The sequence below is a fragment of the Paenibacillus sp. QJM3NY_38 genome, from assembly GCF_056173265.1.
This window is the reverse complement of the sequence record NZ_CM149665.1, coordinates 1561542-1676884: the sequence shown is the minus strand read 5'-3', so window position 1 is coordinate 1676884 and position 115343 is coordinate 1561542. Positions and strand designations below refer to the sequence as shown.

Sequence of the window (115343 nt, the reverse complement as noted above, 5' to 3'; positions counted from 1 at the left end):
CGAGCGCATAAATATGACGGCCCATCACGGTTTTGTTCATCACAAAGGAATAGATGATGATCAGCACCAACAGCAGAATCAGAATGTTCGGGAGGCCGGCATAACTGGCCAGCATGAACGTAAAGGCATTGATCACCGCCGCGATAAGGATAAGCTTCAAGAGGAACAAGCCGTTTGGCAGAACTTCGAAGTTGTATTTTTTATGTGATTTTCGCTCGCGAAGCTCATTGATCAGGAAAATAACCGTAAAGACGATACCCGCCAGAATGGCGATCAGATTGGTGCCGGTATTGCCGAAGTCCGGTATAAAGCCGGAGCTCAGCTTCTGGAAGCCTCCCGGAAACGGCGCAATGGATTGGCCCTCCAGCACGATCATGGTTAGACCGCGGAACAAGAGCATGCCCGCCAGAGTTACGATAAAGGCCGGTATTTTCACATAAGCCACCCAGAATCCCTGCCAAGCTCCAATCAGACCGCCGACGATCAAGGATACGATGACGGCAATGACGGGATGCAGCTGCATATCGACCATCATGATCGCTGCAACCGCACCGACGAACGCGGCTACCGAACCGACCGACAAATCAATATGACCCGTAATAATGACAAGCACCATGCCGATGGCTAATACGAGGATGTAGCTGTTCTGGAGAATCAGGTTCGTGATGTTGATCGGCTCCAGCAGAAGTCCGCCCGTAATGATCTGGAAAAATATCATAATGACAACAAGGGCGATAATCATCCCGTACTGGCGGATGTTGTTTTTGAACATTTTTTTGAGTGTCTCCATCTTAAGCCCCTCCATTCTTGGTCATGTATCTCATCAAGGTTTCCTGCGAAGCCTGCTCTCTGCTAACTTCTCCGGTGAGCCGTCCCGCGCTCATGACATAAATCCGGTCGCAGATCCCTATAATCTCCGGCAGCTCCGAGGAAATGACAAGCACGCCCTTGCCCTCATCCGCCAGCTGATTAATGATCGCGTAAATCTCGTATTTGGCCCCAACGTCAATCCCCCGCGTCGGCTCATCCAGAATTAGAATGTCCGGCTCGGCATATATCCATTTACTCAAGACAACCTTCTGCTGGTTCCCCCCGCTGAGGTTTCCCGTCTTCTGGAGAATGTTCGGCGTTTTGATTTTCAGCTTCTTCCGCATATCCTCCGCCACGAGGATTTCTTCCCTTTCATCAATGACCATGTTCTTTGCCAGCTTGGACAGTCCGGTCAGCGAGATGTTGCGTTTGATATCGTCCATGAGGATCAGCCCGTATTCCTTGCGGTCCTCGGTAACGTAAGCAAAGCCGTTTTCTATCGCCTCGGTAATAGATTGATTCCGGATTTCCTTCCCGTCTTTGCGCAATGTTCCTGTAATATTCCTGCCGTATGCCTTACCGAAAACACTCATCGCAAGCTCGGTCCGGCCGGAACCCATCAGCCCGGCAATGCCCACGATTTCCCCCCGGCGGATATTCATATTAACTTTATCAATTACTTTGCGGCTTGCTTGCTGCTCGTGATACACCGTCCAATCCTTGATCTCCAGAATGACTTCCCCGATCTTTGGTGTCCGCTCCGGATAGCGGTTCGTCAAATCCCGGCCGACCATGCCGCGGATGATCCGGTCCTCGTTCACCTCGCCGCCTCTCATATCGAGCGTTTCGATGGTCTGACCATCGCGCAGAATCGTAATGGAATCCGATACCTTTGACACCTCGTTCAATTTATGGGAGATCAGGATGCAGGAGATTCCCTGCTTCTTGAATTCCAGCATCAGCTCAAGCAGGTTCTCGCTGTCGTCCTCGTTGAGCGCCGCCGTCGGTTCGTCCAGAATAAGCAGCTTCACCTTCTTCGATAAGGCCTTCGCGATTTCGACGAGCTGCTGCTTGCCGACGCCAATGCTGCCGACCTGCGTGTTCGGGTTTTCGCTGAGTCCCACCTTATCCAGCAGCTCTTTAGCTCCGATCATCGTCTCGTTCCAGTTCATGATGCCCTTCTCGGCGCGCTCGTTCCCCAAGTAAATGTTCTCGGCAATCGACAGATACGGGATCAACGCAAGCTCCTGATGGATGATGACGATGCCCAGGTCTTCACTTTGCTTAATATTTTTGAATTGGCAGACGCTGCCTTTGAACAAAATATCTCCCTCATACGAGCCGTGTGGATACACCCCGCTCAGCACTTTCATCAGCGTGGATTTGCCCGCTCCGTTCTCCCCGCACAGGGAGTGGATTTCGCCTTCGCGAACTTTCAGATTCACGTTATCCAGCGCCTTCACCCCGGGAAACGCTTTCGTAATATTCCGCATTTCAAGAATATACTCTGACATCTGGCTTCACCTTCCTATCGTTTCGTGTTCGCTGCCTAAAGACTATTTCAATCCGATTTCTTCCTTGGAATAATAGCCCGTCTCCACAACCTCTTTCTCCACGTTGGAAGCATCAACGGATACGGGAGGGAGCAGATAGGCTGGCACGACCTTGATGCCGTTATCGTACGATTCGGTATCGTTGACCTCGGCCTCTTCTCCCTTCAGCACGCTCTCCGCCATCTTAACCGCTTGTTCGGCGAGCTGGCGTGTGTCTTTGAACACCGTCTGTGTTTGCTCTCCAGCCACGATCGATTTAATGGAAGCTAGCTCAGCATCCTGACCCGTGATGATCGGCAGCGGCTTGGCCGCCGTCCCGTAGCCTACGCCCTTGAGTGAAGAGATGATGCCAATGCTGATCCCGTCGTAGGGCGACAGCACCGCATCCAAATTTTCGCTCGAATAGTTGGCACTGATCAGGTTATCCATCCGCGACTGGGCCAAAGCCCCATCCCAGCGCAGGGTCGCAATCTGGGCCATCGTGGTCTGCTTGCTCCGAACCACAAGCTTGCCTGAATCCATGTAAGGCTTCAGCACGGACATCGCGCCGTCATAGAAGAAGTAAGCATTATTATCGTCCGGCGATCCGCCGAACAGCTCGATATTGTACGCCCCCTTCCCTTCCTTCAGGCCAAGCTTCTCTTCAATATAAGATGCTTGCTGAACACCGACCTGGAAATTGTCGAAGGTGGCATAATAACTTAAATGCTCGGTATTTCGAATTAACCGGTCATAAGCGATAACCTTAATTCCCTGATCATGAGCCTTCTTGATTACGTCTGTCAGCGTATTGCCGTCAATGGAAGCAATGACGATGACGTCGACCCCCTTCGTAATCATGTTCTCGATTTGGGAAATCTGGTTTTCAATCACGTCCTCGGCGAATTGAAGATCGGTTTTATATCCCTTTTCCTGAAAAAGCCGCTCCATGTTCTTTCCGTCAGCCACCCAGCGTTCGGATGATTTCGTTGGCATCGCAAGGCCGACGTATCCCTTCTCAGCATCGCCGGTTTGGCTTTCGGCGAGGTTGCAGGCCGTCAGGGCCAAGAGCAGCACCGCGATCAGCAATCCTGGCAATCCTCTCTTCATCGGTAGTTCCCCTTTCCGAAAAATGGAATCGAGAGCGCTTACAACCGAAGGTTCGAAAAGCCTCTCTGTACTAAAAAGGATACATCCCATCAGGTGGAGGGGTCTTTCCACGAAAACAACCTTTTTTATAATTTTCATACTTTTGTTGTTTGGGATTCGCGCGAGTGTGCATGGCTGCTTAACGTTCCGGCTCCGTACACAGCATGTCTCAAGCGGTTGTCTGCATAAAAAAAGCCTCTGTTTAGTTGGTTATCCCAACAAAACAGAGACTCTCGCCTTCACTCAACCGCTTACTCTTCCAGAACCGTCGCCCCTTTGCGGTACCGGTTCGGCGATACCCCCATCACCTTCTTAAAAGCCGTGCTGAAATAATGCTGGCTGTCATACCCTACCCGCTCCGCGATGTCCAGGATGCTAAGCTCGGTGGAGTTGAGCAGCTGGATCGCTTTCTGAATCCTCGTCTGGGTCATGAGCGTGATAAAAGACGTGCCCAGTTCTTTCTTTAGCGTCCGGCTCAGATAGACGGGCGAAACCTGCAGGGCCTGGGCAAAAGATTCCAGCGTCAGCTCCCGAACGGCATACTGTTCCTGGATGAGCTGACGAGCCCGCCGTACCAGCGGAGAGAGCTGCGCCTCCTTGAACACCCCTTCCCGGCAAGCCTCATAGGCTGCTGCAACCGCGCCGTCCGCTTCTTCCGAAACAGGCTCCAGATGTACATTCACGGCCAGCTTTAAGTACTTCTGGATCAGCTGCTCGGCATCGGCCGCAATGTTCGAATCCGCTACTCCCCAGCAGCAGATGCCGATCCAACCGGTGTGATCCCGGAACAAAACGCAGGGCGCGGGATGAAACAGCTCGGCGATTATATTTTCCATCGCGAACAGATACAGCTGCCGGTCGCTTTCCTTCATCAAAGGCTGCGGAGCCGTCATCTCCGTCCATCTGGCGATGCCGATCCGTGATGGACGGCAAGGCGGCAGTCCCAGAAATTCCAGCTGATCGAGTGCCTCCTGCTCATCCAACAGGCCATGCATCCATTCGAGGCAGAACCGTTCCCGCAGAAGCGGAATGTTCTTCTCGATTTGCTCGGACGCCTTCTTAAGGTAGTTCTCCTGGATTTGATGGTCGTTCAACTCATCCCGAACGCTGCTGAGCACCTGGATCAGGTGATCCGCATTCACCGGTTTCAATATATAATCCTTAACCCCAAGCCGGATCGCTTCCTGCGCATAAGCAAATTCGTCATGACCGGTAATAATGACGAACCGGCATTCGGGACGTTCTTCCTTCATCCGCTTCATGAGCCCGATGCCGTCCAGGAACGGCATATTCATATCGACCAGCATTATGTCAATCGGTTGGCTGAGCGCAAGCTCCAGCGCCTCTTCGCCATCCTCCGCTTCGGCAGCCACTTCCATGCCGAGTGCCTCCCAGTCGACTGCATCCCGAATGCCCTCGCGGATAATCGGCTCATCGTCGGCAATCAAGACTTGATACGCTCTCCTCATAACCTGTCTCTCCCATCATGATCGGAGGACGAAGGAACGGCATGCACCAGCGGGTGCGTAATCACTACCGTGGTTCCCTCGTTCTCTGTACTGTCAATCGTGATTCCGTACTCATCGCCGAACGTTAACTTGATACGTGCCTGCACATTCAGCATGCCGTAGCTTCGGTTTCCGCCCAGCCCTTCTCCCGGGGTCGCCTCCATGGCCGTTACCGGGTCGGCCAGCTGTTTGCGAAGCGCCTCCAGCCGATCAGAAGACATGCCGGCCCCATTATCCTGGACGCTAAGCAGAAGAACATCTCCGTTCACCTGGGCTTTGATGACAATTCCCCCAGGCCCTCTACGGGCCTTAATGCCATGGTATATCGCGTTTTCCACGATCGGCTGCAGTAAGAGCTTCAACACATACAATTTCTCAGCCTCAGGCGAAAGCTCCATCTCGACCTGCAGCCTGTCGCGGTAACGCGTTTTCTGTATTTGCAGGTAACTGCTGATATGCGTCCATTCGTCGGACATGGGAATGATATCATCCCCTTTGCTGAGCCCGATCCGAAACAGCCGCGACAAGGATTCCACCAGATCCGATACATCGTCCGCCCCTTTCTTGCGGGCCATCCAATGAATCGTATCCAGTGTGTTGTACAGAAAATGCGGCTTAATGTGAGCCTGCAGGCTGCGCAGCTCCGCTTCACGCTTCTGCCTCTCCCGCAGCTCGCTCAGCTTCATCAACTTGCGAATCTGCAGAAGCATGCGGTTAAAGCTGCGGCCAAGCATACCCACCTCATCCTGCCGGTTTCCCCAGTAACGGGTCGTCAAATCCCCGGATTCGGCTTTTTGCATGAAGGACATGAGTTGCCAGATCGGTCTGGATATTGACTGTGAAAGCGTATAGGATGCAGCAACCCCAAACAAGCACACCACAAACAAGAAACAAATCATATAAAAACGAATCTCCCGGACCTCATACACCGATTCGCTGGTTGGAAATACGCCGATCGTACGCCAGCCGGTAAAGGAGGAGGTGCCGTATATCAATTGCAGACGCTCCCCGTTCACCTCGCGGATCAAGGCGCCGCTGTCCTCTTCCGGAAACCACGAGGGGGGAATGGACGGAATGATGGAATCCTCCGGAGCATAGATGCTGGAGCCGCCGGCCTCTGCCACCATCAAATATCCGCTCTTTCCAAGCGTGACATCCCGGACCGCTCTTGCGACTGCCCGCAGCTTCAAATCGATCAATACCGCACCGGTTACTTCCCTCGTATCCGGATCCACAATCGAGCGAACGACCGATACCAGTTCCTCGTTGCCGTAATGAACATGGGTGGTGACATTACGCTCTGCCGGGTGGCCAAGCACGGTAAAAATCCCTTCATTTAAAACAGCCTCGCGGTACCATTCTTCCTCCGTCAAACTTGCCGGACTGCGTGCGTACATTTCGTTACTGATATACTCTCCCTCGCGATTGACCAGAAGAATAGAGGCGATTTCCGGGTACAGCGTCGTGAAGCCTTGAAGGTACCGCTTAATCTCGTAATTCTCCGCATTGTCCTGCTTGACCGAGGACGTTCGTAGGCCGGAATTACCCGTATCTTCGGTTCCAACGGCTGGCTTGTCCCCTTGAATTTCCCCATTCAGAAATCGTTCCGTGCGCGGGTCAAATCCGATCAAATACGTAATGTTCTGGAGATTCTCCATATCATTGTCCAGGGTCTGATTGACCTTTCCGATCAATTGAATCGTGTTCGAGGTTACCTGCTGATCCACAATGCGGTTAACCGTCCAATTGACGAGGACACCCAGCGCGATTGAGGGCAGGATGCCAACCATGAGGAACAAAATGACCAGCTTGTATCTCAGCGGCAAATCCCCGAACCGCAGCCACCGCGAGATGCCTTCGCGCCAGGATTCCGCTCTGTTTCTATTTTGCATAATAATCATTCACATTCTCTCGGGTCACAATGGAAATCCCGGTGTCCACCCTTGTTGGAAGCGGAGACACGTCATTGCCGAGCGTCGGGGCCGGTACGGTAAGACCATGATGCAGATGAAACAAATACTGCAAGGACCAATAGCCCATATTCCACGTCCCCTGGGCGATCGTTGCCGCGATGGTTCCATCGGATATCCGGTCCAGCGTCCCTTTATTCGTATCGAATCCGATGATGGTAATCCGGTTTGCTTTATCCGCGCCGATCACGGCATCCGCCACGCCCATTCCGCCGCTGGCCTCCGTTACGAAGATCCCTTTGAGATCCGGGTGCTTGTCCAGCATGTCGGCAGCAGCCTCTTTGGCAACGAGGGTATCCCCTTTGCCTTCCCTGATCTCCACCACGGACATGCCCGGATATCGCTGCTCTAAAGTGTCCCTGAAGCCTTCGGAACGGTCATCATGATTCTGCTGCCCGGGCTGGGTAACAATCCCGATCTCCCCTTCCCGGCCGAGAAGCTGCGCCATTTTGTCTGCGGCCGCAACGCCAGCATTGTAATTGTTGGTTGCCAGGAACGAATAGGCCTTACTGTCAGGCGCATCCGCATCGAACAGCACGACGGGGATCCCGGCTTCCACGGCTTTATTAATCGTCGACGTCAGCGCTTTGGAATCGATGGCCGACAAGGCGATACCGGAAGGCTTTTTGGCAATCACTTGTTCCAGAACAGTGATCTGTTCCTCCACGTCGTATTGTGTAGAGCCGCGATAATCGACAGTTACGCCCAGCGCATCCCCTCCATCCTCGAAGCCCTTCAGAATATTTTTCCAGTATTCCATGCCGGATTGAAAAGTCACCATGACATAATTCTCACCCATGCTGCCATGCAGGCCGCCCTCCTCCCAGGCGGAAGAACGCTTGTCCTCCAGCCTGTACATGAAGACATAGGTGAGAAAAGCCAATAGAAGCGCACCATACACCAGCATCATCTTCTTCATGAATAAGTCCCCCGATCCTTGATCCTTCGTTCGCCATCTTCAGCTGCAATCGGTTACATAACGTATAATGAATATACTGCAATTCTTTGAAAAAGATCAAACCCTTGCTAAAATTTGGCTATGACCGGCAACAAAAAACAGACCGTCCACAGTTAAAACTAACCACGTTGCAGCCTGTTTCTGATATGTTAATGTTATTTTTGTAGGTTGAATTTCAATGCCTTATGTAGCCCGCTTAGCCGGATAAATGCTGATACCATGCATAAATAAACTCACCACGTGACTCGCAAGATCCTCAGGAGTCCGCTTGCCTGTCAGAAGCTGCTGGGAGGTCAGTCTTTCAATAACACCGACCAGGCACTCCGCGACGATATGCATATCGGAATCACCGTCAAAATACCCGTCCCGCTGCTCAGCCTTCAGATTTTGCTCAATCATGGCTGCCATTTCCGACTTTACGATCACCGCGTCATCCCCAATAAAAAAACCGATTTGCGTCAGATCCGGGTCTTTCCCAAGAAACGCGAACAACCCTGTCAGCACGCTCTGCAAACGGCCGGTCACATGATCCTCATCGATTCCGCTCTCCAATCTGCTGCCCTCGAGCAGGATCTTGAGCTCAGCTCGAAATTTCTCCACCAGCTCCTTGAACACGGCTTCTTTGCTCTCAAAATACAAATAGAATGACGGCTGCGTCAATCCAGCCCGAGAAACGATGGTGCTGATCTTGGTCTGATGGTATCCTGACTTTGCAAATTCATTAGCAGCGACAATCAGTAGTCTAGCCCGGCTTTCTTGTCCGTTCGCACCCTTCTTACGCAAAGCTATCCAACCTCCGAATCTACTCATGATGTATGTAAGTTACCGTCCATTATACTCTATATCGGAAAGTTGCTGCTACAGATAAAGTCCAGTCATAACATGCACGAGACTTTACATCGCCACAAGAACGTTATAACGTAAAAGGATAACGATGTTTATCGTTACAGCCAAGAAGGAGATAAATAACATGCAGAAACATACCCAATCCAACTCGGTGGATATAACCGAGTCACATAACTCGCAAGACCCGTCTTCCACACGCGTGCTTATTGTCACGGCGGTCGATGCTGAAAAAGAAGCCGTGCAGCGCGGGCTTAACCATGCTCACGGATTTGATGTCATCGCGGGTGGAGTCGGCCCAGCGGCAACAGCTGCTGCGACTGCCCGCCAGTTGGTTCAGGGCACCTATGATTGGGTTATCAGCGCAGGTATTGCCGGAGGATTTGCCGGTCGTGCTGAAGTTAGTTCCATCGTCATTGCGGACACCATCATTGCCGCTGATCTCGGTTCCGAAACCGAAGACGGCTTCAGCAGCGTCCAGGAGCTCGGCTTCGGAACGGATCGGGTACAGGCAGATCCAGATTCTGCCCGCAAACTCGCGAAGGCCTTACAACATGCTGGTGTTCCCGTAACCCTTGGGCCTGTGCTGACGGTCTCCACCACGACGGGAACAGCCGCAACGGCTGCACGTCTCCTCCATCGGGTACCGGACGCTGCAGCCGAGGCGATGGAGGGCTTCGGCGTGGCCACCGCTGCCGCTGCAGTCGGTGTGCCCGTGCTCGAAATCCGGTCCATTTCCAATCAGGTCGGTCCGCGGGACCGCAGTGCATGGAAGATCAAGGAGGCGCTGCAGGCGCTTGAGACCGCAAGTTCATTACTACCGGAGGTGTTACGATGAAAATCGCTTTTTCCCCTTGCCCCAACGACACATTTGTATTTCATGCCTGGGTTCACGGACGGATTCCAGGCGCCCCCAAGCTGGATGTATCCTATGCGGATATCGATATCACCAATCACTGGGCGGCCGAAGATCGAGAACATGATATCTTAAAAATATCCTATGCCGCGCTGCCCTGGGTGCTGGATGAATATGCCCTTCTGCCCTGCGGAGGAGCACTTGGCCGCGGATGCGGGCCGCTCGTTCTGACAGCGGACAAGCTGACGGATGGTAAAACTCCTGACAGCCCTGCGGATTTGTCCGGCCGGCGGGTAGCCGTTCCAAGCGAGCGCTCCACGGCTTATCTGTTGTTCCGTCTGTGGGCCGCACAGAACGTACCCGGAGGGCTTGGCGAAATCGTGGTGATGCCGTTCGATCAGATTATGCCGGCTGTCCGGGATGGAGCGATTGATGCCGGGCTTGTCATTCACGAAGCACGGTTCACCTACTCGTCTTATGGATTGAAGATGATGACGGATCTGGGCAGCTGGTGGGAGTCCGATACCAATCTGCCTATTCCTCTGGGAGCGATTGTGGCCCGCAGGTCGCTGGATCTGGCAAGCATCTCGAACTGGATCCGCTCCTCAGTCGAATATGCCTGGAAACATCCCGAGGAATCTCGGGCCTATGTCCTCCATCACGCTCAGGAAATGGACCCGGATGTCGCCGATGCTCACATCGACCTTTACGTCAATCCATTTACCGCGGAGCTGGGCGAGGACGGCTATGCCGCGATTTCAGCCCTGCTGAACCGTGCAGCCGATGAAGGGCTTGTGCCGAGGATCGATCCTGCGCTGCTGAAGCGTCCGTAATACGGCAGCCTAAACGGTTTCACTGAAAGCTTATATTTTCTGTATTCATAAGAGGAGCACCAAGAACCCGACAACCGGGTCTCCTGGACGTTCCTCTTTTTCATTGTCCCCCATGAATGGTTCTTGTCGTACACTCCTGTTCAGTACTCATTCTCATTCCTCGATATAAAATCATGCAATTGCTGATAAATTCCGATAATCTCATCCATGGGCATTCTCACCAGTCCGCTGGAAGAAGGAGCTACAAACTCACGCACGCCGTCAATGACGGAGTCCGGCTGAATTCCCCAATCCGCCTTGGCTTTGCCGCTGAATTCGGTATACACGCCCTTGCCGACAAAGCAGGCAACCTCCGGTCTGTACTTGGCCAGCTTCTCGCGCAGCGTCTCTCTACCGAGCCTGTACTCTTCGCGGGTTATGTCTTCGGCCCCCCTTGTGGGCCTGGCTACAATATTGGTAAATCCGTACCCTAGCTTAAGCAATTCTCCATCCTCAGCGGCTTCATACAAGCGCGGGGTCAAACCGGATTTATGCAGAATCCTCCAAAAATTGTTGCGAGGGTTCGCATAATGATGACCGACCTCCCCGGACCGCAAACTCGGATTAAAACCGATAAATACAAGAGTCAATCCATAATCCAGATGATCGCTGACTTCATCCATTCTGCTTCCTCCTCTCATCATCTAAATCTGGGTTCCCTTGAGCTTAATGAGAGCTTGATGCGGCAGCGCTGTTGTTGCGTTTGCGTATCTGGTGAATGCCCATCACGACGGCAACAAGCTCCCAGTCACCAAGAACGTCGCTCTCATTCTGCAGCTGATAGGCTCCGGCTTGAAGCCAGCCGCTAATGCGGGAAAAAGAGGCGATGACCCCTCCGGCATCATCCGTTATTTCATACTCATTGGAAAAAGCAGGCGAAGTGATCTCATATACGCCCCGCGATCCCGCATCGTATTCGAATTTTTTCGTAAAAAAGCTCATCCGCATGCGCAGCAGGCCCAGTTCTTCCCCATTGCCGCCAGTAATATTCCATTTGTTCGAGAAGAATCGAAACGACCCGCTGCATACCGGATCTCCAGAAGCGTTATATACGTCCAGCGAGGAGCCGAAAGCGCTCTTCAAATCCAGACTTCCTATGACACTGCCTTCCCTATCCATAATATCTGTTATACCCGAGCTGAAAAAGTTATCCTTAAAATATAAATGCATAGGACTTCTCCCCTTCCTCGATTCCTGCATACCTGTTATTCATACAACGATTTGCAGATTAAATTGTTTCAATTTTTTTGCGGGAAATTCGGGAACCGATCCGTTATTTGATTGTCTAATATTCGAGGTGATGTTATTGGAGTACCTTAAATCTATGGTGGCCGTGAATGATGCAAGCACCGTGCTGAGTGATTGGATGGAGTCCTTCGGCCAGGACGTATGGAACTATGCATTCTTCCTAACGAAACGCAAAGATGCGGCTGACGATATCAGCCAGGACGTGTTCTTGAGAGCATTTAAGCACTGGAATGATTTTCAGGGCCGAAGCTCTGTCAAAACATGGCTGTTAACCATCACCCGCAATCTTTCCCTGAACTATCTCAAGTCTTCCTATATGACGAGGGTATCTTTAACCGGCTGGATCACTTCCAAGCAGACGGAACCCTCCGCTGAAAAAGAGTTTATGGATGCTGCTGCCGTCTCGCAGATTTGGAAGTACGTGTTGGAACTGCCGCCCAAATACCGGGAGGTGTTGATCCTTGAATCCCATTACCAGCTGCCGCGAAAAGAAATAGCGGAACTGCTCGGCATATCCGAAGGAACAATCAAATCCAGACTGCACCGGGCTCGAGCCCGAATGGAAATGATGTTGAAAGGAGAGGATGTCCAGTGAAGACCGAACAAGAGCTGCAGCCCGATTGGATTCAAGAACTCGCTTCTTCTCCATTTAACGAGCCGATGTTCACCGAAGAGATGAAATCCAGTGTATTAAACAACGCTGCTAATGGCTCTGTAAGAATGGGCAGAAAAAAACGGAGGTCTCCAACACGTCTGCGTATTACGACCGCAAGTGTGTTCATGCTTCTTCTAATCGTGGCGGCATGGGGATGGCGTGAATCACCCGTGATTCAACAGCTGATCCCGATCAAGGGTTGGGGAAATGCTGCCGATTGGGCTCCCCGCAGCGTGTACACGGAGGATGGCGTAGATAAACTTCAGGCATTTCCGGGCGGGGATTATGCCGCAGGCTCTCCGGCCGGCGCCGTATGGTTTCTTCAATTGCCTATTCAAGAACTTGAAGGCAAGCATATTCGTATATTAGCCACTCACCGAGATACTGGAATGATATTGGAGGAGCTTCCTGAGACAAGAATTACCAGAGACATGGCTTACGATAAATCAACCCGCGTTGTCTCCCGCTTTGGCATACCACTGGCAGGTTTATGGCGTTTCGACGTGATGGTGGATCAGCAGAAATACGGCGATATCGTGGTCGATGTGCCGGACAGCAGCTGGGAGCCGAGTCCGAGTTTCGTTTCGGCTGCTTCTGAAGACCCGGTGGAGGCGATGCTTTCCTCAAAATATCCTCCCACTGAAATGACAGGCATCGAAGGGCGTCTCGGCTTTATTGATCCGGGCTTTATCGCTGGGCAACCCAACAAATATATGTGGCACTTCTGGGGTCGTGACGAGGAATTGAAGGGTGACTTGCACATAACGGCGGTAAAAAGAAACACGACCGAGATCATTGATGTATTTAAAACTCGTATCAGTCCTTATCCTCATAACGGTGCCGATGCAGCGATACCAACCTCCATGTCGCTGCCCTCGCCAGGACTATGGCGCATTATGGTCTCCATTAACGGTCAGCTGTTCGGCAGCGTCGTTGTGGAGGTCGATAAACCAAAAATTTAGCGATGTCCCAAAATATATGAGCTACTGACCATGAATTCAAACACGACTCATGCCACTTCCTCGTTCTCTAATTGAGGAAGCCGCTACCTTGACCAAACCGTTGAAATGAGACCTATGGATAAAACAAGGCTGCCCCGGTCTGTAGGCATCTACAGAATCGGGGCAGCCTTGTTCATGAGGAATATCGTCATTTCAATTCCTCTTATATCATCTGCCAAACAGCATTATTTCGCGTTCAATGCTTCCTTCGGAACTTCGATCTTGCTGATTTCGTTATGCTTCGAGTAGGTGCTCTTCATTTTCATATCCAAGGATACCTTCTGACCTTCGGCTTCCATTGCCATCACCATGTCCAAATCGGTTGTTGCAGGCAGGTAAGATTCCTTCTGTACGCCATAAATAATATGGATGCTCTTGATATCCATTTGATCCATCATGGCTTCCATCTGCGGATCGTTGCCTGCTTGGCTCATCATGGACTTGGCAAGCTCCTTCAGATTGTCGCCGGAGACATCCGCCGTCAGGACGTATGTGTCTCCGTCCTCCGTAACTTTGAAGTCCTTAGCGAGGGTCTTGAACTGCTCCACCTGCTGCTCCGGACTCGCACTGCTTGGATCCAGGCTATCGCGGATCTCCTGCTCCGATTCCTTCGGAACCTGCATCCATTGACCATCCATGAGCATGTAAATACCATCTTCCGTTATATACTGCTTCATCTCGACCTTGCCTTCCGGAGAATCCATCACGACGTTCTGCATCATCTCCACCGGCTCGAGCGTAAGTTCCGAGTCAAGCGACATATTAACATCCTGCTCCTGCTTCTCTTCGCCTTCAACCACGATATGCTGTTTAACATCGGCTTTCATCGCAAAGCTCTTCAAATTCTGGGAAGCTTCAGCCGATTTCTGAAGAAGCTCGTCAGCAGTCGGAAGAGCATCCTCCTTCGGTTCTTCTTTAGCTGGCGTCTCTGTCGAAGGAGTCGTCCCTTGTTCTGTTGCTGGCGGCGTTGCGGCGTCGTCTGCTGCTTTGTTGTCCTTGCCGCATGCTGTCATACTCATAACCAAAATTGCCCCTAGTAATGCTGCTGTCCACTTCTTCAATCGAATGTCCTCCTAAAATATGTATTCCGAGTTACTTCCCCATTCTATACGATTTGTAACATCGATTGATCAAAATTTCCGAAAAAGGTACACTAGACCTATTCTTTGTCAGGGAGCGTGCTCGATTGGAAAACATTCTGATTACCGGATATCGGGCCCACGAGCTCGGTAATTACAATAACAAACACCAAGGCATACCTTATATACGTAAGGCGATTGCCAATCGCCTGGTTCCACTGCTTGAGGAAGGCCTCCAGTGGGTCATCACGCCAGGACAATATGGCGTGGACCTATGGGCCATCGAAGCGGCCATCGAACTAAAGTCCCAATATCCCAACCTGAAATGCTCCATTCTGACGGCCTACCAGAATCCCGAGGAGCAATGGAACGACGATAAAAAAGCTTATTTTCAGGAAGTGATGAAGGGGGTAGACTTCTATGCACCCGTCAGCAAGGGCCCTTATCAGGGGCCGTGGCAGTTTACGGCCAGGGATGATCTGCTTCTCCGCAAGACCGATGGTATTTTGCTCGTGTATGACGAAGATAACGGCGAAGCCAGCCCCAAGTTCATCAAAGAGCGTGCCCTGAAGAAGCAGGCAGCCGACGGCTACCGCTTTATCAGCATCGGATCGGAGGAGATACAGGCTGTTGCAGACGAGGAGAACATGTCGCAGGACTTTTACTAGGCTCGCTGCTCCCCGGTTATCACTTCGATCCTCCAGAGGAGCTGTTATGTTCCCAACTGGATCGCTCGAGGAATTCCGGCTGGCGAATCTCCCCAACTGGAGCATGCCACATTTCACAAAGATCAATGAAAAGAGCAGGCGTATTAACTAAAATGGACCTGTGGCAATATGACACATGAGAAGCGGTGGAGCATGCGAATTAACAAATACATAAGCGAAACGGGATATTGTTCGCGCAGAGAAACCAACCGATTGATTGCAGCCGGACGCATTACGATCAATGGCAAGGTGTGTGAAAAAGGGGCGGACGTTGAGCTGCACGATATCGTGTTGATAGATGGAAAGAAAATTCCTCGTAACGATAGCGAAGCGGTTTACCTGGCTCTCAATAAACCCATCGGTATTGTCTGTACGGCAGCTGAGCATGTGGCGGGAAACATTGTTCAGTTTATTAACTATCCATCGCGCATTTTTGCCATCGGGAGGTTGGATAAAGCCTCTGAGGGGTTGATTTTACTCACGAACGACGGAGATATTGTGAACAAAATGATGCGTTCGGAGCATAATCATGAGAAAGAATACGTGGTGACCGTGGACAAACCCGTTACGGACGAATTTATGCAAGCGATGTCTCAAGGCGTTGAAATCCTGGACGTCATAACCAAACCATGCAAGGTTTACAGGCAAAGCGAAGATGTATTTCGTATTATTTTGACACAGGGCCTTAATCTGCAAATCCGCAGAATGTGTAAAGCCTTGGGGTACAGAGTCCTGAAGCTGGAGCGTGTTCGGATTATGAATATTACACTGGATCAGCTGGAACGGGGGGAGTGGAGGCATTTGAAGGAAACGGAACTACATCAGCTCCTGTTCATGTTGAACTAGGCGAAGGCGTAACCAACATAAAAAGCCATTTTTCAGCTTTGCCCACGGCGGCCGAGCGAAAACACCGCTAAGGTTTACGTCAAACCTTGGTATCGTGTCAAATTTATGAAAAATGGCTCTGCATGCTGTAAAACTTGTTATCGCTATGCCAGCAAATAATCGTCAATGCTGGTATACGCATAACCATGAGCCGCCGCAACCGCTTCATAGGTTACTTTACCGTCAATGACATTAATGCCCTTGGCAAGCGCTTTATCATGACGAGCGGCAGAGCGGAGCCCTTTACTTGCTATTCTCAACCCATACGGTGCTGTTACATTGGTCAGTGCCATGGTGGAGGTTCTGGCTACGGCGCCCGGCATGTTGGCTACGGCATAATGAATAACCCCATGCTTTTCATAAGTCGGATTATCATGCGTGGTGATCCGGTCGATCGTCTCGATCGAGCCTCCTTGGTCAATTGCCACATCCACGATGACCGATCCCGGGCTCATCTCTTTTACCATCTCTTCCGTTACGAGGCGAGGAGCCCTTGCACCGGGGATCAACACCGCACCCACGACAAGGTCGGCGGACTTCACCGTTTCCGCAATATGATACGGATCGGACATAATCGTTTTGACCCGCCCTTGGAAAAGATCATCCAGTTGACGAAGTCGGCCGGGATTAATATCAAGGATGCTGACGTCCGCACCGAGACCCAGCGCAATTCTTGCCGCATTGGTGCCAACGATGCCGCCGCCGATAACGGCAACCTTACCCGGTGCGACCCCAGGTACGCCGCTTAGAAGGACACCCTTGCCGCCATGTGCTTTTTCCAGGAAATGCGCCCCGATTTGGATGGACATTCTTCCTGCCACTTCACTCATCGGTGTCAGAAGCGGCAAGCTGCCATCCGTTAATTGTATCGTTTCATAAGCAACGGCACTCACCTTACGGTCGACCAGTGCTTTGGTCAGTTCCGGCTCGGGGGCCAAGTGCAGATACGTGTATAGGATCATATCCTCTTGAAAGTATTCATACTCCTCTTGCAGGGGTTCCTTCACCTTCACAACCATCTCGGCTTTCCACGCTTCGGCAGCCGAAGCAACCACCTTGGCTCCAGCCGCTCTATAAGCTTCATCCGTAAATCCGATCCCAAGGCCTGCCCCGGATTGAACAAGCACTTCGTGCCCGGCATTCCTGAAACTGACGACCGTACCCGGCGTCATGCCTACACGGCTCTCGTTATTTTTGATTTCTTTGGGAACCCCAATGATCATCCCCATGCCTCCTTAATGGTGAGCTTTGCCTATCTAATTGAATTGTAACCATTTTCACCCAAACTGTGTACCTGTCTAAGGTATGGGATTGTCCATCCGAATTTATATCTATGTATCCGTAGTATATGCAGGTGAAAGATGAACTGCATGCAGAAAAAAACACTTCTGGCAGAGGGATTATAACGGATTTTTGTCCGTTATATCATCCTCGCCAAAGTGTTTGTATAATACGCATTCATGAAACCATAAGTATTTCTGTTGTTTGACACCTTCGTTAATGCGCAATCAGCTTAACGTTTTTTCGCGATCCTTCCCTTTGTCGGATTCACCTGCGTTTTTGTTCGCCTTCTCCCGGTCGAGCTGCATCTCCTCCACCGTCTTCACCTTGAGTCTCGCTGCTCCTTCATACGGACGGGTGGGTATCAGATTGTCAGATGTTAGCCGTGCCTTCGCTTCGGCGATCGAAGCCGCGTACTGAGGAAGCCAGGCTTCACCGGCGACCAGCATTTCATCGACCAGCTGCCAAATTTCCTTCGGATTACATACCGCACCGACCAGCGGATCCATCATAAATGCCTGACGAAGCAGCTTGTCATCTCCGTGAACCGCCGCTTCAACCGCTAGCCGTTGCACGGATATGCTTGCATTGCACACCGCAGCCGGCCCTAACGGCAAATTCCCTACATGCGGCATGGAAATGCCGTTGCGGTCCACGTAACCCGGCGCCTCAATGATTGCATCATCCGGCAGATTGGAGATAATGCCCTGATTCACCACATTAAAATGACCCCGGTATACCCGGCCGGTTTCCAAACCTTCAATAATGTAGGAGCCATGCTCCTCTCCTCGTTGCTCGGACGTGTACTCCATAGCCGGATCTTTCATCCAGTTCGGGAAATCGGTCTCGAACCAGTTGCGTCCCTCGGTACAGACTCGCAAATATCCGCCCGTCTCTCCGTTTATCCAGCTGCTGAGGTCGATCCACTCCGTAATTTCCTCCGGCCGTTTACGGTACCAAGGAACATATTCGCTTAGATGGCCGTTGGACTCGGTGCTGTAATACCCAAAACGTCGCAGCATATCGATGCGAACCTTCTCAGTCCTGCTGTACTCCGGATGCCGTTCGAACGCATCCAGCAGTCCAGCCGTCAAATCCTTGCCTTGATGTGAGGCTTGAATATACCAAGTCTGATGGTTGATTCCGGCACAGACAATATCGACCTCATGTTTCTTTAGACCGTACACCTCGGCGATTTGGTGATGCCCATGCTGCACGCCGTGACATAAACCAATCGTCCGCACGCCGCCATACTGATTGCATGCCCATGTCAGCATAGCCATCGGGTTCGAATAGTTCAGCAGCAGTGCATCAGGCGCGCTCACCTCGCGAATATCCCGGCAAATGTTCAGCATCTCGGGGATTCCCCGCTGGCCGTACATAATGCCGCCTGCACAGAGCGTGTCGCCTACGCACTGATCGATGCCGTATTTCAGCGGAATGTCCACATCCGTGCGAAACGCCTCCAATCCACCCACGCGAATGGTGCAGATGACATATTTGGCATCCTGCAGGGCTTGCCGTCGATCCGTGGTGGACTGAATCGCAATCGACAGCCCGTTCTCGATAATGTCCCGCTGACACAATTCCGTGACCATATCCAGGTTATGCTGGCTGATGTCGGTGAAAGCGACCTCGATATCCCTAAACTCCGGTACAGTCAACAAGTCACGCAGAATTCCCCGGGTAAAGCCGATGCTTCCCGCTCCGATAAAAGCAACCTTAAATGACATTCTATCCACTCCCTAGCTGCAAATTAGATTGTAGTTATTGTAGCAATCAAGTGGTAGAAAGCGTTATCAAAATTATGACCTCTTGAACTCCTCCGAGTCAAAAATCCTCACTTCTTATCTGCTCCGGCTTCCTGATCACCGTATTTCCAGGCATTGCGGTCCTTCCGCAGCCGATATTCCACCGGCGTGGTTTCCGTATACTTCTTGAACAACATATGAAAATACTGCCTGCTGCCAACACCCACATAATCCGATATTTCATGGATGGGGATATCCGTCTGCTCCAGCAGCATTTTGGCCTTTTCCATTCGAATCATGGTGAGATACTCGGTTATTGTTCTGCCGGTCCCTCTGCGGAATACTCGATGCAAGTAGCCGGGATGCAGATTCACCTCAGCGGCAACGTCTTTCACCTGAATATTACGGTCATAGTTCTGATGCAAGAAATCGACGCTTCGTTTAATGTAGAACTCGCTCTGCTGCACTTCACTGCGTTCCCTTTCATCATACAGCCGGGCGATGCATACAAGCAGCTGAATAAACAGCATATGCGTCATCATTCTGCCCTCAGTCCCTCTTTGATCGAGTTCAAGGACGAGGCTCCTTAACACCGGATATACCTCCTCTTGATCTACTAATACCAAGTAGGGAAACGGCCGATTCAGTAGAAAAGACACCTCTTGCTCCTCACCGGCAATCTGTCTGAGAGAAAGCGTCCTTCCTTCAGTTTCCATAAACCCGAATTCCACATTCAGCATACGGCAGGAGACCGCCTGCTCAACGATTAACCGATGCGGGACATCGGCATCCAGTACCATAAACTCCCCTTTTTTCAGCGTGAGACTCTTTTCCGTATCGCCTACCTTCACGTCAATCCGGCATACCCCTGAGATCATATACATAATTTCGGTTGAATCATGCTGGTGGTAAGGCATTTCATAATTTATCCACTGCTTATAGTAATAGGCGTAAAAGCGCGGGACGTAATCCCCTTCTTCCAACATCTGCTGAAATAAGCTGCCATTCACACGTTTTCCTCCTTTGTCCAAGCAGTACGGAGTTCCAATTCATAACAAAAACATCTATCAACGTCCTTACAAAAAACAGACCGTGGTTAGAAGTAGTTTTTCTTGCGATAGCAGGCCGCCAATGCCTTTCATGAAAAAAAGCCTGGCCCTTAGGCCAAGCTTATCATCAATATGCCAGTGGTGCTACGAGATTTTGAAGGCCGATACGGTATGGTTCAGCTCTTCGGCAAGCTCGGCAAGCGATTGTGCCGTTGCAGCCGCTTCCTCGCTTGTAGCCGCTGTTTCCTCCGTCGACGAAGATATCGTTTCAATGGCGGTTGCCACCTCGGCAGCCTGGGCTGCCTGCTCCTCGCTGGCGGCTGCAATATCCATCACTTTGCCCGCCGATTCATTCACCATGCTTGTAATGTAGGCAAAGGCTTCCCCGGCTTTTTCCGTGTGGATGACGCCTTGATTCACCGCCTCCACGCTATCGGCCGTATTCTTCTGCATGCCTTTGATGATATCGGCAATCTGCTTCGTGGCCCCTCCACTGCGTTCGGCCAGCTTACGCACTTCATCCGCCACCACGGCGAAGCCTCTTCCTTGATCGCCGGCCCGAGCAGCCTCGATCGTCGCATTAAGGGCAAGCAGGTTGGTCTGCTTGGCGATATCGTCGATGACCTCGATGATCTCACCGATCCGCTGGGAGTCCGCTTCGAGTTTGGCAACCTGCTCCCGTACCCGGTTCATGCCTTCCACCGACTGCTGGACGATGCCGCTGCCTTCCGTTGCAATGCCGGAGGTCTGATTTACAAGCTCGGATGCTGCCGAGGCGTCGCTTGCAACGGAATTGATGGCATTCGACCATTCATGGAACAATTCACTGACGGTCTGCACGGATTCAGCCTGACTGCTGCTCCCAACGGCCAGTTCCTCGGCACCAGCTGACAGCTGCTGTGAAGCGGCGGCTACCGATGATGCGTTCATGTTTACTCTGCCGATCATCTCCCGCATGCTCTCCAGCAGCTGCGCGAACACTCGGGACAATGTGCCGATTTCATCTGCCCTGCGAAGATAAGCCGCAGGAACCTCCTGCGTGAAGTCTCCCTTCGACATGAACTCGCCGATGGAAACGGAAACACCCAGTGGCTTCACGATGGACCTTGTTAACAGGACTACGACAGCTGCCATAGCTACTAAGGTGACCACGCCTGCCGCTATGATGGAGATGATCAGTGCATCCGACTTGGCCGTAATCTCATCCATCGGGATAATGATAGCGGCAGACCATGGCGTTTCGGTCAATCCGGTCTTAATCGGCGTATACAGCTTGTACAGCTCGGCATCTTCCTCGGTATAAACGTCCCCTTCCCGAATCGCATCCAGTATAAGAGGAACCGTCTTGCCAGGATATGCCTTCTCAAGCGTCTGCCCCATCAATCCGTCCTCCGGGGACGTTACGATCACGCCCGTATTCGAATAGATATGAGCATAACCCGTATCGAACAATCGGAATTGTTCCATTATGCTTTGCAAATGTGCCAGGGAAATATCGACGCCAACCACGCCGACGGTCTTTCCGTTATCGATAATTGGAACAACGAGCGATGTCATCATGACATCTTCGTTACCTACTTTGAAGACGTACGGATCCATAATGATTTCCTTGCCGCTGTTCTTCGCCAGGAGATAGAAGTCACCTTCCCCTTCGTGCTCATAATCCTCGATGACGGAACGTTCCAGTCCGGATTCCGTTCTTGCCCAGTAGGACATCATTCGGCCCGTATGGTCACTGCCCTGTTTGTTTCTGTATTCGTTATCCTGGCCATCAAAGGCATCCGGCTCCCATAAAGTCCAAATCCCTTTCCACGACGGGTTGTCCTCCAGGTTTCTTCTTAATATTTCATTAACGGCTGCTCGATTCGTTGTGTCGCTCTCCTTCATTCCAACAAAGCTTACAGCCAATGTACGTGCGGAGTTCATGACATCGTCAAGCTCTGCTTGAACCAGAGCGCCGATCTTTTCACTCGTCGTCACCGCAAGCGTCTTGGCCGAATCCAGAGCCTCCTCCGTTGTAGTCATACTGATATAAGTCATCATGCTCGTTAAAAATATCGTGATTGCTCCCAAAATAATAAGCAGCATGCGACTCTGGAGTTTCATTGCAAACAGAGATTTCAAAGACTTCCATCGTTTCATTATGAGTCACCCTCGCTTCTTCCGGCTGTTAAATTCATTCCATTCTTCTTCAAGCTGCGCCAAAACCTCCTCAATCTCTTCCGGTGACAAGAGGTCATCGACACCATATTCAAATAGGTCCTTTGTCATGCCGCAAGTAACCACCCTTCCTACTAACAGACTATATCCATCCAGTAACATAAGCATATACACTTACATACCTTTCGTAACCGAAATTCTCTTGCGTGAGCACGCAAGAATTTTGCGGGCTACCCTGCGATTGTTGTCGAATGGTAGCGAATTTACCTAAAATCGTATCGAAGGGTGTATTGCTTCATGATCTGAATCGAAAAAAAGAGTAAGCCTGTCAGCTTATCTGGACAAAATCCGAATCCGAGAGGATCCCCATTTGCTTTGCCTTCAGTGCAGCTTCTATACGTGACTTCACATTCAACTTTTGAAAGAGATTGGTTAAGCAGTACTCGAGTGAACGCTGGCTCATGATCACCGTCCCCGCAATCTCCTTGTTGCTCTTTCCGCGAGCGATTTCCTTGAGAATACTATATTCTTTATCGGTTATAGACTGGGCTGCCGGCGCGCCTGCTGTTCGTTCCGGGCCATTTGCGGTATCGCGGCGGAGCTGCTTCACGAGTGTCAGCGGCAGAACGACCTCTCCTCGCAGCGCACACCGAACAGCCGTTACCAGCTGCTCTTTGCCCGACGTTTTCGAGACAAAACCTGCCAGTCCGGCCTCCATAATCAAATTAAAATGATTGCTGACTTCAAAGCCCGTATAAATCAGCATTACCGCGTCCGGAGCAATCCGGAGGATCTGCTTGGCCAAATCAATTCCGTTCATGCCCGGCATATGCATATCAATCAGCATCACGTCAAAATGCAGCGTGCTCACCAACTCCAGTGCCCGCTCCGGCGTATTGGCAATCTTCACGAACATATCCTTTTCCTGCTCAAGCAGCACCTTGGTTCCCTCCATCACCGAGGGATGGTCATCCACCAATAAAATTTCGATCATCGTCACTCATGACTCCTTCAGTCTGGTATCTTGCTTGCTTCACTGATGGCGAATTTATCTTGCCGTAATGGATATATAGACAGCCAACCCGCCGCTATCCGACGAGTCGAACTGGATTTTGCCGTTCATGCTTCTGACTCGCTCTTTCATGCCGCCAATCCCCATGCTGTTGAATTGGTCCGATTGCTGACTGGGGTCGATCCCAATCCCGTTGTCTTCATAACTCAGGTTGACTTCATCCGACTGGGTGGACAAACGGAGCCTTACCTCCGTCGCGTTGGAATGCTTCGTTGCATTGGCCAGCAGCTCCTGGACAATCCTGTACAATCCGATCAAATGGTCGTCACTGATATCATCATCGAAGTTTGAGCAGTCGAATTGTATGGAATAATTGGTTCGGAGCTGGGTAAATTCAAACAATGCCTCAAGCGAACGTTCCAACCCCTCCTCCTTCAGAAGCGGGGGACGAAGCTCGTTGCACGTAATTCGAATCTGATAAATGACATCCAGAAGGCCCTGCTCAATCTCCTCCAGCTGCGGGCGCAGATCCTCCGGCAGCTCATGATCCGAAGTAATCTGATTCAATTTCCTGTACCATATAATCTGTTCCTGAAGCGCGGCATCGTGAAGGTCCTGGGACAATCGCTTCCGCTCATTTTCGGATAAATGAAGCATGAGTCGCAGCAGCCATAGGGGCATGATCTGCTGGGATGAACCCAGCTTCTCCAGTTCCCTTGTTAAATCCTCAATGACGCGGAAGTTATCGTACAGAACACTTGCATAACGCGTAATGGTCTCCAGCCATATTTTTTGGGCCTGAATCAGGAGCAAGGGAACGTCGCCGCCAATACAGACAATGCTGCTATCCCCGTTCATTTCTCCAATCTTGACAAAATATCCATCACACATCTCAAACAGTTTACAGAACGGAATATGCCCAGGGCCACATGAATGGATCGCACGAATCACCCCTTGTGGCGGTTCTTTATGGCCCCCTTGGATTTTGATCTGCAGACTGTGGTGGTTTATCTGGATGAGGCTCACCCGATCCGTCCCCAGCACCTTCTTGATTTCCTGTACGATCCGGGCATTCAATTCACTGATCTTCACCATCCCGAAAAGATCGGAGGAGAACTGATCCAGGCTCATCTGCAGTCTGAAATACAGGTCCTCGCTCTCCCGGACAAGCCTTTCTGCCGCAATCCGCTCCCGTTCGGCCTGCTTCTGCTGCGTAACATCCCGAATAATGGTAAGCGCGGTATGATGTCCTATATATGGGATAGGTGTCGTTATGGCCTCAATATCAATGATCGTCCCATCCAGCCGGATTAGTTTGTTGCCGGCGAGCTCCGAGGTATTTCCGCTTGCGTACACATGTTCAACCTCAGACGTCACGAACTCGAGCTGGTCGGAAGGAATCACGTCCTGGAAGGAGGTGCCGTCCAATTGCGCGATGTCCGCAATTCCCAATAAGGATAAGCCCGCAGGATTCGCATAAATATAAGAAAAATCGGAATGCAGGAACATCGCAACCGGAGCGATATCCAGAATATGGCGGTTGATCCGGTCACTCTCCATAAGGGCCCTTTCCGCTGATTTACGGGCGGTTATATCCTCGAAAAAAACTTCAATCGTGTCCGATTCCGCATCATAAAGGGCCGTCGCCACGACATCGACCCGCTCTCCGTCAACCCGTCTTATGGATAGTTCTTCGGCAACAACTTCCCCTGTCCGAATCAGCTGCCTGAGCCGTTTGCGGGCCCACTCCTCATAGGGATCAAGCACCCAGTCCCAAGGATCGGTACCCAGGATGTTCTCAGGACCCGCCGCCCCAAGGATCCGAAGTCCGGCGGGATTCACGTACATGAGCTTGCGGTCCTTGCAGACTGCAATGGCAATCGGAGATAACTCCACCAGCCTGCGATACCGGTTCATGCTTTCCTTGAGCGCCTGTTCCATCTTCTTGCATTCTGTAATATCATACAGCGCCTCTTCCATGCGGAAGCGGGTGGTAATATCAACGGCAATGCCATCCGTGCGGATCATTTGATCGGCGTCATTCAACGTCGGAATCATCTTTACCTGAACCCAGCGAACATCACCATCCGCATGGATGATTCGGTATTCGGTATGAACGGCGTCGCCTTGTCGAAGTTTGTCAACCAAGGATCGGAACAGCGCCATATCCTCCGGATGGATCAGCGTTTCCCAGGAAAGGCCGCCTGCGAAATCATGATGTGAATAACCTGTGATTTTATGAAAAGCCAAAGAAGTATTTTGGATACTCCTTGTGGCAAAATCGTATGCCCAAATACCCACATCAAGCGTAAGCAGCATATCATCAAGCAAGCGGAATCTGCCTTCGGCCATGTCCAAGGCCTGGTGGCTTATCTTCCGCTGATATGCGACTTTGAACAAAAAAATCCAGAATGTCATGGTGAGGGCGACTAATACCAAGATGGTTGCCCCCAAGAAGTAGTTACACATGATGTTTGATGGTCTCCTTATGAAGCATACACGCAGTCATGTCAGATGCCTTGCGGTATACCGAATGCGAGCAGCGAATGAATCAAATGGCAGCCATATCATTTATCGGCAGATCCTTCACAAATGCGAAGATCAAGAATAGAGAAATTTTACGCAGCGATTCGAAGTGTCATATCCGCGAAAATAAACGAAGCAAAATAAAGCCCGAAGCAGCGTTGCGCTTCGAGCTTTTCTCATGAGATTTCCATTGTCCACGACGCTCATGCCAAATCCCACTCGGAGTGAATCTTGGGCACATCGGAAATCAACTGCTGGGTATAAGGATGCTGCGGATTCAAGATAACCTCTTCCGCCGGTCCCCGCTCCACGACTTTCCCTTGTTCCATAATATACAGCGTATCGCTTACATAATAAGCAAGCCCTACGTCATGGGTAATGAAAATAATCGTCATGTTGTTCTCATCTCGCAGCTTCAAGAGCATATCCAGTATCGTGGACCGCGAGCATGCATCGACCATGGAGGTCGGTTCATCCGCAATCAGCAGCTTCGGATGGAGCATGAAAATCCGGGCGATCATCAGGCGCTGCATTTGCCCGCCGGACAGTTCGAACGGGTATTTATTGTGCAGCTCCTCGAATTTCAGATTGACAAAGGAGCACGCTTCCTTCATTTTGCGGAATTGCTCCTCCTTCGTCAGTTTATCTCCCTGCAGCTTGATGCAATCGAGCAGCAGCTTCTCGACTTTATAGAAGAGATTGAACGAAGAGAACGGGTCCTGAAAGATCGCTTGGATATTTTTCCAATAGCGCTTGCGGTCTCTGTGCCGCTTCAGCTGCCTTGGCTTGCCCATATACTCTATCGTACCGCTGCTCTCCTTCAGCAGGCCCATGATCATTTTCGCCAGTGTCGTTTTGCCGCTTCCGCTCTCGCCGACAATCGATATGATTTCGCCTTCATGAAAGGTAAAGCTGACATCCTCCACGGCGGTGGTCTTCTGCTTCCCGTAACCGAACACCTTGGTGAGATGCTCTCCCCGAATCAGGACATCATTCCTCTTCATTTGCATACCACTCCTTAAGCACACCCGGTTCCACGATGCAGCGATACACGCGATCCTCCACGGTCCGGCTCGTTATCTTTCCCTTACGGCAGGCGTCTTGCACATAGGAACAGCGATCTGCAAACCGGCAGCCCTCCGGTACGTTTTTCAGATTAGGCGGGGTACCCGGGATAGCGGCTAGCTTATGGCCTTTCATGCCTTCCTCCGGCACAATGATGGAACCCATCAGCTTTTTCGTATAAGGATGGATCGGGTCAAAAATCATTTGCTCTGCGGTTCCGCGCTCCACGATCTCCCCTGCATACATGACGATGATGTCATCCGTTACGTGATAAAGCAGCGGCAGCTCGTGGGTGATGAATACCAGAGACTGAATATAGCCCCGATCCAGCAGACTTTTCAGCAGCTTGATCACCGCTTTCTGCGAGGTTACGTCCAGCGCCGAGGTCGGTTCGTCCGCAATCAGCACTTTGGGGTTCAGAATGGTGGAAATAGCGATCACCGTCCGCTGCTTCATGCCGCCTGACAGCTCGTTCGGATAGGAGTTCAACACCTTGGTTGACAAATTCAAGGTTTCGAACCGTTCCGCCGCCATATCCCACACCTGCTTCTTGTTCAGCTCAGGGCGATGCTCCTTCATAATATCCTCGACGAAATGAATGATTTTGAGCGTAGGATTCAGGGCATTCATAGCTGCTTGCGGGATATACGATATCTCTCTTCCCGACACCTGGGAACGGAGCTGTTCCTTGCCAAGCTTCATAATATCCGTGCCGCTTACGACAATCGAGCCGCTGCCATAATGCAGCGGTGGAAAATAGAAACCCATCAGGCTGAGCGCAAGGGTCGATTTGCCGCAGCCGGATTCACCGGCAATGCCAAGCGTCTTCCCCTTTTCGAGCGAGAAGCTCACCCCGTCTACGGCATAGACATGCTCCTTCAACCGGGTACGGTAATAGGTCTTCAATTCGTTCACTTCCAGTATATTTGTGCTCACAACACCCATCAGCTCCTAATCTTCGGATTGAATATCTCATCCATGCCGGTGTTCATCATGTACAAGGAGAAGGTGATGATGGCGATGGAGATCGCCGCCGGGATGAAGGCCCACCAAGCGCCGGCAACCGGTGCTTCAAATACGAGCGCCCAGTTCATGATGATGCCAAGGGAAATCGTGTTGTACGGTCCCAGCCCCAGCATCGAGATGGAAGCCTCGGACAGAATACCTGATGCCGTCTGCAGCACAAACGCCATGACAACATAGGAAGCGATGTACGGCAATATCTCCGAGATGATAATGCGCGGCGTGCTGTAGCCGGATATTTTCGCGATATTTACGTGATCCCGGTTTCGCAGCGAGGATGTCTGCGCACGTACGGCCCTGGCCGTCCAGGGCCAGCTGGTAATGCCAATGATAACCGCCGTAACAAACGAGCTGCGCGAATCGATGCTGACCGAGATCAGAATGAGGATGACAAAGGAAGGTATCACGATGAAAATGTTGGTGATGGCGGTCAGCAGATTATCAATCATGCCTCCGATATAACCTGAGGCTAAACCGATCACAAGACCAATCACAGTAGCAAATACGCCGGCAATCAGCCCAACCTGCAGGGAAGTCCGAATGCCATAGATCAATTCCAGGAATAAATCCCTGCCGAAGTTATCCGACCCCAGCAGCAGCTTCGAATCCGGTGGCTGGTACGCCAGGGCGATCATCTCCAGCGGATCGTTGCGGTTAAAGAGCGGGTAGATCAGCACCATCCCGATCATAGCCAGCAGCATGCAGGCTCCGAACATAAACTTTGGCGATTTGATCAATATGCGAAAGGAACTGTTCATATTATTGATCCTCCATCTGAGCGGCCTTGATTCTTGGATCGATCCAGCCGTAGATTAGGTCAATCGTAAAGTTGGCCAGCAGCACGGCCAGGGCGATCAAGAGGGTGCAGCCCGAAATTAACGGATAATCCAGCTGACGGATCGCCGTGAACATCCAGGTTCCGATTCCCGGATAACTGAATACGATTTCACAGATCAGCGAACCGCCCACCATCGTACCGATGGATAACGCCAATCCCGTGATCTGGGGCAGCATCGCATTTCGGAATACATACCTCGCGATCTTGGAGTCCCGTATCCCGAGAAGTTTGCTGTATAGTACGTAATCCGAATTCAGCTCATAGATGGACATCTCCCGCATGCCAATGGCTTGGCCGCCAATCGTAACCAGCACGATCGATAGAAATGGAAGCGTATGATGCCGAAGTACGGAAGCGAAGAATTCAAAGCTGAGTGACGGCACCATCTGGTAATCGTAGCCCCCATGCAGCGGAAACCAGTTCAGGGACAGGGCGAATACATACAGCATAATAATGGCTAAGGTAAAAAAAGGAATGGAATTCACGAACAAGGCCACCGGGAATATCACTTTATCGAATACGCCTTTGCGGTAAGCCGCAACGGCGCCCAGCACGTTCCCGATCAGCCAGCCAACCAGAATGGCCGGAAGCTGAAGCCCGATCGTCCATGGAACCGCCGAGGCCAGAATCTCCGTTACCGGTTTCGGATATAGGCCGAATGAAGTGCCCAGATTGCCTGTCGCCAAATTTTTCAGATAGATGAAGTACTGCTCCCATAAAGGCTTGTCGATTCCAAACTCGACGAGAAATGTCTCATAGACCCGTTTGATCGTATCGCTGTCGGTCATCCCCTGCGTCATCTCAGACACAATCATGCTCACCGGATTCCCTTCAATCATCCGGGGCAGCAGGAAATTCAGCGTGACCGCAATCACCAGCGTCAGAAAGTACCAGAAGAACTTCTTGACGATATATTTTCCGTAAACGCTCAAGCAGCTCACCCCCATGGATCACACCTTGAAATTGGTGGAAAAGAGACCTATATCAGGGGTGCAAATCCGCCAATATAGGTCTTGGTTCAATGAGTTATATCCATCAGTTATGAATCTGATACAGCGACTTGATACCGGCTCCATCCATCGAAATTTGAGGCGGTATGTTGCTGCCGTCCCCTTCCGTCGGGAAGCCCTTCCATACGGATTCATTGACCGTATCGAATACCCAAGGACGATACATGAGCGGAATCGATGGGATATCCTTTAACCAGATTTGGGTCAATTCAGTATAGAGCGCTTTCAATTCAGCTTCGTCCGTAATGGTTGGAATCTTCTCGATGATGGCATCGGCTTGCTCGTTCTTATACCGGCCCCAGTTGTAGAATGCCATCTCGCCCATTGGCGCAACGCCCTTGGAGTACATGATGGTCATCGCGCGGTTCCACGGCTGGCTTGGGCTGACCCCGCCTGCAGGCGTGTTCATGATGATATCGAACTTGCCGGTCTGTAGATCATTGGTCCATACCGGTGCTTCCGGAAATTTGGTTCGAATCTCGATACCGATTGCCTTCGCATTCTGGGCCACAATCTCAAGCGCCGCATTCCAATCCGACCAGCCGTATGGACACTCGATTTCAAACGGGCCGAGACGGGTTCCGTTCAAGACGCGGATGCCGTCTTTCCCCTTCGCGGCGCCGATGGAATCGAGCAGCGCATTGGCCGCATCCACATCCGTTGTCCATTGGAGCGGTTTGATAGCCGCCTGGTCTACATATTTCGCTTCGGCCTCCGTATTCAGCGTTAACGACGGCTCCATTGGGGCCGAGTAGCCGCTGATGGCCAGCTCCGAAATTTTACCGTAATCAATCGCCATAGCGATCGCTTTTCTGACATCCGCATTGTTGAGTCCTTCCTTCGTCATGTTGAAGAAGATCGATGGCATGGAGCCGGGCACATAATAGGGAGCCTCTTTGATATAGGTTTTAACCGGAGCCCCGCCCTCCCACATTTTCCATACCTGCGGAATAAACTGCTGCGATACGTCTACCTGACCGCTCTTGAATGCCAGATCACCCGCTGCATTGTCTTTATAGATGACATGGGTGATATATTTGGGAGCCGGCAGCTTGCCAAAGAGTGCCTGCCCCCAGTAGTTATCGTCCCGTACGATCGTGATCTTCTGATCATTATAAAAATACATTTTGTAAGGCCCCGTTCCGATCGGGTCCTCGTTGACTTCTTTACGAATGGTGGCTAGGTCGTTATTGGCTTTCATCTCGACCTCTTCCCATACATGTTTAGGCAGCATCGGCATGATCTCGATGCTGTCGAGCACCGTCAATTTGTTCGGATTGTCTTTATTCAGCTTGATGTTCACCGTTTGCGGCCCGTCTGCCGTTACGTCCTCGATGTAGGTCCAGAAGCTGCTCCAGTTAATGTCATATTTTTTGCCGAGATGGTAGGTATAAACGACATCATCGGAGGTGAATGGCTTGCCGTCACTCCATTTGGCATCCTTGTTCAATTCGATCTTCAGGGTCAGATCGTCGGTCCATTCATACTTGGTACCCAGCAGCGGCTCCAACTCGCCTGTCAGCTGATTGACCATGAACAAGGTTTCATAGACGAGTTCTCTGGAGTTTCCGTAGTTAATCGGAAACGCCGGGTTTCCGCTGAGCAGGTTAAAATTCGTAGGTGCCCCCCATTGCAAACCGTTCACGTATAGCGTTTCATTTCTCGGCGTCGCTTTCGCATCGCCCGACGGTGCCGGCTCATCACTGCCTCCGGGTGTGTTTACCTCTTCTTTGGGCGGCGGCGGATCTGATGCGGTCGGTGGCGTTACACTCTGGCATCCGGCAGCAAAAAAAGACGCGACCAACAAAAGAATGAACATGGGTCTCAGAACGGTCTTCAGCTTCACTTGTGAACCCTCCATTCATGGAAATGTGTTCTCACTTAAGTGCTGAGTATCCGGCACAGACATATGTTATCTGCAAGCGCTTTCTCGATGAATTTATATGTTCCTCCACTCCATCTGAGTACGAATAAATTTTGTTATTTTTATTCAAGCCTCAAGGATTTTTCCAATTGACGTCGAACTTGAATGGACAAGGTAATCTAGCGGACGATTCGATACTCTTCAAAGGGGTGGGCCTACTGCCTGTGATTAAAGATGTTTTGCTGCAGTTGTTGTTTGCATTGATGCCTTTTGTCGCATACAACATCTATTACAGAAAACTGACAGTCAACTATTCCCGTAATTTCATCATTGTCATTTGTTCGCTGTGCATGCTGCTGTCCATGACCTTTGCTTCGTCCGTTCAAAGCGGGCTGATCTTTGACGTGCGGTATGTCATTATGTTCTTCGGCATGCTGTTCGGAGGGTTCCTGACTGGGGCAATTCTCCTTGTGGAATTTCTAATCTACAGGTTGTACATTGGCGGATCCGGCATGATCGACGCCATTATTATCTTGATCTTTACGTTCCCGCTGTCCGTTCTATTGTCATTCATGTACCATCGAACCAAACACAAATTTTGGATCGTTTTTATAGCAGGTATCAGCTTCTCTATTCTCCCGCTCACGATACTCTACATAAACAAACCTGACTACATCATAAATAACTTCGTATTCAATATTCTAGCTATGCCGGTTCATAACTCGCTCGGAATATGGCTTCTCGTGACCCTGTTTAACAAATCCGTATCCGACAAAGAGCTTTATCTGCGGTATATCCAGAATGAGAAAGCCGAAGCCGTCAATCATGTCGCCGCATCCCTTGCCCATGAGGTCCGCAATCCGCTGACAACCGTGCTTGGGTTCCTGCAATTGATTAAGAGCGGTACGTTCCCTCAGGAAAAAACCGAACGTTTTCTGGAAATCAGCATGGAGGAAATTCGCCGGACCGAGCAAATCTTGTCCGAGTATCTCTCGATCAGCAAACCACACTTGCCGTTTCAGCAAAGAATCGAGCTTTCGGCCCAGATCAAGTCTGTTGTCGAGCTCATGATTTCATATGCTAATATGAGCAACGTGACCCTCAGCGCTGATTACCCTCAGCTCCCCATTTACATTTTAGGCAGTCCGGCGGAGCTCAAGCAGCTGTTGGTCAACTTTATTAAGAATGCGATTGAGGCCAGCAAAGACGTCGACAGAGGCACGGTCCACGTCACCATCTATGAAGAAGCAGAACAGGTGTCCATCGAAATCAAAGATAACGGGATCGGCATGACCCCTGAGCAATTGAGTCGTCTCGGTTCAATCTACTATTCCACTAAAATGAGCGGCACCGGACTTGGACTCACCTTCTCCTATCAAGCCATTCGCGCCATGAATGGAAGTGTCTCGGTTCGGAGCTCGCCACGATCAGGAACGGTGTTTCTCATCACGCTCCCGCACGCCAATATAAATCCATAACATAGGTAATTTCCGCGCGCAATCTGTTAACGATAAAGAGAGACGCCCCTGTAGATACCAGAGCGTCTCTCTTTTATGGAATAATATTTCTTTCGCTGCAAAAACTCTGTTGTTTTTGCTTAAGTGGTATCAGCCTTATTGGTATTTAGGGAGCCAGTCTCCATGCGCCTCAATCAGGTCGTCGCACAGGCTCTTGATGTCATCGATGGACAGCTCGGCAGCCGTATGCGGGTCGAGCATCGCCGCATGATAGATATGCTCCTTCTTGCCGGTTGCCGCCGCTTCCAGCGTCAGCAGCTGGGTATTGATATTGGTGCGGTTCAGAGCGGCACATTGCGGAGGCAGATCGCCGACATAGGTCGGGGTTACGCCGCTGGCATCGACCAGACACGGAACCTCAACGCAAGCTTCCTTCGGAAGGTTCGTGATCAGTCCCGTGTTCATTACATTGCCGCCGATTTTGAACGGAACATTGGTCTCGATCGCTTCCAAAATGTAAGAAGCATATTCATGGGAGCGGTTGTGCTTCAGATCCTGGTTGTTGACCAAATCCTCGCGCATCGCCTTCCATCCCTCGATTTGGTTCACACAGCGACGTGGATATTCATCCAGCGGGATATTAAAGCGCTCAATAAGCTCCGGATAGTTACGCTTGATGAAATATGGATGGTACTCGGCGTTATGCTCGGACGACTCCGTAATGTAGTAACCGAAGTTCAGCATCATCTCGAGACGAACCATATCATGATGCTTCTCCTTCTGCTTCTCGGCCGCGCGCTTCTTAATTTCCGGATACAGGTCCACGCCATCCTTCGTTACCTCAAGCAGCCATGCCATATGGTTAATGCCGGCGATCTTGGCCTGCACGCCTTCCTTGTCCATCCCCAGATTATCGAACAGATGCGGAATGCAAGCCTGTACGCTGTGGCACAGACCTACCGTTTGCACGCCGCCCAGCGTGTTCATCGCATTGGTCAGCACCGCCATGGGGTTCGTATAGTTCAAGAACAGCGCCTGTGGACAAACTTCCCGCATATCGGCCGCAAAATCCAGCATGACCGGGATGGTGCGGAGATTACGGAAAATCCCGCCGATTCCCACAGTATCCGCAATCGTCTGTCTGAGTCCATACTTCTTCGGAATTTCAAAGTCCGTAATCGTACACGGATCGTATCCTCCGACCTGGATGGCATTGATGACATATTTTGCTCCGCGAAGAGCTTCCTTGCGGTCACTGTATGATTTGACGACACAGGTACTGCCGCTGGTCTTCTTTATATTATTCAACATGTTCTCCGAATCTTTCAAACGGATCGGGTCAATATCATACAAAGCAAGTTCAAATCCCTGCAAGGCCGGGGTCTGCATGCAATCCCCCAGGACATTCTTGGCAAATACGGTACTTCCTGCTCCGATAAATGTAATCTTAGACATCAATTAATTCCCTCCCTAAACTCCATGAATTAATACGCTTTCACAAGACTAACTATATGATAATCGGTCTTTTTTGAATATGGAGCAAAACAAGTGCGATATGGACATTTGTTGTTTCATTAGGTAAGCTAACCCTAATTCAACATCCACGATATCGATTGATCTCGCACACGTTTAAGGGGGATAGCGCATGTCTATTTTGCCAGACCATACGCTCTACACGATTGGTATGAATCCTTCGCCGGGCGGTCACGACCTGAACATCCTGTTCAGCGGTGAGGGAACTCCCATACCACGCCACAAAATCGGTCCGATCATTCATGATTACTGCCTCATACACACCGTCTTAACAGGCCAAGGCATCTTCGAGTGTGCCGGCATCGTGCATCATTGCCAGGCAGGCGACACCTTCGTGATCCTTCCCGGTGTTCTTTTCAGCTATGAAGCCGATGATCGGAACCCCTGGCACTATAACTGGGTTGCATTACAAGAAAAAGGCACCAAGATGCTGCTGGCCGACATGGGTGTTACGCCGGCTAAGCCGATTATCCACTGCACGGATGAAGCTGAGCTAAGGTCGCTGATCGACATGTACCGTCATCTCCGTCTGGGCTTTAACCAATCGGATCATCCCTGGCTTGAGGACCTTCAGGCTTCCGGGTGGCTCCGATTGCTGCTCCATAAGCTGGCGATGTTAAACCGTGAGCATCTTCCGTCAAACTCCAATGACGTGCCGGATATCGAGCGAGGCGTAAGGCAGACCGAGAGATGGATCTCGACCCAGTATCATCAACAGCTCTCCATTGATCAAATGGCCAAAACGCTTGGCTATCACCGGGCACATCTGTCCAAAATGTTCAAACAGCATACAGGCATGTCCCCCATGCAATATCTCATGAAGGTACGTATTGAGAAAGCCAAATCGCTCATGAAATCGTCCTTCTCCATTCATGAGATTGCTTCCTCTGTCGGTTTCAATGATGCACTCTATTTCTCCAAGCAGTTTCGCAAATGGACAGGCATGACCCCAAGCGAGTATAAATACAGCCTGGAGAAAGGCTCTACTAAAGCATGATCTATAGACAGGCAAGATATCTAATGCGGGCCCAAACAAGAGCATACGAAAAAGCTGCCGGCATTCCTGCCGGCAGCTCCTTTTTGAAAAGATTTAACTTAAGCCCGCTCCTCATACAACTGCACGATTTCAATAATCGTTTGAACGGCCAATACCATATTGTCGGCGGATACATACTCATACCGCCCGTGGTAGTTCTCCCCGCCCGTAAAAATATTGGGTGTTGGCAGGCCCATGTACGACAGTTGAGAACCATCAGTGCCACCGCGAATGGGTTCGATGATCGGCTTGATTCCCAGCTTCTCCATGGCTGTCTGGGCGATGTCGACCACTATTTTGACCGGCTCGATTTTTTCACGCATATTGTAATACTGATCTTTCATCTGAAGGATGATCCGCTCGGCTCCATACTTGTTTTGAAGCTCCTCTACGATGGAGGCCAGCTTGGCCTTTCTTCCTTCGAAAAGCTCCCGGTCATGATCGCGGATAATATAACGAAGCTCGGTCAGCTCCACATCACCCTCGATGGAAGTAAGATGATAGAAGCCTTCATAACCTTCGGTATGTTCAGGCGCTTCTTCCGCGGGGAGCATGCTGTTCAGCTCCATGGCGATTTTCGCCGCGTTAACCATTTTGTTTTTGGCCGTTCCGGGATGGACATTCTTCCCTTTGCAAGTGACCAGCGCCGCTGCCGCATTAAAACTTTCGTATTGAAGCTCCCCGAGCGGTCCGCCATCCATCGTATATGCGTATTTAGCCCCAAAGGCCTCCACGTCGAACTTGTGCGGTCCTCTCCCGATCTCCTCATCCGGCGTAAAAGCAACCCGGATTTTACCGTGCTTCAGTTCCGGGTGTTGGATTAAATAAGCCATCGCTGTCATAATCTCGGCAATTCCCGCTTTATCATCAGCTCCAAGCAAGGTGGTGCCATCCGTTGTAACGAGTGTATGCCCCTTGTAGCCATTCAGCTCCGGAAAATCCCGCGGGGAGAGCACCACATTCTGCGCTCTGTTCAGAATGATGTCTTGTCCGTCATATTGTTCGACGATCTGCGGCTTGACACCGGCGCCCGTAAAATCGGTAGCCGTATCGATATGTGCCAAAAAGCCGATGGTCGGGATTGGTTTATCCGAGTTTGCCGGAAGTGTGGCCATCACATAGCCATTCTCATCCATCGTGACATCCTGCATGCCGCTTTCCTTCAGCTCGTCCACCAGCAGCTGACCCAGTGTCAGCTGTCCCGGTGTCGAAGGGCAGGTATTACTGTTCTCGTCTGACTGCGTATCCACTTGTGCATAGGTAATGAGTCTGTCGATTACTTCTTTTTTCATAAATTCTCAACTCCAATACGTATGGGTATGTAAGGTGCACCTCTCAAATCCATGAAGAGTATACCATATTTGGCCGCACTCAATCAAAACCACCCGTGTGAACGGGTGGTTTGCTCTGCGGCTGAAAGCCTTTGTTACTGGCCAGCCCTAAAGGGCATTGAATCGTTCGCCAACCGCACTACTTTTTCGGCTACCCCTTAAGGGGCCTTCTAGTTCTTCTTCTTTCGTTTGCTTCCTGTTTCTTCTCCTGTGAATGGATCTATATACTCTTCCAGCGTCATTTGCTCTGCAACCACGTCTTCTTGTAACTGATTTCGTATATACTCTTCAATCACTTTCTTGTTCCTTCCTACCGTGTCCACATAAAACCCTTTACACCAGAATTTTCGATTCCCATACTTATATTTTAAATTTGCATGGCGATCAAATATCATTAAGCTACTCTTCCCTTTTAAATACCCTATAAATGATGACACACTTATTTTCGGCGGTATACTTACCAGCATGTGTATATGATCTTTACATGCCTCTGCTTCTATAATTTCTACACCTTTTCTTTCACACAATTGTCTTAGTATTTTTCCTATATCTCTTTTCAATTTCCCATAGATCACTTGTCTTCTGTACTTTGGTGCAAACACTATGTGATACTTACAATTCCATTTTGTATGTGCTAAACTGTTCACATCAGATGCCATCTGATCTCCTCCTCGTGTTTTAAATTTGGTTGGCGAACCGAATTTATCTTAACACTTCGGAGGATTTTTTTTATACAACGCTTAAGCTATCCTGAACCATACGCATAGCGTATGGTTTTCTTTTTACAAAAAAATAACCGTCCCCCGAAAACCTCGGAAAACGGTTATTGCGAACCATAAAATACGCGCTTTATTCAAAAGCCGGCAGCGCAATCTCGGAGTAGTTATCCTCGAAGAACTTTTTCACTTCCGGGCTGGTCATCGCCTTGGCAAGCTTCTGGATCGGCTCGGAATCCACATTATCTTTACGGGCCACCAGCGTAATGGTGAAATCGGAGTCGTTGCCTTCGGTTACGAGAGCATCTTTCTTAGGGGTAAGTCCCAGCGGTTTCGCGTATGCTGGCGTCATGGCAACCATATCGACGTCGTCGACCGTACGGGCCAGCATGAGCAGATCCACCTCGGTGAACTTGTATTTATGCGGATTCTCCACGATATCCGCCTGCGTCGCTTGAATGCCGACACCTTCCTTCAGCTTAATCAGGCCGTTCTTCTCGAACATCACCAGGGATCGGCCGATGTTGGAAGGGTCGTTAGGAATCGCTATGCTTGCACCATCCGGAAGCTCTTCGATGGTCTTATATTTTTTGGAGTAGGCTCCAAAAACGGCATTATAGATCGGCGTGACCGGAACCAATTCAGAGCCGTTGTTCGCATTGTACTCTTCCATGTACGGCACATGCTGGAAGAAGTTCGCATCTACCTCTTTATGGGCCAGCGCATTGTTCGGCTGCACATTATCCGACAAGATCTGGATTTCAAGGTTGATGCCTTCTTCCTTCAGCATCGGCTTCACCAGATCAAGCACCTCGGTCATTGGCGGAATGAGCGTTGCGACTTTTAATGTAACTTCTTCCGCGGCATCGGGTGCAGCGCTCTCCGGAGCCTTGTCCTTGGCAGGTTGCTGTCCGCAGCCTGCCAGCACCAGCAAGAGGGTCAGCATCAGCAGCATTAATTTCTTATTCATCGTTTGGTTACCTCCAGTTAAAATATAATCGGTGTACATACGTTCAAAAAACAGAATTAAACTTTTCTCTTATCCAGCAGTCTGGATGCCAAATTCCCGCCGAACTGGATGGACTGTACCAGAATGATCATAATGATGATCGTAAATGACATTAGCTCTCCCTCAAATCGCTGGTACCCGTAACGGATCGCGAAGTCCCCGACGCCACCCCCGCCCACGATCCCCATCACCGTAGAGTACGAGATGAAACTGATCGTGGATGTTGTCAGCCCAAGCACAAGGCCCGAACGGGCCTCTACATACAGGAATTTGTATATCATCTGGAGTGTGGATGCCCCCATGGAAGCGGCCGCCTCCATCACTTCCTTCGGCACCTCCAGCAAGGATTGCTCTACCAGCCTTGAATAGTAAGCCACCGCAACGACGGATAAAGGCACCGCAGCGGCCAGCGTCCCCAGGGAAGTGCCGACGATCCATCTCGTGACCGGTATCATAATGACAACCAGAAGCAGAAACGGAAATGATCGTATGACGTTAACCAAGGCATTCAAAATGGAGAATAGAAGGCGATTCTCATACTGCTGGCCTTTTCGACACAAAAATAGCAGTGTTCCGACCGGAAGACCCAGTATTATAGCGGCAGCAATCGATATGCCCACCATGATGAACGTCTCGCCAATCGCCCGCCAGATTTCATTCTGATACTGCAGGACATAGGCAAAATAATCACTTAAATATGGAATGATGTCATTCATGGAACTAACCATCCCCCACTTTCCCTGCACCGTCCATTGAAGACCCGGAACCCCGAGAAGTCTCTCCATCGCTTAGCTGATTGCGGTACGTTCTGCTCAGACGTCCGTTCTCCATAACGGACACCTGGTCGCAAATGTCGTTCACCACGTCCATCTCGTGGGAAACGATTACGATGGTTACCCCCAGCGTTCGGTTGATATGCCGGAGCACCTCCAGAATATCCGCGGTTGTCTGGGGATCCAAGGAAGAGGTCGGCTCATCGCACAACAAGACGGTCGGCGAATTGGCTAACGCTCTGGCAATCGCTACCCGCTGCTTCTGCCCGCCGCTTAGCTGAGCCGGATACGACTTCGCTTTATCCTCAAGTCCGACAAAACGCAGAACCTCCTGGACACGATTCGCCCGTTCGGTCTTCGGTACCTTTGCGAGCTCAAGCGGCATCGAAACATTGCCCCATACCGTCCGGTTGCTGACCAGCTGGAACAACTGAAAGATCATGCCAATCGATCTTCTTGCCTCCCGAAGCTCCCTGCCGCCAAGGGAGGTCAGCTCCTGACCATTCACCACGACTCGGCCGGAATCCGGTCTCTCCAGTACATTCATGATGCGCAGCAGCGTCGATTTTCCGGCTCCGCTCGTGCCGATGATTCCGTGTATGCTTCCCTCCTCAATATGAAGAGAGACAGCGTCTATCGCCTGATAACGGTCACTGCCGCTGCCAAAGCTTTTACTGACCTCTTGCAGTGAGATCATGATAATCCCCCTCCTTGCACATGAAGAAAGCCCGCTTGGCTATGCAGCCTGCGAGCATGTTATGCTGCAACAACTATTGAATCATACCATAATTTTAGACAAAATGTGACACCACTTCTTGGCGGACTCTAACTTCTTCGTGATCAACGCATCCCTACATGAGCATCGGACTTACAGGGTGAATGCAGGATTACATGATTCTGCTGGTTAAGAGCGGCATTCAGGACAAATAAAGCTGATGCCCATACATGCCCGTTAACCGTTCTACCGCTTTATTCAGCAAACTCTCTTCAAAGCCCTCCAAGCCTTCGATGGCTTGGATTTTATCCGCCGGGGGCATCTCCTTCTGAAGATGCAAGCTCCAGTTCACGATGGCCTGTATGGCATCTTCATGCTCGAACTGGCTGTAATAAATATGTGCTTTGTACAGATAGCTGTCGGCATGCTCGGGAACCAGCCTCAGTACCTCGTCAAAAGCAGCCAATGCCGCATCCTCGTCCTGATCCTTGTAATAAATCTGTCCCAGTCTGAAATAAGCGCCCGGATGACCCGGCGAAAGCTCCAGCACTTGCAGCGTATCTTCCTTCGCCCGCGCATAATCCGCCATCGAATAATAGATTCCGCTTCGCAGGCTGTAGAGGCTGCCTTGCCCGGGGTTCAAACTGAGTCCTTGAGCGCAGTCCGCTAATCCCCGTTCCAGCTGTCCGGTCTCCACAAAGCAAACGGCACGAAACTCGTAAAATCTCGGATTCGACGGATGCGCCTGGATCGCCAGGGAATAAGCATCGATGGCGAGATCCCACATGCCCATTTCCTTATAGATATGCCCGCTGGCCGCCAAATAGGTCGGATGCTCGGAGAAGGACTCCTCCTGCTTAACCGCTTCCTGCAGTTCAAGCAGCGCTTCCTCATTGCGTCCCTGAAGATAGAGCACATAACTCAGCTTATTGCGGATTTCAGTCCCGTCCTGAAGCGCGGCTGCTTCCTTCAGAGCCTGCTCCGCAGATGGCAGATCATTCATCTCCATGTAAATATCGGCGCGCTGCACATAGTTCGGTGCATCATCATTCTCAAGCTTAAGCAGCTTGTCATTGATCGCCAGCGCCTCCTCCTGACGACCCAGCCGGTAATAGCTGTCGGCCATCCAATAGCAGGCCAGCGGGGAGTCCGGCTGTCTTGCATACAACTTCGAAATCAGCTCGTAGGCCTGATCCTCCAGACCATCCTCGCGATAAATCCGGGCCATGTCGAAATACGCGCGGTAATCGTCCGGCGCCGCTTCAATCGCCCATGCCAAATCCGCTTTAGCTGCATTTTTGTTACCGGAACGGTTGAAGACCTCCGCTCTCTTTAAGTAAAGCTCGTATGAATCCGGATACCGCTCTATGGCCTCCGATAGATAGTGCTCGGCCTGTCCGATGTCCCCAAGCTGCACGTACAGGTCCGCCATAGATTTCCGAAAAGAATACGCCTCCCGCACTTGCCGCTGAAACGTCTGAAATGCACCGTAGCTGTAGTTGGTGCTGCCTGCAAACAGCGCATATCCGCCATCCGCTTCCGCTTCATACCGATCGGCCAGCTGGATTCCCTCCTGCAGAACACCCACGGCTTCCTGCACATGATCCATCAGATCCAGGGATACGGACAGCATGTAATAATACATCGGGATGGCGCGTTCCGGCTCCTGGATGCTCAGGCGAAAATAGTGCGCCGCTTCCGCCGGATTGCCGCTCTCGTAAAAGGTCATGCCCAGCTCATAATAAGTTGAAATAACCGTGCTCCTGTCCTCTCTTTTAATGCTTTCCTTCAGATCGCGGATCGCCTCTTCATATTGATTCAAATCCTTGTGGGCAATCCCCCGGGTATACCAATTCATATAATTGTCGGCATTCAACCGAATCGCTTCATTTAGATCCTCAATGGCCTCGCGCTCCCGGTTCAGCTCACGCAAAATATGAGCTCGCCGCTCATAAGCGCGATGGCTTCCGCTCGTATCGATCACACGCCCCAAATAAGCTACGGCCTCTTCCGAATGGCCGCTGTTGTGCAGCAGCTCCGCATAGTGCAGCTTATCATTGAAACTGGTAATGGCACTTTCGCCTTTTCTCATATATTTAAGGGCTTGTTCAAAATCCCGCTTCTTCCTGTAATGGTTACCGATACGGAACCAGATCCGCTTCATCAACTTCATGGTGGCTCATCCTTTATTATGTAGATGTTATTCTTGGGCTCGTATGATCTGAGCAGAGGTTTCCTTCCTCTATCTCTATATTATACTTCCTCTATGTCCATTTGCACCCAAATTAAAAAGGAACCGTGCAGGCTCCTCTTTAGGTGTGTATCCTATTATATTGTACAAGGTTACCAAAAATGTCCAACGAAAGAAATACACGCGTTATTTAGTGAAACGATTTGATTTATTCTGCTTACGAACTTTTCCCCCATAGTATGCTGCTGTACCCAGAGAAATTCCCCAGATCAGGAAGAGCGCGTACCAGAAGTATCCCCACACCGCCATGGGGCTTGCATCTTGATCGGCATACATGGGGGCCGACTGAACGCGGCCGACCGCTAACAAATACTGCATGACGAAGTAAGTAAATCCCCATAATGACAACAAAACAGAACCGATGGCAGCTGGTATAATTAGCAACCATTTCGGTAAGCGCAGCCCCCACGGTCTGGCAAAAGCAAGCGCGAAAACGGCTGCCAATAAGGCCAGGGTACCCATTCCCCAGTAACCGATCACATGCGTCCAAAATTCATCAGGCGCTTCCTCGAAATCCCCAGGGAATGCAAACCCGATGCCAAGTCCCCACCAATAATGGGGGAGGCCATACATAACAGCGGCAAAACAAGCCGTATACCCGGCTTTCTTCATTCTTGAATGATTCATATCAATCACCTCAAGCTCATCATACTTAACGAAAAGAGCATTCAGATGACTTGTAGTTTAAGTTTAGTTTAAATATGCGGTGGAACCCGCTCTTGACTCTGTTCAGTACACCTTATGAATCACATCTTCGAAATCAGGATCTTCCATATCGATATCATCCAGCTCGCCCCAGCGGCCCAGCTCTTTAAAAATATCAAGCGTATTCATCTCGCGGCGATTCACCTCAATGGTGACGGTGTTATCCAACGTGCTTGTCACCCGAATCGGGACGGTAAAAGCCTCTTCGCCTAAAAATTCCTCGGGAATTACAAAAGGACCGCGGAAAGTGACGGTAATCACGGTAGGCAGCCCGATGGTGTCTCGTAATGACTTTACCGTTCCATCATAAGACAGCTCGCCGTTGTTAATGACCATCACGCGATTGCACAGCTGTTCGATATCATCCATGTCATGCGTCGTGAGCAGTATGGTCTTGCCGAATTGCTCGTTGATCAGCTTGAGAAAATGGCGGATGTTCCGTTTGGCGTTTACGTCCAGACCGATCGTCGGCTCATCCAGGAACAGCACGTCCGGATCATGCAGCATCGCGGCGGCGAGGTCGGCGCGCATGCGCTGGCCGAGCGACAGCTTGCGTACAGGCGTTTCCCAGAACGCCTGTAAATCCAGCAATTCGGCAAACTGTCCGAGTCTGCGCTCCTGGTCCGCCTGATCCACGCTGTACATTTTAGCCAAAATATCGTAGGAATCCTTCACCGGCAGGTCCCACCACAGCTGGCTCCGCTGACCGAACACAACGCCCAGGTTGTTCACGACGCTGCGCCGCTCCTTGTGCGGATTCATGCCTCCGATCGATACGTGACCCGAGGTCGGGTGGAGAATGCCGGTTAGCATTTTGATGGTGGTGGATTTGCCGGCCCCGTTCGGTCCGATGTAACCGACGAATTCCCCCTGCTCCACTTGAAAGCTGATTCCCTTCACGGCTTCCTTCGTCCGGTATTCTCTCGTAAACAGGGTTCGCAGCCCGGAGAAGCGCCCCTCCTTCACAACCGGCGTTTTGAATTCCTTGCGTATGTCGTGGACTTCAATCATTGACACGTTCCTCCTTTAGCTCCCTGTACTTTGATATTTGGTCAAACCAAACTGCCAGAATTTCAGACTTAAGAAGAGACATACCAGAGCCGCTCCAGCCAATGCGGGCAGCACCCAAACTCCGAGCTCGCCCCGCAGTATGTATAATGACGGGATGTAATTGACTAAACCGACCGGGACCACGATCAGCAGGATCGACGACATCCATTTGGGATACAGCGTGAGCGGATACTGGGCTGCCGTCCGGGCCGCGTCCTCCGTAATATTTTGAAGCTCGGTGATCCGGGTCGTCCAAAAACCGAACGTGGCGGTCGCAAGTCCGATCGAGAACAGGATGACGGCTCCCGTGACGATAATATAAAGCGATTGCGGCACCGCGCTCCATCCGACTTGCCCTGCCGCCATCATGCCATGCAGCGACCACCAGAGCAGAAAACCGCCTTGCAGCACTTCGCCCAGCATAATCCGGAATTTCTGCGGCATGAGCGCCAGCAGCACCGGCATGGGACGGGTCAGCAGCTGGTCAAGCTCCCCGTTGACCAGATAGTGTTCAAGATGATGCACTTCATCCGCAAACGTCCGGTAGAGCGTCTTCGATAAGGTCATAACGGCAAACAAATACCCGATTTCATGCATGGACCACCCCTGAATGGCCCCAAATTTGTAGAGGACGATAGCAACCATAAGAAATTCAGAAATTTGGATCAGCGCCGCCAGAAACGAAGCCAGGATAAAATTGAATTTGTATTGCATGCGGCTTTTGATGCTGGTGCGGATCAGCAGCGTGTACAGAGATAGCCAGGATCTCGTGGTCATCCTCCTTGCACCTCCACTTTCCGTCTTAGGAAGCCTGTTGCCAGCAGGCTGGCCATCGTGAGCAGCACGCACCACAAGAGCGTCCCCCATAGATAGGAAACGTCATCAAAACCCAGATAGATCCGGGTCGGCACATAGAGCAGATACGGATACGGCGACCACCAGGCCATCGTCTGAAGCCAGCCCGGCAGCCATTCAATCGGAATAAAGAAGCCTGCAAGAAGATTGATCATCGCATGGTTGCCCCAATACAACCAGGACGATTCCGTTGTCCATAATGCGGATGCGCCGATGAGATAGTTGATGCAGATCGATAAATAGGCGGCTCCTGCAAGCGCAATGGCTACATAGAGGAAGGTAGATGCTTTTCCGGGTAAATGCAGCGAGAAAGCAAAATAATACACCAGGTAGATCGGGATTGATTTGTAAACGAATTGGTAGGCGATTTGCCCCCATTCCTTGGCCATCAAATGACTGAACAAATGAACGGGACGCATCAAATCCAGAGAAATATGGCCGGTTCGCACGGCTTGGGGAATGCCGAGGCCATTCGTGACGAAACTGGAAACCCAGAGCGCAGCTTGTGTAAAGGCGATATAACCGACCATTCCCTGCGTTCCGTAATCTCCGAGTGCGTAGTCTGCACCGAGACCGATCCAGATACAGGCATACATGAAGCCAAACATCGCGCTGGCGATATTGTGCACCATGTGTGCGCCGCGGTACTGCAAATTGCGGGCATAGGCTTTGGAAGCCAATGTGAAATAAAGCATGAAGCACCTCCGATAAGCATTTTAGATGGCGGACCCATCCACTTCAGACAAGGCGAAAATGAGAGAAGGACAATAGCATACCAGAACGTTCCAGATCAGGCAAGGCTTTTTTCGGAAGGAAAATATGCGGACGATCCGGGATACAAAAAGAAGCCTTCTTCTCCGGGGGTGGTTTCAAAAGAAAACCACCCAGGGAGTTTGAAGACTTCGGAATCGTCATATAAATGATCAGGCTCATCATCTTATACCGCTTGCAACAGACGGCAAGCTTATGGTGTCACTGACCCTCTCGCCCAATTTCCGTATCGGGTTCAGGACCACGGCTAGAGACTGGCTCTGGATCCGGACTCGTTCTGTACAGATACTGAAGCTGCTGGAACGGCTGCGGCTGGAAGAATGACGATTGCTGATGTGCCTGCTGCGAATAGGTTACCGGTTGCGCATAGGGTGCCGGTTGCGCATAGGGTGGCGAGAAGGAAGCTTGCGACGGATACGATGGCGGCTGTGAATAAGGGGAATACGATGGGGAAACACCGTACTGCTGCATCCTCGCTTGTTGATAATTGTATGGATACGATGGATACGATGGATATGATGGCGGTGGTGCATATCCATAATAGCTAGGCGGCGAAGGTTGCTGTGCGTTAAACGGAAATGGCTGGCCAAACGGCCGCCGCTGAATCGATTCAACGTAGGGGGCATGTTCGTCCCGCTTGCCGCAGCCCGGCGGTGGCCCCAATATGACCGTTTCCTTCAGCGGAGCAACCGCTTTGGCGTAATCCTCCTCATTCACGCAGTAGGCGATATGCAAGATCTCCTTCGGAATATGCCTGAGGAAGTCCGACCCATATACGATATCCGGCGTCGGCTTATCAAATATAGTCAGAATATGGGCTTTGTCGCTCAGTGTCAGAATCCAATGGAACCAGCCTTTTGGTAACATCGATACCTGTCCCGGTTTTAGCTTGTAGGTCATCAGCTTCTGGGTGAAGGGATTAAATACGGAAGTCAGCACTTCGCCGCTGATGACAAACACCAGCTCGTTCACATTTGTATGCCAATGGGGCTGAATGATGATCCCTTTGGTCATATGAACATTGAAGAATCCTGTGGCAATGGCCGGCATCTGGTTTTCAAACACCTGGGTTATGTAATTTCCCGCATCGCGTTTATAGTTCAAGGTGTCGTTTGAGTCCGCAAACAGCTTCAAATTCGGAGATGTCAGTACTGGATCCAGCATCGTATTCCTCCCTTGAAAGTTCTTGATCTATCTGTATGCGTAGATGGCCCGGCCTATGTAGAAGGGGATCGCCGGGACAGGAAAAAAGACGTGATCTGTCAGATCACGTCCCTATGCATCATCGGCTCCTGAAACTCGCCGAAATAGTCTACCAGGAATGACTGGAATTCTCTTGCGGCCTTGGACAAATATCGCTGCTCCAGCCACGCTAGAGTGAAGGTACGGTAGCAGGAAGGTTTCTCGATACGCACCATCGCGTACGGCGGCTCTTCATCCCCTTTGCACCCGGGTACAAATGCGGCTCCAAGCCCGGCGGCCACCAGACTTCCCAAAGCGGCAGGTTCATCCACTTCACAGACGACATCCCGGCTGATCCCGGCCAATCGGCAGAACTCCTCATTCATTTTACGGAACGGGTGGCCTTCCTTGTATTCGATGAAGGCTTCCCCCGCAACGTCCTGAAGGGAAATGCTCTTCCTGCCCGCCAATCGATGACCGTGGGGTACCGCCAAGAACACCTCGGCATGGAGGACCGGGATTTCCCGAAACTTGTCATCATCCAATGCCGCTGCCGCAAAGCATAAATCAACTTCCCCATTCTCCAGCATCTGTACCATCTCCATCATCGAGTCAGGCGGAATCTGGATAATGCGGAAATTCACATCAGGATATCGCGCACGGAAAGCTCCCAATGCTTTGGACAGCCGGGGCAGTGCCGTCGTTGCAATGCGGATGCTGCCCCGCTCCATACCTGCCAAATCCGACACCTCTCTCTTCCCTTCCTCAAGCGCTGATAATGCCGTATCCACGCTTTTCAGAAAAGCCTTCCCGAATGAATTGAGCTTGATTTGCCGATTCTGCCGATCAAACAGCTGTACCCCCAAATCTTCCTCTAACCTGGCAATCGTCTTGCTGAGCGCAGGCTGGGCAATTCGGAGTTCCTTCGCAGCCTTGGTCATATGCTCCATTCTGGCCACCGTCTGAAAATAATGCAGCTGAAGCAGTTCCACGATGTTGTTCCTCCTTTATTAATACCCTTGAGTATATGAATGCATGTCATAATATATATTTTTATTTATTAACTATCGATTGTAGAATAAATCGTAACCAAAGGAAAGGGGGAAATCACATGAACGAACAACAGCAACAACCACCATCGGCAGAAAAATTAATACGCATTCTGGCGTTTACGATGATTCTCTCATCGATGAGCGCAACGATGTTTAATATCGTGCTTCCGGAAATCAGCAAGCAATTCCAGCTTTCCTTTGCCCAGGTCAGCTGGGTATCGTCGATTTACATGCTGATTTATGCCATAGGCTCTGTCCTATATGGAAAATTGGCCGACACCTATAAACTCAAAAATCTGCTCACTTTCGGTTTGCTTCTCTTCCTGGTCGGTTCCATTGCAGGATTGTCGGCACAAGCTTACTGGATGGTGCTGCTGGGCCGGATCCTCCAGGCTGCGGGGGCAGCCGTCATTCCGGCAACCGCCATGATCATTCCCGTTCGCTATTTCCCTGCGGAAAGCCGGGGCCGAGCGCTCGGCATAACCGCCACTGGACTCGCCATCGGAAGCGCGATTGGGCCGGTAGTCTCGGCTTTGATCGTCAGCGTGTTCCACTGGAGATGGCTCTTCTGCATCCCGCTGTTGATCCTTGTTACCTTGCCGCTGTACCGCAAATATTTGGGTAATGAACAAGGTCAGGGTGGACGAATCGATTGGCTCGGCGGCGGCCTTCTCGCCGGAACGGTTGCGCTGCTGCTTCTTGCGGTGACGCAGAGTAGATGGATATTCGGCGTAGGCAGCTTCATGCTGTTCCTGTTGTTCCTCCTGCGCATTCGATCGGCTAAAGAGCCTTTTGTCCAGCCCCGTTTATTCAGCAACAAAAGCTATTCGGTCGGTCTGGTCCTCGGCATATTCATCATGAGCGTCGGTTACGCCCTGCCTTTTCTTACTCCGCAGCTGCTGGCGGATATTAACGGTTTGGCTCCGGGATGGATCGGATTTGTTATGGTGCCGGGAGCCGTCGTTGCGGCCATACTCGGCGGAAGAGGCGGCAAGCTCGCGGATACCAAGGGAACGCGTTATCTGTTCTATACAGCATCCACCCTGCTTCTGCTCTGTTTCGCCCTGTTGTCCACCTTCGCGGGCGTATCGCCATACCTCATTGCGCTCATTCTGGTCTTCGGCAATGTAGGTCAAATATTTATGCAAATCTCGCTCTCCAAGACCATCTCATTGTCGCTGCCCAAAGAGCAAACCGGTGTCGGGATGGGATTGTTCTCGCTGCTTAACTTCCTGTCCGGCGCGATTGCCACGGGGGTGTACGGCAAAGCCGTCGATCTTGGCGCCGGCAGCTCCTGGAATCCGCTGAACCTGTTCCAGGGTGCCTCCACCTACAGCAACATCTATATCGTCCTGGTTGCCTTGCAAGCTGGAGTTCTTCTGCTGTTCATGCTGCAATTTGGCAAAGCCGCGGGGCAGCGTAAGCTGCAGCTTCAAACTACGAGCTCTAAATGAGACAAGAACAAGAGATATTCAACAAGCTTAAAAGGAAAAACCACCGGAGTAATCGGCTTCTTTAAGCCTCTCCGGTGGTTTTAATTCTATTTTACATAGCCGCCCGTTTCAGCTGGCCGTAATACAGGTCGCTGTAGAACCCTCCCAGCTTCAGCAGTTCATCATGGGAGCCCTGCTCTAATAAGCGTCCATCCTTGAGCACCAGGATGCGGTCCGCCGAGCGGATCGTGTTTAGACGGTGGGCAATGACAAAGCTCGTCCGCCCTTTCATCAATCGCTGCAATCCTTCCTGGATTTTGATTTCCGTTACGGTATCAATGCTGCTTGTCGCTTCATCCAGCACCAGCATGGAAGGGTTAGCCAGAATCGCCCTCGCGATTGCAAGCAGCTGCTTCTGTCCTTGACTGATGCCGCTGCCGTCAGGCTTGAGTTTCTTGTCATAACCATCCTTCATCCGCACGATAAACGAGTGGGCGTTGGCCAATTTAGCGGCTTCTTCCACTTCCTCATCAGTGGCATCCAGTCTTCCGAAGCGAATATTCTCACGGATCGTGCCCTGGAAGAGGAAGGAATCCTGCAGCACAAAAGCCATCTGCGAGCGCAGACTCTCCCTGCGGATCGAAGAAATATCCCGCCCGTCGAGGGTAATCCTTCCACTGTCCGGATCGTAAAACCGGGAGAGCAGCTGAATTAAGGTCGTTTTCCCCGCACCGGTCGGACCGACCAACGCAATCATCTCGCCGGGTTTCGCTTCAAAGCTGATTCCTTCCAGAGTGTCTCCGTCTTTCTCATAAGAAAACGAGACGTTGTCGAACTTCACCGCGCCCTCCACGCTCTTCAGCGTGACAGCAGCTCCTTCGTCCTTCGCTTCAACCTCTTCATCCAGCACCTCGAATACGCGTTCCGCCCCGGCAATGGCAGACAGCAGCGTATTCCATTGGTTCGCGAGATCGTTCAGCGGTCTCGTAAACTGCCTTGCATAACTCTCAAATATAATGATGACGCCGATCGTAATATGTCCCTGGATCGCCATGATGCCGCCGATGCCCGCTACGATCGCAAAGCTCAAGTTGTTGAGCCCGTTCATCAGCTTCGGAATGAATCCTGATATGCTCTGCGCCCAGAAGCCCGACAGACGAATCCGTTGATTGCGCTCATCGAATTCGCGGACCACCCGTTCTTCCTGGGAAAAAGCCTTAATAATCCGCTGCCCCGACAGCGTTTCTTCAATATAACCGTTCAGATCCCCCAGGTTGCGTTGACGCTCCTTAAATAAGGGACCGGTCCGCCGGGTAATCCAGCGCATCCCCATCATCATCAGAGGCACGACCAGGAATGTCAGCAGCGTAAGGAGCGGACTAAGCCATAACATGACGGTTAATGTGCCGATTAAGGTCAACACGCTCGAGAAAATTTGAATAGCTGAGCTGTTGAGCGTTGAGCTCACATTCTCGATATCATTCGTCAGGCGGCTCATGATCTCGCCCTGCTGGCGCTTGCCGTAGAACGGGATCGGAAGCCGGTGCAGATGCGTGAACAGATCCATCCGCATCCGGTACACCGTCTCTTGGGCGATGCCGATCATCCAGACGTTGTGCAGCCAAGCGGTTAAAGCCTGAAGAACATAGACGGCGGCCAAGCCAACGAGAAAATACAACCAGGCCGCGTCGATGGAGCTGTCCGGATTACGCACATCATCCAGAAATCTATCCACGCCGACGCCAAGCAGATAGGGACCTAGCAATGCAAGGCCCGAGCTGATCAACACCATCAGCAGCACGAGTGCGAGCTTGCCTTTGCGGCGGGCGAGATAAGTCCATATTCTGGAGAGGGTGCCCGACCAGTTTTTGGCCTTGGCCTTTGGCTTGCTCCCCTGGCCGCCATCCTTATTCTTGCCAAGATCAATCTTCGGTCTTGGATGACGAAACGGTTCAGTGAATGCCTTGAGCATGCTGCTGCGCCTCCTCTCCGTATTGGGATTCATAGATGCGTCGATATAGAGAGGAACTTTCCAGCAAATCTTCGTGGTTCCCTTTTCCAATCAAACGCCCATCGTCCAGCAGCAGAATCAAATCAGCCGAAGTGGTCGAGCTGATCTTCTGCGTAATCAAAAACGTCGTACAGGACAAATCCTTCAGGGCATCCAGCAGAGCACCTTCCGTTCGGACGTCAAGGGCGCTGGTGCTGTCGTCCAGAATAAGGATGGCGGGCTTTCGCACAAGCGCCCGCGCAATGGACAAGCGCTGCTTCTGTCCGCCGGACAAGTTGACCCCGCGCTGGCCCAGCATCGTGTCATAACCGTTAGGCAGACGGTCAATGGTATCGTGGATTTGCGCTCTGCGCGCCGCTTCTTTAATTTCCTCCATGGAAGCATCCTCGCGTCCCCAGGCAATGTTCTCCCGGACCGTACCGGAGAAGAGCAGCACTTCCTGCGGCACATACCCGATGCTGCTGCGCAGATTTACCTCATCGATCGATCTCGCGTCCATTCCGTCTATGCGTACTGTTCCCTTCTCTTCCTCGTAAAGCCGCGGAATCAGCTGTACTAATGAAGATTTGCCGGAACCTGTTGCTCCCATAATCGCGATCCGCTCTCCGGGCCTCGCTTCAAACGAAATATCCGTCAGCACGGCGATGTCGCTGCCCGGATAGCTAAAGCTCACTTGCTCGAACTTCACGCCTCCTTGAATTTGAACCTTTTTATTCTTATCCTTGCCCTCGCTTGCTGCATCCTCTTCCGTCTTTAACACCTCTTGCGTCCGCTGTGCGGAAGCGCGTCCCCGGGAGAAGGCAACGACAACCCAGGACAGGGCGGACATGGCGCCGATACAACGCAGGGAATAATTGACTACGGCAACCACTTCGCCGACGCTGGCACTGCCGGACGCGATGTCTTTGCGGCCGAACCACAGGACCGCCATAATCCCTGCATTCATAATGAGAAGAATAAACGGCATCGTTGTCTCCGTTAATCGCAAGGTCGAGACCGTGGTGCTCATCAGCTTGCCAGAGGTACGGGCAAAGCGTTCAATTTCGTGACCCATGCGCACGAATACGCGTATCAACCGAATGCCGGTCAGATTCTCCTGAATGACGCCGTTTACCGCATCCAGTCGCTGCTGTACATGGCGGAACGCATCCGCTGCCCGCTTCATAATCCAAGCGATAAAAATAAACAATAATGGCACGGTAAGGACAAGCAGCAAGCCCAGCTTCACATTCACCACCAATGCCATGATGATGCTTCCCAGCACAACGAGCGGAACGCGCGTCATAAACCGCAAGCCCATGAACACCGTATCCTGAATCTGGGTGACGTCACCTGTAAGTCTGGTAATCAAAGATGAGGTAGCAAACCGGTTAAATATCGAATAAGAGAAGGACTGCACCTTTTCATACAGCTGATCACGCAGATCATAGCCGAGTCCCTGACTCGTATGCGCCGCAAAAAAAGAGCTGGATATCCCCGCTATAAAGGCAATAATAGCGCTTCCAGTTAAAACGGCTCCCCACATCCATACAACGGACAAATCCTGTTTCTGTATGCCGTCGTCAATGATTTTAGAGATGAGCAGCGGCTGAATCAGCTCAACGGTGAGCTCAATCAGCATCATGACCAGTGCCGCAATCGCTGCGACGCGGTACTTTTTCAAGATCGAGAAAACCATTCCCATAAGCATTCCTCCGAGGCTGAAGACCTTTATCATGTTCATACATCAATTACCCACGGGTCTTCATGTAGTAGCAATATTAGTTCGTACAAGAGCTCGATATGTCTATTATAATATATTTTCTCCTAGAACTTACCGACTGATTAAAAAATCACAGTAATTCACATTCCAAAACGCAACTTCTGGCTTGTATAGGAAGCTTTGCAAAGGAGATGAAAAAAAGAGCCTATTCTTCAGGATCGTCTCCTCTCGAATAGAGCTCTCTTGTTGAAACATATAGCTATTCCACCGATTTCAGCGCTTCAATCATATCAATCCGCTTTAGTTTGTAATGCATGGAGGCCATCACAATCGCCGAAAACAACAACGTCAGCAGTGCCGCATAGCCGTAACTGATTCCATGGATCGTGGGACTGAACATCATCGCATCCACTTCTGCGGTTAGGAGCACGAACCGGTGCAGGAAGACGCCACCCAGACTGCCCGCTATAATCCCCAGCACGGTCAGAATCATATTTTCACGATAGATGTACATGGTTACTTCCTTATCATAAAAGCCAAGCACCTTGATCGTTGACAGCTCCCGTATCCGCTCGGATACGTTTATGTTCGTCAGATTGTACAGCACGACAAACGCAAGGGCCGCAGCAGATACAATCAGGACAACCACCACGACGTTCATGCTGTCCATCGTATCACTGAAAGCGTCGCTTACCCCGCTCGTGAAGCTGACCATTGCCACCCGCTGGCTTGCGGTTAACGATTCTCCAAGCTGGTCTTCCCATTCCGGATTGTGATCGTGGTTGTCATACGTCAGCAATTGACTGTTCACTTCCGGTCCTGCATCAAAAATCTCTTCGTAATACAGCGGCGTCATATAGACGTAGTGCATAGCATAGTTCTCCATTATCCCGGCTACACGTATTTCAAAGGGATCGTTGTCGCTGTTCTGTACGGTGAAAGTACTGCCGATCTTGAGATCAAACAGTTTGGCGAGCTTCTCGGTAATGATCGCACCGCCATCTGTCAGTGACAGCATCTGCTCCTGCCCACGGGATTTCAGGACGATAAACGAATCGATCTCCTCTGGAGATTGCGGCACGAACAAGCTCACATCCTGAGTGTTCACCCCGGGGGCGGCCGCAGTCATCGCCTCTTGCGGCACATTTAAAACCCCCGTAATCTCCGGCGTTTCCGCAATGCGCTTGCTATAATCCTCCAGCATGCCGCTATCGCCGTTATCGTCTTGAAATACAACAGTCGCCTGATGCTGCATAATCTTTCCGTCTGAGCCAATCCAGCCGCAGCGAAGCCTCGTTCAGGCCACGCTGGAACGCGGAAGCCGCCTGTCGTAAAGCTTCGCCGTCCAAAGCACCGTCGATGAAATCGGCGGTGGCAGCCCCTAGTTTCGGATCGGCTGACTGAGCTGCCGAGAGCAGCTCTTGCCTCTGCTCGTCCGAGATGACCTCCGGGTCCAAGCCGGAGATTTGCTGCAGCGCCTTGGCCAATTGCTGTTGCTGTCCCAATGTCAGCTTCGGTGCAAGCTCCGCCCTGCCTTGCGCAAGTTCTTGTTCCGCCGTATCCAGTTTGGCTCGCCCTTAGTCCAGCTCGGTCTGAAGCTTGTTCACCCGGCACGGTAGGCTTGCTCGCCTTCATTCAGCTTGAGCTTCGCATCCGTTAACTCCTGCTCCGCATCGGCCAGCTGCCTCTTGGCATCCTCGATCTTGTCCATCGCCTCGTCCAGCTTCTTCTGCCCTTCTGCACGGATTTCCGCCAACCGCTCCTGCGGCATGGTCTCCAGTGCCAGTTCAACCGCTTCTTTGTGCCGGTTGATCTTCTCATCATACTCGGCTGTGTAAGGAGCAGGTTCCGCCGTGTCTTGAAAGGTCAGGTAGACTTCCGTATAAACAGGCAATTTAAAATCTTTCTCCGGAATAACGGCAAGCACATCCGCCTTCCCTTTGCCAATGCCGCTCGTTCCCCGGCCCATGCTGCTTATGAAGAGCGGGCTCCTTGCTCTTCATAAGACCGTGTACGTCAGGTGATCAAACGTTTCCCGCAAGTCCGCTTCCTGGTCCGGATTGGTAAAGGTGATTGAATCCCCCAATTTAAATTCGTTTCCTCTCTCTCCCGCATCGATGACGATTTCCCGCTGCCCCCGGCATTCGTCCCTCTGTAAGCACATATTGATTCAGATTATTTCCTGGGTCATAGGAGAGTACCTTTGCGATCCTCCCGCTGTTACCGAGAAATACGTCCGCGCTGTAGCCGAGTTGAACCACTTCCACCCCGGCAACCTGCTTCAGCTTCTCAATATCGCTTGGTTCGAGACCCAAGGTGGATTGAACCTTAAGGTCCATCAGTTTTAAATCCTTATAGTAGTGATCCGCCGTATCCAGCATATCCGGCCCGGTGGCCTTGATCCCCGCGAAAAAACCAACGCCAAGCATAATAATGGCAAAAATGGACAGAAATCGAGCTTTAGTCCGCGATATTTCCCGGAAAATATCAGTCCACAACGCTCTTTTTTCATAATATGTGTCTCCTACCACTCGATGTTGTCTACAGAAACGGGATTCGGATTCACCACCATCTTCCGAACCTTGACATTGTTGATCTCGATGACCCGATCGGCCATCGGTGCCAGGGCAGAATTATGCGTAATGACGTTAACGGTGTTCCGGTGTGGCGGCAAGTGTCCTGGAGCAGCTTAAGCACCTGCTTCCCGGTATGGTAATCGAGGGCACCCGTGGGTTCATCGCAGAGAAGCAGCTTCGGCTGCTTGGCAATCGCCACTCGCTGCTGTTCGCCGCCAGACAGCTGTGCCGGAAAATTGTTCAGACGCTGCTCCAGGCCGACATCCCGCAGCACTTGTTCGGCATCCAGAGCCCGGGGTGAAATCTGCGAGGCCAATTCCACATTTTCTTTTGTCGTCAGATTTGGATGTAACGCTCCTCCTTCTTCAGCTACACGATTTAAAATGCATTCGCGGTGCGCGGCCGGTGTCAGCTTGGCTTCCAGAATTTTAGTCAAAGCCTGATAGGTCACATCATGGTCACCTTCGGAGTCCTTTAGGTTCCTGCCCTGTTTGGTGAGTCCTTCCAGTATCCGGAATGGTTCGGCTACTTTGCTCATATACACTGAGACTGCATCTTCCCTGTTGCAGTTTTTGGCGCATAAAGCGGCTTTTAAATACACATTGAAATTCGTGCTTCTCGATAAGCGTCCGCGGCTTTGAAGCAGCTTCATCCAATCCTCAGCCATGTCGGCAGCATGAATTACGAACCGTTCAGGCTTCTCCCGTCTCAGCATGTTGCCTAAAACAGCACCTGGCCCCACTTCAATCAAGCACTCTGTTTCCCGCTCATGAAGAAAGCGTATACAACCCTCCCAATCAACCACCGACACGATTTGTTCAGAGAGCAATGCCGAAATACTGGATGCACTAGGATAAGGACGGGCCGTAACGTTGGATAGAACTGAATAACGCAAGGGTTGAAAGGACATATGAAGCAACTCGTCAGAAAACCTCTCAGCAGCCTCTCTCATCAGTGGGCTATGAAATGCACCGCTTACCTGAAGCGGAATCACGGTTCCTCCCATCAAGGCCAGCTTCTCTCCCATTTGCGCAAGCGCCTCTCTTCTCCCCGAGATTACTATTTGCCCACCGGAGTTTAGATTGGAAATGACAACATGTCCCTTCGCGCCGGGTTGACTGCATTCGCTCTCAATCATCTCATGGGGCAGCCCGTGAACGGCCATCATCCCTCCAGGCTCCGTCTCCTGTGAAATCTGCATAAATCGGCCTCTAATATTTGCACAAGACGAACAGCATCAGCGAAGGGAATCGCTCCGGATGCGGTTAATGCAGAGATCTCACCAAGACTGTGGCCGGCGCAATAGTAAGGGTCTACTTCCAGATGCTCCATCAGTACCCGAAAAGTTGCGATGCTGACCGTCAGGATACATGGCTGCGCATATTCTGTTCGCGTTACCTCCGCATGCTCCCTTCAAAGCAAAGCTGTGATACGTTGTACCCGAGCACTTCTGAAGCTTCTTCAAAAGTTCTGCGGGAAATTTCAAATCGGGCGAACATTTCTTTTCCCATGCCGATGTACTGTGAACCTTGACCTGGAAATAACAACGCCGTCTTCATAATCACTATCCCTTCAAATGGAGTTAAATCCTGAACTAGAGTTGAAGATTAAAACTGAGAGTTGGAGGTGATAAAACTGTAGTAAAATATCATTTTGTGGAATAAAACGGTAGTTTATAGAATTTAAAGTCATTATAAGAATATACTCTCAATTTTATCAATCACTAATATAAATTGGTTATTTCGTAATATTTTCCTTGCAAAAATGAACCGCATGTCATTATAATCAAACTGACACAAGGTTCATTTTACTGAAATTGGAAAGGGGATCACCCAATGTCTCCCAAACTAACGGACGACCGAAAAGAGCAAAGAAGCTTGCAAATTCTTGAAGCCGCCAAGCGGGTGTTTGTCGAAAAGGGCTACGGAGCCGTGACGCTCAAGGATATTGTCGAGGAGACCGGAATGAGCCGGGGATGGATTTACTTGTATTTTCAAAGCAAGGATGAGATCTTCGAGGCTCTGCTGGATCATCAGGACGCACAGCATGAACGGTATCTTGAAGAGCTAGTCGTTTCGTCCCCCTCCCTATGGGAAGTGGTTATGACACTCTACTCCCGGCAGTTGGAGGATCTTCTTCACTCGCCAAACGGCGGATTCATGGCGGCATTCTATGAGTATTTTTTGATCGGATGGCGGGATGAGAAGCGCCGGGAGCTGCTTACGAAGCGCTATGAAAAGGGGATCAACCAATTTGCAGACTTGCTTCACCTGGGCGTCGAGCGTGGAGAGTTCTCACCTGAAATGGACATCATAGACATCTCCAGAATTGCAGCCTCTTATCAGGAAGGAATTATGACCCATTCCATCACTGTCGGTTACGAGAATGCGAATGCCAGAATGCAATTTGAGGCTTTGGTCACCTATTTAAAAAGTCTGTTGCGCCCGTTATCCGTTAAAGATATCCATCCGAAGGAGGAGATGAAATGAAGGTGCTTTTTCGCAATCCGACGTTCTGCAAGTTGTTTTTCGCAACATTTACATCCCAGCTTGGATCAGTGGTTGGCACCATGGCCTTCGCCTATTATATGGTTGACAAATTCAGCGAAAAGCCTTCCTTGGCCACGACAGCGGAGCTTATGTACTCGCTACCGACCTTGGCGGTATTCTGGATTGTAGGCGTGATTGCGGACCGATTTGACCGCAAACGGATTGCAGCCTACAGTGACTGGATTCGGGCAGGTTTGACCTTGCTATTGCTCATATTTGTTCATTATGATCTGCTGTTTCTCTGTTTTTTGGTGCTTTTTCTGCGCAGCTCGATCTCCAAGTTCTTTGGTCCTGCTGAAATGGGGCTGTTACAAGGAAGCATCGGACAGGATCAGTATGTGCAGGCCTCCGGTCTGAACCAGATTATTATGGGGATGTTCATGCTCTTCGGCATGAGTCTAGGGGCAGTAGCCTTTCATTTCATCGGCATCGAAGGCGCAATCATTGTTGACGGAGTCAGCTTCTTAATTTCCGGACTACTGCTGGCCTGGGGGGATTTCCCTGAACAAGCCCGCACGCCAAACGGAAAAACCCGCATTCGCGAGCTGCGCTTTTCTCTTATTATCAAAGATTTTTGGCAAGGCCTTACTTACATTATAGACAATCGGCTGCTTCTGGTATTGATTAGCGGATTTCTGTTCTTCGGCACTGTGAACGGCGTCTTCGCGGTCCTCCCCATCTTCGCCATGAAATATAAGCTTAGCCCGGATCAGTACGTCGTTCATTCTTCAATGATTACCGTCTTTCTCGGAATCGGGTTTCTTCTGGGCAGCATCTTAGGGCCCCTTCTAATCCGGCGTTTCACTAGAACACCAATCCTGATATCGGGCCTGTTCATGGCAAGCCTGCTTCTTGTGGGACTGGGCACAGCCGAGCGGATAGAAGTCTATTTCATTCTTGTTCTGCTGGCAGGAATCGCAATTGCTCCCATTAACATTGCACTTGGCAGTTGGATGCCTGAACTGGTTCCCCCTCAAAATATGGGACGTGTGAATTCCTTGATCGAACCGGTAATGATGCTGGGTCACTCTCTGGCTTTAGGCGGGGTCGCCCTGGCTTTTCCAGTCTGGATATCCGTCACCTGGCTGCATTATATACTCGCCATTTGCTCGATGGGTGTCAGCTTCTTTTATCTGAGCACGCTCCCGGCTTTGGTCCGTAAGAATGCTCCTGCGGCAGCCGAAGCCAAAATGGCCAAGGCGGAGAATGTCTGAGCGATGAATGTGCAATAGAATAAGCACAACAAAAAAACGGACCGCCCCTCCGTGTCAAGACCCCATTTAGCGGACAATGAAAAAAGCCCTAGGCTGTAAACTGGCGCCGGTATTCGACCGGCGTCAGTTTATTTAGTTTTCTTTGTGACCTTTCCTCGTTGTAAAAGCGGATAAATTCCTCAATCCGCCTTTGTGCTTCTCCAATGCTTCGGATATGATAAGGATAGAGAGCTTCTACTTTCAAATGGGAGAAGAAGCTTTCCATGGAGGCATTGTCGTAACAATTGCCTCGGCGTGACATGCTGATTTTGGGCCAACCTTGGGCAGCATGTCGTGGTAAGCATGAGACGTGTACTGGCTTCCCTGGTCGCTGTGAACGATCAGTCCAGTCACGTCTTTTTTGTGTTTCAAATGCCTTTTTAAACGTCTCCAGTACGAGTGGATTGTCATTGCTGCGGCTGATATGATAGACGATGATTTCGCCGTTCCACAGATCTTTAATAGTCGACAAGTAGATCCGCTCATCAAAAACTTTGTACTGTGTGACATCGGTTACCCACTTTTGGTTTGAAGCACTTGCCATAAAATCTCGTTGCAACAGATTTTCTGCAACACGGCCATCCGTACTGCTGCCTCGTAGCTTGTCCGATGGATATACTTTCGACGGATGATGGCCTGGATGCCTAGCTCTCTCATCAGACGCAGTACCTTCTTGTGATTCACGACATGCTGATATTGGCGGTACAACTCGTCTTGTATACGGCGATACCCCACCGTCTTATTACGCTGTTCGTAGATCACAAGAATCTTGTGTTTCAACTCATAATCTGGATCGTTGTCTTTACGCTTGAGGTAGTCGTAGTAACCGCTTCGACTTATACCTAAATAAGTGCACAGTTCCTTTACGCTTCGTTCACCTTTGAGCTCATCAACGACGATGTATCTATTCCGCGCACCTCCCGATTCAAGATTTGCAACCACTTTTTTAAGACATCTACCTCCATTTGCAAGCGTCTAAGCTCACGTTCCTGCTCAGTTTCCATCCGAAAAGGGTTACCGCGTCTGTCTTCAAAGCTTGCCTCACCATGTTCACGATATTTCCTCATCCACTTTTAAACACGATCTTTATCGTGTATTCCTAAGTGATCCGTTATCCTTCTGTAACTCCATCCCTCACTAACATGCAGTCGAATTGCTTCCACCTTCAACTACATGCGAAGTATTTCGACCGATTTTTCAACGCTTTTCCATTCAAAATACAGCCAGACTTCATAATACCCACAAAATAATTCTCTGAGGAAGTTCCCTTACATTCTTTCAATATAAATGCATAATGCCCTAAAGTAGAGTATATATACTAACATTATATACTCATCTAAAGGAGAGTATAACTTATGCGCACACCTGCGTTCCGACTTGCGTGAACCTCAAAAATACCGGCTTTGGATATACGTTATCTTTAATAAGCGGTAAATATAATATGATTATTATGTATTGGCTGGCTGAAAATAAAGTTCTGCGGCATAATGAGTTGAAACGATGCATCGGGACGATTTCTTTTAAAACGCTAAGCATCATGTTAAAAGAGCTGGAAGCCGATGGCCTGATCATACGCGAGGAATTTCCCCAAGTCCCTACCAAAGTGGAATATTCGTTATCTGAACGTGGTCTTTCTCTCATTCCGATGTTAAATATGATGTGCGATTGGGGAGAGAATCGGTGCGCCAGTAACGGAAACTGTTCAGGTGGCGGCGCAGCCGGCTAGATAACTATTTGGTTAAAATCAAAAGAAGTATCTCCGTACTAAGGAAATACTTCTTTTTTATGTGGATCTACCTCAAAATCAGTGCTGCTTCCTCAAGCAACGGACTCCAGTAACCTTATTGTGTATAATTTTAACCATTCATGAAGATTAGGGACTCTAGTGATCCTATAGGCAGAAATCCACTTCAAAATTCACTGTTTTGGAGCAAATTGAGTCACCTGAGTCCACTTCCTGTTCCAGGAGCAGCCTCATGTGCAAATAACGACTATACGGTCCGTTAGCTCCTCATCGACTTTTCCAGCCCAAGACAACATGAGGACTAACAACATCGCAATAGCACCCAAGCGCAATCCTGCTGCACGGGCTTTATACACCCCATTCGTCTTCATGTCAATCGATATGTCCGGTCAACTCCGCTGCCGGGATATCCTTGCCCTCGACCCAATCCCTGAACGAAAAATCAAGCGCGCTGCCCTGAGCAAGCGAAGTCATGACTCTTCCTTCTTCGAAGGAGTACGAAAAGGTATGCAGCGTTCCGAACAAATCGTGGTAATCCGTAAAAAAAATCGGGGACTTTCGGTCCTTAAACAAGCCGAAAGCCTCGGTCTGGGTTAACTGTTCCGCATCCAAGCTATCGATATAACGTTTACGCCGAAGGGAATGCTCGATGGATGGCCTGTTTTTGCCCGTCAAAGCCTCATAATGGTTAACGCAGGCGATCGCCGCCTCCCCGCCCGCACGGGTAATCACTTGATCCGGACTTGCTTCCACAACGGCCATGTTCCCTCGTGCATCCCCTATGGAATAGTTATAACAAGCCGCATGGGGAATATGGCGCAGCATGTAGGACGCTTCTTCTACTGTACCGCATGACTCCAATATCATCCGAACGCCGACCCATGACGACAGTCCCGTCCCGTATCCGTCAAAGCTGACAAAATGCAGCCCGGCGGCAAGCCCTTGCTCATTCACCCCGTCATGCCTGCCTATTGCCTGCAAATTATAGCCTGCACTCGCTAAGCCTTGATCGGCTTGAGCCACTGTAAAATAACCATCGTAAAACGCAGGCGTAAAATCGTAATTTCTTACGTAATACGAAGCCGTGATCATCGCCGAGCATCCCATGGCCGCGATTTTCGGGACGTCATATCCGCCGAGAAGCGCCGCTGCTTTGGAAAAAGGCATTTCCAATCCTTCCGCCAGCCCTTCAAGCTCTGATAACAGCTGCGGGGCAAACTCATTATAAATGCTCTTCAGTTGTTCTGTGTCGATCTCCGGCTTGGTAACCGCTTCGAAAGCTTTTAATATCGGTTGATTTCGCAGACGGCGACCCAGCTTAAGCCCGTTATGATAGTTATCTTCTCTAAGCTGCAAGATGTGTACCGTGTAATCCGGCATTTTAACCCCTCCACCCAAGCGGTTTCCATATGGTAATATATCCCTAACCCCGATTATAGATGCAATTCATCCATCTTCCAATAAAAAAGCTCCGACCCGGCATGTTTACATGCTGGGTAGGAGCAGATTGTTATGCGCGCGGCAATTGTTTAAATACTTGAACGTATTGCTCGTATTTTTCGGACCAGGCGTCTTTGCGCGATTCAAGCGTTCTGCCATCCAGCAGTGCTTCAATGGCGTCCAGACATACGTCCCAACCGGCAATATCCTTCGGTGTATGATCCGTAATTTTCGTTATCGTCTCGATCAGTACCAGACGACAGCCTTCGGCCTCGGGATGCAGCTCAAAACGCACCCGGTCCTCTCCCCACATATACTCCAGTACCGATAACTCCCGATAATCCGTAATTTCAAATTCTTCGAACGTTCCATCCTGCATGTCAAATGTAATTCTTCCGCCTTGGCGCAAATCTTCCACCTTCAGCTCCGAGAACCACTGCGTGAGCTTGTCATTATCCGTCAGATAGGACCACACCTTCTCAACCGAATGCTTCAGGCGGCGTTCAAATCGGACGGTCGTTCCGAACTCGTCTTGCTGTACTACTGCCAGCATTTTTCATCCTCCTTAGGAATGTTTTATTCAAAAATAGATCTTCCGATCAAAAACTACATCAGGATGTTTAAGGAGATTCATCCTCATCCAGCAATCTCTCCAGATCATCCAGCTTATTCGTCCAGAACTGCCGGTAAGGCTCCAGCCAGTGGTGGATTTCCTCCAGAGGCTTGGCATTCAGGCTGTACACATGCCTTTGTGCCTCTTTCCGCAGCGAGACAAGACCGGCTTCCCGCAAAATGCGCAAATGCTTGGATACGCCTGGTTGGCTGAGCTGCATGAGATCTACAATCTCGCCCACCGTGCACTCTTTCACGCGCAGATAGTCCAATATCGTCCTGCGGTTCGGTTCTGCCAATACTTCAAAAAGGTTATCGTTCAACATGTTTATTATATTACTATATAGTTATATTTCCGTAAAGTTATATACAAAGATGGACGCGATCTTTGAACAAACATAACGCCTTCCTTATAATGAATCTATTGATGTTTGAAGGAAAGGAATGACGGAAATGCCCGATATCACTTTTTTGCGTGATCCTGACCTGCCGTTTCTCGAAATCAAAGAATGCGATACGTTAGACAATCTTTCTTATAAGAAGCATTTTCACGAAGAAATTTCCATTGGCCTCATTGAAAAGGGAGCCACCCGCGTATGGTCGGCCGGGAAACGGTTTGAGGCTGCCCAGGGGCATATTGTGCATTTTCCGCCGCTGCTCCCTCATGCCTGTCATCCCGAGAATCCTGCAAACTGGAAGTACACGATGATTTTTGTCCATCCCCGGTGGCTCGGTCAAACCTCTTCGGACTATGATTCCAAATACCATCAACCCCATATGCCCATCCTGCATCCGAAATATCAAAACGAACGATCCCGGCATCTGATCCATTCCTGCAGGACACTGCTTCAGCAAAATGCCACCCCCCTCGAAGTGGAGTCCATGCTTATGGCATTAATGCGGGAGACGGGTCTCCTTCAAGAGGAAGCCGCTATGGCGTCTAGCGGCAGCGCTCATCAATCCCCGGCTATTCTGCGTGTGAAGCAGTATCTGGATCATCATTATAAAGATCGCATTACACTTGATATTCTGCAAGGCATCTCCGGGATCAGCAAATTCCACCTGATTCGTTTGTTTGCAGAATCCTATCATTTAGCTCCCCACGCTTATCAGAATTTATTGCGCATCAATTATGCGAAAGAACAGCTGCTGCAAGGAAAAGCCATAGCCGACGTTGCTGTGGAGACCGGGTTTTACGATCAGAGCCATTTCACAAGAGCTTTTGCCGGGTGCGTAGGGACAACGCCTCTTCGGTATGCAAAAGCAGTGACATCTTAAATAAACCGCAATTTTATACAAGACCCCCTCGCATAAACGTTGATAGAATCACGGAAGATCTTAATCATGCGAGGTGTTTAACTTGAACGATTCATTATCGGAACTGGCTTTTGCTGACGCTTTGAAGTCTCTTGCCCGTAACCTACAACTCAAACAGTACGTCCAGCAATCCACCGAATGGTATCCGATCCTACTGCGTGCAGCAGAGCGTTTTGTCACGGGCGACGTGTTGGAACAAGGCTTGTTCATCCGAGATAAACTGGATACCCGGGGTTATTGGACTTCGTTGGAATATATCGGGGAGAACACGCTGACCGAAGCGGAATGCACGCAGGCTTTCCTGGAGTTCTCCCGGTTAATTAAGGCCTGTGCCAAAGACAGGCCGGGAACCCGAATATCACTCGACCTGTCCCATATCGGATTATCGGTAGACGAGGGTTTGGCATACCGGCATCTTCTCGGACTGGCTGGCCAAGCCGAGGAAGCCGGATTGGAGCTGGTCATCAGCATGGAGGAATCCGCCAAAACGGATGCCATCCTTAAACTGCACAGAAAAATCTCGGCCCAATTCACGAATGTCGGTATTACTTTGCAAGCGCAGCTCCCGAGAACGATGGAAGATCTCGAAAGAATTCTTTCCGACAGCCCCGGCACGATCCGCATCGTGAAAGGCGCTTATCAGGAACTAGAGGGGCACTATATTCCCCGTTCCGAGATGCTGACTTCGAGATATGTACAAATGGTGGATTTATGCGTTCAAGCAGGCAGGCCCGTATCGGTCGCCACCCATGATGAAAGGATCCTGCGGCATATGACCAGCAACAAAATGTATCGCGACTCAGCCGTCGAGCTTGAGATGCTGTATGGCATACGCCCGAACCTTTCCAGACAAATGAAAGATGACGGCTTCCCTATTCGGATTTATCTGACTTACGGTGAGGAATGGTTTCTGTACCTGTGCCACCGGATCGCCGAGCACCCGCCGAATATATATGATGCAGTGACCCGGTCGATCCTGGGCGGCACCGATACAATTAAACAATATTGATCAACATAGCAGCAGGGAAGAAACGGCAGAAACACGCTGTTTCTTTCTTTTTTATGACCAGGTACTAAAAAATATTTTCGGATTGCCGATGTTATAGTTGAAACTTTATTCCAGGCCAATGCGTCATATTGTAGAGGAAAATAATAACAAAGCTAAATTTCAGGAGGTTGAGTGTGTGAAAAGAATATGGACTGCCTTGCTAGCAGCTATACTGTTAATCCCCATGACATTCCAATCGCAGGTACAGGCGGCAGTGAACATCAGCGTCTTGATTGACGGCGTCAAGCTGTATACGCCTCAAGCGCCTGTCATGATCCAAGGACGCGTTATGCTTCCGATGAGATCCATCTTCGAAGCCTTGGATGCATCGGTCAAATGGAATCAAAAAACGAAAACCGTCACAGCGACCAAGGATGGCACAACCGTCATTCTAAAAATCAACTCCAAAACGGCCACCATCAATAACAAGACGGTTGCGCTGGATGTTCCGGCAAAAAACTTAAAAGGCAATACCATGGTGCCGGTACGCTTCGTAAGTGAAGCCCTTGGCCAAAAAATCGGCTGGAATTCCAAAACGAAAACGGTCACCGTCAAAACAACAAACAATTCAGGCGGCGGCGGAAATAATACCGGTATCGTGCCGGTGAATTATGTGACGCTTCGGGACATCGGCAATGCCGGAGACGGCCGCGATCTGCAGGTCAGCTTCTCCAAATCATCCACCGAGGCTTTAATTTCGCATTACCGTGTGATGATTGTAAAGCAGTCCAAGACGTTAAACCAATCCGAGGCACAGCGCGTGTCCTCGGCAGCTTACACAACGGTGTACCCGTCCGGCTCGGATCCAACTCTGACCCTCACGTCGGGCTCAAGAGATGTGGATAATGATCTGATCCGCGATAACCAGGCTTATAAAGCCTACGTATTGGCAGTCAGCAAAACAGGCGGCACGTATGCCCTTTCCTCGGCTTCGCCGTCGTTGACGCTGACCAACACCAATTCAGTAAATGGAGCAACCAACGTGAAAGCAAGCGATGTGAGCGACTACGGCGATGGCCGTGATCTGCAGGTCAGCTTCACGCGTGCTCAGAATGAGAGCAATGTAACCAACTATCGTGTGTTTGCGGTAAAAACGAAGGATGCTGCCAAGTTTAATCTGGCGGCTGCCAAATCAGTTCAAAGCCAAAATTACACGACGGTAAGCAAAACCAGCACGACGAATACATCGTTGTCCACGACGCTGAGTTCTTCCGCTCGTGATACGTCAGGCGAGCTTATCCGCAGCGGAGTCGCTTACACCGTGTTTGTCCAGTCTGTGAGCAGCAATGAGAACGTGCTTGCAAGCAACCTGTCTTCAGGTTCGTCTTCCATCACCCTCAGCACGGGAACCGCAACGGTTCCATCCATTACGCAGGTGACAGATATCAGCGATTATGGTGATGGCCGTGATCTTCGCGTGAGCTTTAACAAGGTATCCAACGAGTCCGGCATTCATTCTTATCGCGTGTTTGTGGTAAAGGACAGCAATTATAACAGCTTCAACTTAAGTAAAGCCAATACCGCCTCCAGCTACAACTACTATACCCATGTCAACAAAACCGGCAATAACATTAACAACTTGACGCTGGCATCGGGTGCCAGAGATGTGGATGGAGCAACGATTCGTAGCGGCGTGTACTATCGCGTATTCGTTATGGCCGTAGACAAAAATAACAACAACAATAACGTTCTGTCCGCCCCATCAAGTTCCATCATCTTGAGTTCCAGCTACAATGTGGGCGCGGTTACCAGCCTGTCTGTCACCGACGTGAACAACTACAATGACGGACGTGATCTGCAGGTGTCATTCTACCGCCCGTCCGATCAATCGAATATTAGCCATTACCAGGTATTCGTCGTAAAATCATCCGATAGTTATTTTGACCTGCACAGAGCAACCAACTTAAACAGCTATTATTATACGCAAATCAGCAAGAACAACAGCAGCAGCAACTACATGACGCAAGTGCTGAATTCAAGCAGCCGCGATATCGATGGAGAGCTGATTCGCAATGGCGTCAGCTATCGCGTATATGTCCTGTCCGTAGGATATTCGACCAGCAACAGTGCATTGTCTGATTATGCATCCATTACGCTTGGACACAACAATCAGAATGTAAACCCTGTTTCTACGCCAACTTTGACACTGAACGGCAACAACGGAAACGGAAGCGATCTGAGAGTCGCCTTCAGTCACGCTTATGGCGAAAGCTACATCGATCATTACCGGATTCTCGTTGTGAAGTCAAACCAAAGCCTGAACGTGTCGCAAGCTTACAACAACGGGAATTACACCACGGTTAACAAAACCGGTGGCACCATCACTCGGGATTTGACTAGCACGACCAAGGATTCCGACGGGGATCTCATTCAAAGAGGTTCAAGCTACCGCGTGTACGTCTTATCTAGAGGCAACAGCTATTCGAATTACAGCAATGCTCTTTCATCGGTCTCTAATGCCGTGACGATTCAAGGCGTGACCCAGGTAGCAGCAGTAACAAACGTTACAGCAGCTGATAATGGCGACAACAATAACGCAAGCGACTTGAAAGTATCGTTTACCAAGGCTCCGAATGAATCCAACATCAAGGAATACCGAATCATGGTCGTGAAGCAAGCAAACGCTGGCAGCTTTACTGAAGCGCAAGCTAAAAATGTACCTTACTTCGACAGAGTACCGATCGGTTCCAATTTTGAGGATGTTCTGAGACCTACAACAAGAGATGTTAACAATGAGCCAATTCGCAATTTGGTGGATTATCAAGTATTTGTATTGTCCGTAAGCAACAATGGTTCAATAAGCAATGCCCTGTCGGCACCATCTGCGCCGATTAAGCTTACGGGTACCGCTGTAACGGTTCCTTCGGATGTGTATGCCGGGATTGAAAGCACCAACGGGAACAGCAGTGACATTGTTGTCAAATTCAATCCTTCATCAGGAAGTGTTAAAGAATACCGAATCATGGTTGTACCGGCTAACCAGAGTTTTGGATTAGACGATGCCAACAAAATCACCAAGGAACATTTGTATACGAAGGTAGATCCATCTCCTAACAGAATCGAGCACAAAATGTCCGCCGGTTTAGCGGACGTCAACGGTGCAGCTATCGTAACTGGTACTAAATATAGAGTTTACATCCTTGCTGTAGCTGATGGCACCGTTTCTACCAACAACAACATCTCCAATTCTTCTTCGGAGTTCGAAATCCCGAATCCGACCCGAGCAACAGGCGTTACAGCCAAGTTGGATGCAAGCGGGAAGCTTCAAGTCGATTTCAAGAAGGCGATCGATGAACGCAGCATTACGGCATACCGCCTGTTGTTTGTAGAGAAAAATAGCATTAAGGCCTTCGATCTGAAGACAGCGACGGAAGCGGATGCCAAAGTCAATACCAATGTAACCATAAAACCCGATGGCAAAGATATCTCGGCTCTGATTGAAATCCCTGCCAAAGATGCCTTCGGTAAAGACATTAAAGACAATACGGAATATGCCGTTTATGTCCTGTCCGTACTGTCCAAAGACAAGAAAATCGCTTCGAGTGCTCCATCCGCAACACCTTTATCCGAAGCATCCAAAACACTTGTATTAGTTAAAAAACCTTAGTCGAAGGTAGAATACCAACCTTCTCTAACATAAAGAGCTGACCCTCATGTCAAACTTGACCATGAGGGTCAGCTCTTTTTTTATCCCTTTCCACCCATCAAGCCCTCTCCAAAACTACCTGCATCTTATAACTAATTTTCACATGATTTTATGACGAATTGTCCGGGTACTTCCAAATGGGAAAATATGATAATTTATAAATTAGAAAGCGCTTTCAAGATACAATTGGAGGTGAACGTCTGCACTTAATCCTTTTCGTAACAACTAGAACCTCAACACCCGACAGATACCTCACACGAAGTCACTCTAGTTAAAACATCGATTTACAACTTCATTACAAAAGGAGATGCTAATGATAAACCTGAATAAGAAATCCCTATGTTCCTTGGCACTTATTGCTGTTCTAGTCCTTTCACTATTCCCATCTTTCGCATCCGCTGCGAAAAACGAACATTCAAGATCTCCAAAGAAAAATCCCCAAGCCTACGTCCATGATATGCAGCCAGGCTGGAACCTTGGCAATTCGCTGGATGCCGTGGGGGCTGACGAAACAGCGTGGGGAAATCCGCGTATCACTAAAGCCCTGATCAACCAAATCGCGGCACAGGGATATAAGAGCATCCGCATTCCGGTAACCTGGAACAATCATATCGGCAACGGGCCGAACTATACCATCGACGCCGCTTACATGGACCGGGTACAGGAGGTTGTCGATTGGGCGCTTAAAGCCGATCTGTACGTCATGATTAATGTCCATCACGATTCTTGGCTATGGATCAGCCATATGGAGAACAATCGCAATGAGGTCGTTGCCAAGTACAACGCCGTGTGGACTCAAGTTGCCCATCGCTTCCGGAACCATTCCAACAAACTGATGTTTGAAAGTGTCAATGAACCTCGTTTCTCGGATGGCGGGACCACCGATGAGAAGAAAGCATTTCAGATGCTGGATGAACTTCATGTTTCATTCCATCAGATCGTCCGCGGCTCTGGAGCACGCAACGCAACCCGGCCGCTTGTGCTATCTACCCTGGAGGCCTCTCCAACCCAGGAGAGAATGAACGAACTATATAACACCATGACGAAGCTGAATGACACCAATCTCATTGCGACGGTCCATTATTATGGATTTTGGCCGTTCAGTGTGAACATCGCGGGTTATACCCGTTTTGAGACGGATACCCGGAACGATATCGATCAAACATTCAACAATGTGTATAATACCTTTATCGCCAGAGGGATTCCCGTCATCCTGGGTGAATATGGACTGCTTGGGTTCGATCAGAGTACGGGAGTCATTGAGCAGGGGGAGAAACTGAAGTTCTTCGAGTATCTAACCTATTATCTCAAAGAGAAGAACATTACCCATATGCTATGGGACAATGGCCAACACTTTAAGCGAACCGATTTTACCTGGTCCGATCCGGAGCTGTACAACATCATGAAGGCGGGTTGGAGCGGTCGTTCTTCCACGGCTGACACCGATCTGGTCTTCGTAAAAAAAGGAGCGGCCATCCAGAATAAGAGCATACCTTTGAACTTAAACGGCCACACGTTAACCGAAGTTCGCACAAACGGACAGCTGCTAGTTGCCGGGCAGGATTATACGCTTAACGGAAATGCGATTACGTTTACATCCAGCCTGCTGTCCAGACTGACTTCATCCGGCCAATTCGGCGTGAACGCTGTATTGACGGCCAAATTCAACCGCGGTGCGGACTGGAATTTCAGGGTCATCTTCCATGATAAGCCCGAGCTTCGCAACACGCAGGGTACAACCGATTCGTTCAGCATTCCAACGACATTCAACGGAGATCAGCTAGCCACGATGGAGGCGGTATACGCGACGGGAGGCAATGCAGGACCGCAGGACTGGACCTCCTTCAAAGAGTTTGAATATACGTTTTCCCCTTCCTACTCGACCGGTGAAATCAAGCTCAAGCCTACCTTTTTTAATGAGGTCAGAGACGGAGAAGTGATCCTCAAGTTCCATTTCTGGAGCGGTGAGGTCATCACCTACAATCTTACGAAAAGCGGAAGCAGCGTAACCGGTAACGCCTCTTAGGACACCTTATATAACATTAACGGCCTGTCGGGAACCTTCCCGCAGGCCGTTTTCCATTCACTACGGCTGCATCTCTCATACACGCGACGGCAGATGAGCAACTGCAAACTGGATGCGATGTGGTTCCTATAATTAGATTGAACAAAAGCTCAAGTGAGATCACCTGAGCTTTCATCTGTTTAGGCTTGAGACATATCTCGCTCAGCCAGAAACTTATCGATAATGCCCGAGATCACATTCATGCTGACAGGCTTGCTTACATACTCATCCATGCCCATCCCTAAATATTTCTCGCGATCGCCCTTGATCGCATGGGCCGTAACGGCCACGATAAAGGGCTGTTTTTCGGATGATGCCGATTCTTTAATGAGCCGGAACGCTTCTGTTCCATCCATGAAGGGCATCGAAATGTCCATGAACACGATGTCATACGAATAACGCTCGAAGGCTTCAACCGCCTCGAGTCCATTCTGGACGGTGGTCGAATGGTATCCCAGCTTCTCAATCATTTTCTTGAGGACTAACTGATTCACCTCATTATCCTCGGCAATCAAAATTTTCAGATCGTTTCCTGAGGAGTGATTCTCGTGAACGGCCCCATTTTCCTGTTGATTGACATCATTCGACTTAAACGAAAAATCAACCGTAAACGTAAAGACTGACCCCGGTTGGTTCTGGTTCTTCTCGTACCAGATATCTCCGCCCATCAACTGAACGAGTTTTTTGCAGATCGCCAGCCCCAGTCCCGTTCCTTCCACCTGGCGGGTCATATAGTGGTCCACTTGATAAAAGGGTTCAAATAACTGCGCAACCTTCTCACTCGGCACGCCAATGCCCGTATCCATAACGGAGAATTGGATAAGGGCCGAGTTCCCCTGGTCCTCGACACACTGCACAGAGATGGAGACGGCGCCATTAGGCGTAAATTTAATCGCATTATTAAGCAGATTCATTAAGATCTGCCTTAGCTTTGTCACATCCCCATACACTTGATTCGGCACGTCAGAAGCTACAGAGGTAGTCACCTCAATATTTTTCTCCAGCGCCTTCGGAAGAATCAGGTTCAATGTCTCGGACAAAGCCGTTCTTAGATTAAATGTTTCCTTCACCAGCTCCGTTCTGCCCGATTCGATTTTTGAAAAGTCCAAAATATCATTGATGATGTTCAGAAGGGTTGTCCCGCTTTTCTTAATGATCTGTACATAGTCCCGCTGCTCGTCATCAAGCTCTGTCTCAAGTATCAAGTCCGTCATCCCGATAACACCATTCATCGGCGTACGGATCTCATGGCTCATCATCGCCAGAAACTCGCTCTTGGCTTTATTTGTCTTCTCGGCTGCTTCCTTCTCGATGATGAGCCTCTTCTGCTCTGTCATATCCTTGGCAATAATGTAAAAACCCACATTCTTGTTATAAATGACAATGGGTGCAAGCGTAGCGAGCACTTCAACCGTGTGTCCATTTTTGTGATGGATAACGTTTATAGCTTTCTCGACAGCAACATAATCCGCTAAAGGAGAAAGTATACGAGCAAGATGACGTTCACCGATCAAATTTGAAATGCGGGTTCCAATTAATTCCGGAATTTTAAAACCGGTCAGCTGCTCTGCCATCTGGTTCCCATTAATGATCCTTCCCTCCAGATTGAAGGAAATGATCGCATCATGATTATACTTCTTCAGCGAGGTGTAGCGTTCAATGCTCTCCTGGAGCCTTTGCTCGGCAATCTTGCTGTTGGTAATATCAACAATTTGCGAAATGAAAAACAAAGGAGATTGATCCTTTTCGTCACGAACCAGAGAAACATGCATCGATGCCCAGATGCCACGGCCGTCTCTATGTACGAATTGTTTTTCCACCGCAATGGTTGAGGACGTCTCATCCAAGGATTGAAACAGCTTATCTTTATTGTTAATGCAATCAGAATAAATATAATCGGTTGCCGGCTGTGCCATCAATTCTTCTTCCGTCAAGCCAAACATTTTGCAAGCCGCAGGATTTACGCTGATCCAATTTCCTTCTATCGTAACCAGGGCAATGCCAATTGGAGCACTTTTGTAGACATGTTCAAACAAAGCCTGATGGCCAAAAATGTTGATCCCACTCATACTCTGCACCTCCTGATACCGATTATTATACATCAGCATCTTCGAAATGGGTCTTTTTCAGAGTATTTTATATTGCTAATCATTAGCAGCGTCATCCATCGGTAAACCAAACAATAGACGTCATCCCTTGCATAGCAAAAATCCCCACCACATCACCAAGCGATTCGCTGCCGCTCTCGAAAATACTCCCCGCTCGGTCCATCCTCCTCCATCGTCGCCAGCCAAACAGCCGTATCAGCCCCTTCGGCAACGGTTAACGGAGCATCCTCACCGCCCATATCGGTCTGAACCCGGCCAGGGCAAACCGCGTTTATCTTTATGCCGGCACCGGCTACCTCCTGCGAGACGAGGCAGGTTAACGCATTCAGCATCGTTTTGGAGATACGGTAAGCCGAGGATGACCCTTTTAAACCGTAACCATCCTGCATGATTTCGAAAGCGCCAAGACCGGAAGAGATGTTTACGATACGCCCGTAATGATGCTTCTTCATCAAAGGAATCGCCGCCTGCGTCATACGCAAAGCACCAAAAAAATTCGTCTCCAGCGTTTGGCGCACGACCGACTCCTCTACATCCAGCACAGAAACCCCTCGGTCCAAAATAACGCCGGCATTGTTCACCAACACGTCGAGACGGCCGTAGTCTGACTGTATTCGCTCCATCATCCGGGCCACATCGTTGATTTCGTGGACATCCGCCACCTGCAGCTTGACATCGAGCCGGGCCGCAAGCAATTCCTGGACAGCTAACCTCCCCTTCCCTTCGTCCCGGGATGTAATGATCACCTGAAGCCCTTTGGCAGCAAGCTGCCTGGCAATCTCTTTTCCAATTCCGCGGTTGCCCCCCGTCACGACAGCAACTCGCTTCACAACCTGTCCGTCAACCTTGTTCATTACCCCGATCCCCCTTGTCCAAAATAGCTTCCCATGCCTTAATGTTCTTCTGCAAATGGATTTCCGCCTGCTTCAGCAGCTCGATCTGCAGCTGGATATCATCCAGCTTCCGCTTACCTACCTCAATCGCATTCGGGAGACATTCGATTTTGGGCTGCTCATCAAACGCACATTGGAAAAAACTCATAATCTCCTTCACCGTCAATCCCAGGCTAAAGTACATCTGGATCAGCCGAACCCGCTCGATATCCGTCTCCCTATATTCACGGTAGCCATTATTCTGACGGTCCGGAGACAATAGTTCCTTCTCCTCGTAATAACGCAAGGAACGCAAACTTACGCCCGTTTTACGTGACAACTCACTAATATGCACACGCAGCAGCTCCTTTTTCATTCGGTTAACCACATTGTAAACCATCACATCATGTGAAGGTCAATCCGGAATTCCACAAGCATCATGCAATCCACGATCTCAAGTAGTCCATGGCATATACATAATCTTTTGCCCATTCGGAAAAAGCAAGCTGCGGATCCCACGTAACTGCACCCATCGCTTTGGCACATCCCCAATCCAATATACGCTGATGGAGCATATGCACTCTAAATCGATCAACAAAGCCTTCCTTAATGGCAGAACCCTGCAAGTACATCTTTACAAAGTGCCTAGCTGCTTCCTGTTCCTCGAAATCCCAATACATAATCACCATCTTGGGCAAATCCGCAACTCCATCCCCAAAATATCCGGTCGTAAAATCAAAAATGCCGCTGATTCGCCACGCCTGACAAACGGTATCATGGTCTACCAGCATATTCTCTGCCTTGAAATCCCCCATAACAAAAGTGGGAGAGCAATGCTTATCGAACGCATTCGCCGAGGCACGCAGCACCTCTTCAACCCATTCCGTATCGGCTGGAGTGATCTGGGAATATTGTTTGGCATCCTGCAACCAGTACCGAATCCGATGGTAGAGCCACTCTTTATAAGATCCCTCAAACGGGCGGATCTTTTGTGTTTGCGGATCAAGCTCGCCATACTGATCCACTATCCAGCCGTGCATTTCATTTAAAATGCTGGCTGCTGAAGAGGCAATATCTATTCGATCCGTTGCGTCAAGCCTTGCTCTACATCGTGGATCATTCATATGTACGCCATGAAGACAGGGCATGATCGCGTAGCTCCAGCCGAAAATATCACCAGACTCATCCAGCAAATATGGGACGGACAGGGGGAGTGATGTATGTTCTTGCAAATAGTCCGTATAAAATTTCTCTTCAGCGAACTGCCCTGCATAAAGGGGATTTCCCTTCAATACATAGCTTCCTTTGCTCGAGTGAATGAACAACGTCTGATTTCCTACTCCCTTAGACGTTTTCTCAGCAGAAATGAGGTTCCCTAGATTGTGTCTGTCCAGCATGGTTTGAAGCTGCTCATCCGTTACATGACCGATGGGGTTAGTTGAGAAAAAGATCTCTGTTGTCAGTTAAAACGCCTCCTTAAAATTTCCCGCCGCCTTGCCGGCATACTCTTATCAGCAAAAAAATCCTATCATCAGATGATCCCAAACAGCATAAATCCGATGGTGTTAATCGCAAGATTGGCAAACATATGGACCATCCAGGATGCGTAAATATTGCCGCTGCGCTCATTCAACCAGTTAAACAGTAGGCCCGCGACAACCAGACCGGCGATTAACAAGAGGAACAGTCCTACCGAGAACCAACTGGACATCATCGCAATATGATACACGGCAAAGGCCCCTGCACTGAATAGATAAGCAAACCGTCGTCCGACCTGCTCCTTCAGTGTGAAAAAAGCAAAACCGCGGAAAAAGAACTCCTCCAGCAGTGAATTCGCAATCGATATGTAAAGGGCTACAAACACAAAATTGCCCGCGTTTACCCCCAAGTTCTCCTGTAAGGCTCCTGTTACGTTGGTGAAATCAAATAAAGGACTCAACAAAAAATATCCGCCGAGTATGATCGTGAATACGCCTAATCCCAGCAGCAAGGACATCAGAAGGCCTTTTCTCTCGAAGGTGAACAGCCTCCGAAACGGTACCCCGCCGGCGATCATGGCGTAACCAATCGGTAATGACAGAAAAAGGATGATCTTGATGGCGGATTTAACAGCATAATCCGGACGGATCACCGCGTCTACCAAGCTCATGGCAAGACAGCTTAGTACGATGATAGTCAGAAGAGATATGATTTTCCTTCTTGATCTCATGAAAGTATCTCCTTCGGCAGCGTATTACGGTTGCTGTATAAGAATTCGATACACGGCGCATAATGCCTTCTACCTCCATAGAAAACACCTCTGTGTCATTAAACAACAGAGGCGTTTTCGCTTAATCATCCATATTCGATTCTATGATACATAACGGCCTAGCGTGGATTGGTACACACTCTTAGGCCGAAGTCCAATCAGTTTGTCTGCCGGTTCTCCGTTATGAAACACGATCACCGTCGGCATGGACATAATACCGAATTGAGCGGCAAGCTCCGGGGATTCGTCACAATCCACCTGATAGACCTCCAGGCGACCCGCTTCTTCCTGGCTCAGCTCTTCCAGAATGGGAAGCAGCACTTTGCACGGCGGACACCATTTGGCTCCAAATTCAACCAGCGTAACTCCATTCTGTTTAATCGCGCCTTGAAAGCTGGCTGCATCTATTCGTGGTAAACTCATTTGCATTCCTCCGCTTCTTCCGATTCTCGTTCCTCCAGAATCGATTGCATGCGTTCCTCCAGATTCATCTTGATATGGTTCAGCTGGTGGATTTGCGCATCGATCTCTGCAATTTTTTGACGAAAAATCGGGAACACTTCCGCGCAGAACGCCTCTTTATTTTTCAAGACGCAATGCAGGAAACCGGCGATCTGCTCGGTGGACAATCCCAGATTCAAATATAACTGGATGGTACGCACCTGTTCTTCTGCGAGAATCGAATACTCCCGGTACCCGTTCTCGTTGCGAACCGGCATAAGCAATCCTTGCTGTTCGTAGTATCGAAGCGAACGGATGCTGACGCCGGTACGGGCTGCAAGTTCTCCGATTTTCATGCTTTTTCGCCTCCTGGATGAACGATTCGATTTCATTGTAAACCCTGACACTGGTGTCAGGGTCAAGCGAATTCTGCGAATATTTTATAAATGATCGTATTAGAAACGACAATATCCCCATGGAATGTTATTCTCTTTTTTTGAATTTCCCTTTAGAGCTTGCAGATAATTTGGGCCAACGGTTCGACAGCACATGCTGGAGCATCGTATGGAATACAGTCCCCCACTGCTCTTCGTTCAGCCTCCCGATGGGGAGCTCCCGATCCACCCCCAGCACTCGGACCAGCTTCGTAATCTGAGGAGGCGTGAACACGCCCGCCAGAGACGCGAATAACGGCAGCCTCGGGTCCCGCAATCCATAGGCTGCCAGTGCTCTAAACTTCGGTTGATGCTGCGTGGCAATGAGCGGCTTTTTCCTCCGGTTGATGGCTAGAATAGCGGAATCCACTTTGGGAGGCGGCGCAAAATGTTGAGGCGATACAGTCCGCACGAGCCGCATGTCATAATGCATCCTCCAGCTTAAGATACGCGGATCTTGAACCGGAACTGCCGTAAACCGTTTGGCTGCCCCCTTCTCCACAAGCAGCACGGCTCGCTGCAGCGGCACGCCGGGATGATCCAGCAGCTTCGCCATGATCGCTGTGGTGATCGAATACGGAATATTCGCCACGACGGCAAACGGACTTTTCGGAAGAGGAACCTCCAGGAAATCAGACGGCTTAATGCGAATGTTGCTGCCATCTTTTATCTTGCTGAACAGTTTATCAATAAACACCGGATCTGTCTCGATCGCGAGCACTTGTGCCGCCTTCTCTGCCAGCGGAAAGGTTAATGCCCCTGTCCCCGCTCCGATATCGAGCACGATGTCGGTGGATCGGATCCGGGCCAAATCGATCATCTCATGAATTAGCCGTTTGCTGATTAATAAATGCTGAGCGGAAAAGTTAGACGGTTTCTTCAACTTTTTCCGACTATTTTTATTATGTTTAAACACAAAAAAGCACCTCATTCATTCGTATAGTAATGAAAAAGGCACAGTACAAATAATCCTTCGCATTTTTACATGAAAATGGACGGATTTAGATGCTCTGTACCTTCATTAACGAATACGTATGAATGCGATGCAACACATGTAAGGACAATCCTCCCTTAGATGAAACGGATCAAATAACAACCACAGTATAGCATAGGCATCCCGTTGCCTCACGGGTACATTCTTTTAAAAAGATTTTTTACCGCCGATCCACCTAAAGGCTATGATATCTTGAGAAGGATAGGAATAAACCGATTTCGTATCCTCATATACCACAGATGTGGCATACCAGAAGGAGCAAACCTTATGCAAATTTATTTTACTAATGAAACTGCAGAATCAAACAGCGCCGACATAAATTACGTAAGGAACCAAATGATTAAGTATAATCTCATGCACTTCCCAGACGACTTAAAGGGACGTTATCAGGAAGTAAACCTATTGTTGAGGAATGCGGACGGTCAGATTTTAGGCGGAATTGTGGGTGAAATATGCTGGAACTGGCTGGAAATCCACTACTTGTTCGTGGACGAACCTTTCCGTAAATCAGGGTACGGCACCAAGCTGTTAAACGAGGTGGAAAAAATAGCGAAAGAGAAACAATGCGAGTTCGTTAAATTGGATACATTGAGCTTCCAAGCCTTGGATTTTTACATCAAGCAGGGGTATGAGGTATATGGCCGGATCGAGAATGCCGGACGGCATACGCATTACTATATGAAAAAGGATATTTAAAAGAAGGCAGCAAAACACCGCCTTCTTTAGGTCTTCCATCAAATCTGTCGATTAAAAACATGGTTTAACATCTCACATACTTGCGTTTAAAACCTAGTTTCCCTCTCTCGACTTCTTTCCTAATATTTTCGGTAGCGTTCAGGAACTTGCTCTTATTGTCCCGCTTCATTTCTACAGGTCCTACGGCTTTTGCGGTCTCAACCGCCTTATCATGAAGCGGCAAATAGGATATGGCTGCGGTGTACATGAAATTATTCATTGCGGATTTCGTTCGATCCGGAGACTCGTGAATGGTTTTTTCCACCAGTTCGAGCATGGCCGAGATTTTGCTCTCCGGGAACTCACGATCCGGTCTGCTGCCGAGCAGCCAGCAGTAACAGCTCCACCCCGCCGACATTCTGAGCTCTTCGCCGCTTGCGATCCATTGATCGGCAACGTCTTGCGCAATATCTGCCTCTGCCAACGTTACGGCAACCACATAATCGGACAGCATATAAAAATAGGCCGCATCCATCCAGCGATTATAATCCGCTGCCGTCATCGCTTTAGGGTCTGCAATGATGCCGGCAAAGTACATGGCGTCGTAGTTCCCGGTGGCATAAAGCTGCTCAGCCAGAGGCTGATTGATTTTAATTTTCTTGGCCATCGGCTTCATGGCGCCTGTCGCCACGCCAAAGAGCGGTTCACGCGCCCCATTGGACAGGTACATTTTCTTGAGCCGTTCCTTGCCTAGCGCTTCAAGCTCCGCCATAACGGATTCTGCATTCATGGTTTGACACTTCCTTCATTGGCTTAGTATGCAGCTGCCGAATAAGCGGCAGGCCGCAGTTCACATGACTTGAGTGTACAATAATAATGACGGCCAAGCCTAGTCTCACTTGATGGAAAGTTCCGGATTCTGTTCAAGTTTTACGCAAAAAACCGGCGATCGCTTCCCGATGGAGTATCGGGAAGTAATCGCCGGCAGCAGAAGTTACATAGCCTCCGGTTGCTCCGACTGGACTTTCGGTGTCACCACCGACACGAGCAGTTCATTTGCCGAAGAGATCAGCACGACCCCGTCGGGCAGTTTAAGATCCCCGACGTGTAAGGAATGCCCGATATCCAGTTCGCTGATACCAACTGGAATGATGGCAGGAATACGGTCAGGGAAAGACTCAATCTCGATGAACGTGCTTTGAATTTGGACAACGCCTCCAAGTTTGGCTCCCTTAGCGGTGCCGATGTAATCAAGATTTACTCTCGTCCGAACAACTTCATTTATATTGATGCGCAAAAAGTCGACATGAATGTATTCACGAGTAATGGGATCACGCTGAACGGACTCCAGCAAAACCGGAAGCGGCTCCCGATCGTCAAAACGAAGCTCAAGGATTCCTCCTTTGCCGTTCCTTGCCCATTTGCCGAATTCTTTGGCGGACAGTTGAATCATCATATTGTTTTCCCCTGTGCCAAATACAACCGCCGGAATTCGTCCCGAAAGACGAAGCTGCTTAAGTCCAGTTTTGTTCATCGCGGCGCGCGTTTCTGCTCGTAAATTTACTCTCATCTCAACAACACTCCTCAGATTATCGTTATTTGGGTGCACTCTCCATCGATCGTCCATAATGAACTACGGATTTCTCCCCCCGTAGCGGGGAAATCAGGAGCACCATTGCATCACCTCCAGATAGACATTTAATGTAAAACGGCTATCAATATGCGAGAAGGCACCTCGTCCCAAGGGAACGAAATGCCTAATTACTTGCTACCATATCATAGAAAAGGGGTGTTGTCGACCGAAGCGGGCTGGAATCTCCTATGCAACTGCCTGGTTATAAGAAACAAACCGGGCAAGTGTCCTGCTGTTTATAACAATGAAAAAAGAGGGGCTCTTTCGCCCCTCTTTGCAATATCTCCGATTTAATTGTCTTTCCTGATCAACAGCGTTACCGCCTCCACATGGCTTGTTTGCGGGAACATGTCGACCGGCTGCACCCAATCGAGCTCATAACCGCCGTCAAGCAGCACCTTGCAATCTTTCGCCAAGGTCGAGGGATTGCAGGATACGTATACAAACCGCTTCGGCTTGGTGCGGAGCACCGTCTCCAGGAAGAGCGAGTCCAGGCCGGTACGCGGCGGGTCGGCAATGATGACGTCCGGCTTCATACCCTCCTTGACCCAACGCGGCAGCAGTTCCTCTGCCTGGCCGACGTGAAAGCTCGCATTAGCCCGTCCGTTTCGCTGCGCATTGGCCTTGGCGTCCTCGACGGCTTCGGGGATCGTCTCGATCCCGCGCACCTCCTGGGCATAAGGCGCAAGCCACAGGCCGATCGTGCCCGTTCCGCAGTAGGCGTCGATGACGGTTTCCTTCCCCGTCAATCCGGCTGCCCCCCGGACCGACTCATACAGCTTGACCGTCTGCTGCGGATTCAGCTGGAAGAACGCTCTGGGCGACAGCGAGAATTGCAGGTCACTCAGCGATTCCTGCATGCTCTCGGCTCCCCACAGCGAGATTGTCCGGTCTCCGAAGATGAGTGAGGTTTTCTTCGGATTAATATTGAGTGAAATCCCGCTCACCTCCGGAATGGTAAGACGCAGCATGCGAACGAGATCGTCCTGCCTTGGCAGCTTGCTTCCGGCCGTGACCAGCGTCACCTGAAGCTCCCCGGATTGGAAGCCGTGACGAACCACAATCGTCCGAACGCCGTCCTTGTTTCCATTCTCCTTATGCAGCGAAATCCGCAACTCTTCGAGGACGGATTTGACCCTCTCCACCGCTTCATTCACCTTCGGATGCTGAATCGGGCAGCCGCTAATGTCCACAATCGTATGGCTGTCCGCTTCATAGAGCCCTGCGATCACTTCGCCGCCCTTCCGTTTCAGCTGCAGCTGCGCTTTGTTCCGGTAATTCCATGGGTGCTCCATGCCGAGGATCGGCTTAAACTTCACATCGTCCCGTCCTGCATACCGGCTGAACGCCTCACGCACAATATCCGTCTTAGCCTGCAGCTGTCCCTCATAGGAGATATGCTGAATTTGGCAGCCGCCGCAGATGCCGAATACAGGACAAGGAGGTTCAATCCGGTAAGGCGAACGCTTCTCCACTTCTACCAGCTGTGCCTTGATAAATTTAGGCTGGACCTCTTTCACCTCGGCTTTGACAACTTCGTTCGTGATCGCTCCGTCAATAAACACTGCCTTACGGCGGTAATAACCGACCCCTTCGCCGTTAATGCCAAGCCTTTTGATCGTAACGACAATAATGTCGCCTGCTTGCAGCTCATCTGCGTGCTCACGTCCGGATGAAGGCCGTGGCCCGCGTACTCCTTGTTTATATTTATCGGACGATTTCGCTTTCGAATACGATGAAGCCGATAACGAATCCTTGTTCTTCCTATGTTCGCGCTTAAAAGCCGGCTTGGCCCCTGTTTGGTTCGCAGCCGCCTTATCACCCGGCTTCTTTCCGTATGCGGTTGATTTGTTATTTTTGGTTCCTTGTCCGGAACGTTGTTGTTCGCTCATGCCTTGAATGCTCCATCCTTAATGGTATCGTGTCCAATATACCATGCCGAACCTGCGAATGCTAACGAGCTGTATTCTTTTTCCTGATTTCATGGGTATTCTTCAGCTTCCTGGGCGTCAATATCTTCACTGCGCAAAACCACAAAAAATATTTTTGCAATTCGGAAACCAGAGGCGATCTTCCAGCGTATAATTCCATTATCATACATTCTCTTTTGGAGGTATCTTTTATGTCGTTTTTTAACAAAATGCTAGCCAGTGTAGGAATTGGAGCAGCCCAGATCGATACGCATCTCGAAAAATCCTCCTATTATCCAGGTGAAGAAGTACGCGGCGTCATTCACATTAAAGGAGGAAACGTAGAGCAGACGGTCGACCGTATTTACTTGAAAGTGATGACGGAATACACCAGGGAAAGCGACGATAAGAAATACATAGAATCTTATACCCTTGCCAAAATCAATGTCTCCAGCCGCCTCACGGTAAAGCCTGGCGATCAACAGGAAATACCATTCTCCTTTGCCCTGCCGCTGGAAACGCCGCTCACCATTTCGCGGCAGCCGGTATGGATCCATACCGGCCTTGATATCGATAATGCCATCGATCCGAAGGACCGTGATTTTATCGACGTTGAACCGGACGAAGGCGCATCCGTTGTTTTTGACGCCGTGGAAGAACTTGGCTTCAGCTTCAAAATGGCCACATGTGAATATCACCCGAGATTAGGCCAAGGCGTTCCTTTTGTGCAAGAAATTGAGTTTTATCCTGGCTCCTCTTATGCCGGCCATATCAAAGAGCTTGAATTGATTCTGTATCCGGAGCAGGAAGGGATTTCCGTCCTGGTCGAAGTCGACCGCAGAGGCAGAGGGGTATCAGGCTGGCTCCAGCGATCCCTTGATATGGATGAACAACACTCATGGGTTACCCTGGATCAACAGGATCTAGAGCAAGGACCATCTCATGTGGCTCAAATTCTTGACGGTGTTATCCGCAGATCGATCTAATGAAAAAAATGGCCCGCAAGGCTGGTCACTTGATCTCAAGTGACTCTCCTGCGGGTCATTATTTTTAATAAAGCTTGTTAAATAAAATAATGCGGGTACTTCTCGCGTAAAATATCCTGCTCCACAACGACAAGACGCAGATGGCGCTCCATTACGTTCATGGCCTGCTCCGCTTGTTTATTAACGATCAGCTGATACATTTCCTTATGCTGCGAGATGATATTCTCCCAGTTGGAGTCCTTCGACAGGCGAAGCAGCCGCAAGCGGTTGAAATGAATGTTCAGTTGCTGCAGCATCTTCCAGGTCCGTTCTTTGCCCGTACCCTCAAACAGAATTTGATGGAACTCCTCGTCCAGCTCAAACAGCTTATAGAAATTATGGTTTCCCGCGCATATGTCCTGAAGCGCAATATTGGTTTCCAGACGGAAACGGAACTCTTCGGGGAAAATTTCGCAGGCGAGCGCCACGATTTCCTTCTCGATCTTCTCCCTAATAAACCGGCCTTCCTCAACATGCCTGAGATTAATACGGGATACGATTGTCCCGCTTTGCGGAATAATGTCGAGCAGTTCTTCCTCGGCAAGCTTCATGAACGCTTCCCGGACCGGCGTTCGGCTGACGTTCAATTCATCCGCAATTTCCTTTTCCGAGATTTTCGTACCCGGCTCCAGCTCCAGATGGAATATCCGGTCTTTCAGCAGCTGATATGAATACTCCCTGGTAGAGCCTTTAATCTTTTGCTCTGTTGACATATTTCGTTACCTCTTTCTCTTATGCTCAAGTGTTCTTTTTGCTTACGTTATAAGATCCGGCTGATCGCATCGCTTTCTATGCGGATGGCTCTTCCGATACCGTTAAAGTTATTTCTCCCTCTATATTACCTGAATCAAGGGCACGGGCGGTATATAATGTACGGGAATCTGCGGAAAAAGCTCGCGGAGAAGCTTGGCCGCGCAGGCCATACCGGGCTCCTCGCTGGCGGCATGACCAAGCAGAAGCATGGACGGGTTCCGGCCTTGCGCCGCTGCATCGCCAATATATTCGGGTGTCTCCCATTCCGGGCCTTCGCCGGCGAGAAGCAGATCCAGCCGCTCATTCACGCAGAGGGGAATGGCATGCGCGCCGCCGCCACGGTAGCCGACGGTTATGCCGATTCTGGAGCATATTCCGCTTCGATTCCCGACATAACGAAGATACGGAAGATTCAGCTTTCTTTTTATATCTTCTGCAATCTCCTCAACTGTCAGTTCTCCGGGCAGTGTGACTAGGGCAGCTGTAGGAAGGTACGTATCGATATAGGGCTCCCAGTCCAGTGCCTGAACCAATCCCTGTGTGATCATATCGGGAACATACCTGTGAGGCGCATCATGAAACCGGTAAATCGTCAGATTGCCGGATTGGATCAGATCTATTTTATCCTGGTGGACAGAACTCGCCTGCATCCCATCCACTCCATCCTCATGGTGGCTGTAAAAGATCCCTTCATGGGTGATCACAAGGTTAGCTCCCGCCTGTACGGCTCTCTGCAAAACCGAAAACGAGGCGGCGAACGTGACGGCGATGCCGTGAACGATGGCATCCGCGCTTCCGGCTACAACCCTGTCCACCGTGGATTCAAGGCGTCCCGCTGGTTCGGTTAATCGGTTGATTACGTCTTGAACGGTCACACTCAATTTAGAACAACCTCCTTGTCGTCAACAGTGCAGGATGGAACATCACGACCGTCTGAACCTCCAAACAGGCTGCCTTTCCATAAAGAATCGGCAGCCTGTCGATCCGTTGGTTATTGTTGCTCTTTATATTTTTTATAAGTCTTATTTGCAATCTCCAGGTATTGTCCGACACCCTGACTATCCAGCTCCTTCACGAACTTGTCGTACTCGGCAAGATCGCGGTCGCCCAGAATGAACTTCAGCGTGTTCTGATCCGTGTAGTCCTTCAGCGGCGTGCTCAAAAGCGTTACTCGCTCGCGTTCTTCGACCGAGTACGGAATTGGCGGCTCCGGCTTCACGACGGTTTTTGTTTCGCTCATGCTCTTCTGGAACTGCTGCTCTTCCTCGCTGAACATGGATTGAAGCAGCTCCGTCGTGCCGCCGTACGCAAATACGCCGCCCGAGAAGCCATGCTCGATCCGCAGATCCTTCGTGCCCTTCGGATTCAGTCCGTTGTAGTTAATGTCATCCATCAGCTTGCGTACGCCGCCTTCCTTGGTATACGTTACGCCTTCGACACCCCACTTCGTAAATTCCTGTCCCTCGTCGCTGTAATAGAGCCAGTCGATAAACTGCAGGATGGCTTTAAAATGCTCGCTCTCTTTCACTTTGGAAGAGATCATTACCCCGTTCTCGAGTCGGCTGCCGGACATCAGCTGGCCTGCCGGGCCGCCGGGAACCGTGATTTTGCTGATCGCATACTTGCCTTCGCCCAGCGTTTTGTCCATATCATTGCGATGCTGGACCACGGTCTGGGAGTTGCCGTTAATGATGAAGGATTTGCCGGTCACGAACTTTTGCACGGCCTGATCGTCATCCTGTGTAAAGCTCTCTTTGTCCAGCAGTCCTTCATCCACCAGCTTGTGGAAGTAGGCCAGCATGTCCTTATATTCATCCGTTGCCGCTGTGTACACAAATTCATCCGTATCTTCCTTATACGTAAGTCCGCTGCCGTAGCCCCATCCGCCTTTGGTGCCGAAGCCCGTAGCCGCGATGTTCAGCGTACTGTTGAATTTGAAGCGATCGGAGAACGGCGTAACGTCCGGGTACTCCTGCTTCAACTGCTTCATCGCCGTATACAGTTCATCCCAGGTGGTCGGAATTGCGATGTTATGCTTTTCGAAAATATCCGTGCGCACGATCAGCGTATAGTCCGGCCACACCGCTTCATGGAGGCCCGGGAGCACATAATATTTTTTGTCCTCCTGGCGAAGCCCTTCCAGTTCGCTTTCCATGTCCCATTTCTCGATCTTGTCCTTGAAATTCGGCATCAGGTCAATATAATCGCTGATCGGAAGAATCGCACCGGAAGCCACGAACGCGGATTCCTCCCCAGGGTAAGTCTTCGGAATGACCAGCGGCGCATCGCCGGAGCTGATCAGCAGACTGCGCTTTTGGCTGTAATCGCTCATCGGCACGATTGTCGGCTTCAAGGTCACGTTCGTCATTTCTTTTATTTTAGCAAAAAGCATCCAGTCCTGCTTGTAAGGATACGCCGGCTGGTCGCTGTAGAGGATGGACAGATCGAACGGCTCCGTCGCCTTGAACGCATCGCCTACGGCGTAGGTTTCCATCGCGCCCTTATCCTGGATTTCGGCTTCTTTGCCGCCTGTCTTGTCGGTACACGCCACCAAGATCGCAACGATTAACGATAGCAATAAAGCTTTGCCGGCAAACGATCGATGACTCTTTTTCACTTTCTCATTCCCCCCATGATATCAATAAAATGTCCTTACGGATGGTCCTATTGCTTTACGGAGCCCAGCATGATGCCGGTTACGAAATAACGTTGCACGAACGGATAAATCGTCAGTATCGGCAAAATGGTCAGCACCATGGTCACCGATTTGATATTGGCGGATATCTGCGTCAGGTTATCGGCCGAGGTAGCACCGGCGGAAGTCACGCCCGTTGCGCCCGCTATCATGTTGCGCAAATAGATCGTGACCGGGAAGAGCTCCTTCTGATCCAGGTACAGGAAGGCCGGAAACCAGGAGTTCCAATGCCCGACGGCATAGAAGAGAACCATGGTCGCGATGACCGCTTTGCTTAAAGGAAGCACGATTCGGAACAGCATGCCATACGTGTTCAAGCCGTCAATGGCCGCGGCTTCCTCCAGCTCTTCCGGCATATTTTCAAAAAAGGATTTCATGATAAGCATGTTATATATGCTGATGGCTCCCGGGATTACGATGGCCCAGATCGAGTTGCTGAAGCCCAGGCTGTTAATGAGCACATAGTTCGGGATCAACCCCCCGTTGAAGAACATCGTGAACACGGCAAACATCGTCAGGAACTTGCGTCCTACCAGTCGTTTCTTGGACAGGGCGTAAGCAAAAATCGTCGTTAAGAACATCGATATCACGGTGCCGACCACGCTGTACACGACGGTGTTTTTGTAATTCGTCCAGAACATGGCGTCTTTGGTGACGGTTTTGTAAGTATCGAGATTGAAGCCCCTCGGAATCAGGTTCACCTTCCCTGAATTGATGTACGACTCGCCGCTAAAGGATTGAGCGACCACGTTCAGGAAGGGATACAGCGTGATGAAGACAACGAACAGCAGAATGATGGCATTGCACACTTTGAACACCTTATAGGATCTTGACTCCTTCATAACCGCCCCCTCCTTACCATAAGCTTCGATCCGTCAGTCTTCGCGAGATCGCATTCACGGAGAATACCAATATAAGCCCGATTATGGATTCGAACAGTCCAATGGCCGTGGCATAACTGAAGTTGTTCGAAACGAGACCGACCCGGTACAGGTACGTCGATATCACATCGGCCGTCTCATATATAACCGGATTGTACAGCAGCAATATTTTCTCGAACCCTACCGCCAGGAATGCCCCCATATTCAGGATCAGCAGCGTCACAATCGTTGGCAGGATGCCCGGAATCGTGACAAACAGCGTTTGCTTCCAGCGGTTGGCCCCGTCGATCCTTGCCGCCTCGTACAACGATTCATCAATCGTCGTTAATGCGGCCAGATACAGGATCGCGCCCCAGCCCATGCCCTGCCAGATTTCCGACGAGATATAGATCGCCCGGAACCACTCGGCCCGCTGCATGAAATTGATTCGTTCCCCGTTAAAGAACTCCACGAGCGAGTTAACGGAGCCGTTGACTGACGTCAATTGCAGGATCATCCCGGCAACGATGACAATGGACAGAAAGTGCGGCAGATAAGAAGCCGTCTGGACGAATTTCTTGAATCGCCTGCTCTTCACCTCATTCAGCAGCAGCGCAAAGATGATGGGCACCGGAAACGTAAAGAGCAGGGATAACGCACCGAGCAGCAGGGTGTTCTTGAATACGTTCCAGAACGCCGGGTCATGGATAAACATGTTGAAATAGTGCAGTCCTACCCATTTCTCCCCATAGATGCTTCCTCCGGGCATAAATCGCCTGAAAGCGATCACGTTGCCAATCATCGGTCCATATTTAAAAATGAGCAGGTACATGACCGGTAAAATCAATAGGGAATACAGCTGCCAATCCTTCCGGACCAGTGCAGCGACGGTTTTAAGTTTGGATGGTTTCTTGGCCGCTTTCACGGCTGGCAAGGAATGATGTGCAACTTTTGGCTCCATCGACGTTATTCACTCCAATCCGTATGGCCTCTTCTCATACCTCTTTCGTCATGGAATATGGCCGTGTTTCATGATCCAGCTCCATTCAATACTCACGAAGAAATCGCTTTCAATTATTGTGGCTATAAGCAGGTTGCAGCGTTACAGCATATAATATCCGCCCTACTATTGATCCCCCCTTCAATATTAAGCGCTTACAATGTTGGTTTAACCAATAGACTCCCGTATCTTGAATGTTAGACCGACAAAGTGATCCAACTGCTTATCCAACCTATGTTGAGAGTCGCATTTCACCATACTAGTATAACTAGTATGGTAGTTGGTTTCATTTTAATGGACGTTTTCTCCAATTTCAATACATTTTTTTCTCATGAATCATATTTCGGTCCGAAGCCTCAAAAAAGCCGTAAGCGCATTGAGGCTATGGCCTGATGCGCTTACGGCTTTCGGATTCCATTCCTGCTGAGGTATTGATCAAGTAAAAGGGCAGAAGTCATCACTTCTGCCCTTTGAGGTTCTTTGCCACCTAATATTTACTTCAGCTCCGTCACATTGCCGTCAATGCTGATGCTTTTGATGTCCACATCCCCCAGAAAAACGAGGTTATTCTTGCTGTCCAGATTATACAGCCACTGAAACCCGCTCTTTGTTGTACTTGTCGAGCTGGCATGAAGCATCAGTTCTGATCCGTCAGCGGCGATAACCTTAACCTCCGGCATATACTCCGGCAGTTTATCCAGCTCACCGTCGGTACGCTTGCCTTCGATAGCTACACCGATGGAAGAGACACTAATCGTGCTGAGAGACAGTGCCTCCTCACCCTTATCGATCGCCATAATCAGACTCTGCTCTCTCTGCTTCCCGGGAGCAATGGTGAATTGGACATCCCAAGGGCCTTCAACGGCTTGGGTGTTGTCCGCTGACGCGATTCGATCGGCTGTGATCCGTGCCTTAAGCCCGTCGAGGTCATTCATCGCATCCATCTCAAATACGCCGACAAGCTTTTTGTTATCGTCAAGAAGCTGCTGCCCCACCATATAACTCACATCATGTTCCGTTTTCAGCTCAAGTCCGGGTATCGATGCACCCGCGGGGAATGGCGTGCCATCCTCTTTCATGAAGCTGACCACCAAATAACCGCTGTTGCCGACATAAACCCCTTCTTCCACATTCATGGTTACCCCGGACGCGGTATCTGTCCCTTGTATAGGTGATCGTTCGTCTTCCGAAATGGACGCGGATTGACCGAAGAACTGCTTCAAGCTATCCATGTATTGGCTCGCAAAAGCGGTCGTGCTAAGTATCATAATCATTGCGGCAGCGATAACGATACTCGCTTTATATTTTTTCACTTTCCTGTTTTTAAACATCATCGTTTCCTCCTCTTGAATACGGTTCATCGCTCGATTCTTGATGCGTTCCATACTGATTTGCTGTGTCAACTCGCGTTCCTCTTCCTCCGTAAGGAGGAGATTCTCCAGCTCCTGATTGTCGATATTGGCCATGATATCTACAATTCGCCGCTTCACTTGCATCCATCCCCTTTCGCTATCGATTCGAAGCTTCACTCCTATAGACACGGTCCTTATAGAAATCCTACAGATTATCGGTTTCATAATGAATGCGCAGTTTGTCCTTTGCCCGGCGGATCCGGGCGGTGACGGCTTTCTCCTGCATATTCAGCCTGCTTGCAATATCTCGGACTTTCTCCAAATAGAAGTACCTGCGGATGAAGATTTCGCGATCCGGTTCCCCCATATCCTGGACCATGCCGCTAATCGCTTCCTTCTCCTACCGCAGAATAGCCAATGCCTCTGCAGAAGGACAAGAAACCGCATCATCTTCCAATTCGGATTCAATGACCCGCTGTCTTTTTCGCAAAACATTCAAGGTATGATTACGCGCAGCTATGGCCAGATAAGGCTTGATGCTATCTCCGCGCAGCATGATTTTGGGCCCGTCTGTCCACAGCTTGACCAGCACGTCCCCGGTGATTTCCTCCACATCGTAGGAATTAAACCGTCCACCAGCCACTTTAGCGACCACCGCGGCTATGTAGCGTGAATAGCGGTCAACCAATGTTTCAAAACATTGCGGATCTTTCAGCGCAAGCCCGTCCAACAATGTCCGATCCTCCATGGATCCTCCCCCCTTTATAACCATCTCCTTTGGTTGAACCAAGCCTTAGATCCGGTGCTACTATATAAGACACCTTTAATTCCGGAAACCCTACATATCTTTCAAAAAAATGATCCTTTCGCCGGGCAAACTTACTGGAACAGTTTTGTGTAACAGCAAAAAAGCCGATCCCACCCGGATCGGCTTTTTCTACAAACGTATGTGATTTCATTGTAATTGCGGAGAAGCTTCGGATTGCTGTCTCGAAATGATAAACAGTACAACCCAGATCAGAAGGAATCCAAGAAGCTGAGGACCTGTCACGATCTGCTGGAATACGATCCAGTTGATGAGCACGCCCACCATGGGAAAACTCAATTCCGCAAGTGTTGCCACGGAGGCTTTGGTCGTGGTTAATCCTTTATAATAAACCAGCAGGCTCAGGAGACCCGGCAGTAATGCCTGGCCGATCAGGTTCAGCGATACCAAGGCAAAGGCCCCGGTATTCCAGGCCGGCATATTCCATGCTGCCCCCTCGCTCCATGTAATGACGGTCAGGAGCGGCAGGGCAAGCACGAAGCGCAGCGAGGTTACCGTCTCGTATTTCAGTTTGCCTACCATCAGGCGCCCCATGACGGTTGAACCGCCCCACAGCGCTGCTGCACCTAAGGACAAGAGACTGCCAACTTGAATAAACTCGTTCCAATGGCCAATCGGCAAGGTTAAACCGAAGGTCAGTAAATACGTGCCCGCCAACGCGATGATGAGCAGTACGCCGAAATGACGCGGAAGCTTCTCTTTCAGAAGCAGGCTGGCCAGAATGATGGCAAACAGCGGCTGCAGCTTCTGAAGCAGCAGGACGGCATTCAGATTGCCGCTCGACAGCCCCATCGTGAACAATACAGTAGCCAGTGCCGAGCCGCCCCAGGATATAAACAGCAGAGCACCGACATGACTCCAGCCAAGGCCTTTTAGTTCCTCCCGGTTCTTCCATAACACAGGAATTGCAATCAAGGAAATAATGATATGTTCAAGCAAAACGATCTGTGCCGAAGTCAGATTCTTAAGCAGAATGACCCGGAATAAGGGGTCTACGCCCCACAGGGCGGCTCCCAAAACGACGAGCCAGAACCCTCCCTTAAAACGTCAACTTGCCTGTGTGTCGGAACCATAGGGTTTCACCTTGACTCCAGTATTAATATTACTCATCTTGCCCTCTCCTGTCTTGAATACGGAGGTCTTGCTAGCAGAAAGCCCCCGTCATCGACATGTGTCGACGTAAACGGGGGCTGATCAAATAAGCCTGCGCCGAATGGAAAATTTCGCATCCACGGCAAACTCATTTTTGATCTTCTCCCATCCGGACTTTACCGTCGGCCTTGGAATTGCACCAAGTCAGTCGCTGCGATCAGATTCACACCAGAACGCAGCGAGTCGCGGGCTGAGTTTCGTTCACGCCGGAACGAAGCATCACCGCCGGTTAGGAATTTCACCTTACCCCGAAGATCCATATTCATGTTTTATTTTTGTAATGCATTCACACTAATTAATTAACCGATAATTCCTATGAGCTTAGTTAATGTATTGAAATTATAACATGAATTCTTTCATGTAAATACATCTATTTTCAAAATAAATGAAATTAGAGTTGATTACAATGAAAAATCTCACGTTCAACCAAGACTTACTGAGAATTATACAGCAAGTATCAATTTGTTACCAGTATGATTTTTTGGTATTTATTCATTTTAGGTGATTTCGAATATCTTGTAGCTGGAACGCGTACCGACCGCACCAGCCTGAAGACATAGCAGATCGAGAGCGTCCTTGGTATTAAGACTCATTCCGCTCACTCGAGGCAACGACATCGATAGAGCTTTTGAACTGGCGGCGGATTCACTTTCGTACTGCTTTCTCTCGCTTAACAGCATTTTGCTCCCATCCGGTTGAACCATATACTGACGCAAATAACCGCCTTCCCTTACGGTTACCAGCTTTCCCTTATTCTCTTCTTCCTTCTTGCTCTTCTGGAGCAGCTGTTCAAATCCGCCTTGGGCTGATTCGGCGTCCATCCGTTTCACCTGACTCCAGTATGTATATGCAGACGCAATGCGCATGTACTCACATCCTTATCCAATCGTTAATCTAACACTTACGGATATTATCGGATACCAGAGCACTTCTCTTTAACCGCTCGCATTTTACATTGATAAAAAAACCGCCCTTAAGATTTCAGTGAACTGTGACCCATAAGATGGACACTTTGAAAAAAGTGACTTCTTGTGGGTCATTTGTGTTTTAATCAAGGTATGTGACGAGGAGTGATACGAGAATGGGGAAGTTGAAACGGGTGCTCTTTACCGAGGAGCAAATGAGGAAGCTGGAGGAGAATCCAAACGTACACCATGTGACCGAGGCGGCCATTACATACACACCTGCATTCAAGCTGGAGGCGCTGAAAGCCTACAAGCAGGGGCAGACACCTTCAGAAATCTTTATTCGTGCCGGCTTCGACCTGGACGTTATTGGTCATAAGAAGCCCAAGGACAGCTTAAAACGGTGGCGTGAAACCTTCGAACTGTACGGTGAGGAAGGTTTGGCTACAGAGCGGCGCGGTAAGGGCAGTACAGGGCGCAAGCCAACTGGTCAGTTGTCAGCCGAAGAAGAATTGAAACGGGCTAAGGCCCAGATCAAACTGCTTGAAGCTCAAGTGGACATGCTAAAAAAGCTCGAAGCGCTCGATCGGCAGAAGAAGAAACGCTGACGCCCTCCGAGCGCTATGAGATCATAAATCGCACCATTCGGGCATATGGCCTGAAACGAATGACACGCTATCTATGCGAGCTCGTGGAAGTAAGTCCAAGCGGCTATTACAGGTGGCTGGGGACGGAAGAAGATCGTCAACTTCGTGCTGCCGCCGACGAGCAGGACATCCTTCTCATCAAGCAGCACTTTGACGCGCTCCGCGGCAAAGCAGGTGCGCTTGTGATTAAGATGCGGCTGGAACAGATAAGCGGCGTTGTCATGAACCACAAGAAGATTCGCCGGCTTATGAAAAAGGCAGGCTTGGTAGCCGTAATCCGTCAGGCGAACCCCTACCGCAAGATGGCTAAGGCAACTCAAGAGCACAAGACGTGTCCGAACCTGCTGGAGCGAAAGTTTGACCAAGGCGAACCTGAGAAAGTGTTTCTCACTGACATCACTTATTTGCGCTATGGAAGCGGACACTGGGCATACCTTTCCTGCGTGAAGGACGGGGCGACCAGGCAGATCCTTGCCGACAGCGTGGCAGCAACACTCGAGCTTCCAATTGTCGAGCGGACGCTACAGCGTCTTTTAGAGCGATTAGATGGAAACATTCATCCAGAAGCGATTCTGCACTCCGACCAAGGGATGCACTACACGCATCCTAAAACCCGTCTTCTCATTGCTAAGGCAGGATTTAAGCAGTCGATGTCGCGCAAAGGCAATTGCTGGGACAACGCCCCGATGGAATCATTCTTCGGTCACTTGAAAGACGACGTTGATTTTAGCGATTGCCAAACTATTGATGAAGTGAGGGTGCGAGTGAAGGAGTACATAAGCTACTACAACTCAGAACGATACCAGTGGACATTAAAAAAGATGACCCCCGATGAATTCAGAGGTCATCTGCTTGCTAGCTAAGCTCTAGGCGGTTTATTTCAAACTGTCCACAAATCGGGTCACAGTTCACAGCAACCTTAAGGACGGTCTTATAATTTCTAATGAATTCCTGCTTCGCTTAGTTCATAAATTTCAATGCTGCCAAAGTACGTTTCAGAACAAGTGCCGCTTGCGCACGGGTAACCGAATCGAGTGCTCCGAAATGACCATGGTTGTCACCCCGCAGGATGCCTTGCTCCGTAAGTCTGGCAATATAGGCAGCCGCCCAGGCAGGGATGGATGCCTGATCTTTGAATTCAATAATGGCATTCGCACCCTGATCCGATAGGCTTGTCGGATTCACCGCCTCCATGGCCCGGGTGATCATGACAGCCATTTCCGCTCGAGTCATGCTGGCATTGGGCGAGAAGGCCCCCCCAGTGCCGCCCTCGATCAAGCCGTAACGCAACGCTGCGCCGATCTCGCCGGCATAACCGGAGGCATCCTGAACATCCTTGAATGCTCCGCTCTCGATGACCGGACTAAGTCCCATCGCGCGGACCAGCATAGCCGTAAACTCTGCTCGCGTGATTACTTTGCCCGGCGCGTACGAGTTAGCGTTAACTCCGTTCACGAGCAGCTTGGAAGCCATGGATTCGATTTCCGCTTTCGCCCAGTGGCCGTTTAGATCGGCAAAGGTCTTCTTATACTGCAGCAGTGCGTAAATGCCGTTTCCGGCATGCTTCACTTCGATAGCCGGTTTACCATTCCACGTCGTCGCTGTAGCCGGTACAAATCGGAAGCTTCCCGCATCTGCGTCAAAAATTACAGCAGTGACCGAATTCGAAGCTGTCCCTGCCGGCAACGGCAGGATGCGGCTGATTACACGCTTCCCGAAATCCTTCCGTTCTTGCTCTGCGCCTGGTGCTCCAACCGCTACGCCAAACTGAAGCGCTCCGCTTCCTGACATCGAGGCGCCCATGGAAGCTGCCTTGCTTGTCATAGCATCCGCTACCTTGCTTGCTACCGGAGCCACGGATACCTTCACTTGGATGCTCCCGGAGCCTTGTGCCGGCTTCAAAGCCTCATCCAAATGTAGAGCCGTTACTGGAAGACGGAATGCGCCAAGCGCGGTCTCCAGCACCAGGGTCACATTCGAATTCCGTTCCATGGCCAACTTCAGATCTGCTGCCGAAAGGGATAACTCGGCGGCACGGTTCAACTCTGGAGCTCGAATAATGAGCTCCTGCTTCCCGTTCGCAGACAATCCGGCAACTGCCTTCTTCCACGCCTCTTCCTTCACCGTAATGCGGTCCACTGCTCCGCCTGCATCACTTATATTCAGATCCTTGCCTGCCATTACGTTTGGCAATGATGTGTTTCCGCCAGAGGAAGGAGGATTAGACTGTGATACCGGCGGTGTTACGGAGCCGCCTCCCAACCCGCCTGATCCTGATCCAGGAGAAGAGCCGTCGCCCGGATTCGCCGGTTTCTTCTGCTCCGTAATTCTACCCTCGACCTTAGGCGTAACCTTACCGCCCAGCTTGTTCACATACTCCATGAAAATTTCATAATCCGGGTAACCCAAATCCTCGTTGTAGTTTCCTTCGGCAATCGCATCGGCAAAGGATTTATATCCATCCCCGCCCTTGGCTACAAAGCTGTTCGTTGCCATCCGGTACGTCTCGGTCAATACCAGAGGTTTGTAGCTTCCGTCCTTCATGATCTGTACGTCGAACACTTTATCGCCTGCCGGAGCGCTAGGATCCCATTTGAATTTCATCCCGGCGATTTGCGGGAACTTTCCTGGCAGATCCGCCAGTTTGGCACCGCTTATTCCGTTCTCCAATCCGTCTTTCAGCTGCTGTCCGGTGACGTCCATAACAAACAGCGTATTTCCGAAAGGCATCACCGTACGCAGCTCGCCCATCGTGATTTCGCCCTCATCGATTGCGGCGCGAATACCTCCACCATTGGTGAGGGCAATATCAGCATTTTTAAGCTCTTTGGCTTTAGTCAGCATGCCATCCGCAATCAGATTGCCGAGATTCGTCTCCTTGGAGCGGACATTCTCGCGTTTGCCGTCAAGTACGACGCCTGCAGTACCGATAACCTGCTTCATCAGTTCTTCCAATTCCGCTTTGTAAGGAGCCAGCATATCCTTGGCCTGCGTGTCTTCCTGGACCGTACTATCTACCGGAATCAGCTTGCCGCCGAGTTCGCCGTCGCCAACGAGAACAACGCCGTTTTGGTCAAACTGCAGGTCTACCCGGCCAAGGAACTTGCCCCATTCATTCGCCTGCACGATGACGGTTGGTGTACCGTGTTGATTGTCCATCACCACTTCCGGTGCATTGAGCGTCGTATGGGTATGGCCTCCGACAATGAGGTCGATGCCTTCGACGGCCTCGGCCAGCGCCTGATCTTTGGCATAACCCAGGTGAGACAAGGCGATGATCTTATCAAGCCCGTCCTTCTCCATCGCTTCAACCGTTGCCTGGGCCGAAGTCACCGCATTGCGGAAGACTACGTCTTTCCCCGGGCTGGACGTCTCGGCCGTATCCTCGGTCGTTAGGCCGAATACCCCGACCCTTTGGCCGTCAACCAGCAATGTTACGTATGGATATACCCCGTTATTTGCCGTTGTCTTTGGCTGATCGGTATCGATCACCGCCGGCTTACGAATCAGGTGCGAGATGTTAGCATCCTGACTAAGATCCACATTCGCGCTGACAAGCGGGAATTGCGCCTTGCTCACGAAATCTGCAAGCGTCTTGGTTCCTTGATCGAATTCGTGGTTACCGAACGTCATTGCGTCATAACCCATATAGTTCATGAAGGCCAGATCCGCCAGCCCAAACCATTTGGTGAAATACAGATCGCCGGAGAATACATCCCCTGCATCCAGCAGCAGGCTGTTCCCGCCTTCGCTTCGGACCTCCTGAACCAGCGTGGCCCGTCTGGCCACTTCCGCCAAATGCGCATGGGTATCATTGGTATGCATCACTGTTAACTTCCACGGTTCTCCATCCACTGAACCGTCCGTAACCTTAACCGGTACTTCCGCTGATCCGTAGCCATCCTTGCTCAGGACGGTTATCACCGCTTCCCCTGCGGAGACCGGCGTGACCAGGCCGTTCTGGTCTACGGCAGCTACCATTTCGTTGGAGGAACTCCAAGCCAGCTCGGTTGAACCGCCTTGGATCGGCTCCACGCTCGCCTGCAACAGTTCCGGTGCGCCGCCTGGACTCAGCTTCAGCGATGTCTTGTCCAGCGTAATTTTGGTCACCTGGAGCTCCAGCAGGGCCACCGTTCCACTGACCTCATTAGCGACCAGCAGCAGCGGTCGTCCTGTCTTGCTGTCCGCGGCCGGAATAAAGTCCAGTCCCTCCGGGCCGGAATCCGACTCAATACCGCCGTTAAAATTCCGTGTGTTGATATAGTTCAGAAACGCAGGATCGGATGGATTCGTGACATCATACGTCATAACCCCGCCAATGCGCTCCAGTCCGACAAAAGCCAGCGTTTTCTGTCCGACCTTACCCACGGCAACATATTCCGGCTCAGGTCCTTTCTTGGCGCTGCGACTGTCCAGATCAGTTTTGTCATTGCTGGCATTGAAATGATTCGGCAAGCGCTCGGCCGTAATCTTCTCAAAGTCACTGCCGCTGTCGTACACCTGGGACATGTCGGCTGCATTCCAGATGGAGAATGAACGACCCCCATACAGATATAGCCCTCCAGTGCCCATATCGCTGGCAACTTCAACCTTGTCATAGGTGGTTCCCTTGTCAGCCAAAAATTGAGCTGCCGGAGACAACGGATCCAGACTAGGCTTCATTTTGCCAATATTGCTTTCATTGCTTCGGTCATCCCAGCCAGTAGCATCCCCTTCGTTCGCGGACAGGATATACTGCTGTCCGTTCACGCTGTAGGTCGCAATTCCGTCCGGCATATACATGCCGTAAAAAGGAACGTTCTCAAACTTGATTTGTCCATCCTTCAGGAGGTCGAGCTGGTTCTCTGGTTGATTGAAATCTTTATAACCGAGCCCTTTGACCGATTGAATACGCTTCGCGGCGATATCGACCACGGCGATTGCATTATTCTCCTGCAAGGCGACATAAGCCGTGAGCTCATCCTCGGACAAAGAGATGTATTCGGGTTCCAGATCACGAATCGCTTCAGCTTTGGTTCCGGTGCTGCGAATTTGCCCGTCCGCTTCCACAGTTCCGCGAATATGTACCAGATCGTCAATAATCGACGGGTCATCAAACTTCAGATGACTTGCTTCGCCTGATAATGTGTCGATAATCGTAATGCTTCCTTCCGGATCAGGAGCGGTCTCCGTACGAGGCTCGCCTTCATCCGCCGTCAGGATATAACGGCCATCGGACGTATATTTGACCATGTCCGGCTGGATGCCGGTTTCATAAGATTTGATCAAGCCGCCGTCATAATCAAGTACCAAAACCTTGCCGGCTTTTGCATGATCCTGCTCCTGTACAGCGACCACAACCTGCTTCGTCTTAGTGTTGATATCCACGCTGGTCAAGTCTCCATACAGGAAACCGCCCGTGCTCGCCAAATCTTCTACATTGATCTGCTTGTCCTTCAACAAACTGCCGTCAGCGCCAAGCGACACGATTTCGAGACTTGCCGGCTGGGTTGAACCATTGACTAGATAGAGCTTTCCATTATCTTTGTTGTATTTTACAATTTCCGCCACACCGCCATCCTTATTGGAGGTCCCTACGGAATAATGACCGATCATCCTCATGGCCAGCTTGTCAGCCACCGGATCTGGGCGTTTCCCCAATACTTGCAATTTCACAAGCGACTGAGCGGTCGCAGGTACGGCTGCGCTATCCTGCACCGTTACCTCAACGGTATATTCGCCCTCTTGCCCAGCAGCAGGCGTACCCGTAATGAATCCTGTATCAGACGCAATGTTAAAGCCTGCCGGCAGACCCGTCGCCGAGAAGGTATAGGGCGCTTGTCCACCATACACATCAACGGTTACCGTATATGCCTCTTCTGCATGCGCATCCGGAAAGATCTTATCGGTAATGCCGAAATCAACGGCAGCGATATCGATAGCTGCATCTTGTGATGCTGTTTCCGCGCTGGCCGTCTGGAGTATCTCCTGTCCCTCTTCAGCCATCACGGTGCCTGCCGAAAATAAAGAGGCCATCGTGATTTCCACCGCCATCAACAGCGAGACTACTTTCATGCTTTTATGCTTCAACTCCATATCCCCTCTTCTATCCTTATTTAATTCCAAGTGTAAGGAAGAAGTGTTAACGCATGCTCAATATCAGTCACGGTTTGTGTAAAATGGACGCTAAGCAGCAAAAAAGCCGCGACATCATTGTGAACTGCACCCCAATTGTTAGACACATCTAACAGTTGGAGGTGCAGTTTTTTTATGACTAAATTTACTAAGGATAGCAAATTGGCATTAATTCAAGGGTATGACTCTGATCTTCTATCTCAGACAGAATACGCAAATCAAATGGGCGTAACCAAGTCTCAATTCCAATATTGGTTGAAGCTCTATGAGATGCATGGGGAGACTGCTTTTACTAACGGCTATACAAATTATCCGGCAAGCTTTAAACTGGACGTACTCAATCATATGGCTCAATCAGACGCTTCTCTCATGGATACCGCTGCTTTGTTTAAGCTTCCGGACTTCTCCATGTTGTATTCCTGGCAGAAAAAGATGGAGACAGGCGGTTTAGAAGCCCTTGAGCCAACAAAGAAAGGGCGTCCATCCATGAAGAAAAATTCCAATTCGTCTACCAGACGATCCGTAGTTCAAGGGTCTGTCGAAGCACTCGAAGAACGTATCAAACAGCTTGAAATGGAAAATGAGTATCTAAAAAAGTTGAATGCCTTAGTTCGAAACAAGGAAAAATCACCAAACAAGACAAAGCACAAGCCGTCTGGCAACTAAGGCATAAATATCCGGTGAAGGCACTCGTACAGCTGGCTGGTATCCCGCGCAGCACCTATTACAACCTTATAAAGCGTATGAACCAACCCGATCCGAATGCCGAGTTGGGGGCTGAAATCCAGTCCATTTACGTGGAACATGATGGACGTTACGGATATCGCCGTATTCGTGATGAACTGGCAGTCCGAGGGTGGAAAGTTAACCACAAAAAGGTTCAGAGGCTCATGAAGAAGATGGGCCTTCAATGCCTGGTTCGCATGAAAAAGTATAAGTCATATAAAGGGACCGTCGGCAAGATTGCACCGAATCATCTGGACCGCCAGTTCACGGCTGGGGCGCCAAATGAGAAATGGGTGACGGACATTACGGAGTTTAAGTTATTTGGAGAAAAGCTGTATCTATCGCCCATTTTGGACTTATTCAACGGGGAAATTATCACCTATACCATGGGTTCACGACCAACCTATTCTCTAGTATCCGAGATGCTGGATGCAGGACTGAAGCGTCTGCCGGAAGAACACCAACTTCTCCTTCATTCAGATCAAGGATGGCATTACCAAATGAAGCCGTATCGCCATGCGCTTAAGTCGAGAGGCATTCTCCAAAGCATGTCACGAAAAGGGAATTGTTACGACAATGCCGTCATAGAGAATTTCTTCGGCATTCTCAAGTCGGAGTTTCTGTACTACAAAGAGTTTGAAAGTGTGGAACATTTTAAGGAAGAACTAAAAAAATATATTGGATACTACAATACCAAACGGTTAAAGGCAAAATTAAAAATGAGTCCGGTACAGTACCGAACTCATTTTGAGAAAGCTGCCTAATGAAATAACCGTGTCTAACTTTTGGGGGTCACTACATTGTCAGCGGCTTCAGCCTCATTCTTCAGGATAATCAGAGCATCTACGTCCCGATCATCTTGTTTTTCAGTATATCTAAATGCTCTTGCTGCACACCAATGCTGGTAAGATAGCTTAACGCACCGCCGTAACGGCTGTATAGATGTGACATCATCCGCTCCATATAAGCCGGGTCACAGCCTAAGAATTTCTCATAGTCCTCAGCTGAGATACCGGCCGGTCGTCCTAACCGCAGTTCATCCATGATGGGTGCAAGACACTGGCTGGTCAATGCATAATCCTCAATGATCGTCTCCTTGGGAACACCTGCAAGATCAAGCAGCAGCGCGGATATCATCCCTGTCCGGTCTTTGCCGGCCGAGCAGTGAAACAACACAGCTTCGCCGTTTGACTCAGCCATCAGAATCATCACTTCACGAAATAACGGACCGCACATATCGAGCATCATGACATACAGGTCACCTAAGGAGTTAATCATCGTTCCGGATGGATGAGCAGGATTAAGCAGGCTCACATTATAATAGGAAACCTTCGAATTCGAGGCAAACACATTAACGGCAGTTTCCAGCTCCTTCGCATTTCTCAAATCGATCACCGTTGTTATGTCCCGGCTGAGCAGATCCTTCTGATCCTGAGTTGTTAGCTTGTGCAGTCCATCTCCCCGATAGAAACGTCCCCGGTTTACGATTCGCCCATCCCCGGTACGATACCCGCCAAGATCACGTACATTAAATGCCCCTTCCAGCGGAACCACCTGTGGTGTCATACTCACATCTTGCTGAATTGTCATTTCAGACCACCCTTTACAAAGGAATCAATAATTTGTCTCTGCAGTACCAGATAAATAGCCAGCACTGGAAAACTGGCAATCGTAGTTGCCGCCATGAGAGGTCCCCACATATTGGCATCAGACGATATGAACATTTGAAGCCCCTTCTGTACCGTTGAGTTTTCCAGCTTGGTTGTCACAAGCAGCGGCCAGAAATAATCATTCCATACCGTGATAAACAGCAGAATTCCTATAGAAGCAATGGAGGAACGCAGGTTAGGTATCATGGTTCTCCACAGCACACCCCAGTCGGTTGCTCCATCCAGATGAGCCGCCTCAATCAGTGCTTTGGGATATGATTTAAACGCATGATACAGCTGCAAAATCGCAAAGGCGGAAACGATATTCGGCACAATGAGCCCCATTAAGGAATCTCTCCATCCGAGACCGCTGATGACCACATAATTAGGTATCATAATGACTTGAAACGGCACAAGCCAGGTTAAGGCAATCATACCATATATCAGGCGGCTACCCCTGAATTGCCACCGCACCATCGCATACGCTGCCAATATGCTTGTAAGCAGCTGCAATAATGTTTGGCTGACTGCCACCAGCATGGAATTGCTGAGCATGCGGGCCATCGGAATCGCGTTCCAGGCCTGTACATAGTTGTTAAAGGTCCATTGGGCAGGCAGCAGGCTCGCCGAGAATACCTCCGCTTCCGGCTTGAAGGAGGTAGCCGCCATCCAGTAGAGCGGAAATACAGCCAAAAAGCTAAGCAAGAGAAGCAGCGCATGTTGGCCTATGGAGGATATTCGATCTTTCATTGAAGTATATAACCTCTGCACGCTTACATTCCTCCTCTAGTTATCATAGAATGAGAGCTTCTTCGTTAATTTCATGAAGCCAAAGGCCAAGAGCCCGAAAGCCAGGAAGAACATAACGGCAGCAGCGGAACCTGAGCCAATATTAAAGGTCTGAAATCCATAGGTCCAGAGCAGATAATAAATATTCGTGGTCGAGTTGAACGGGCCGCCTTGTGTCAGAACATTGATATACGCGAAGGTCCATTCCGCAGCGAACAAGGTGCTCATCATGGTCATAAACAGAATCGTTGGCGACAGCAGCGGCAGGATAATGCTCCATATAACCTGGAATCCGTTGGCACGATCCATTCTGGCCGCTTCGATATACTCCTTATTAATGCCTGTGAGCGCAGCCGAGAAGATCAGTGTACTGAAACCGATCATTTTCCATCCTGTTATAAAAATAATGCTCCATATCGCGATACGCTCATCTGTAAAATAGCGGATGGGCTCATCCATCGGAATAAACCGGCCCAGCGTTTGATTTAATATGCCGTTCGTCGGATGCAGAATCCAGCGCCATACCGAAGAAACCGCCACCGGAGCCATGATCATCGGAAGGAAAATGAGCGCACGATACACATTTCGTGACCTCTTCCCGATATTGTCCGTCGCAATAGCAATAAATAGCGGCAGTATAATGGAAAACGGGAGTACACCAATCATATACAGAAGCGTGTTCCAGATGGATATCCCCATCTCCGGAAGCGAGAACAGCTGCTCGAAATTTTTCGTTCCCACATAGGTTTTAGGTGACGTTGGCAGCAGGTTCCACTCATAGAGGCTTAGCCGGAATGTTTCCACCAGCGGTTTATAAATCCAAAAGCCAAGGGAAAACAGGGCTGGCAGCATGTACAAATACGGCTTGAATCCTTTTAATCGCTTCTTCAGCTTAGCCTGATCCTTGGTCTTGGCGGAGGGAGCAGCAGAAGATGGGGCTCCGGCAATCTCATAACTCATGTTCGCTTACATCTCCTTCGCTATGGCATTAAGGCTTGAGCCCGCTCCTCGGCACCTCGCATAATCGGTGTTATGTCACCTTGACTGATAATAGCCTCTGATACCGCGTCATTCAGAATCGTCTCGATTTGCTTCCAGTTCGTTCCCGGATAGGACACCCATGGCTTCAAGCTCTCCAGCTGCTCCAGATTCGGTTTTATGAGCGGATTGGCTTCTACCCAGTCTTTGAGGTAGGCAGGGTCGTCAACAATGGCTGGCCGAAGGGGTAAATACCCAATTTCCGACGTAATGATGGTATAACCGCGTTCGCTTGTAGCGAATTTAAGAAATTCCCATGCGGCCTGCTGCTTATCCTTGTCGTCCGATAGAATGAACAAAGCGCTGCCGGAGTTGACCGGCGTTGTCACCTGGTCGCCAAAGGACGGCATTTTGCCGGCTTTCAGCTCCCACCCGCCACCTTCTGCTGCTGCAAGCAGTGAGCTTTGGAGCGCACTCGTGAACAGCAGCATGCCGACCTTGCCTTGACTGAATGCTTCGATCGCTTCGCCGTCGTTCAGTTTGCCATTTGCGCCGCTGGCAATCAGATCCTGCCACATTTGAATAGCGCCAATGGCCTCAGGCTGTCCGAATTGCAGAGTCGTCCGGTCCTCGGACAATACGCGCCCCCCATTGCTTCCGATGAGGGCTTGAATAATCCAGTCCCCGCCCGTGGCTCCTCCTACATGAACCCCGGATGCACCGGATGACTTGGCTATTTGAAGGCCGTACTCTTTCACTTCCTCCCAGGACTTCGGTGGCTGCTCCGGTTCAAGACCTGCCTTCTTGAAGAGATCTGCATTATAGAACAACACCGGGGTGCTGAAGGTGAACGGAAGACCATAGGTTTTGCCGTTCAGCTGACCCAGCTTCAAGCCGTTCTCCGAGAAGCCCTGAAAGTTGGATGCCAATTCATCGGCGGGAACGATATCCTCCAGGGGTTTTGCGTTGAAATTGTTAACCGCAAAATCCAGGCCATCGAATGTAATTTGGGCGATGTCCGGCGTGGAACCTGCAACAATATCGGCTTGTACCTTGGAATTGATGTCTGTCGAAGACACCGGAATCGGTTCGATATCGATATTCGGGTGAGCTTCTTCAAACTCCCGAATCAGCTTTTCGGTACCTGGCACCTGGCTTGCGATGGCCAGATTGTAGCTATAGAACGAAACCTTGATTTTCGTGTCCGATGCAGCACTGGCTGTATCCTCCGTCGAACCGGCATTGCCGCAGGCAGTAGAGGTCAATACCGTAAGCAGCAGGGCAGCTGCCGTCCACTTTTTGCTATGTTGTTTCATACTCCATCTCCTTTTATATGTAGATTAATTCGGGGGAGGGGCTTTAATAGCTGCTTACGAATGAGCTTGTTCCATCTCCATCTTCCATTCGAATACGAGCCGCTGCTCACCAGGCATCGCCATCGGGTGAACGATCATCCGGCCGTCTTTCACCAAAACCAGATTGTAGCCGCTGTTATCAATAAACTTCATGCTATGCGCTGCTGTCGGTTCAATGCCGAAGGCTACGCCGGTAGCCGCCGCGCTTGGAATCCCCTCAAACAGTCCGATGTTATTCACGTGAATATGCCCGGATAACAGTCCGATCACATCGCTGCCGGCAATGGCATCTGCCAGATCCTGCGGATTGCACAGCAGGTGGCTGTCCATTAGAGCTGTGGGTGTGGGCACCACGGGATGATGAAGCACGATGATGCTTCCCTTCGGTGCAGGAGTGGAGAGAGTCTCCCGCAGCCATTCCAGCTGCTCTTCATCCAGATGACCCTCATTCGACCCTGGAACCTGGGTGTTCAGCACGATGAGCCGAAGCCCGGATTCCATGACCGAATAATAATAGGATTCTTCAGTGGGCTCTTCCTCCAGATAACCCTCCCGGAAATATGGACGGGAATCATGGTTCCCCAGTGCAAGATACAGCGGCACACCGAGTTTAGACATCTCTTCCTCCAGCAGCAGCCGTAAATAGCTGTAATCCTCGACATTGCCGTCTTGGGTCAAATCACCGCTGATCACAACAAAATCAGGCTTCCGCTCCAGCTTTTCCAGCTCGGTAAAAACATCACGCAGCTTTTGAGAAGCATCGATTTTAAATAATGGATTTTTCCCCGGAATATTAATATGGGTATCCGTCATGTGAACAAAGAACACCGTATCCTGCATCGTTTATACCTCCTGAGGTTCTAAATGTTGACCCGACGAACTCGGTTTATAAATTCCCGCTTCCTGCACACCATCCAGTTGAATAACACGATAGGAGGGCTTGCCGCCACGCATGTTGACCCACAGCATCACATTTTGACTTTCAGGGCCGGTGCCGTGAGCATGTCCCCCCGTTCTGCCAAGCTGAATATATTCCCGATTCCCTTCCGAGCTGTACTCCATGGCATGCAAATGTCCGGCAAAAGTCGTATACGATCGGGAACCCAGCATTTCCTCCAGCCTTTTGAACTGCGGATCTTCCGATTTCCAGCCAGGCTTATGCATGCTCACGAAGGTCCATCTGGCATCCGAGTTCTCCTCCAGTATGATTCTCGCAAAGTCCAACTGCTCATCGCTGATCGACAACTCAATCCGTCCCAGATCTTGCAGCTGATCTTCAGGCAAAAGAGTCAAGATGTCCTGGTAAAATGCTTGCATATGCTCGTCCGTACTCGCTGGGTCATGCTGTATCTGAAAGGTTGCTTTTTTAATAATGTCTATAAACGCATCAGGCAGCTCAGACGGCGGGTCCTCCGTATTCAGCATAAGATAGAGGATATCGCCGATACGAAAAGCATAATATTCTAAACCCTTCCGTTCCCTCCATACATCCAGCATCACTTGACTGCCGCAATCATGGTTGCCGACTATTTGGAAGAAGGGCAAACCAGTTGCTTCGATAAGATGGTCGATCTCATCCCATTCCGCTCTGGCAGATGACGCTTCTCTCCAGTAGCCTTCAATCAAATCCCCGACACTGAGCACAAAATCCGGCTTCAAATCACGCACGGTCTCGAGCGCCTTTTCAAATACGCCCGCTGTTGCCATACCGCATCGGTCACCTAATACCGCGAAGCTGAAATCCTCTGTTGGAATATCCTTCAACTCCCCAAACCACGGACGCCGATCCGTCGTCCCGCTCTCCGACGCAAACCAAACCGCATGCTCTCCATTCATGTGCTGTAACTGAAATGGCTTCATGATCATACCCTCTTTCGGAAATGGTTGTTTTCATCGCTTCAACAACAAGTATGCAGGTTGTATGTAAGTTGAAAACAAGAACTATGTTATTCCATTGTTAATTTTCCAGCATTGAATGTATCCCGTAAAATGAAGGAATCAAACATGAAATCCTGTCACGTAAGCATAAAAAAAAGCCTTCCGGGGTGTCGAAACAGCCCAAAAAGCGTTGTTTGGTATGCTTCCAGTAATACCTTGATGGAAGCATACATTTTACATTATTGAAATAGATGTATCTTGGATTCCTCCGAAAAACAGCGGATTAAAAAATACTGCCCCACATCAGTTTCTCGGCCATATAATGATACTGCTCGCTCAGTGCCTTCTTGGCACCAGCTACGTCATGCAGACATAACCTCTCATACATCAAACTGTTGGTTGCGATGGCCCATTCCGGTTTATCATCCGGATAGCGCTTGCGGTGGGATACCATCTTGGTTAGAAACTTGGTCCTGTACATGCCCAGGACACCCACCATATAATCATTGCGGAGCGTCCGCAAAATGCTCTCCGTGAACAGCAAGGAATTATCGTAATATCCGAAGTTGTCATTCTGTTCCAGTGCAGCCTTTTGCCGATCCAGACAGAGACGAAGGGTCTCCAGATCGAAGGACAGCTTTCGTTCGATGGCTATATCCATGACGAATAACTGCATGGATACAAGCACCTCAAAGATTTGATAGAATTGCTGGAAGGAAATTTCCTTCACAAGCACCCCTCTGCCCTTAAAGGATTCAACCAAACCTTCCTTTTCCAGTATGGAAATGGCTGCCCGTACCGGGGTCCGACTAACACCGAGCTCTTTAGCCAGTTCGTTCTCTGACAGCATGGTTCCAGGCAAGTATTCACCCTTGATCATATTATCACGAATCGTGTCGTACACTTGAGCTTCTAAAGATGGTCTATGCTGCATGGACTTCTCCTTTAAATAGATGAATACAGTAACATAGTGTAAGCCTATCATATACAGTCGCTCTTTAAAATAAGCAAACTACCCGAACGGTTTGAAGAGGACGGCACTTGATCAAGAGATTTTCCCAGCCTAATCAAAGGCTCCAAAATGCCGCATCGTTGCTATAATTATCAATATAACCCAACGTATGAACAGAATCGCCCACATGATAAGGAAGCCTTGAATCAATCGCTCAACAATCCATTCGACCTTCTTAATTGAGGTATATCTTCGCCTAGGTTTGAAAAACCAATGGGCCAGCCCTTTGAACGCACCTATAACAATTAAAACGATTCTCACGCGGCTGACTTCGCCCTCCTCCTGTAAATTGATATTCTCAGTTCTGTTACCGTAATCTGATCTTATCACCCCATTTGGGATGTTTCACCAATTATTTGAGCAGGCAAAAAACGCGATGCAGGAATCTCTCCACACCGCGTCTTTTAAAGGATCTAACTGTTACTTACTACTTACTCCGCCTGGTAGCGCTCATAAGCGGCCTGGTAAACCTCCATGTATCGGTCCAGTCCCATCTTGTTGAGCGTATTCACATACTCATCCCATTGGGTGAACGAGGCCGAGCCGTTCACGAATTTCGCTTCCATTTCCTTAACGTAATCCTCGATATCTTTACCGATCGAGGTCATGACGTCCGTTTCCTCCAATGTAAAGTTAAAGTTGTACAGGATCTCCTTCACGGCATACGGCTCTGCCTTTTCGGCTGCGGCCATGGCGTTAGGTCGTGTCTCCGAGGCTTTAAACCATTTCTCCCGCACAAAGCCCGGATAGCTGCCCCCGAGCCAAGTGAAATACTTGGCCAACGCCTGATCCTGCGTTAATCCATTTGGATTCTCCGTAATCTCCTTCACATACTCCAGCTGACCGTCAGCGTTCTTCGTAAATGTCTCGCCTTCTTTACCCATGAAATAGAACTGGGCACCCTCATCCCCGTAGAAGTAATCCATCCAGCGGATCGTTGCTTCCGGATTCGGGTTCTTATCGGTAATCGCAAATGCACCTACGTGAACCATCGGCACTTTGACGTGGGAATAGAGCTGATCACCATGCGGTCCCTTAAGCGCCCCGAGCCCGATGTATTCTTTGCGACCCATCACCATCTCCGGATTCGGCACAATTGTGGCACCGAGCAGGCCCTCCTGCCCTTTGGCATTCAATGCGCCGCCCTCAATCGTGAAGATCTCTTTATCGAGCAGTCCTTCCTGGTGCAGCTTATTTACGAACTGGAGCATTTCCTTATACTCCGGCAAAGCTTTGGTGAAGCGAAGTTTTCCTGTGTCCGGATCTATGTCCACCAATTTATGGCCAAGTCCGCTTGTGCCAAGTCCCCAAGAGCCTTTCAAGTGATCGATGATTCCGGTTATGCCTGCTGAAGCGAAAGGAATCTCATCATGCTTTCCGTTACCGTTTAGATCGGTTTCTTTTACCGCCTTCAAATACGCATAGAATTCTTCTGTCGTCTGCGGCTCTTTCATCCCGAGCTGATCCAGCCACTCCTGATTAATCCAAATCGGTGTACCAATCAACATGGAGAGCAGCGCAGGATCGTAGAAAGAAGGCAGGGAATAAATGTTGCCGTCCGGCATCGTCAGCCCTTTTCGAATATCCGGGTACTCTTCCATCAGCTTTTTGAAATTTGGTGCGTATTTATCGATCAGATCATTCAGCGGTATAAATACTCCTTGCTCCCCATAACGGGTTAACTCTGCGGAGCTGACCCTTGCGGAGTAGAATACATCCGGATAATCTCCACCTGCCAGCGCTAAGTTCCGCTTCTCGGTCAGGGTATCGAATGGAATGAGGTTCCAGGTCACATTCACATTGGACATCTCTTGATAGGTTTTCCATACGAGTGTTTCCTCAAATTTGCTCCCGTTTGATGGCGACTTGCCCGTGAAGAACGTCAGATCGAGGGGCTCGTTCACAATCGGCATGCCGGTCTCGTTAAAATTGGCTTGCGGCGTCTCACCCTTATCCGTTGCACCTTCCCCGCTTTTACTACCGCAGCCTGCCAGCAATCCGGCTGCCAGTACAGCTGCCAATGTGAGTGAAGTCCATTTTCTCATCACCATAAAATTCAATTCCTCCTCATGAAATGTACGTAATCAACCTTTAATTGCACCAATCATAACGCCCTTCACAAAATACTTTTGCAGGAACGGGTACAGCAGCAGCATCGGCAGATTCGTCACAATGACCGCCGCATATTTGATGGCTTCCGCGTCCATCAGACTTCGCGCCAGTGAATCATCGCTGATATCCACCATCTCCTGCATCTGTCCCTGTACCAGAATCTCGCGCAGGAACAGCTGCATCGGATAATTGGCACGATCAGATAAGTAGATCAGCGCGCTGAAATACGAATTCCAGTGACCTACGGCGTAGAACAGCACCATCACGGCCAATATCGGTCCGGATAACGGCAGCACAATCCGCAGCAGTACCCGCATATTGGACGCCCCATCAATGAACGCGGCCTCCTGCATTTCCTTCGGAATGGAACTCTGGAAGAAGGTCCGCATGATGATAATGTTCCACACCGATACGGCCGAAGGAATAATGATGGCCCAAATCGTATCCAGCATTCCCAGTTCCTTCACCAGCAAGTAATTGGGGATCATCCCACCGCTGAAGAACATGGTAAAGACAATGATTAGTGTAAATACATGTCGACCCTTGAAATCAACCCTGGAGAGCGGATAGGCTGCCGCAATGGTCATCAGAACATTCAGCGCCGTTCCCGTCGTGGTATAGAGCAAGGTGTTCAGAAATCCTCGTACAAGCTCCGAATTGGCAAACAACCGCTCATATCCGACAAATGACAGCTCCTTGGGCCAGAGCCATACTTCCCCTCGCATGACCGTTTCTGGTGCACTAATGGAAGCAATAAGTACAAAAAATAAAGGATACAGTACAAGGAGCGTGATAAAAGATAGTATAATGTAAATAAATACTCCGGCTATTCGTTCACTTCGGCTTTGCGGCATACGCATCATTCCTCCTTACCATAGGCTGTTCTCGCTGACTTTTCGGGCGATCCGGTTTACGGTAATCAGCAGGATGAAGTTTACAACGGAGTTAAACAGGCCAACCGCAGCCGAGAAGCTGTACTGGGCACCCAGTATACCACTCCGGTATACATTCGTAGCAATGACGTCAGACGCTTCCATATTGAGTGAATTTTGCATCAGGAAGATCTTCTCGAAGCCGACGCCCAGAACGGAACCGATGTTCAGAATCAGCAGAATGGTCATCGTTGGAGCAATGCCCGGCAGATTGATATGCCATATTCGCCGGAACCAGCCTGCTCCATCCACCTTGGCCGCCTCATGCAGCTGCGGATCAATCCCGGCGAGTGCCGCCAAGTAGATAATAGAGCTCCAGCCCATACCCTGCCATACGCCGGACCATACGTAGATGCTCTTGAACCAGGATGGCTCCGTCATGAAGGCGATCGGCTCTCCGCCGAAGGAGGTGATAATCGAATTGACCAGGCCGCTGACCGGCGACAGGAACATCATGATCATACCGACGACGACCACCGTAGATAAGAAATGGGGTGCATAAGTTACGGTTTGTACAAATCGGCGGAACCGGCCCGATCTGGCTTCATTAATCATCAATGCCAGGATAATCGGAATCGGAAATCCGACCGCCAGCTCATATAACCCGATGCCCATCGTATTTTTGATAATGCGCCAAAAATAAAAGCTGTCAAAAAAGCGTTCAAAATGCTTGAAGCCTACCCATGGACTATCCATAATCCCTTTGTTCGCAATAAAATCCTTAAATGCAATCTGGACGCCATACATGGGTACATAATGAAATACAATGAAGTATAACAGAACTGGTGCAAATAAAGCGTACAGCTGCCAGTTTCTGCGAACCTGCATCATCCATCTTCGCCAAGCACTTTTCCTGCGAATGTTTGAATGCGCTTCCAAGGTGTTTAGATGACGTTGTAAAATCGGCAATCCCCCCTCTTTCGTCTATGCGTCTTCGTGTGTCTTAAAGGTCCACGTCTGCATCATAAACGACCCGAACGCATATGGGGTATTGACCATTTTAATGATGTCTCGCCTTTCATTGGATGGATGGGCAGAAGCGCCGTTTTCCTAAAGCATTGCTTAAAATCTAAAATATTGACTATCCATTTTTTACGAACGATTAACATGAATCGGGCACAATCCTTAACACTTGTCCTATATAATGTTGTGAAACCTTGAACGTCAGAAAAATATAAAGGGGGGAAGGCTGTGAATTGGATCAGACATAAAAGCCGCAGTGTATTCTTTAAAATTTTTCTGAGCTTTCTGGCCATCATCGTGTTATTCGGATTGTTCTATACGGTCATTTTCCAACTCTTTAAGACCAGCCTGCAGAAAGAAATCATCGATACGAGCCAGCAGGCGGTTCACGATACGGCAGAGCGGTTCAACAACCAATTCAGCAGATTGCAGGTATTAATGTTCGATATATACAATCAATCCGAATTAATCGGCTTCAATAATCAGCTTCGCCACCAGGCCGGAAACGAAGTCAATTACTTGAAGGCTCGAGATGTGATGATGCAGATGCGGAGCGATATCTATAACCCGCTGTTCTTTCTGGAGGATACCCTGATTTATCTCCGGGAGTTTGATTTTGTACTGAGCAAATCCGGAAGCGGCGATGCTTCCTATATGTTCAATCGTTCCTATGCAAGCCCGAGGTATCCTTATTCGTTCTGGAGCAGCTACGAGGGCCCTCAGGAATCCTTCAAACTTCTCCCTGCGGCCACTTATCGAGTCAACAACGATTTGTCCGAGAAAACACTGATGCCTTTTGTCTACAAGCAGCCGGACAGTCCTTATGAGGTCATTGCCCTTATCGATATCGACAAGGCCGCTCAGTCCTTCTTCGGCGAATCCGATGATCGTGCACTCGCCATTCTGAATGACGAAGGCCAAGTGCTCTATACGCTGGGCTCCATGAACCAAGATCAGCTTCCGACGTTTGAAGCCGGACAGAAGGCCGTACTCAAAGATGGAACCTACTATTTTGCCGAAGCCGGGTCCGATGGACTGACCTATGTCTCCGCCGTGCCTTACAGCCATGTCTCTTCGCAGCTCAGCCGGTTAACCGGCGGTTTGCTGCTCATCTTCTGCCTGTCGCTTGGCGTGGCCCTTGCCGCTTCCTTTTTCCTGAGTCGCAGATTGCACAAGCCGGTGAAGCAGATTTTAACAACCGTGCTGAACAGAGCCAACAGCTCATCCATGCCGGAATCCGGAAGCATCACCGAATACGATCTGATCCAGAACCGGATTCAAGAGCTGTTCCGGGAGAAGGAAGAAATACGGGAGCGCATGAACAAGCATAAATCCGTTCTAACCAGCTACTCTTATATTAGTCAGCTGAAGAGCATCAATACCGATATTAGCGAGTGGGAGGATTTCCTGTCGGACGACGGAAGCTTTATCGTGGTTCTGTATCACATCCGTTTCCGGATGAATCCGGTTTATGAGCTCCCCCTCCAGACCGATCAGGCCGTCCGCCATATGCTGGAGCATATTCATCTGATCACGGCAGAACGCTATCCGGGATCCCACACGTTCCAGATCGAAAAGAATGAGATTGTATCCATCTTTAAACGGGAGGAAGCCGCCCGCCTGGAGGAACTGCTGCAGGAAATCAAGGACATGTTAAATGAGGAAAAGGAATTGTTCCTTGTCACCATCGCCGTCAGTTCCCAAGTGAGCCATTCGTCCGAATTCAATCAAGCCTACCATCAGGTCAAAGGACTGACCGCACAGGCACAACTCTTGGAGGAATCACAGATGGTAACCAAGCAGCGGGTCCTTCCAAACACTGTCAACCTAAGCCCGTCTAAGGAAAAAGGACTGCTTGACGCGCTGCAATCCGGCAGCGACAGCCGTTCCTTGCAAATCATCGATCAGGCGCTCGAGGCCATGCAGCGCAAGGAGGCCGGCATCTCGCAATTCCGTTTCTTCGCCGATTCGGTCGCTTCCAAGATTCTAAGTTATATGGAGACGGCGCAGATTGACAAAACATCTGTCCAATCCTTAAAGCAGTGGAGCACAAGATTGGCAGAATGCCATTGCATAACAGATTACCAAGGGGTATTCCGTCAGCTCGTCGAAGCCTCCTGCGCCCTCATTCGCAAGAAAAAGGATACTGGCCAAGAGCCGCTCATCGCCATGTTCATGAACATTATCCATAACCAGTATGCCGATGATCTGTCTCTCGACTATCTGTCAGCCAAGCTGAACCTGTCGAGCGCCTACCTCTCCGTCTATATCAAGGAGAAGACCGGTCTTAACTTCAGCGACCATCTGCTTGGCATCCGTATGAACAAAGCGAAGGAACTGCTGGCATGCACGGACTTGACCGTCAATGAGATCAGCCAGCGTGTCGGCTATCTCAACATTACCTCCTTCAACCGGACGTTCAAGAAGGCCGTCGGCATGACGCCGGGCGCCTACCGCAGGCAGCATGTGGTGCAGACCCATGCCAGCGGATCATGAATGGTCGCTGTGACAAAAGAAAACCTTCTCTTCTCGGCATGGCGGGCATATGCCCGGCCATGTACGCGGAAGAGAAGGTTTTTTCACTTCCAAATCGAAATAAGGATATAGGGAAGAAACCTATATCAACAAACCCAAAGGATGAGAATAATGCCTCTTCGTATCACGGCCATGACCGAAACGTATGCCGATCAAATTATGCAATGGAGCTATGAACCTCCCTATGATTTCTACAACAGCGAACCGGATGAGGAGTTCCGGAAAGAACTTCTGGAGTGTTCGTATTACGCCATACTGGACGAGGTAGGGCAGCTCTTCGGCTTTT

Annotated in this window: 97 protein-coding genes, 4 pseudogenes and 1 riboswitch (2 of these 102 cut by a window edge); of the genes and pseudogenes, 23 read left to right on the top strand and 78 right to left on the bottom strand. The window is 50.0% G+C overall.

The window, feature by feature from the left end; genetic code table 11:
* From mmsB to AC0VZ8_RS07245, 7 genes are all read right to left on the bottom strand, one after another.
* A protein-coding gene (gene mmsB, locus AC0VZ8_RS07275; protein ID WP_071223521.1) for a multiple monosaccharide ABC transporter permease crosses the window boundary here: on the bottom strand, positions 1–790 show its 5' portion. 377 nt of this gene lie to the left of the window's left edge; only the first 790 of its 1167 coding nucleotides appear in the window; its start codon is at positions 788–790; its stop codon lies off the left edge, out of view.
* Between the two features lies 1 nt (position 791).
* Positions 792–2324 carry a multiple monosaccharide ABC transporter ATP-binding protein gene (gene mmsA / locus AC0VZ8_RS07270; RefSeq protein ID WP_071223522.1) on the bottom strand — a complete coding sequence of 511 codons (1533 nt, stop codon included), beginning with the start codon at positions 2322–2324 and terminating at the stop codon, positions 792–794.
* Positions 2325–2366: 42 nt separating this feature from the next.
* Positions 2367–3452 carry a multiple monosaccharide ABC transporter substrate-binding protein gene (gene chvE, locus AC0VZ8_RS07265; RefSeq protein ID WP_475486512.1) on the bottom strand — a complete coding sequence of 362 codons (1086 nt, stop codon included), beginning with the start codon at positions 3450–3452 and terminating at the stop codon, positions 2367–2369.
* Positions 3453–3742: 290 nt separating this feature from the next.
* On the bottom strand, positions 3743–4960 hold the full coding sequence (locus tag AC0VZ8_RS07260; protein WP_475486511.1) for a response regulator transcription factor: 1218 nt from the start codon (positions 4958–4960) through the stop codon (positions 3743–3745).
* Positions 4957–6900 (bottom strand): cache domain-containing sensor histidine kinase, encoded by a 1944-nt coding sequence (locus AC0VZ8_RS07255; protein ID WP_475486510.1) that lies wholly within the window; start codon positions 6898–6900, stop codon positions 4957–4959. Before AC0VZ8_RS07255 ends, AC0VZ8_RS07260 begins: the two co-directional genes overlap by 4 nt.
* On the bottom strand, positions 6881–7888 hold the full coding sequence (locus AC0VZ8_RS07250; RefSeq protein WP_071223525.1) for a substrate-binding domain-containing protein: 1008 nt from the start codon (positions 7886–7888) through the stop codon (positions 6881–6883). Before AC0VZ8_RS07250 ends, AC0VZ8_RS07255 begins: the two co-directional genes overlap by 20 nt.
* A gap of 222 nt (positions 7889–8110) precedes the next feature.
* Positions 8111–8710, bottom strand: a complete 600-nt coding sequence (locus tag AC0VZ8_RS07245; protein WP_071223526.1) for a TetR/AcrR family transcriptional regulator — start codon at positions 8708–8710, stop codon at positions 8111–8113.
* A gap of 187 nt (positions 8711–8897) precedes the next feature.
* Between AC0VZ8_RS07245 and AC0VZ8_RS07240 the strand changes: the two genes are divergently transcribed.
* Both AC0VZ8_RS07240 and AC0VZ8_RS07235 read left to right on the top strand, forming a co-directional pair.
* Complete coding sequence (locus AC0VZ8_RS07240) at positions 8898–9608, top strand: futalosine hydrolase (protein WP_475486509.1); 711 nt, start codon at positions 8898–8900, stop codon at positions 9606–9608.
* Positions 9605–10459, top strand: a complete 855-nt coding sequence (locus AC0VZ8_RS07235; RefSeq protein ID WP_475486508.1) for a 1,4-dihydroxy-6-naphthoate synthase — start codon at positions 9605–9607, stop codon at positions 10457–10459. The genes AC0VZ8_RS07240 and AC0VZ8_RS07235 overlap by 4 nt, the downstream gene beginning before the upstream one ends.
* A gap of 140 nt (positions 10460–10599) precedes the next feature.
* Here the strand turns inward: AC0VZ8_RS07235 and AC0VZ8_RS07230 are convergent, their stop codons facing one another.
* Positions 10600–11121 (bottom strand): mismatch-specific DNA-glycosylase, encoded by a 522-nt coding sequence (locus AC0VZ8_RS07230; protein WP_083397760.1) that lies wholly within the window; start codon positions 11119–11121, stop codon positions 10600–10602.
* 43 nt (positions 11122–11164) lie between these two features.
* Positions 11165–11668, bottom strand: a complete 504-nt coding sequence (locus AC0VZ8_RS07225; protein ID WP_071223530.1) for an LURP-one-related family protein — start codon at positions 11666–11668, stop codon at positions 11165–11167.
* A 154-nt stretch (positions 11669–11822) separates the two neighbouring features.
* Here AC0VZ8_RS07225 and AC0VZ8_RS07220 point away from each other — a divergent pair, with 154 nt between their 5' ends.
* Both AC0VZ8_RS07220 and AC0VZ8_RS07215 read left to right on the top strand, forming a co-directional pair.
* Complete coding sequence (locus tag AC0VZ8_RS07220; protein WP_475486507.1) at positions 11823–12341, top strand: RNA polymerase sigma factor; 519 nt, start codon at positions 11823–11825, stop codon at positions 12339–12341.
* Complete coding sequence (locus tag AC0VZ8_RS07215; RefSeq protein WP_475486506.1) at positions 12338–13363, top strand: DUF4871 domain-containing protein; 1026 nt, start codon at positions 12338–12340, stop codon at positions 13361–13363. The genes AC0VZ8_RS07220 and AC0VZ8_RS07215 overlap by 4 nt, the downstream gene beginning before the upstream one ends.
* Before the next feature lie 224 nt (positions 13364–13587).
* Here the strand turns inward: AC0VZ8_RS07215 and AC0VZ8_RS07210 are convergent, their stop codons facing one another.
* A complete protein-coding gene (locus tag AC0VZ8_RS07210; RefSeq protein ID WP_194541376.1) occupies positions 13588–14463 on the bottom strand; it encodes a DUF6612 family protein in 876 nt (291 codons plus the stop codon).
* Positions 14464–14588: 125 nt separating this feature from the next.
* Here AC0VZ8_RS07210 and AC0VZ8_RS07205 point away from each other — a divergent pair, with 125 nt between their 5' ends.
* Together AC0VZ8_RS07205 and AC0VZ8_RS07200 are read left to right on the top strand one after the other, a co-directional pair.
* Entirely contained in the window at positions 14589–15149 is a 561-nt protein-coding gene (locus AC0VZ8_RS07205) for an SLOG family protein (protein WP_475486505.1), read from the top strand.
* Between the two features lie 192 nt (positions 15150–15341).
* Complete coding sequence (locus AC0VZ8_RS07200; protein WP_475486504.1) at positions 15342–16034, top strand: pseudouridine synthase; 693 nt, start codon at positions 15342–15344, stop codon at positions 16032–16034.
* A gap of 143 nt (positions 16035–16177) precedes the next feature.
* On the opposite strand, the gene ald is transcribed toward AC0VZ8_RS07200, so the two are convergent.
* From ald to AC0VZ8_RS07140, 12 genes are all read right to left on the bottom strand, one after another.
* Entirely contained in the window at positions 16178–17296 is a 1119-nt protein-coding gene (gene ald / locus AC0VZ8_RS07195; protein WP_475486503.1) for an alanine dehydrogenase, read from the bottom strand.
* 285 nt (positions 17297–17581) lie between these two features.
* Positions 17582–19087, bottom strand: a complete 1506-nt coding sequence (gene melA / locus AC0VZ8_RS07190; protein WP_475486502.1) for an alpha-galactosidase — start codon at positions 19085–19087, stop codon at positions 17582–17584.
* A 107-nt stretch (positions 19088–19194) separates the two neighbouring features.
* Positions 19195–20115, bottom strand: a complete 921-nt coding sequence (locus AC0VZ8_RS07185) for an AraC family transcriptional regulator (protein ID WP_475486501.1) — start codon at positions 20113–20115, stop codon at positions 19195–19197.
* A gap of 183 nt (positions 20116–20298) precedes the next feature.
* A complete protein-coding gene (locus tag AC0VZ8_RS07180) occupies positions 20299–22296 on the bottom strand; it encodes a methyl-accepting chemotaxis protein (RefSeq protein ID WP_260066961.1) in 1998 nt (665 codons plus the stop codon).
* A gap of 6 nt (positions 22297–22302) precedes the next feature.
* On the bottom strand, positions 22303–22425 hold the full coding sequence (locus AC0VZ8_RS07175; RefSeq protein ID WP_256720554.1) for a hypothetical protein: 123 nt from the start codon (positions 22423–22425) through the stop codon (positions 22303–22305).
* A 217-nt stretch (positions 22426–22642) separates the two neighbouring features.
* On the bottom strand, positions 22643–23308 hold the full coding sequence (locus AC0VZ8_RS07170; protein ID WP_260066962.1) for a response regulator transcription factor: 666 nt from the start codon (positions 23306–23308) through the stop codon (positions 22643–22645).
* Positions 23309–23362: 54 nt separating this feature from the next.
* Positions 23363–25795 (bottom strand): sensor histidine kinase, encoded by a 2433-nt coding sequence (locus AC0VZ8_RS07165; RefSeq protein ID WP_475486500.1) that lies wholly within the window; start codon positions 25793–25795, stop codon positions 23363–23365.
* Positions 25796–26055: 260 nt separating this feature from the next.
* Positions 26056–26856 carry an ABC transporter ATP-binding protein gene (locus AC0VZ8_RS07160; RefSeq protein WP_100540692.1) on the bottom strand — a complete coding sequence of 267 codons (801 nt, stop codon included), beginning with the start codon at positions 26854–26856 and terminating at the stop codon, positions 26056–26058.
* Complete coding sequence (locus tag AC0VZ8_RS07155; RefSeq protein WP_475486499.1) at positions 26843–27853, bottom strand: ABC transporter ATP-binding protein; 1011 nt, start codon at positions 27851–27853, stop codon at positions 26843–26845. The genes AC0VZ8_RS07160 and AC0VZ8_RS07155 overlap by 14 nt, the downstream gene beginning before the upstream one ends.
* An 8-nt stretch (positions 27854–27861) precedes the next feature.
* Positions 27862–28698 (bottom strand): ABC transporter permease, encoded by an 837-nt coding sequence (locus AC0VZ8_RS07150; RefSeq protein WP_071223543.1) that lies wholly within the window; start codon positions 28696–28698, stop codon positions 27862–27864.
* 1 nt (position 28699) lies between these two features.
* Positions 28700–29710: an ABC transporter permease gene (locus AC0VZ8_RS07145; protein ID WP_475486498.1), complete on the bottom strand. Its 1011-nt coding sequence runs from the start codon at positions 29708–29710 to the stop codon at positions 28700–28702.
* 103 nt (positions 29711–29813) lie between these two features.
* Positions 29814–31634: an ABC transporter substrate-binding protein gene (locus AC0VZ8_RS07140; RefSeq protein ID WP_475486497.1), complete on the bottom strand. Its 1821-nt coding sequence runs from the start codon at positions 31632–31634 to the stop codon at positions 29814–29816.
* Positions 31635–31876: 242 nt separating this feature from the next.
* On the opposite strand from AC0VZ8_RS07140, the gene AC0VZ8_RS07135 reads away from it, so the two are divergent.
* Entirely contained in the window at positions 31877–33130 is a 1254-nt protein-coding gene (locus AC0VZ8_RS07135; protein ID WP_475486496.1) for an ATP-binding protein, read from the top strand.
* 135 nt (positions 33131–33265) lie between these two features.
* Here AC0VZ8_RS07135 and melA (AC0VZ8_RS07130) read toward each other — a convergent pair whose 3' ends face one another.
* Entirely contained in the window at positions 33266–34564 is a 1299-nt protein-coding gene (melA, locus tag AC0VZ8_RS07130; protein WP_113056501.1) for an alpha-glucosidase/alpha-galactosidase, read from the bottom strand.
* Positions 34565–34754: 190 nt separating this feature from the next.
* On the opposite strand from melA (AC0VZ8_RS07130), the gene AC0VZ8_RS07125 reads away from it, so the two are divergent.
* The gene (locus tag AC0VZ8_RS07125) at positions 34755–35639 is read left to right on the top strand and encodes a helix-turn-helix transcriptional regulator (RefSeq protein WP_071223547.1); all 885 of its coding nucleotides are present in this window, start codon (positions 34755–34757) and stop codon (positions 35637–35639) included.
* 98 nt (positions 35640–35737) lie between these two features.
* On the opposite strand, the gene pepT is transcribed toward AC0VZ8_RS07125, so the two are convergent.
* The 12 genes from pepT to AC0VZ8_RS07065 form a co-directional block, all read right to left on the bottom strand.
* Positions 35738–36970, bottom strand: coding sequence for a peptidase T (gene pepT, locus AC0VZ8_RS07120; protein WP_475486495.1), 1233 nt, complete (start codon positions 36968–36970; stop codon positions 35738–35740).
* A gap of 209 nt (positions 36971–37179) precedes the next feature.
* A complete protein-coding gene (gene tnpA / locus AC0VZ8_RS07115) occupies positions 37180–37668 on the bottom strand; it encodes an IS200/IS605 family transposase (protein WP_071223663.1) in 489 nt (162 codons plus the stop codon).
* Between the two features lie 190 nt (positions 37669–37858).
* Positions 37859–38695, bottom strand: coding sequence for a MetQ/NlpA family ABC transporter substrate-binding protein (locus AC0VZ8_RS07110; RefSeq protein WP_475486494.1), 837 nt, complete (start codon positions 38693–38695; stop codon positions 37859–37861).
* 56 nt (positions 38696–38751) lie between these two features.
* On the bottom strand, positions 38752–39450 hold the full coding sequence (locus AC0VZ8_RS07105) for a methionine ABC transporter permease (RefSeq protein ID WP_071223550.1): 699 nt from the start codon (positions 39448–39450) through the stop codon (positions 38752–38754).
* A 4-nt stretch (positions 39451–39454) separates the two neighbouring features.
* On the bottom strand, positions 39455–40204 hold the full coding sequence (locus AC0VZ8_RS07100) for a methionine ABC transporter ATP-binding protein (protein WP_475486493.1): 750 nt from the start codon (positions 40202–40204) through the stop codon (positions 39455–39457).
* A 220-nt stretch (positions 40205–40424) separates the two neighbouring features.
* Positions 40425–42395, bottom strand: a complete 1971-nt coding sequence (locus tag AC0VZ8_RS07095) for a tetratricopeptide repeat protein (protein WP_475486492.1) — start codon at positions 42393–42395, stop codon at positions 40425–40427.
* A gap of 204 nt (positions 42396–42599) precedes the next feature.
* Entirely contained in the window at positions 42600–43100 is a 501-nt protein-coding gene (locus tag AC0VZ8_RS07090) for a DUF3995 domain-containing protein (RefSeq protein WP_475486491.1), read from the bottom strand.
* A gap of 102 nt (positions 43101–43202) precedes the next feature.
* On the bottom strand, positions 43203–44189 hold the full coding sequence (locus tag AC0VZ8_RS07085; protein WP_475486490.1) for an ABC transporter ATP-binding protein: 987 nt from the start codon (positions 44187–44189) through the stop codon (positions 43203–43205).
* 15 nt (positions 44190–44204) lie between these two features.
* Positions 44205–45005: an ABC transporter permease gene (locus AC0VZ8_RS07080; RefSeq protein ID WP_475486489.1), complete on the bottom strand. Its 801-nt coding sequence runs from the start codon at positions 45003–45005 to the stop codon at positions 44205–44207.
* The gene (locus tag AC0VZ8_RS07075; RefSeq protein WP_475486488.1) at positions 45002–45778 is read right to left on the bottom strand and encodes an ABC transporter permease; all 777 of its coding nucleotides are present in this window, start codon (positions 45776–45778) and stop codon (positions 45002–45004) included. The genes AC0VZ8_RS07080 and AC0VZ8_RS07075 overlap by 4 nt, the downstream gene beginning before the upstream one ends.
* Positions 45779–46055: 277 nt before the next feature.
* Positions 46056–47018, bottom strand: coding sequence for a cupin domain-containing protein (locus tag AC0VZ8_RS07070; RefSeq protein ID WP_475486487.1), 963 nt, complete (start codon positions 47016–47018; stop codon positions 46056–46058).
* A gap of 98 nt (positions 47019–47116) precedes the next feature.
* Positions 47117–48028 (bottom strand): LysR family transcriptional regulator, encoded by a 912-nt coding sequence (locus AC0VZ8_RS07065; protein WP_220686243.1) that lies wholly within the window; start codon positions 48026–48028, stop codon positions 47117–47119.
* A 119-nt stretch (positions 48029–48147) separates the two neighbouring features.
* On the opposite strand from AC0VZ8_RS07065, the gene AC0VZ8_RS07060 reads away from it, so the two are divergent.
* Positions 48148–49542, top strand: a complete 1395-nt coding sequence (locus AC0VZ8_RS07060; RefSeq protein ID WP_475486486.1) for an MFS transporter — start codon at positions 48148–48150, stop codon at positions 49540–49542.
* A 91-nt stretch (positions 49543–49633) separates the two neighbouring features.
* Here the strand turns inward: AC0VZ8_RS07060 and AC0VZ8_RS07055 are convergent, their stop codons facing one another.
* The 6 genes and pseudogenes from AC0VZ8_RS07055 to AC0VZ8_RS07030 all read right to left on the bottom strand — a co-directional run bounded on the left by AC0VZ8_RS07055 (position 49634) and on the right by AC0VZ8_RS07030 (position 57163).
* On the bottom strand, positions 49634–51493 hold the full coding sequence (locus tag AC0VZ8_RS07055) for an ABC transporter ATP-binding protein (RefSeq protein WP_475486485.1): 1860 nt from the start codon (positions 51491–51493) through the stop codon (positions 49634–49636).
* Positions 51474–53216: an ABC transporter ATP-binding protein gene (locus AC0VZ8_RS07050; protein ID WP_475486484.1), complete on the bottom strand. Its 1743-nt coding sequence runs from the start codon at positions 53214–53216 to the stop codon at positions 51474–51476. The genes AC0VZ8_RS07055 and AC0VZ8_RS07050 overlap by 20 nt, the downstream gene beginning before the upstream one ends.
* Before the next feature lie 277 nt (positions 53217–53493).
* Positions 53494–55765: pseudogene (locus AC0VZ8_RS07045) on the bottom strand (FtsX-like permease family protein).
* Positions 55759–56162: pseudogene (locus tag AC0VZ8_RS07040) on the bottom strand (ATP-binding cassette domain-containing protein); the annotation flags it as partial. The pseudogenes AC0VZ8_RS07040 and AC0VZ8_RS07045, both read right to left, overlap by 7 nt.
* 411 nt (positions 56163–56573) lie before the next feature.
* Positions 56574–56975, bottom strand: a pseudogene (locus tag AC0VZ8_RS07035) (ACP S-malonyltransferase); the annotation flags it as partial.
* Complete coding sequence (locus tag AC0VZ8_RS07030; RefSeq protein ID WP_475487656.1) at positions 56975–57163, bottom strand: hypothetical protein; 189 nt, start codon at positions 57161–57163, stop codon at positions 56975–56977. The pseudogene AC0VZ8_RS07035 and the gene AC0VZ8_RS07030, both read right to left, overlap by 1 nt.
* Positions 57164–57645: 482 nt before the next feature.
* On the opposite strand from AC0VZ8_RS07030, the gene AC0VZ8_RS07025 reads away from it, so the two are divergent.
* Positions 57646–58299 carry a TetR/AcrR family transcriptional regulator gene (locus AC0VZ8_RS07025; RefSeq protein WP_475486483.1) on the top strand — a complete coding sequence of 218 codons (654 nt, stop codon included), beginning with the start codon at positions 57646–57648 and terminating at the stop codon, positions 58297–58299.
* Positions 58296–59573, top strand: a complete 1278-nt coding sequence (locus AC0VZ8_RS07020; RefSeq protein WP_475486482.1) for an MFS transporter — start codon at positions 58296–58298, stop codon at positions 59571–59573. The genes AC0VZ8_RS07025 and AC0VZ8_RS07020 overlap by 4 nt, the downstream gene beginning before the upstream one ends.
* Before the next feature lie 88 nt (positions 59574–59661).
* Here AC0VZ8_RS07020 and AC0VZ8_RS07015 read toward each other — a convergent pair whose 3' ends face one another.
* Positions 59662–60156: a transposase gene (locus AC0VZ8_RS07015; protein ID WP_475486481.1), complete on the bottom strand. Its 495-nt coding sequence runs from the start codon at positions 60154–60156 to the stop codon at positions 59662–59664.
* Entirely contained in the window at positions 60126–60392 is a 267-nt protein-coding gene (locus AC0VZ8_RS07010) for an IS3 family transposase (protein WP_475486480.1), read from the bottom strand. The genes AC0VZ8_RS07015 and AC0VZ8_RS07010 overlap by 31 nt, the downstream gene beginning before the upstream one ends.
* 568 nt (positions 60393–60960) lie before the next feature.
* Between AC0VZ8_RS07010 and AC0VZ8_RS07005 the strand changes: the two genes are divergently transcribed.
* Entirely contained in the window at positions 60961–61338 is a 378-nt protein-coding gene (locus tag AC0VZ8_RS07005) for a winged helix-turn-helix transcriptional regulator (protein WP_475487655.1), read from the top strand.
* Between the two features lie 390 nt (positions 61339–61728).
* Here the strand turns inward: AC0VZ8_RS07005 and AC0VZ8_RS07000 are convergent, their stop codons facing one another.
* The 3 genes from AC0VZ8_RS07000 to AC0VZ8_RS06990 all read right to left on the bottom strand — a co-directional run bounded on the left by AC0VZ8_RS07000 (position 61729) and on the right by AC0VZ8_RS06990 (position 63734).
* Positions 61729–62736: a C45 family autoproteolytic acyltransferase/hydolase gene (locus AC0VZ8_RS07000; RefSeq protein WP_475486479.1), complete on the bottom strand. Its 1008-nt coding sequence runs from the start codon at positions 62734–62736 to the stop codon at positions 61729–61731.
* A gap of 130 nt (positions 62737–62866) precedes the next feature.
* Positions 62867–63349 carry an SRPBCC family protein gene (locus tag AC0VZ8_RS06995; RefSeq protein ID WP_475486478.1) on the bottom strand — a complete coding sequence of 161 codons (483 nt, stop codon included), beginning with the start codon at positions 63347–63349 and terminating at the stop codon, positions 62867–62869.
* Positions 63350–63416: 67 nt separating this feature from the next.
* Positions 63417–63734 carry an ArsR/SmtB family transcription factor gene (locus AC0VZ8_RS06990; protein WP_475486477.1) on the bottom strand — a complete coding sequence of 106 codons (318 nt, stop codon included), beginning with the start codon at positions 63732–63734 and terminating at the stop codon, positions 63417–63419.
* 118 nt (positions 63735–63852) lie between these two features.
* Between AC0VZ8_RS06990 and AC0VZ8_RS06985 the strand changes: the two genes are divergently transcribed.
* The 4 genes from AC0VZ8_RS06985 (at position 63853) to AC0VZ8_RS06970 (ending at position 71445) form a co-directional block, all read left to right on the top strand.
* Positions 63853–64686: an AraC family ligand binding domain-containing protein gene (locus AC0VZ8_RS06985; RefSeq protein ID WP_475486476.1), complete on the top strand. Its 834-nt coding sequence runs from the start codon at positions 63853–63855 to the stop codon at positions 64684–64686.
* Between the two features lie 82 nt (positions 64687–64768).
* Positions 64769–65734 (top strand): proline dehydrogenase family protein, encoded by a 966-nt coding sequence (locus tag AC0VZ8_RS06980; RefSeq protein WP_475486475.1) that lies wholly within the window; start codon positions 64769–64771, stop codon positions 65732–65734.
* Positions 65735–65909: 175 nt separating this feature from the next.
* Positions 65910–69380 carry a copper amine oxidase N-terminal domain-containing protein gene (locus AC0VZ8_RS06975; protein ID WP_475486474.1) on the top strand — a complete coding sequence of 1157 codons (3471 nt, stop codon included), beginning with the start codon at positions 65910–65912 and terminating at the stop codon, positions 69378–69380.
* Positions 69381–69732: 352 nt separating this feature from the next.
* Positions 69733–71445 carry a cellulase family glycosylhydrolase gene (locus AC0VZ8_RS06970; RefSeq protein WP_475486473.1) on the top strand — a complete coding sequence of 571 codons (1713 nt, stop codon included), beginning with the start codon at positions 69733–69735 and terminating at the stop codon, positions 71443–71445.
* Between the two features lie 179 nt (positions 71446–71624).
* Here the strand turns inward: AC0VZ8_RS06970 and AC0VZ8_RS06965 are convergent, their stop codons facing one another.
* The 8 genes from AC0VZ8_RS06965 to erm all read right to left on the bottom strand — a co-directional run bounded on the left by AC0VZ8_RS06965 (position 71625) and on the right by erm (position 78503).
* Entirely contained in the window at positions 71625–73553 is a 1929-nt protein-coding gene (locus AC0VZ8_RS06965) for a PAS domain S-box protein (RefSeq protein WP_071223569.1), read from the bottom strand.
* 152 nt (positions 73554–73705) lie between these two features.
* Complete coding sequence (locus AC0VZ8_RS06960) at positions 73706–74446, bottom strand: SDR family oxidoreductase (RefSeq protein WP_071223570.1); 741 nt, start codon at positions 74444–74446, stop codon at positions 73706–73708.
* A complete protein-coding gene (locus AC0VZ8_RS06955; RefSeq protein WP_475486472.1) occupies positions 74433–74840 on the bottom strand; it encodes a MerR family transcriptional regulator in 408 nt (135 codons plus the stop codon). The genes AC0VZ8_RS06960 and AC0VZ8_RS06955 overlap by 14 nt, the downstream gene beginning before the upstream one ends.
* A 61-nt stretch (positions 74841–74901) precedes the next feature.
* Positions 74902–75756 carry a phosphotransferase family protein gene (locus tag AC0VZ8_RS06950; RefSeq protein ID WP_475486471.1) on the bottom strand — a complete coding sequence of 285 codons (855 nt, stop codon included), beginning with the start codon at positions 75754–75756 and terminating at the stop codon, positions 74902–74904.
* 239 nt (positions 75757–75995) lie between these two features.
* Positions 75996–76673: a CPBP family intramembrane glutamic endopeptidase gene (locus tag AC0VZ8_RS06945; RefSeq protein ID WP_475486470.1), complete on the bottom strand. Its 678-nt coding sequence runs from the start codon at positions 76671–76673 to the stop codon at positions 75996–75998.
* Between the two features lie 141 nt (positions 76674–76814).
* On the bottom strand, positions 76815–77135 hold the full coding sequence (locus tag AC0VZ8_RS06940) for a thioredoxin family protein (RefSeq protein WP_475486469.1): 321 nt from the start codon (positions 77133–77135) through the stop codon (positions 76815–76817).
* Positions 77132–77509, bottom strand: a complete 378-nt coding sequence (locus tag AC0VZ8_RS06935) for a MerR family transcriptional regulator (RefSeq protein WP_071223574.1) — start codon at positions 77507–77509, stop codon at positions 77132–77134. Before AC0VZ8_RS06935 ends, AC0VZ8_RS06940 begins: the two co-directional genes overlap by 4 nt.
* Positions 77510–77636: 127 nt before the next feature.
* Positions 77637–78503 carry a 23S ribosomal RNA methyltransferase Erm gene (gene erm / locus AC0VZ8_RS06930; protein WP_475486468.1) on the bottom strand — a complete coding sequence of 289 codons (867 nt, stop codon included), beginning with the start codon at positions 78501–78503 and terminating at the stop codon, positions 77637–77639.
* A 345-nt stretch (positions 78504–78848) separates the two neighbouring features.
* On the opposite strand from erm, the gene AC0VZ8_RS06925 reads away from it, so the two are divergent.
* Positions 78849–79277 carry a GNAT family N-acetyltransferase gene (locus tag AC0VZ8_RS06925; protein ID WP_071223576.1) on the top strand — a complete coding sequence of 143 codons (429 nt, stop codon included), beginning with the start codon at positions 78849–78851 and terminating at the stop codon, positions 79275–79277.
* 64 nt (positions 79278–79341) lie between these two features.
* Here AC0VZ8_RS06925 and AC0VZ8_RS06920 read toward each other — a convergent pair whose 3' ends face one another.
* The 3 genes from AC0VZ8_RS06920 to rlmD form a co-directional block, all read right to left on the bottom strand.
* Entirely contained in the window at positions 79342–80046 is a 705-nt protein-coding gene (locus AC0VZ8_RS06920) for a DNA alkylation repair protein (RefSeq protein ID WP_260066989.1), read from the bottom strand.
* 204 nt (positions 80047–80250) lie between these two features.
* A complete protein-coding gene (locus AC0VZ8_RS06915) occupies positions 80251–80826 on the bottom strand; it encodes a 50S ribosomal protein L25 (protein WP_475486467.1) in 576 nt (191 codons plus the stop codon).
* Between the two features lie 353 nt (positions 80827–81179).
* Positions 81180–82781, bottom strand: coding sequence for a 23S rRNA (uracil(1939)-C(5))-methyltransferase RlmD (gene rlmD / locus AC0VZ8_RS06910; protein WP_475486466.1), 1602 nt, complete (start codon positions 82779–82781; stop codon positions 81180–81182).
* A 230-nt stretch (positions 82782–83011) separates the two neighbouring features.
* Between rlmD and AC0VZ8_RS06905 the strand changes: the two genes are divergently transcribed.
* On the top strand, positions 83012–83785 hold the full coding sequence (locus AC0VZ8_RS06905; RefSeq protein ID WP_475486465.1) for a sporulation protein: 774 nt from the start codon (positions 83012–83014) through the stop codon (positions 83783–83785).
* A 77-nt stretch (positions 83786–83862) separates the two neighbouring features.
* Here the strand turns inward: AC0VZ8_RS06905 and AC0VZ8_RS06900 are convergent, their stop codons facing one another.
* The 10 genes and pseudogenes from AC0VZ8_RS06900 to AC0VZ8_RS06855 form a co-directional block, all read right to left on the bottom strand.
* Complete coding sequence (locus AC0VZ8_RS06900; RefSeq protein WP_071223635.1) at positions 83863–84537, bottom strand: GntR family transcriptional regulator; 675 nt, start codon at positions 84535–84537, stop codon at positions 83863–83865.
* Between the two features lie 120 nt (positions 84538–84657).
* On the bottom strand, positions 84658–85458 hold the full coding sequence (locus AC0VZ8_RS06895) for a Nif3-like dinuclear metal center hexameric protein (protein WP_475486464.1): 801 nt from the start codon (positions 85456–85458) through the stop codon (positions 84658–84660).
* Between the two features lie 110 nt (positions 85459–85568).
* Positions 85569–87194, bottom strand: coding sequence for an ABC transporter substrate-binding protein (locus AC0VZ8_RS06890; protein WP_475486463.1), 1626 nt, complete (start codon positions 87192–87194; stop codon positions 85569–85571).
* 47 nt (positions 87195–87241) lie between these two features.
* Entirely contained in the window at positions 87242–88114 is an 873-nt protein-coding gene (locus AC0VZ8_RS06885; RefSeq protein ID WP_475486462.1) for a carbohydrate ABC transporter permease, read from the bottom strand.
* 13 nt (positions 88115–88127) lie between these two features.
* Entirely contained in the window at positions 88128–89093 is a 966-nt protein-coding gene (locus AC0VZ8_RS06880) for an ABC transporter permease (RefSeq protein ID WP_071223639.1), read from the bottom strand.
* 533 nt (positions 89094–89626) lie between these two features.
* Positions 89627–90628 (bottom strand): hypothetical protein, encoded by a 1002-nt coding sequence (locus AC0VZ8_RS06875; RefSeq protein WP_475487654.1) that lies wholly within the window; start codon positions 90626–90628, stop codon positions 89627–89629.
* 61 nt (positions 90629–90689) lie between these two features.
* Entirely contained in the window at positions 90690–90863 is a 174-nt protein-coding gene (locus tag AC0VZ8_RS06870) for a sigma factor-like helix-turn-helix DNA-binding protein (protein WP_475486461.1), read from the bottom strand.
* Between the two features lie 21 nt (positions 90864–90884).
* Complete coding sequence (locus AC0VZ8_RS06865; protein WP_475486460.1) at positions 90885–91232, bottom strand: RNA polymerase sigma factor; 348 nt, start codon at positions 91230–91232, stop codon at positions 90885–90887.
* A gap of 207 nt (positions 91233–91439) precedes the next feature.
* Positions 91440–92420 (bottom strand): annotated as a pseudogene (locus AC0VZ8_RS06860) (DMT family transporter).
* A gap of 135 nt (positions 92421–92555) precedes the next feature.
* Positions 92556–92722: riboswitch (FMN riboswitch) on the bottom strand.
* Between the two features lie 237 nt (positions 92723–92959).
* A complete protein-coding gene (locus tag AC0VZ8_RS06855) occupies positions 92960–93328 on the bottom strand; it encodes a hypothetical protein (protein WP_475486459.1) in 369 nt (122 codons plus the stop codon).
* A 215-nt stretch (positions 93329–93543) separates the two neighbouring features.
* On the opposite strand from AC0VZ8_RS06855, the gene AC0VZ8_RS06850 reads away from it, so the two are divergent.
* Together AC0VZ8_RS06850 and AC0VZ8_RS06845 are read left to right on the top strand one after the other, a co-directional pair.
* A complete protein-coding gene (locus AC0VZ8_RS06850) occupies positions 93544–93975 on the top strand; it encodes an HTH domain-containing protein (protein ID WP_007127449.1) in 432 nt (143 codons plus the stop codon).
* Positions 93972–94877 carry an IS3 family transposase gene (locus AC0VZ8_RS06845; protein ID WP_341035036.1) on the top strand — a complete coding sequence of 302 codons (906 nt, stop codon included), beginning with the start codon at positions 93972–93974 and terminating at the stop codon, positions 94875–94877. The genes AC0VZ8_RS06850 and AC0VZ8_RS06845 overlap by 4 nt, the downstream gene beginning before the upstream one ends.
* 97 nt (positions 94878–94974) lie before the next feature.
* Here AC0VZ8_RS06845 and AC0VZ8_RS06840 read toward each other — a convergent pair whose 3' ends face one another.
* Entirely contained in the window at positions 94975–100089 is a 5115-nt protein-coding gene (locus AC0VZ8_RS06840; protein WP_475486458.1) for a choice-of-anchor I family protein, read from the bottom strand.
* Between the two features lie 174 nt (positions 100090–100263).
* Here AC0VZ8_RS06840 and AC0VZ8_RS06835 point away from each other — a divergent pair.
* A protein-coding gene (locus AC0VZ8_RS06835) for an IS3 family transposase (protein ID WP_475483739.1) occupies positions 100264–101618 on the top strand; the annotation gives its coding sequence in 2 pieces (ribosomal slippage) (positions 100264–100717 and positions 100717–101618; 1356 coding nt in all).
* Between the two features lie 79 nt (positions 101619–101697).
* Here the strand turns inward: AC0VZ8_RS06835 and AC0VZ8_RS06830 are convergent.
* The 10 genes from AC0VZ8_RS06830 to AC0VZ8_RS06785 all read right to left on the bottom strand — a co-directional run bounded on the left by AC0VZ8_RS06830 (position 101698) and on the right by AC0VZ8_RS06785 (position 112387).
* Positions 101698–102444: a tyrosine-protein phosphatase gene (locus AC0VZ8_RS06830; RefSeq protein WP_475486457.1), complete on the bottom strand. Its 747-nt coding sequence runs from the start codon at positions 102442–102444 to the stop codon at positions 101698–101700.
* The gene (locus AC0VZ8_RS06825; protein WP_235613139.1) at positions 102441–103274 is read right to left on the bottom strand and encodes a carbohydrate ABC transporter permease; all 834 of its coding nucleotides are present in this window, start codon (positions 103272–103274) and stop codon (positions 102441–102443) included. Before AC0VZ8_RS06825 ends, AC0VZ8_RS06830 begins: the two co-directional genes overlap by 4 nt.
* A gap of 15 nt (positions 103275–103289) precedes the next feature.
* Positions 103290–104252 carry a carbohydrate ABC transporter permease gene (locus AC0VZ8_RS06820; RefSeq protein ID WP_475486456.1) on the bottom strand — a complete coding sequence of 321 codons (963 nt, stop codon included), beginning with the start codon at positions 104250–104252 and terminating at the stop codon, positions 103290–103292.
* Between the two features lie 20 nt (positions 104253–104272).
* Complete coding sequence (locus AC0VZ8_RS06815) at positions 104273–105586, bottom strand: ABC transporter substrate-binding protein (RefSeq protein ID WP_475486455.1); 1314 nt, start codon at positions 105584–105586, stop codon at positions 104273–104275.
* Between the two features lie 54 nt (positions 105587–105640).
* Positions 105641–106465 (bottom strand): metallophosphoesterase family protein, encoded by an 825-nt coding sequence (locus AC0VZ8_RS06810; protein WP_475486454.1) that lies wholly within the window; start codon positions 106463–106465, stop codon positions 105641–105643.
* A 3-nt stretch (positions 106466–106468) separates the two neighbouring features.
* Complete coding sequence (locus tag AC0VZ8_RS06805; RefSeq protein ID WP_475486453.1) at positions 106469–107485, bottom strand: metallophosphoesterase family protein; 1017 nt, start codon at positions 107483–107485, stop codon at positions 106469–106471.
* A 301-nt stretch (positions 107486–107786) separates the two neighbouring features.
* A complete protein-coding gene (locus tag AC0VZ8_RS06800; protein WP_071221160.1) occupies positions 107787–108437 on the bottom strand; it encodes a GntR family transcriptional regulator in 651 nt (216 codons plus the stop codon).
* Between the two features lie 509 nt (positions 108438–108946).
* Complete coding sequence (locus AC0VZ8_RS06795; RefSeq protein WP_475486452.1) at positions 108947–110566, bottom strand: extracellular solute-binding protein; 1620 nt, start codon at positions 110564–110566, stop codon at positions 108947–108949.
* A 33-nt stretch (positions 110567–110599) separates the two neighbouring features.
* A complete protein-coding gene (locus AC0VZ8_RS06790) occupies positions 110600–111481 on the bottom strand; it encodes a carbohydrate ABC transporter permease (RefSeq protein ID WP_071221163.1) in 882 nt (293 codons plus the stop codon).
* Between the two features lie 15 nt (positions 111482–111496).
* The gene (locus tag AC0VZ8_RS06785) at positions 111497–112387 is read right to left on the bottom strand and encodes an ABC transporter permease (RefSeq protein WP_233355163.1); all 891 of its coding nucleotides are present in this window, start codon (positions 112385–112387) and stop codon (positions 111497–111499) included.
* A gap of 363 nt (positions 112388–112750) precedes the next feature.
* Between AC0VZ8_RS06785 and AC0VZ8_RS06780 the strand changes: the two genes are divergently transcribed.
* Together AC0VZ8_RS06780 and cpaA are read left to right on the top strand one after the other, a co-directional pair.
* Positions 112751–115018 carry a helix-turn-helix domain-containing protein gene (locus AC0VZ8_RS06780; protein WP_475486451.1) on the top strand — a complete coding sequence of 756 codons (2268 nt, stop codon included), beginning with the start codon at positions 112751–112753 and terminating at the stop codon, positions 115016–115018.
* Between the two features lie 150 nt (positions 115019–115168).
* Positions 115169–115343, top strand: the beginning of a protein-coding gene (gene cpaA, locus AC0VZ8_RS06775) for a capreomycin N-acetyltransferase CpaA (RefSeq protein ID WP_260067006.1). 311 nt of this gene lie beyond the right edge of the window; the window shows 175 of its 486 coding nt (coding positions 1–175); its start codon is at positions 115169–115171; its stop codon lies off the right edge, out of view.

Bases quoted from the DNA above. Each gene is read 5' to 3' on its own strand.
- mmsA (WP_071223522.1), bottom strand. From the start codon at position 2,324: ATGTCAGAGTATATTCTTGAAATGCGGAATATTACGAAAGCGTTTCCC.
- chvE (WP_475486512.1), bottom strand. From the start codon at position 3,452: ATGAAGAGAGGATTGCCAGGATTGCTGATCGCGGTGCTGCTCTTGGCC.
- AC0VZ8_RS07260 (WP_475486511.1), bottom strand. From the start codon at position 4,960: ATGAGGAGAGCGTATCAAGTCTTGATTGCCGACGATGAGCCGATTATC.
- AC0VZ8_RS07255 (WP_475486510.1), bottom strand. From the start codon at position 6,900: ATGATTATTATGCAAAATAGAAACAGAGCGGAATCCTGGCGCGAAGGC.
- AC0VZ8_RS07250 (WP_071223525.1), bottom strand. From the start codon at position 7,888: ATGAAGAAGATGATGCTGGTGTATGGTGCGCTTCTATTGGCTTTTCTC.
- AC0VZ8_RS07240 (WP_475486509.1), top strand. From the start codon at position 8,898: ATGCAGAAACATACCCAATCCAACTCGGTGGATATAACCGAGTCACAT.
- AC0VZ8_RS07235 (WP_475486508.1), top strand. From the start codon at position 9,605: ATGAAAATCGCTTTTTCCCCTTGCCCCAACGACACATTTGTATTTCAT.
- AC0VZ8_RS07230 (WP_083397760.1), bottom strand. From the start codon at position 11,121: ATGGATGAAGTCAGCGATCATCTGGATTATGGATTGACTCTTGTATTT.
- AC0VZ8_RS07225 (WP_071223530.1), bottom strand. From the start codon at position 11,668: ATGCATTTATATTTTAAGGATAACTTTTTCAGCTCGGGTATAACAGAT.
- AC0VZ8_RS07220 (WP_475486507.1), top strand. From the start codon at position 11,823: ATGGTGGCCGTGAATGATGCAAGCACCGTGCTGAGTGATTGGATGGAG.
- AC0VZ8_RS07200 (WP_475486504.1), top strand. From the start codon at position 15,342: ATGCGAATTAACAAATACATAAGCGAAACGGGATATTGTTCGCGCAGA.
- ald (WP_475486503.1), bottom strand. From the start codon at position 17,296: ATGATCATTGGGGTTCCCAAAGAAATCAAAAATAACGAGAGCCGTGTA.
- melA (WP_475486502.1), bottom strand. From the start codon at position 19,087: ATGTCATTTAAGGTTGCTTTTATCGGAGCGGGAAGCATCGGCTTTACC.
- AC0VZ8_RS07180 (WP_260066961.1), bottom strand. From the start codon at position 22,296: ATGAAACGATGGAAGTCTTTGAAATCTCTGTTTGCAATGAAACTCCAG.
- AC0VZ8_RS07175 (WP_256720554.1), bottom strand. From the start codon at position 22,425: ATGACAAAGGACCTATTTGAATATGGTGTCGATGACCTCTTGTCACCG.
- AC0VZ8_RS07170 (WP_260066962.1), bottom strand. From the start codon at position 23,308: ATGATCGAAATTTTATTGGTGGATGACCATCCCTCGGTGATGGAGGGA.
- AC0VZ8_RS07165 (WP_475486500.1), bottom strand. From the start codon at position 25,795: ATGTGTAACTACTTCTTGGGGGCAACCATCTTGGTATTAGTCGCCCTC.
- AC0VZ8_RS07160 (WP_100540692.1), bottom strand. From the start codon at position 26,856: ATGAAGAGGAATGATGTCCTGATTCGGGGAGAGCATCTCACCAAGGTG.
- AC0VZ8_RS07150 (WP_071223543.1), bottom strand. From the start codon at position 28,698: ATGAACAGTTCCTTTCGCATATTGATCAAATCGCCAAAGTTTATGTTC.
- melA (WP_113056501.1), bottom strand. From the start codon at position 34,564: ATGTCTAAGATTACATTTATCGGAGCAGGAAGTACCGTATTTGCCAAG.
- AC0VZ8_RS07125 (WP_071223547.1), top strand. From the start codon at position 34,755: ATGTCTATTTTGCCAGACCATACGCTCTACACGATTGGTATGAATCCT.
- pepT (WP_475486495.1), bottom strand. From the start codon at position 36,970: ATGAAAAAAGAAGTAATCGACAGACTCATTACCTATGCACAAGTGGAT.
- tnpA (WP_071223663.1), bottom strand. From the start codon at position 37,668: ATGGCATCTGATGTGAACAGTTTAGCACATACAAAATGGAATTGTAAG.
- AC0VZ8_RS07110 (WP_475486494.1), bottom strand. From the start codon at position 38,695: ATGAATAAGAAATTAATGCTGCTGATGCTGACCCTCTTGCTGGTGCTG.
- AC0VZ8_RS07105 (WP_071223550.1), bottom strand. From the start codon at position 39,450: ATGAATGACATCATTCCATATTTAAGTGATTATTTTGCCTATGTCCTG.
- AC0VZ8_RS07100 (WP_475486493.1), bottom strand. From the start codon at position 40,204: ATGATCTCACTGCAAGAGGTCAGTAAAAGCTTTGGCAGCGGCAGTGAC.
- AC0VZ8_RS07095 (WP_475486492.1), bottom strand. From the start codon at position 42,395: ATGAAGTTGATGAAGCGGATCTGGTTCCGTATCGGTAACCATTACAGG.
- AC0VZ8_RS07090 (WP_475486491.1), bottom strand. From the start codon at position 43,100: ATGAATCATTCAAGAATGAAGAAAGCCGGGTATACGGCTTGTTTTGCC.
- AC0VZ8_RS07085 (WP_475486490.1), bottom strand. From the start codon at position 44,189: ATGATTGAAGTCCACGACATACGCAAGGAATTCAAAACGCCGGTTGTG.
- AC0VZ8_RS07080 (WP_475486489.1), bottom strand. From the start codon at position 45,005: ATGACCACGAGATCCTGGCTATCTCTGTACACGCTGCTGATCCGCACC.
- AC0VZ8_RS07075 (WP_475486488.1), bottom strand. From the start codon at position 45,778: ATGCTTTATTTCACATTGGCTTCCAAAGCCTATGCCCGCAATTTGCAG.
- AC0VZ8_RS07070 (WP_475486487.1), bottom strand. From the start codon at position 47,018: ATGCTGGATCCAGTACTGACATCTCCGAATTTGAAGCTGTTTGCGGAC.
- AC0VZ8_RS07060 (WP_475486486.1), top strand. From the start codon at position 48,148: ATGAACGAACAACAGCAACAACCACCATCGGCAGAAAAATTAATACGC.
- AC0VZ8_RS07055 (WP_475486485.1), bottom strand. From the start codon at position 51,493: ATGCTCAAGGCATTCACTGAACCGTTTCGTCATCCAAGACCGAAGATT.
- AC0VZ8_RS07050 (WP_475486484.1), bottom strand. From the start codon at position 53,216: ATGGGAATGGTTTTCTCGATCTTGAAAAAGTACCGCGTCGCAGCGATT.
- AC0VZ8_RS07025 (WP_475486483.1), top strand. From the start codon at position 57,646: ATGTCTCCCAAACTAACGGACGACCGAAAAGAGCAAAGAAGCTTGCAA.
- AC0VZ8_RS07020 (WP_475486482.1), top strand. From the start codon at position 58,296: ATGAAGGTGCTTTTTCGCAATCCGACGTTCTGCAAGTTGTTTTTCGCA.
- AC0VZ8_RS07015 (WP_475486481.1), bottom strand. From the start codon at position 60,156: ATGGCAAGTGCTTCAAACCAAAAGTGGGTAACCGATGTCACACAGTAC.
- AC0VZ8_RS07000 (WP_475486479.1), bottom strand. From the start codon at position 62,736: ATGCCGGATTACACGGTACACATCTTGCAGCTTAGAGAAGATAACTAT.
- AC0VZ8_RS06995 (WP_475486478.1), bottom strand. From the start codon at position 63,349: ATGCTGGCAGTAGTACAGCAAGACGAGTTCGGAACGACCGTCCGATTT.
- AC0VZ8_RS06990 (WP_475486477.1), bottom strand. From the start codon at position 63,734: ATGTTGAACGATAACCTTTTTGAAGTATTGGCAGAACCGAACCGCAGG.
- AC0VZ8_RS06985 (WP_475486476.1), top strand. From the start codon at position 63,853: ATGACGGAAATGCCCGATATCACTTTTTTGCGTGATCCTGACCTGCCG.
- AC0VZ8_RS06970 (WP_475486473.1), top strand. From the start codon at position 69,733: ATGATAAACCTGAATAAGAAATCCCTATGTTCCTTGGCACTTATTGCT.
- AC0VZ8_RS06965 (WP_071223569.1), bottom strand. From the start codon at position 73,553: ATGAGTGGGATCAACATTTTTGGCCATCAGGCTTTGTTTGAACATGTC.
- AC0VZ8_RS06960 (WP_071223570.1), bottom strand. From the start codon at position 74,446: ATGAACAAGGTTGACGGACAGGTTGTGAAGCGAGTTGCTGTCGTGACG.
- AC0VZ8_RS06955 (WP_475486472.1), bottom strand. From the start codon at position 74,840: ATGAAAAAGGAGCTGCTGCGTGTGCATATTAGTGAGTTGTCACGTAAA.
- AC0VZ8_RS06945 (WP_475486470.1), bottom strand. From the start codon at position 76,673: ATGAGATCAAGAAGGAAAATCATATCTCTTCTGACTATCATCGTACTA.
- AC0VZ8_RS06940 (WP_475486469.1), bottom strand. From the start codon at position 77,135: ATGAGTTTACCACGAATAGATGCAGCCAGCTTTCAAGGCGCGATTAAA.
- AC0VZ8_RS06935 (WP_071223574.1), bottom strand. From the start codon at position 77,509: ATGAAAATCGGAGAACTTGCAGCCCGTACCGGCGTCAGCATCCGTTCG.
- AC0VZ8_RS06925 (WP_071223576.1), top strand. From the start codon at position 78,849: ATGCAAATTTATTTTACTAATGAAACTGCAGAATCAAACAGCGCCGAC.
- AC0VZ8_RS06920 (WP_260066989.1), bottom strand. From the start codon at position 80,046: ATGAATGCAGAATCCGTTATGGCGGAGCTTGAAGCGCTAGGCAAGGAA.
- AC0VZ8_RS06915 (WP_475486467.1), bottom strand. From the start codon at position 80,826: ATGAGAGTAAATTTACGAGCAGAAACGCGCGCCGCGATGAACAAAACT.
- rlmD (WP_475486466.1), bottom strand. From the start codon at position 82,781: ATGAGCGAACAACAACGTTCCGGACAAGGAACCAAAAATAACAAATCA.
- AC0VZ8_RS06905 (WP_475486465.1), top strand. From the start codon at position 83,012: ATGTCGTTTTTTAACAAAATGCTAGCCAGTGTAGGAATTGGAGCAGCC.
- AC0VZ8_RS06900 (WP_071223635.1), bottom strand. From the start codon at position 84,537: ATGTCAACAGAGCAAAAGATTAAAGGCTCTACCAGGGAGTATTCATAT.
- AC0VZ8_RS06885 (WP_475486462.1), bottom strand. From the start codon at position 88,114: ATGAAGGAGTCAAGATCCTATAAGGTGTTCAAAGTGTGCAATGCCATC.
- AC0VZ8_RS06880 (WP_071223639.1), bottom strand. From the start codon at position 89,093: ATGGAGCCAAAAGTTGCACATCATTCCTTGCCAGCCGTGAAAGCGGCC.
- AC0VZ8_RS06875 (WP_475487654.1), bottom strand. From the start codon at position 90,628: ATGCAAGTGAAGCGGCGAATTGTAGATATCATGGCCAATATCGACAAT.
- AC0VZ8_RS06870 (WP_475486461.1), bottom strand. From the start codon at position 90,863: ATGGTCCAGGATATGGGGGAACCGGATCGCGAAATCTTCATCCGCAGG.
- AC0VZ8_RS06865 (WP_475486460.1), bottom strand. From the start codon at position 91,232: ATGGAGGATCGGACATTGTTGGACGGGCTTGCGCTGAAAGATCCGCAA.
- AC0VZ8_RS06855 (WP_475486459.1), bottom strand. From the start codon at position 93,328: ATGCGCATTGCGTCTGCATATACATACTGGAGTCAGGTGAAACGGATG.
- AC0VZ8_RS06850 (WP_007127449.1), top strand. From the start codon at position 93,544: ATGGGGAAGTTGAAACGGGTGCTCTTTACCGAGGAGCAAATGAGGAAG.
- AC0VZ8_RS06840 (WP_475486458.1), bottom strand. From the start codon at position 100,089: ATGGAGTTGAAGCATAAAAGCATGAAAGTAGTCTCGCTGTTGATGGCG.
- AC0VZ8_RS06830 (WP_475486457.1), bottom strand. From the start codon at position 102,444: ATGACAATTCAGCAAGATGTGAGTATGACACCACAGGTGGTTCCGCTG.
- AC0VZ8_RS06820 (WP_475486456.1), bottom strand. From the start codon at position 104,252: ATGAGTTATGAGATTGCCGGAGCCCCATCTTCTGCTGCTCCCTCCGCC.
- AC0VZ8_RS06815 (WP_475486455.1), bottom strand. From the start codon at position 105,586: ATGAAACAACATAGCAAAAAGTGGACGGCAGCTGCCCTGCTGCTTACG.
- AC0VZ8_RS06810 (WP_475486454.1), bottom strand. From the start codon at position 106,465: ATGCAGGATACGGTGTTCTTTGTTCACATGACGGATACCCATATTAAT.
- AC0VZ8_RS06805 (WP_475486453.1), bottom strand. From the start codon at position 107,485: ATGAAGCCATTTCAGTTACAGCACATGAATGGAGAGCATGCGGTTTGG.
- AC0VZ8_RS06800 (WP_071221160.1), bottom strand. From the start codon at position 108,437: ATGCAGCATAGACCATCTTTAGAAGCTCAAGTGTACGACACGATTCGT.
- AC0VZ8_RS06795 (WP_475486452.1), bottom strand. From the start codon at position 110,566: ATGGTGATGAGAAAATGGACTTCACTCACATTGGCAGCTGTACTGGCA.
- AC0VZ8_RS06790 (WP_071221163.1), bottom strand. From the start codon at position 111,481: ATGCCGCAAAGCCGAAGTGAACGAATAGCCGGAGTATTTATTTACATT.
- AC0VZ8_RS06785 (WP_233355163.1), bottom strand. From the start codon at position 112,387: ATGCAGGTTCGCAGAAACTGGCAGCTGTACGCTTTATTTGCACCAGTT.